We start from the raw sequence: 81,556 nt of genomic DNA, 5'->3' as shown, positions 1-81,556 counted from the left end.
AAAAGAAGACCCCGAAGGGCCTTCTTTTTCAATACATCTTAGTTAACTGTGATTGCTGTTACAACGGATTTCCCATTGGAAGCTGTTGTTGTTAAATCAAATGTTACTGCAGCGTCACCAGAGCGTTTAGCTGTGATCTCACCAAATTGGTTAATGCTAACTGTTCCGTTTTTAACATGGCTGGCAGCGAACGTCAGACCTAAGACATGGTTGTATTTCGCTACTTCGTCTTTCTCATACTTAATACCATAGCTATCCGTTACTTTGATTTTAGCTGCAACAAATGGGCTGCTGCCGTTCGTTACTGTTGCGGAATCCTCTGCTGTGATTTGGCTAACAGCGATCGCGTCGCCTTTCACCGTTACAGGGATTGTCGCTTGTTTCACTTCACCTTTAATCGTTTTGAAGGATACATTCAAGTTCGCTGTTCCTGCTTTGTTACCAATGACGAAGGCTTTGCCTGCATTGTCGCCTGTACCAAGCTCTACACGCGCTACGCTGTTGTTAGAAGACGTAACTTGGGTAATTTGAGCCGGAAGCTCAACCAAGTCGCCAGCGGCGTTTTTAGCGGTAATCTCGATTTCTTTGGCTAGCATACTGGATGCGGCAGATAGCTGCTCGCCTTTGGTAATCGTCAAGGAAGTTCCGTATTGGTGATCTGCATCAATGATGCCACTATCAAGCGTGTTGAAGATGGAGCCAACTTCTTTCACGGCATACGTCAAGTCTTCTGTCGATTGAGCAACATTCATTGTTTTTGTTAATTTAGCAATTTCAGTTGGGCTAGTTGCTCCCGGTGTTGTTTTCATGATGCGTGCTGTGAATTCCACTTTCTCGTCTTTCGCAGCTGCTGTAGTTACAAATTTGAACTCATCATTGAATTTCTTAAAGTCGTTTGCTCCTGTGTTGTCATAGACTTTCACTCCGTCTAATTTACCATAGACAGGCGCCAGGACATACGCATTAGTATTGGATGAAGAGTTGTTCGCAGCGCTGGACGTTACCGCACCTACTTCAACCGTATAATGACTGCCAGCTGCATCGACATAACCCGTTGTTGTGTTCACGTTCAAGGAATCATCCAATACTTGTCCGTATTGGTCAATGACGCTGTACTCAAACTTCGACTCGCCACCAGGAACGATTGATTTCGATGGTGCTGTTACCTCTTTAAAGTGATCAGGTACACGTGCATCAGATACCGTATACGTTTTGGTTGCTGTGCTGCTTGCATTGGCTGTTGCAATTACCGCTGTGATGGAAACTGCTCCTTTAGCGTTAGCTTTTACTTCATGCAGTTTAATGCTGCCTTTGTGCTCGCCGGAATCTTCGATCGAAACGCTTGTTGCGTTATTGTCGCCAACAGCGCCAGAAAGCGATACAGAGATCCGTTTTACGTTTTGTTCGCTAGTCAGGTCTTCTGTGCTCAATTGGTTGCCTTGAGCATCATAAGCGATCACTGGAACGTAGATATCTTTATCTCCAGCTGCAATCACATCGTTCAAGTCGCCAATAGCAATTTTGTTCGCTACTTTAGCTGAATTCACCGTGATTTTACCTGTCGCTGTTGCCGCTTGGTTAAACACTGTGAAGTTGAAATCGCCAGCTTTATCCAGATCATTGATCAGTGAGATTTTCACTTCCGGAATATCATTGCCGTTATCTTCGATCTCATAGGTAACATCTTTGCTGTCGATAAAGTCATTCCAGATCAGCGTTGTTGCACTGTAATCACTTAAGGAGTTATAAGCAATAGAACCGCCGTATTGATCGTATAGGTTCAGGTCATATTTCACGTTCTCGCCTTTGCCGTTCAATGCTGTGCCTACGGAGTAACGGGCTTGGCCTAGTTCAAGCTTCGTTAAGATCGGTTGTGTACCCAGCTTGAAGTTTTTCGTTACTGTGATGTGGCTGTCATTGTTTACGATCGTTACAGGGATAACAGAAACGCCTTGTGTTGTATCATTTGTTTTGGTATTTAGCGTAATCAACAGGGTACCATCAGCATCTTTAGCAATCTTCGTGAAACTAGCTGCAGATGTGTATACATTGTAAGAACCTGCATTGGTGGAAGCTGCTTCACCGTATTGGTTCACGGCTTTTGCTTTTACGATGACTTTGTCCGTGTAGGCAATGGTGTCGCCGGCATTAACAAAATCAATTTTTTGCAGCACTTCATCTTGACCTGTGAACGTAGCTGTTGTTTTATCAACAGTCGCTTCATCAATACCGCTCATGCTTACTTTGTACTCGCCATTGCTGATTTTTGCATCTGTCAATGTTAAGACAGCGGATTTTTTGTCAGCTGCGAATGCTACAGTTGTTGCCACATCTGCTGTACCTTTTTTCAAGGACAATTTAGCTTTTTCAGTGTCAACCGGTTTATTGAACGTTACTTCTACTTTTTGCACGCCAGTTGCTTTCGCGCCTGTCATGGATACTTTGCCAGCTGGTACATATTGTTGTTTCGCTTCATAAGCACCTGTTAATAGAAGATCACGTGTTGCGTTAGCTTGACCACCAAACGTGCCGTCAGTGCCGTTCGCCAGAAGTTTCAATTCAAGAGCAAGGGCAACATAACCTTGTGCCCAGCCAGACACCGTTGTGTCTGTGCCTGTTTTCGCTTTTGCCACGTCATCTTGGCCAAGAACACGTACTAAGAATGTAGCTAATTGTTCTTTAGTTACTTTACCAGCTGGGTTGTATTGACCTTCTGCATAACCATCTGTAACACCTGCTGTTTTCAAAGCTTCGATGTACGGAAGTGCATAACCATTCGCTTCATCGGTTACACTAACGTCCGAGAAGGACGATGTTTTCAAGTCTTTGTTCACATCAAGACCCATGATCAAAGCGGCTACTTTAGCAAATTGTGCGCGGTTCATTTCGTCTTTCAGACCAAATGTTGTGTCCGTCACGCCGTCAAAGATACCAGCGGAGATCATCGCATCGAATTTCGCTTGTGTTGCTGCATCAAGATCTTTCAAATCCGTGAAATCAGCGGATGTTTTACCGAAAGCGACCGATGAGAACATGGAAAGTGCCATGGCGGACGTAAGAACGACGGATAATGTTTTTTTCATAAAAGTTTGTTTCCTCCTAATATTTTAAAGTTTTTGTTATAAAAACTTATAACCAACGGGGCGACGTTTGAATCTTGTGATAGATTATCGTATATCTTCTCGTCTATCATCTCGGCTACAAACTTAGTATACGATACTCTATTCATTTTTTCATTGATAAGAAATTTCCAGTAAAGCCGCTGTATATCTGGTTTTTCTCTTAATCAATGTCCTACTAAATAAGATTACAAAGCATTTGTGAAGTAAATAAGTAGAGAACCTGAATGGTTACTAAAAATTAGCTTAAATTATCCTGAATGAATGAAAATAAAAGAAACCCATGTCTTATAGAAGACAAAGGTTTCTCTATAAACAAAGACCGCCCATAGGGCGGTCTTTTGGTCTTGCTATCATTTTGGAATAATGCCTTGTTGTTTCAATACACGTACCGCTACTGCGGCAGCTTGCGCACGAGTGAATGTTTCACGAGCGTCGAAACGATAGGTTGCTTTCTTCTGACCTGTTAACAATGCATTTTCGATACCTTCAATGAATTTAGCTTTATAAACTGCTTCAATTGCTGGCACTGCATACAGTTCCATATGCTCAATATCCGCATCAGTAAATATTTTTTTCAAACTCGCTAAAGCTTTTGCTTCATCGCTTGTCATTTTCATATCGCCAGCACGGGCGATCATAACTGCCGCGTCTTGACGAGTAAGTGAATTGTTAGGCAAGAATAGTCCATTAGCATTTCCACGTACAATTCCCGCTCTTGCAGCAGCTTCTATATGCTGATAATCAAACAATCGACCATTATTACTGCCTGGAAGGCTGTAACCTTTTTGAACATCCAGGAAAGTCCCTGTTTGGTTCTGGAATACTGAGTTCTCTTCAATATCTGAATTTCTTAAAGGGATATTGAAAATATCAACAAGCATACTTACGAATTCGCCACGTGTAATGGCATCGTTCGGCATGAACAAACCATCCGTTTTTCCGTCCATATATCCTTTGGAATACAGAATATCGAGGTCATTTCTACCCCACGGATGATTAGTTACATCATTAAAGCTATTATCCATATACATGACTTGGTAATATCCGAAGGAATCAACAGGTACAGTGATTGTATTCTTGCTTGGATCTACTTTACCGCCGATGTTTTTCCACTTAGGCAGATAGATACCGGATCCGTTTGGATCTTCGAAAGGTGTATATTGATACACAGTTAGGTATCTCCATGCATCATGCACTATGTTGCTATCATACTTCAACGTCATTGATCCAATTTTGGAAGGGACAACAACATCTTTATAATCCCTTTGGTTAAAAGGAGGGCGAGCTGTTCCTCCATTAATTAGGTTTGGCAGATAGCCGCTACCCATGTAAGCTTCTTGCAGGGTTGAATCCGTTGAATTGGCATCAGGTTTGATGATTCCCGCATCGATCCAATAACGTTTGCTTGCTGGACGGAATCTTCCTGTAAGCTCAGCAAGTGCAATCATCCCATTTTTATTCTCAACAGCATCGACACCTTCTGTACGGTCAACTCGACCATCATCATTGCTTGCGATTCCGAATAGAATTTGGCGATCCGCACTTACATATTGCGTAGAGTTATTACGGTCATAACGCATCAACTTCGTATCCTTAGGGAAAGTTAGCTGAATATCGTTATCAAAAATCTTCATTGAATTCGTCAATGGCGCCTTGATTTGCGCACCTACCATAGTAACATTGGTATTGAAAAGCACGATGCTTCCGTTCATTTTGGATGTGCCGCGGTTTACCGTGAACTTAATTTCATTGGCACCAGTCTTGAGATTCTTCGCTTCATAGAAGAAGTGTTTAGTTACTTTGTCATAGATAGCTGCTTCTTTGCCAAAAAGAACGGAATCGGCTTGCGCTGCTTCAAGCTCAATCATAAAGTAGTTCTGATTGATGTTGGCTTGATCGACACCTTTGTTATTCTTAATAATTTGCTTAGAAGACGGGTGGAAAAATGTATACGGTGCAGGTTCGCGAGTGATGGTCAACAACTTATTAGCCGTAGTGCCCGAAGTCGTATTCGTAGCAATAAGTTCAAATACATATTGACCAAATTCAGTCATCGAAAAATATGTTCCCGTGTCAAACACAGCTTGTCCAGCTGGAGTTAAAGCAATACGTCCATCACCTGGAATCGTCATTGGTGCTTTGCGGAGATACAATACCGCACCAGCTACACTGCCAGGAGCAGCTACAACTGAGTTTATAACCTTACCAATGATTTTTACTTGAGTTGCTTTAGTAACATAGGTGTCTGGCAGAGCCTTGTCTTTAATGAACTCAGGGTTTAAAGGGTCGGCTTCAAAAGGCTGCAAGCTGTCAACTGAAGGAACATTATCCGAAAGCACGAAAATTTCCATAGTCGTTGTGGTAACAAGCCTGCCAGCTACTTTCAATTCAATCGTCAGCGTGTACTTGCCGTCTTTGCCGAATATTTGATTGCTGCCTGCTGGTTTGCTTGGATCCGTAAAATCCTGAATAACAAACTCTCCATTTTTGTCCTTAGGCAAGTAAGTTGATAAAGGTTTTACCTCGATACCATTTACTTTATAAACAATGCTATCATAATCCGCGGGGCTTGATATGTTTATGATACGCCCTGAAATACAAGGAGCCGTAGATCCGGCAAGATCACAAGTAAGCTTGCTTGCGCTGTTAACAACCATCGCATTATAGATTTTGTTTAGAATAACGTATGGTGCACTTGTAATGACAAGGTTATATTGTTTTACTCCTGCAGCATAAGTGTTTCCACCTTTAAGAGGTGTAATTCTCATGACTACTGGACCATCTGTAATTCCCGACAGGCTTAATTGTGTGAGCGAGGATGCTACTGGATAGATCCCGTTTGTCACGGAACCAGAATTATAGAGTGCTCCATTAATTTCGACCTTCACTTGATCTGCTTGAGTATTCGTGTAGATCTTCAAATCTGCAGGGAAGTTAGTTATTTGAGTGCTTCCACCCTCACTTAGTGTGGATTCATAAGAACCTCCGCCACCAGGGACAGTGCGCAATATATTGACTTTGCTCACATAAGGTTGGTCTTTATCTACATAACTATAAATATAACGGGATGTGCTTGTTGCACCGTTAACATCCGTAAATACAAAGTATAATTCTTGCGTTGATTTATCAACATTAACTGGTAGCTGTCCTTTAAAGTTATAAATGCGATATGGTTCCGACATTGAATAAGGATGTGGATTAGCTACTGTTAGGTCCGGAGCAAAAGTAGTGTTATCGCTAAGTTTCGGCTTGTTTAATTGACTATTGCCTAATAGATAATAACGATAGTTGTTGCCCGCTGTTGAATATATATCTACATATACATAGTTGCTTACAGTTCCATGAATCTTAATGTCTGTTTGAAAATCGATATCTTTTACGCTTGGTGTTGTGGTTTCGAAAATTGGATTATCAACAAGCTTGCTGTAGGATGCAGTACCCAACAATTTTGCTTGAGTGTTGTAGGCAAAAGCTTTACCGTTGTCATATGTAAAAGAACGTTCTGTCGTAAAGAAATTCGACTGGTTCCTTGCAGCAAAAGTAACCTTATTGTCTCCCGGATTAAATTCAATATCCGTAGATCTTCCTGTATTGGTTACAAAAGTAAATAATCCACTAGCAAATGCGGAACGTTGATAAACGGTTCCACCCAGCGTCGCTTCAATATCAGAGGCATTATTGGCGCTACCTGTGATATTAATACCTGTGTAAGGACCATGAGTTGGATACATGCCACCATCAACGAAAGAGTCATCGTTGAATTTCAAACCGGCAATGTTAGACACTGGGGTGTAATAAGCATAAGCTGGATTAGAAACGATCCCGCCAGTTTGCCCATATTTTACAGTGATGATATTCTTGCCTTCTGTCAGATTGACCCCTTGGAAATAGATTTCACTACTATTGTTCGGGTTCACAACAGGTTTATTCGTTGTGTTTGTTGTAATCTGTCCCGTATTCTCGTTAATAACCTGATAATAGACACTATTAATTTGATCCTTTGTAATACCATTAATCGTTACATTTACTGTAATCGGACTTTGTGTAAAACGATCAACAAGTGCATCATTATAAGCGTTGTTGGGTGGAGCTGCGGCAAAATCAACCGTATAAAGGTTAGTCACCGTTATAGTCCCAGCAGCACTAGCCGTCATGGTAGGAAGCACACTAATAAGCAAAGTCATAATCAACATGAGACTTGCCCATTTTTTATTCAATAATTTCAAAACTAGTTCCTCCTTATGTAATATAAATGTTGTTATTCATAGTAAACGATAATAATCCTGACTTTACAGTACGACTTTCGACAATCCCTCCCATATTCTTCTATCATTCTACATGATTAGACGTGGCTGAACGCCAAAAGTTCTTGTATCCTACTTATCGGTCAAAACCAAGGAAAAGTTTAGAGAAAGAAATAAATTCATAAAATTCAAAAAAAATCCAACCCGAAGGTTGGATTCAATAGATACGATTTAAGAGTAAAGCTTACTTGCCCACGCGATCGCTTTGCACTTGCTTCCCTACAAGCTTCTGTAGGAAGTTGAGAACCGGCTTGCGGCTCTTGCTAATGATGCCAATGGCTTCTGCTCCCACCAGCATAACGAGGAATAGAGCCACAATAATCATTATAAGTCCCCAAGTCGAATCCTGGGAGATAAAGACCGAACAGACCACGGCGCTGCCGCCAAAGATGGAAGCAATCCCATAGATGATCAGCACGCTTGTACGATGACTGAATCCAAGCTGCAGCAAGCAGTGATGCAGATGACTTTTGTCTGGCGCCGAGATCGGCAATTTGTTCACATAACGACGCATAATCGCGAAGAAGGTATCCGATATGGGCACGCCCAAAATCATAATAGGAATGAGCAGCGAAACGACTGCAGCTTGTTTGAACCCAAGGATGGACAGCGTTGCTAGAGCGAACCCTAGAAACAGCGCCCCAGAGTCACCCATAAAGATTTTGGCCGGATGAAAGTTATAAAACATAAACCCGATGATGCTTCCGAGCAGGATCACGCAAAGCAGAATTACGGTCACATTGCCCATCATCAGAGCTAGTACGAGAATTGTAGTCGTAGCAATACCGGATACACCAGCAGACAAGCCATCCAGGCCGTCAATCAAGTTAATGGCATTGGATACGCCAACTATCCATAATATCGTAATCGGAATACTTAACCAGCCAATGGGCAGGTTCGTTGTTCCGAACGGAATGTTAACGAGATCGATCTTGAGTCCAAAGGAGACTACAATACAGGCAGCAATCAATTGCCCAAGCAGCTTCCATTTGGGAGATAGTTGAAACCGGTCATCCAAAGCCCCCGTCACGACAATCACAAAGCCCCCGATTAGCAAACCAAAGGCAGCATTCGAATTAACAGCATCAAGTGCTGGAGAGACGACGAAATAAGCTCCGACGAACGCAAGGAATATCGCTAATCCTCCGAGACGCGGCATAATTCGGGTATGTACCTTCCGATGGTTCGGGGCGTCAACCGCTCCTACCTTAAAGGCAAATTTTTTGACCAGGGGTGTCAGCAGCAGCGCCATTAAGCACGAAGCGATAAACCCAATCGCATATAATCCATACATCTTCTCTTCACAGCTCCTCTTGTCGTGGGTGGCAGGTAATCCGCCGAAATGAATTATACTCCCATTTGTCCACAAATACTACTGCTAAATTTGTCTGAAATGACCGTTTTCAGGCAATTTTCAAACATTTTTTCAGGATTTCGTGACTTTCTCTTTGTCACGCATTACTTTGATGGCAAATTTGGGGAGCAGAAGCATCCTTTTGTAGCGCCAAGGCTCCTGCAGTAGGCGATAGAACCACTCTAGGCGCAGCTTTTGAAAAAGTACCGGCGCTCGTTTTAGCTTGCCCGAAAGCACATCAAAACTTCCCCCGACCCCCATCATAACGGGTACTCCGATTTGGTGTTTATATTTGCCAATCCATGGCTCTTGATTAGCCGCTGATCTTCCTATGAAAAGCAGATCCGGCGCCGCATCGATGATATCTTGAATAACCTCGGCATCCTGTGCATCGCTGAAATAACCGTCTCGCACACCAACAAGCTGGATTCCTGGATAGCTGGCACGAAGCTTATCTGCTGCCGCCTGGATGACTTCATTGGAAGCCCCAAGCAAGTAGACTTTCCAGCCTAGCGGCTCCCCGGCCTTCATCAGCCTATGAAGCAGGTCATAGCCAGGAACTCGCTCCGCAACAGGCTGCCCCACGTATCCGGAGGCCCACACGACGCCCGTTCCGTCTGGAACGATCAGTTCCGCACGCTGCATCATGCTTAGGTACGCAGGATCATCCTGCGCGGCCATAACCATAATCGGATTAGCCGTAATCACTTGATGAGGCTGCCTTTGCTCTATAGCCTTCGTAAGGTAGGCAACGGTTTGGTCCATACCCATTTTGGAGACTGGCACACCGTAGATACGAACTTTGGGGATCGCACTCGCGGCGGCTGACTCCGGAGGGATCGTTGTTGATGTTGAACTCATGGCATATCTCTTCCTTTATGTGACGTTGAGTTTCGAAATTTAGTTGCTTATTTGTTAAACTTTTGTTTGTAAAATGAAACAATGCGCTTCGCAGGAAGCTGAGCCTGCGCTTTCAGCTCTTCAATGGCGGCGCGGCTGGAAGCCGCCCACTGCTCGCGATCCACGAGGAGGCGCTGCGCCTCCTCGGCGAAGGCATCCGCATCGAAGCTGGCTGTCGATGCGGCGGCTTTCATGCCAAGCCTATGGAGGAACTGGTCGATCTTCGGATCGTACGAAATGCCTACCATAGGCACATACTGCGAGGCTGCATAAATCAAAGAATGCAGCCTCATCCCGATCAGCAGGTCGCACGCCGCGACCTGCGCCAGCATGTCCTGCGGATGGACGACGCCTCGCGCCATCTCCACCCGCGCCCCGTAATCGCCTAAGCGGTCGATCACGAACTGCGACGCCACCTCATCCGAAGGGAGGTGGAAGGGCAAGAACCGCAGCCGCACATCGGGATTCGCGGCAAGCAGTAGTGCCAGGGACCGCGAGAGAGCTTCCAGCTCCGAGCGGTCCTCGTTCCAGAAGCGGACGGACACGCCGACCGTCCGCTCAACAGACGGCGCGCCAGACGTTGCGCCGTTAGCTGGCAGCGGCAGACCCATAACGGGGTCTGGCACGACGGTGATGCGCTCCCGCGGGAGGCGCATCCGGCCCAGCAAGTCCGCGGACTCCGTGTCGCGGACCGACACATACGCGCAGCGCTGGAATACGCTGCGGATCCAGCCAAAGAACATCGGACGGCCCACAGGGCCGATGCCTTGCGAATAAATAAACGTAGGTTTGCCAAGCCACTGCGCAAGCTTCAGAACAGCCAAATAATACGGGATTGTCTTCGAACTGGTTGCATCCTGCAGCAAGCTGCCGCCTCCGCTGATCAAGCCATCCGCTTCACGCAGTGCGCGGAGCAGTCCCCCCGGTTTCATGCGATGGTACGCTTTAACGCCGTACATGGCCGCTGTTTTCTCCGGATTAGCGGAAAGGACAATCGGCTCAATTTGAATGCCCTGTTCTTTGCTTTGCTCCTGAAGGGCAAACAAAATTGACTGCAGTACAGCCTCATCTCCGCTATTATCGAAGCCATAGTAGCCGGATAGCGCTATTTTGACCACTGAGGAACCCATCGCTTCCAACTCCTCGTGATAATTTCCCAAGCAATAATGAAGACAATTCCAATCAACGCACCGAAGACTAGCCCATAAGTAATACGGATTAAAGAGATATGCAGCGGCGTATGAAGATGAGCGAACGTATCCACAATAGATAATTGTCCCATAACACCTATGAACAGAACATACATCGCATTGCGATAACGAACGGATAGATAGGCGCCTAGCAAGAATAGTGGATGAGCAAACAAGAACTCTTTCGTCCTAGGTCTCACACCCAACGTATTCTCTAAGAAAGACCGGAACAGCTTCTCTATCGAGGAGGCTTGTCCCTCGTTCCCCGTACGGGACAAGTAGTAATAACCAGCCGCCAAAACAATGCCAGCTACCACAATCCACAGAACGCTGATATAGGAAGAGAATATCTTGCGAACCTTCGCTTGTTTCTCCTTATAGGTATTATTCTCGCTAAAGAACAACAAATACAGTGCGACAATCGCAATAGGCAATAAATGCAGAGCGCTGACGCCGCGGAACTGCTGTATAACCAGCGAGTAGCTAATGTGATTCAGCAGAGCAACCTCAAACACCACGCCTATAAGAGAAATCAATGAGGTTTTGAGCAGCTGCCATAAGCCAAAGGCTAATCCAGACTTCCACTTGGCCGCAGCTCCCGATTGAATAGCCCGAATAACGAGCATCATGGCAACACTTGGCGCACATATAGCAGTCGCAAGAGCAAGGGCTTGTGCGTAAAGGTTCGCGGACAGAGTATGCAGCGCAATAGCGCCTAGCAGGCCAATCACGAATAGGAACAAGACAGACTCCGGAATGAAGAAGGAAGCCGTCAACACAATCAAACTAACCCCGCCTACCAGGATAAACACTCGCGCTATCTTCTGCCATCCATTTGACTCTACTGTGAATGCTTCCGCTGTTCCCAGTGTAAAGCCTGCTTTCTCAATACGAGGAATTGCTCCATCTTTCCCTTGCAAGCTTTCATAAAAAGCAGCTAGCGGATCTACCAGCTTGCCTTTATCCAAACTTTTCAAAGGCTTCGCATTCAAGAACACCATACGGATGTTGCGATCTTTGACCGCAAGAACAAAACGATCCGCAACCCCTTGAATCCGATCTTCCAATTCCGCTTTTTTGAGCGGTTCCATCAATTTCTCACTGTCTTTCTCCGTAAAAGAATGCAAGCGAACGACATTATAATTCGTTTGCTTGGCAAGCGTACTGAACCCTTTTTGCGGTTCCTTCAGCATTTCAATAGCGGCAAGACCAATATCATATTTATGAAGAAGATCGGCCATTTTATTAAGGTTAACTTCCGTATTTTCTTCGGTATACCCCGGCACTTCATTGCCGTCCACAAGAATTCGTTTCACGCCCAAATCATACAATTGCTTCAGGAGACGATCCATGTCATTCGTAACAAACGCTCTGCGATTGGATAAACGAACAACGATTTGAAAGCCTTGGTCCTTCAGTGCTTGCAGCGTAATGGGATCCGGATCCATCGTCTTAATCGAAGCATCGTCCGAACTCATTTGAATGATAAGCCCATTTTTATTCCTGAAACTCCAAGGCTTAACCCCTACCTGCAGATCACCGAAGGTTTTCTGAATTAAAGGCTCCAGCTTTTGCTGGGTAGCGCTATCTGGGAACAACACATACGTGAAGTTCTCATTCGGGTTGCCAAATGTTTGCGTTAACGCGGCGGCATCCCGAGAATTGTACATCTCAATGCGACGGCTCTCTCTGAGTTCCGCCAAGGTGCTTTCGTAGACAGCCATAGATTGAATGCCTGCTGCCTTCATCTTCTTCAAATGCTCGGCAACAAAGGTCTGCGGGTTTGTTTGAATATCAGAGACATCCAACAGATCGCGGTAATCGAAAACAAATTCGACTTTATTCGCCGATGTTTCCGTTTGGTGACGTGTGAAGGCAAGCGGCAGCGAGCCGAGCATGCCAATAATGACGAGCCACCACAATACATTTTTGAGCGGGTTGTTCCATGTTTTATACCAATTCACTAATCGTCCACTCCTTAGAGCATTTACTTGGATAGTTCCTTATACATTCGAAAACCTCTCCAGTTCCCAAGCTTGGGAAATAGGCCAAATGAATACGGATTTTGTTTCCATTTATTCATTAGACGACCTATCCCTGACTTAGGTTCTGAAGAGGTTCAATTGATCCTATTCCATTATCCGTCTACACGGCTAAGTACATATTGAATGATGCCATCCAGCTGCTCTGCGGCTGCCGGACCTGTTGATCCTTTTACCGCAAAATAAAATTTAATCTTGGGCTCCGTGCCTGACGGACGCAGGCAGAACCAGGAACCATCCTCCAGCTTGAACTTCAGTACGTTCTCGATCGGAAGCCCATCCACGCCTTTGACGTAATCTTCTAACGCAGTTACACGGGTACCCCCGATTTCGGTCGGCGGATTCGTTCTCCATGCATCCACCATGCGTCCGATTTGTTCCACGCCATCCTTGCCTTTAAGCGTCCTTGACTCCAGTTTTTCCAAAAAGTAACCAAAGGATTCGTATAGCTCTTGCAGGACTTCATATAAGGTCTTGCCTTGCTTTTTGTAATACGCTGCAGCTTCTGCAATAAGCATCGCTGCAATAACAGCATCTTTATCTCGGGCGTAGTCGCCAGCCAAATAGCCGTAGCTTTCTTCGTAACCGAATACGAAGGTATGTTCGCCACTTTGCTCGAACTGGGACATCTTTTCTCCGATATATTTGAAGCCGGTTAACGTATTCAAGGTAGGAATTCCGTAATGATTGGCGATGACTGCGCCCATTTCACTCGTCACGATCGTTTTGACCACAACGCCGTTTGTCGGCAATGTTCCACGTTCCTTCAGGCTGGACAATAAATAATTCACCATGATGGCTCCAGACTGATTGCCGCTTAATACAACATACTCCCCGTTCGGATCCTTCACGACCGCGCCCATGCGATCTGCGTCGGGATCCGTACCGATGATAATGTCAGCATTCCATTCCTTCGCTTGCGCAATTGCCAGTGTGAAAGCTTCCCGCTCCTCCGGGTTCGGAGACTTCACGGTCGAGAATTGAGCATCCGGCTGCTCCTGCTCCGCAACAACACGCACTTGTCCGAAACCGACTGCTTTCAGCACCTCGCGAACCGGCACATTCCCCGCGCCATGCAGCGGAGTAAAGATAATGCGGAAATCATCACTAATCTCTTTAATGACTTCCGGATTCTGGCTGATTGCCGTGACCGCTTCGATGTAAGCCTGATCTACATCCTCGCCTAACCAAGCTAGCAGCCCTTGAGCTTCTGCTTCTTGCTGGCTCAGCTTCTTTACTTTACTGAAGGAATCAATGCTTTGAACTTCTGCGATAACTTGCTCCGCATACTGAGGCACGAGTTGGCCGCCGTCTGCGCCATATACTTTGTAACCATTATATTCAGGTGGATTGTGACTCGCTGTTACGACTACGCCTGCATTGGCCCCTAAATATCTCACGGCAAAAGAAAGCTGTGGTGTGGCGTGCAGCGTCTGGAAAAGATAAGCCTTGATGCCATTCCCCGCGAAAACGAGGGCCGCTTCCAAAGCGAACTCCGGCGACATATGACGGGAATCATAAGCCAGGACAATGGAGGGACTTGCTGCGCCCGTTCCATTCACATACTGTGCCAAGCCTTGGCTTGCGCGTCCAACGGTATATACGTTGATTCGATTCGTTCCAGCACCAATCACACCGCGAAGCCCGCCAGTGCCAAATTCGAGATCTTTGTAGAATCGATCCTCAATTTCTTTCTCATCGTCCCGAATGGCTTGCAGTTCTTTCTTCGTTTCGGCATCCACCGCTGGATCCTCTAACCATAATTGATACTCTGTTTGTACACGCGTCATAGTAGTCAGGTTCATCTCCTTTTTATCTATGGGTTATTTATTAGCAAGGGCAAACATAAGTTCGCCTTCGACTACCACTTTGTCACCTACCTTGGCTACTGCGTTGCCTTTGACGATAGTTCCTTTTACCCGTGTAATGGTCATTTCTAACGTAAGGGTATCACCAGGCACGACTTGTTGCCGCCAACGGATCCCGTCCGCACCAGCGAATAGACCGATTTTCCCTTTATACTCCGGCATCGATAGAACAGCTACAGCACCAACCTGCGCGAGAGCTTCCACGATAAGCACGCCAGGCATAACTGGATAGCCGGGGAAATGCCCTGCGAAGAACGGTTCATTGATTGTTACATTCTTAATCCCAACCGCTCTAACGCCTTCTTCAACCTCCAAAATACGATCCACCAACAGGAATGGCGCACGGTGTGGAATAATCTCTTGAATCTGATTAATATCTAACATAACAAGTAGAGCTCCTTTCAGAATAGCTTGTATAAAATACAAGGGAATCACTTACAATAGGGTTGTCCCTTCATTAACTGCAGAAATGAAGGTTCATATAGAGGAGCTTATGTCTAATGGGTTGTGCACAGTCCTTGGCATAAGCTCTTTTTACGTTAATATGTACGATTATTTAGACTTGGCAGCTCGATTCAATAATAGGAATTGGAATATATAAATAAAGGACGTTACAAAAGAAACGCTAATCACGAACCACAGATAGGTCACAGCAAAGGTTAACTTAAACACGATAAAGAGAATGGCGAGATAATATAAGACCGTTGTCAACTTCCCCATCACATTCGCGGGAACCGTTAATTTGCCCCTAAAGTGAAAGAAGGCCGAGCCTATGATCATGCCTGCATCCCGAATGAACATTGCGGCTGCGGCTTGCCAAGGGATCATGTGAGTAATCAACAAGGATAAAATAACAGCAATCATCATACACTTATCCGCTAATGGATCAAGCATAACCCCAACGGGAGTAATCAATCCTCGTGTCCTCGCAATATAACCGTCAAGAATATCCGTAAGCCCAGCTGCCAGCAAGATCAAGAAAGCAATTTGGATATGCCCACTAAGAAAAGTCGCTAGATAAACAGGAATTAGAACAAACCTGCTAAGGGTGAGCATGTTCGGTATATTCAAAGTACCCCTCCTGCACCTAATATCTGGTATCTGTTCATGGACCTTCATTCATTATACCGCTGCTCAGACAAAAATAAAACTCCCAGTGAGGGAGTCCGAGTTAATTCGCAAAGACCAGATCGTATAAATGACGCCAGGTACTCATATGAAAGATTTCCCCAGCCGGCTGATGACCAAGCTTGGTATAACCTACCCAAAGACCAATATAGACGGCCAGTACGCAGAGTACGGGGATACGAATGATCTTGAAAATAATCCATAGTATAGTCAGCCATTTCGGCCTTGCTTTCTTTTGCTTTGGAGTTGGCTTGTCCGACATCGAGCCCTATCCCTCCCTTTCTACGATCAGGCGCGCAAGTTATTAGCCATATTCATCATCTGATCCGAAGATGTGATAGCACGGGAATTGAGTTGCAGTGCTCTCTGTACGATAACCAGATCGGTCATTTCATCGGCTAGCGTCACGTTGGATTGCTCCAGAAACCCTTGCATAAGGGTTACGCGATTATTCGATGTGTCAAGACCGCCATTCAGATCTTGCAAAATATTAGCTTTCTCTGCAGCCGTAATCCCATTAGGCAGTGCATACAGGTTATTCCCGATATCTTGGAGAAGCTGTGGACGTACAACCCGAACCAGCTTGATCTGACCTATTCGAATAGGCGCAGCAGTGGCATCCTGCTCGTTATAGCCGTTAACCGTACCATTGGATTCAACCACCGGTCTGAAACCAGTTGGTACATGAATTGGGTTGCCATCGATTCCTGTTACGAAGTGACCTTCTTTGGTCGAAAGCACTGTACCGCCCGTTGTATCAGGTGTTAAACTAAACGCCCCATTACGCGTCCAAGATGGCTGGAACGCAGGATTACCATTAGCGTCGATTGTGCTGACCGATACTTCGAACAATCCATCTCCTTGGATCGCAAAATCGGTTGGGTTCCCTGTAGGTTGAATAGGCCCCTGTGCTAAATTCGTATGAATTTGCACCAGCTTAGAACCCCAGCCTTGGTTGAAACCTAGCGGAGAGAAGCGCCCTTGCTGACGGAATCCTTCCGGTTGTGCCTTCACGTTCGTTAGAACGTCCTCAAAAGAAGCTTCCTTCTTCTTAAAACCGTTCGTATTCACATTTGCTATGTTATTAGAGAGAATATCCAGCTTTTGCTGTAAGCTGTGCATGGATACCGATGAGTTAATCATGGAATTGTTCATGGCTGGCTCCTTCGCAAGCTAGATTAAACGCGCCCTACTTCATTTGCTGCTTTGTCCATACTTTTATCATAAGACTGAATGACCTTCTGGTTGGCTTCATAAGCACGAGCCGCAGACATCATATCGACCATCGATTGAGCAGAATCTACGTTAGAACGCTCAATGAACCCTTGACGAACCTCAACTTGATCGCCTGCAGCAACCTGTGTGACCGTCGCTTCATCACCTGGATTAATCCGCAGCATCCCATTCCCTTCACGCAGCAGAAGATTCGGGTTCTCCGCGCGCGAAAGCATTAATCCGATAGGTTGTCCTGCCGCATTCAGAAGCGGAAGACCATTCGAGTCAAGGAATTCACCCTTGTCCGTCACTTTGAAGGCATGAATCGGTTGACCCGCTCCATCCGTGAGGAGGAGAGGTTGTCCATCTCGGCCCACGACTTGATTGCCGTTCGCGTTCACAAGCTGACCTGTCGTATCCACCGTGAATTTGCCATTCAAAGAGTACCGCTGCTCGCCATTCCCGTTCAGCACCGTAAAGAGAGCTTGCGGCTGAAACGTACGCGTTCCGTCCGGACTTACAAATTTGCCTGTCGCATCAAAGGTCATGCCTGGCAATTGAATGTTCGAGACTAGAGCGAAATCGAAGGGATTTTGTGTTTCTTGCAAATCCCCTTGTGTATGAATAGAAATGTTTTCTTCCGCAAATACTCCTAAGCTCATTCTCCCAAGCGGAGCTGTCGAAGCGCCTTGTCCACCGCGAATGGTCGAAATGAGCATCTCCGGGAACGAACGTGACAATGAATTCCCTTGCTTAAAGCCCGGCGAATTGATATTCGCAATATTATTCGTAATCGTATCATGCCTGCGCTGCTCGGAGATCATGCCGGCCGCCGCGGTATATAGTCCTCTTAACATATTTCACCTCTTGGGTAGTTTGTTGCCTAGCTGGCTTAGTTGAATTTGCGTTTGGATACTTTATCTAGATTGTCAAGCATGATGCCTGTTCCTTTAACAACGCAAGACATCGGATCTTCCGCGATTAAGACAGGAACCTTCAGCTCGTCTGCCAATAATTGATCTAGCCCGTGCAATAATGCTCCGCCGCCTGTCAGAATGACGCCACGGTCGATAATATCTGCCGAAAGCTCGGGAGGTGTTCGCTCCAATACACTCTTCGCTGCTGTAACAATGGAGGAAACCGGATCCCACAGAGCTTCTTGTACTTCACTGGAATGGATCGTAATCGTAAGTGGCAAGCCGGATACCATATCTCTACCGCGAATATCCATCTCTTGATCTCTGCCATGTGGATATACCGTTCCGATTTTCAGCTTGATGTCTTCGCTTGTCCGTTCACCAATGAGCAGCTTGTACTTATTTTTGATATACTTCGTAATCGCGATATCGAACTTGTCGCCAGCGATCTTGATGGAGGAGGAGGTGACGATGTCGCCCATGGATAATACAGCAACATCCGTCGTCCCTCCGCCAATATCTACAACCATGTTGCCGCTAGGCTGGAAGATGTCCATGCCGGCACCGATAGCCGCTGCCTTAGGTTCTTCTTCCATGAATACTTCTCGGGCACCGCTGCGCTCAGCCGCTTCGCGGATCGCCTTCTGCTCGACCGAGGTGATGTTGGTAGGGGCGCAGATCAGAATTCTAGGATGCGAATACCAGTTCTTGCCCCCTACTTTGGCAATAAAATGCTTCAACATCATTTCCGTAATATCAAAGTCCGCAATAACGCCATCTTTTAATGGGCGAATCGCAATAATGTTGCCGGGAGTTCTACCTACCATGCGGAAAGCTTCTTCTCCTACAGCAAGTACGCGTTTCGTATCGCTTTCAATGGCAACTACGGAAGGCTCATCGAGCACGACGCCGCGTCCTTTCACATGAATAAGCACATTTGCCGTGCCGAGATCTATTCCAATATCCTTGCTTAACATTTCAAGTTAATCCTCCCTAAATCTACCGTCCATCCCGTGAAGAATCGGCGCTCTTTATAGATATTTCTAATTATAAGCTAAATTCGTTGCAATTGCATTAATTCCTCTTTTTCCGTGAAATTTCGACATGTCCAGTTTCAGGAAGCGGCCGGGATGAAGCGGTTCTTTAGGATTTAACTGTGACCAAGTTATCGGAAAGCTTCGGATTTCGTGTCTTGCGATACTTAATTTTCGTCGCTTCTCCTCCTCTTAGGTGCCTGATGGATTTATGATACTCCAAAATGTGCTTCACCTGATTGGCCAGGTCCGGGTTGATTTCCGGCAATCTTTCCGTTAAATCCTTATGCACCGTGCTTTTGGAAACGCCGAATTCCTTAGCAATGGTGCGAACCGTATTCTTGGTCTCGACGATACAGGTACCAATCTTAATGGTTCGCTCTTTGATGTAATCGTGCACTCCCCTCGCCTCCCTACTCGAGATAGTTTGGTAAAGTATATGAGGGGCATGACTAGATATTCTACGTAACCAAGCCTGACAAGCCCAATTCCCATATTTATTTTCAAAATCAATGCAAAAAAGCAGCAGGATGTACCCGCTGCCCCTATCTATGTAGCTGTTTGGATGCCAGCAATTACTGTTTCGCGTTCAAGAGCGTCTCGGGATTAACCGCTGCATTGTCACTGGCTTGACGTACTTCGAAGTGCAAATGCACGCCATCCTCTTTCTCGAACTCATTGCGGCCTGCCTTGGCGAGAACGTCGCCTTTCTTCACTTCAGCGCCTTTGACCACCTTCACGTCAGATAAACTTTGGTACACGCTGATCAGACCGTTGCTGTGGGTAATCTCAACGAGGCTGCCAACCACCGGATTCTGCTCGACGGCTGTTACTTTGCCGCTCAAAGCAGCCAAGACATCAAATGCCGCGCCATCTTTAGCTTTCAAGTCAATCGCGGAGTGCGGCGTCAGTTGATCGTTATATTGAATCATAGCCGCCTGCTTCACATCATTGGTTGCATTGGTGTCGTAGAACGGAATTGAAACTTCGACAAGCGATCTGTCTTTGACAGGCCACTGGATGGTCTCAGGCTGCGCATTAACGGCAACGGCCCCATCCGGTGCGTTCGTCGATTTGTCTGTACTGCTAACCTTAATGCCCAGATCTTGGCTGACTGACTTGGTCCCGATGTCCTGGTACACCCACATTAAGGTTAAGATAATTGCTGCTGCCGCCACATACGTTGCTGGGAATACCCACTTCTTAGCAAGCAACCTCTTCCATGCAGATGGACTACCTTGTGCTCCTTGAACAGTTTTAGGAGCTTCTTCTTTTTGAAAACCTTTGTTTTGATCACTCATGGTTATCACCTCATCAACCATTCTTGACACTTTTAAAGGTTTTATACTTGAAGAAAGATATTTTTATAGAGACAAGATCAGATTAAGATTTTTGGATAAAAGGAGCCGCTTTTTCAATAGAGATGCCGGTGTAATAGTAGGTTACGATTTGCTCGGCCGTTTTGCCTTCCTTCGCCATACCATTGGCTCCCCATTGACTCAGACCAACGCCATGACCGAATCCATAGGTCGTAATCGCGACTTTGGAGCCGGACCATTTCCAATCGAATTGCGAGGATGCTAGACCCAGCTTCTCTCTTACTTCACGTCCGGAGAATGTTTTGCCACCAATCGTCATTTTCTTAATCCGATGACCGGCAGACCATTCTAGCACTTTCATTGCCTTGGCATTCGTGCCTGTCGTAGCAATACTCGTAACCCCGAGTTTGTGAAGCATATCTTTGTAGGTGATTTCAACCGTTTCTTGATAGCGCGAAGATAACGACACATCCCAAGGGCTAGGCACACTGCGCAAATAGGGACTCATAAAAGGCCAGTAGTCCTCCGAATTCTCTGTATACCCATTGCTTGTCGAAAAAAAAGTGGCATTGATAGGCTTATGCTCATAAGTAAGAATCATATCTTTGGTTTCATTCACAGCTCTATCAATCTTGGCCATATTCGCCTCATACGAACTTTTGTTCCATTTCTCTTTCAACTCTTGCTCTGTAAGATAGGCTTGATGCGCGGTAGTATCCGTCACAAGGGCGTCATTCACCGGCATATTGCTGTAATCCTTTTCTATGACTCTACGCACAACATACGTCCTGGCTGCCATGGCCTGCGCCTTAAGAGCCTCCAGCTCGAACTCAACTGGCATCTCCGCCGCGAGAACACCTTTCACGTACTGCTCCAGCGGAACGGTCTCAACCATCGCCTTCTTCGTTAAATACACGGGAATCATTAAGCCTTGCGCGGTAATCGTCTCCTGCAGCGATCCATCCGTCGCTACTTGTACAGGGGCCGCCGCGTCGCCATTAGGAATCTTCTTGACTAGCAGCATGGGCACAAACATAGTGACGCATAACATCGAAGACAAGCAAACAGCCATCCAGAGGATGACCCTGTGGTTAAGCACGCGTTTTTTCTTGAACATAGGTCTGAACAGCCTCCATAAGCGCGTTTACTAGCAGGTATTTTGGTATGACTTAGCTTATGAGAGGATTTGCTAGAATAGAACAAAGTAGAGCCGTAGATGTAGGGAGGGGGCAAGGGCCTATGTTAATCTTCCAAATACAAAAAAGAGGTTGTTCCATAAGCCAAATATAGAGTGTAAGGGTCGATAGATGATGAGATGGATTACCTTGATAGTCTCCACGCAGGATGAAGGGGCTTCCAGTTCAGATCCGTTCACCCGATTGTATAAACCTGCGAAAATACAGGAATTCCCGGGCGAATTCGGTTAAAAAGTGGAAATGCCTGCAATTGTGCAGGCATTTTTATCTTTTTAAGCCTCTCATCCAGAAAAGGCCTCAAAAGCCTGCACAAACGCAGGAATTTAATAGTTGAGGCTATTCCAAGAGCAAAAAAGATGCATAATTGCAGGTTTAGAGAAAGCAACTGGAGCTAGAGCTCAGAGAAAGTAGAAGGCTCATCAAGAGATTATCAGAACCTGTAATAGCTGCATAGATCCAGATGCTACATGTATACGTATGAAAGAGATCGTACGCGGAGCGGCCAGTTTACGTCAGGTTACCTTGTACAAATCTGAACTGCCAGCAATCGCGAAGTAAATTTAGAATAGGTACGATTGTGCCTCTCCGAAACCCAAATAAAAAAAGCTGTCCCTCAAGTAGGTTCATCTACTTAAAGGACAGCCCCTCTTTATTTAAGCCAGCGTCGGCTGAATGTTGAAGAAACCTAGATCCGCCGCTTCCTGTTCGACTTCTTGCGGCACCGATCTATGAATATCAGCACCAAGCTCACGAAGAACGTCCGTGATGTCCACGTACCCGCGGTCAATATGGTGAACGCCTGTAATCTCCGTTTCACCTTCAGCAGCCAGCGCTGCCAGAATAAGCGCTGCCCCTGCACGCAGGTCGGTTGCGCATACTTTCGCGCCCTGCAGCTTAGCGTTGCCGCTTACGATAGCCGTACGGCCATCGACCTTGATATGAGCATTCATGTTCGCGAATTCCTCCACGTGCATGAACCGGTTCTCGAACACGGTCTCGGTTACAAGACTCGTGCCGTCGGCCACCATAAGCAGCGCCATCATCTGCGACTGCATATCCGTAGGAAAGCCGGGATACGGCAGCGTCTTCACGTCAACGGCACGGAGTGGTCCCGAAGCGCGAACGCGAATACCGTTTTCATCTTCTTCGATGACAACGCCCATTTCTTGCATTTTAGAAATAACCGGTCGGAGATGATCGCCAATTGCGCCCTCCATGTACAGCTCGCTGCCCGTAATCGCTGCGGCGATCATATATGTACCCGCTTCTACCCGATCTGGAATAACCGTATGTACGACTCCACATAGCTTTTCTACGCCTTCTATACGAATAACACCCGTACCTGCACCACGAATGGTAGCACCCATAGCATTCAAATAGTTGGCCAAATCAACAATTTCGGGCTCTTTGGCTGCATTTTCAATGATGGTTGTGCCTTCAGCAAGCGTAGCTGCCATCATGATATTCTCCGTTGCTCCAACACTGGCCACATCCAAGTAAATTTTGGCGCCCTTGAGGCGTCCTTTTACCTTGGCTTCGATGTATCCCTGACCTAATTCAATATCGGCACCCATCGCTTCGAAGCCTTTGAGATGCTGATCAATCGGCCTTGTGCCGATCGCACAGCCGCCTGGCAGCGAAATTCTCGCTTGACCCAGTCTGGCTAGCAAAGGGCCCATCACGAGGAAGGAAGCTCTCATTTTACGAACCAGATCATAAGAGGCTTCACATGTGTTAATGTTCTGAGCGCGAACACGAATAACCTGACGGTTGTATTCCACTTCAATGCCTAAACTCTGTAAGACTTTATTAATGACTAGTACATCGTCAAGGGGAGGCGCATCATGGATGACGCTTTCACCTTCCGACCCCAGAATGGAAGCCGCAATAATCGGCAGAACCGCATTCTTTGCTCCGTTGATTTTCACATTGCCAGCTAGCTTTCGGCCACCGCGGACGATAATTTTGCTCATCATGGTCCCTCCGCGCACTTATTTTAAATTACAAGGTTTTGCACATTTCCTAAGTTTATCATTTCAACCCATACTGTTACAACTGTGTTCTTTTGGTATTCGCAAGCACCTACATAGAGTTCGAATAGGATCCCGGTTTTCGATCCGTTCTATTACCATTGTTGACAACTAATTAACGCATTATTCGAAAAATCTAATTAAAACATCTTCCCGAAGCCCATGGATAAACCCAAATATTGAATGAAAAAACTGGCAACAAGATGCCCAAGTCCAATGGAAAGCAGGATTTGAAGCATAATCGCTTGAGCGGCCTTCGGCCTTTTGAGCAGGACATCGAAACGGAATGCCTGCAGTGCCCACCAAGCTAAACCTATACACAGAATATAGACAACAATGTCGACCATATTCATCATTGAAGCATACTTGGCCGCTTCATTCCATTTATCTGTTTCTCCCATAGGCCTCTCCTTTGTCTAAATTATCGATTTACTACTTTGGCAAGCAGGGTAACGAATTCAGCGCGGGTGGCTTGCTCATCGGGATGGAAGGTACCATCTGCGTAGCCAGCCACCCATCCATCAGCCGACATTTGCTTCAGAATGCCAATTCCCCAGTAGGAATCATCCACATCGGTAAAAGGCGAATTGCCCCGCTTCTTCCCTGTCATATTCATGCTGCTGGCCAACATCTGTGTCATTTCCATACGTGTAAGGGTACGGTCTGGTCCAAAGGTGCCATTCGGGTAACCTGTTACAATCCCTGCTTGAACAGCCTTAGCTACATAGTCATAAGCCCAGTGCGAACTATTCATATCACCGAAGCTTACTTCCTTCCGCTTAGTCAGCTTCAAAGCACGTGTTATTACGGTCGCCGCCTCCGCGCGAGTAATCGGCTGATTTGGAGCAAATCGGTAGTTTCCATAGCCGCTAATGACACCTTGTTCGGCTAGCTGGCTGATTGCCGCCTGCGCCCAGTGCCCCTCGATATCGGCAAAGCCGCTTATGAGTGCATAGCTATTTATCTTTAACCGATACATTTGACTCATAAACCATTGGTTTGCTTGAAGCTTAATATAATAAGTCCCCGCATTAAGCGTCTTCTCGATGAACAATTGATCAGAACCTGACTCATTCCGGTAGAAGCCTTGTTCCTTCAAGGAACTGTCGTACAACCTGGCGTACATGATACGCGATGTCGGAATGTTCGTTAACCGTATTTGGGCTAAACCGTCTTTCGTCATGCGGAATTCGAACCAATCGACGTCATCATTCGAGTGAATCAAACCTTCATAGACCGAATTCATTGCGGCAAATGTGGCTTGATACGATTTATCATTCGGCTCATTCGGATCAATTAGCTTAGGTGTATATTCAATATCTAACGTGTATTCTCCTGTAATCGGTCTAGAATAGTCTTTCACATTGCTGACACGAATATAATACTGCCCGGGAAACACATCCATTAGTGGGCTGATCTCGGTGGCCCCATCTCCACCCTGATCAATCGTAATCGATTTCTCGCCTTCCTTCTGAATGAGCAGCATGGGATCAATCCGTCCGGTATCGACAGACAACTTAACGCGCATCGTACCCGAATGCTCCAGATTAATCACGAACCAATCGAGATCATCTTTTTTATCAAAAGTGCCGCGAATCGTTTGGCTGCGTTCGGGCAAAGCAAAAGCTTTGTACTGTTTATCATTATCCTCAAAGGGATCCTTGTAAATCACAAAATCCGTTAAGAGCGAGTAATAAATCGCTGTTTTGGTGGTACGGTCGACAGTCTGAAGCTGAACATAGGTGCGGCCCTTCGTCACAGCTACTCGGAAAGGCTTACTCTTATCCGTACTGCTATTCGAGATGAATGTTTCTCCGGAGTCAAAACGCACACGGATCCCAGCGCTATCCGAATTATGAAGCGATACTTCAATAAATCCGTCATAAGCCGCATCAAGAGCGAACCAAACCTCATCCTGTCCCGAGGACAGTACAGCCTTAACAGCCGTATTTATTGAGAGCTTGGCAGCTAGATTCTTAGTGTTGTTAGGCTCAAAGCGATTTTCTTTGTAGGGCTGTGTCAGTGCCAGGTCCACTTGCAAAAGGCCGTACCCTGTCTTCTCGTCCCAACCCGCCGGACCGAGGTCCTCGGCTGTCTGCTCCAACTGTGAACGAACTTGGTACGCGCTCATTCCGGGATACTTCCCCCAGACCAAGGCAGCCGCTCCAGCTACCTGTGGCGCTGACATCGAGCTTCCGTCTTGATACTGATAACCGCCTCCAAGCGCGGTGGTATACACATCCCAGGGCGCAACCAGATCCAGCTCAGGCCCATAATTGGAACGGGAATCTGCTTGCTTATTCGCATTGACACCTCCAACAGCCAGAACCGTTGGATACGCCGCCGGGTATTTCACACTCGTGCCTTCATTACCGACAGCGGCAACCAATAGCACATTGTGATCCTCCGCATACTGCACGACTCCTGCCAAGTAGTCCGAATATTTATTCAGCCCTAGGGAGAGAACAACAATCTTCGCTCCGTGATCTACCGCGTATTTAATGCCTTCACCCAGCTTCGCCTCGCCGCCCGTGCCGTCGGCTTCCAGCGCTTTTATTGGCATAATCTTCGCATTGGGTGCAATGCCAGCAATCCCTTTATCGTTATTGAATGAAGCCGCAATGATGCCAGCTACGTTCGTTCCATGTCCATTATCATCATATGGCTTCTTGGAGGGCTGAAGCAAATTCACGCCTTCCACCAAATTTCCTACAAGATCAGGATGTGTAAGATCAACACCTGTATCAACGACAGCGACAACAATCGGTGTTCGGTTATCCCCTGCTGCAGCCCATGCTTGATCGATATGAATCATATCCAGATAGGTTTGTTTAACCCTCATGGGATCCGTCGATAGGGGGTAGGCTGCCTCTACTTTGATTGCCATCCCTGTGAGTTCCAAGGTGAGCATCATTAGGAAAATGAACCATAGGTGCCGCTTTAATTTCATGTCATCACAGGTCCTTTATCTCTTAATGGTTTTTTCCTTCTCTATCTATACCACATTACCCGCCTTCTCGATACATATAACGGTTTTTCGTCGCAAAAAGTTCAGATTTTTGGAAATAATTTTTCATGTAGATCATGGATGTTCTGTAAACGAAAAAACCTCCCCCTATTTCTTGTTAGGGGAAGGCCATATGACAAACACTTATTTAATTATAAAATCCTTCGTCAATGTGAAGATGGATTCAATACCCTTCAGCACGATATGCGGCACAAAGCCCAAAGCCAAGCCAACAAGCGCACATAACCATACGGTTATGCCGAGCGGGACCGAAACCTTGACTTCAGCAGGCTCATAGTCGCTGCGCATGAACATTTGGCGCACGATGCCGAAATAGTAATACAGAGAGACTACGCTGGTCAGAATCATCAGAGACCCGAGCCAATATTGCTTGGTCTGCATCGTTCCCAAGATGATATAGAGCTTTCCGAAGAATCCGCCCGAAACAGGGATACCCGCCAAGGAAAGTATGATTAAAACCATGGCAACGGCGGTTAAGGGAGCCCGGTAATACATCCCGCCAAAGCCCTTGGCTTCCGTATGTCCCTCTGCCTGCTCCATAATCATCAACACGGCGAAAGCACCAATGTTCATAAACAAGTACGCGATCAGGTAAAAAATAAATTCAGAAAAGTTCGCGTAATGCGTACCGGAGAAGTATGTTCCAATCGGAACTAGCAAATACCCGGCATTGGCGATCCCAGAGTAAGCCAACAATCTTTTCATGTTTGTTTGCTTCAGGGCAATGAAGTTACCGGTCACCATCGCGATGGCGGCCATTACGGAAATGGCTAGGAACACATCGGACTGGATGCTGGTTCCTTCAAAGCTGCTAAATCCGAACAATACGTAGAATACTCGGAAAAGGATAGCAAAGCCGGCAGCCTTGGAGACGACAGCCAGGAAGGCTGACACCGGCGTCGGAGCGCCTTGATACACATCCGGCGCCCAGCTGTGGAACGGCGCTGCTGCGATTTTGAAACCAAAACCAGCCAGCAGCAGGAAAAATGATACATAAAGCAGCGGCTCATAAGAAGCCACAAGGGATGGAAGTGCAATGCCAATCTCCATTAAGTTGCTGGAACCCGTCATTCCGTATAAGAAGGACATCCCATACAGGATAATGGCGGAGGATATCCCCCCCATAACCAAGTACTTAAAGGCCCCTTCGTTGGACTGCGCATCTTTCTTCTTCATAGCAACCATCAAGTAAGAGGTGATGCTAAGCAGTTCTAACCCTACATACAACGTAATCAAGTCACCTGAGGATGACATAATCATGGCACCAAGCGCAGCAGGCAGGTAGAAGTAGTAATATTCCCCGACATGCGGGATCGCATCTTCTTTGACGAAGCTCAGGCTCATCAAGACGATAAGACCAGTGCCCGTTAACGTAAATAATTTAAGCAGATTTGAGAAATCATCTACACGATAGCTCTGATTGAGCAGTGAAAAGGGTTCTGCCGGATTCAACTGAAGAATAACGAATACCGCAGAAACCGCGATACCGACCAGCGTCAACCATCCGATGATGGAGCGATTCATCCTATTCGGCAGAATTAAATCCAAGAGAGACAGGATGATCGCGGTGACAACCAGCGAAAGCTCAGGGAGCAGATGCACTAAATCGTTAGCATGAAGTCGAAGCTGTTCCACTGGTCTAACCTCCTATCTTCCCGGCTACGCTTTGGATCAGTTGATCAAAGCTGCCTATCGTTTGCTGGAGCGGCTGACTCAGCACGCTTGGATATACCCCGAGCAAGAGGATGAACGCTACCAGGGCAATCATCGGCACCGCCTCGATTAACCGGGCGTCGCGCATGCCTTGCAGCTGCAAGGTCGGCTGTTTCGGGCCGAACGTGATGTTCAACACCCCGCGCAGCACGTAGACCGCGGTGAAAATGATGCCCAGTGTACCGATGATGGCGTACACGCGGTGCGTTTCGAAAATTCCGAGAAACGCCAGGAATTCACTGATGAAGCCGGATAAGCCCGGCAATCCGAGCGAGGCCATGCCCGCAATCAGCAGAATCCCGCTGATGAAAGGGATGTTGCTGGCGAGACCGCCCAAGCGACTAAGCTCTGTCGTTTCCGTGCGCTCGTAGATACTGCCGACGAGCAAGAACATCAAGGCCGATATCAGGCCGTGGGAGATCAGTTGGAAGACGGCTCCCTGCAAGCCGGATATGTTGAAGGCCGCGAGTCCGAGCAGAACAATGCCCATATGGCTGATACTCGAGTACGCTAGGACGAGCTTGAAGTCCTTCTGGACCATTGCGAGAATCGCGCCGTAAAGGATGTTGATGACCCCTAGGAGCGCAAGCAACCAGGCCATCTGCTTGGCTTCCGCCGGGAAGAACAGAATCCCGAACCGGATGAGGCCATACGCCCCCATTTTCAGCAAAATCCCTGAGTGAATCATAACAATTGAAGGCGGAGCCTCCGTATGTACTTTGAGCATCCACGTATGGAAAGGGAAGATCGGCAGCTTGATGCCGAAAGCCACCAGCAGCATGATGAAGACGGTCCATTTCATGGTCTGACTCAGGAAGAATGGCGTGCCCTCTTGATTCACATAGGAGGCAGGGTCCTGCAGCAAATTATTCGCGATGGTGTGAATATCACCGCTGTAGTAAATGATGCCCTCTGTCTGCGTAGGCATTTGATTGAATCCGGCTGTGCTGACGAGAATGAGGAACGCAATCAACATAATCGCTGAACCTAGTCCGTTGTACAGCAGAAACCGATTCGCAGCCTGCTCCCGATTCATGTAACCCCAAATTCCGATCAAGAAGAACATCGGCACCAGCGTCACTTCGAAGAAAAGGAAGAACAAGAACAGATCTTGTGACATGAACACGCCGAACATACCTGTCTCAAGCAGCAGGAAAAGAATATAGAACGTTTTCCAACGTTTTTTGATATACACCGAAGCCAGTGCCGCCATGGAAGAGACAAAAGCTGTCAGAAAAATAAGCGGCAGTGAGATCCCATCCACCGCCAGTGAATATTTGAACTCGAAGAAATAGGAAGTAATTTGCTCACTTAACCCCTCATGGTTGAGCGGAACTTTGATCCAGCTGAGCTGTTCTTTGTACTGCAGCGGATCTCCTTGATAATTGTAATCAACGTACAGCCATGCCGCCAAGATCAACGGGATCAAGGTAGTGACAATACCGATCGTTTTAATCAAACGACCCCGGTCGCCGCGAATGAAGAGCAGCACCAGAACACCGAGCAGCGGAGAAAAGGCAATCAAGCTTAAAATGGGTAGGCTAGCCAGCATGGATGAACCTCCTTCCTGCAATGGCGAGAGCCAAGATCAGCATTCCCAGAATCATGATGACACCGTAGGTCTGCAGTTGACCATTTTGGAGACGGGAACCAAGGCGGCCCAGACTGACGACAGCGAAGGCGACCAACCGCACAATACCGTCAATGACATACACATCAATCAGCTCAAGAACCCATCCTAGACCACGAAGCGGTTTAACAATGACTCCATCATATATTTCATCTACAAAATATTTGCGATTGAGAAGTGTGTACAGCCATGGCATTCTGCTGGAAACGACATCGCGCGGAATCGTCCGCTTGAGGTAAATTAAGTACCCAAGTCCAATACCGAGCAAACCTGCCAATGTAGATAAAATAATAACTATCCAGTTCGCTTTTTCATCATGCTGCTGTCCTGTCAGCCAGTGTCCAAGCCATTCATTGAATGGTGTATTGACAAAGCCTGCCACAACGGCAAGCACAGCTAGAATAATCAGCGGTGTCGTCATGGACGCCGGAGATTCGTGAGGCTCATGTCCATGATCATCGTGCTCGTCGGCAACCTTGGCTTTCCCTCTAGGGGAACCCAAGAATACAAGGAAGAACAGACGGGACATGTAGAAGGCTGTGAAGAAGGCTGCAATGACACCCACCCAGAAGAGAAGCTGATTGTGCTCATAAGCTTCTGTCAGAATCATATCCTTCGACCAGAATCCGGCGAATGGGAAAATTCCTGATAGCGCCAACGTTCCGATAGCGAACGTCCATGTCGTAATCTTCATTTTGCGGGATAATCCGCCCATTTCATTAATATCCTGCGTATGTACAGCGTGAATCACGCTGCCTGCGCCCAAGAAGAGCAGGGCTTTGAAGAACGCGTGTGTGAACAGATGGAACATGCCGGAGGTGAACGAAACACCAATCCCAAGCGCCATCATCATATAACCAAGCTGACTCACCGTGGAGTAAGCCAAGATGCGTTTGATATCATTCTGGGCAATCCCGATCGTGGCCGCAAAGATGGCTGTGAATCCGCCCACATAAGCTACAACCATCAGAGCATCCGGTGATGCTTGGAAAATATCAAAGGTGCGCGCTACGAGGTACACCCCAGCTGCAACCATTGTAGCCGCATGGATCAGCGCACTGATCGGCGTCGGCCCTTCCATCGCGTCAGGAAGCCATGTATGCAGCGGGAATTGCCCTGATTTCCCCATCGCTCCGATGAAGATCATAATGGCAATCCATGTAATGATGGCCGGGTCAATTTTACCCGAAGTAAACGCATTATGAATCGATGTGAAATCGAGCGCATGCCCTGGCATGTACCAGAACAGCAGCAGAATTCCGATGAATAGGCCAACGTCCCCGATGCGGGTAACGATGAATGCCTTTTTGGCAGCAGCCTTAGCCTCCGGCTTGTAGTACCAAAATCCAACGAGCAGGAAGGAACAAACCCCTACAAGCTCCCAGAAGAAGTACAGCTCTAGCATATTTTCCGAAATAACAAGACCCAGCATGGAGAAGGAAAACAAAGCGATGTAGCCAAAAAACACGTGAATCCGCTCGTCGCCTTTCATATAACCCTTGGAATAAATATTCACGAGCAGCGCTACAAGTGTAACAATAACGAGCATCAGGGCATTCAAATTGTTGACTTCAAACCCCATTTTCAGCGTGAAATCGCCGACTTGCAGCCACTGCAGCTTATTGTACGTGTAATCCTCCACGTTGCCGCCAATGCGTTCAACGAAAATCAGCAAAGCGACGATAAAGGAAGCGAGCATCGCAAAAATGCTGATATAAATCCCAAGATCTTTCAATTGACGTCCCATAGCCGTAAGCGCTAGAAAAGCAAGCAGCGGAAACAACGGAATGAGCCAGGCGTACTGTGAATAGTCCGATACCATATCCTTGTTAGCCTCCTAGCGCTTCATAGAATCCAAATCCGTTACATCGACTGTCCCTTTATTGCGATAAATCGTAATTAGAATCGCAATGCCCACAGCCGCCTCAGCAGCTGCAATCGTAATGTTGAACAGCGAGAAAATCTGCCCCGTTAATGCCGGGTGGTCACCAAGCTTCGAGAAGGCGATCAAGTTCAAATTCACCGCATTGAGCATAAGCTCGATGGAGAGCAGAACAATAACCCCATTTTTCTTCGATAATGCTCCGTACAAACCAATACAGAACAGGATTGCAGCCAAGGTGAGGTAGGGAGTAATAATTGTGCCCATAGCTTAATCCTCCTCTCTTTTCGCGACTACAATGGCACCGATGAAGGCTACCGTGAGCAGTACGGACATAATTTCGAATGGAATAACATGCTCGTTATACAGCAGCTTCCCGATTTCCAACGTATTGTCTTTGCCAGCTTCCAGCGTGCCGGAAGAGACGAAAGTCGTCTTTTGGATGGCATAAAACAGGACTCCGAACAACGCCAGCGCCCCTACTATGGCTAAGCCTTCCTGCCAAGGACGTCTAGGCTCCTCTTCTTCCCCTTGCCTGTGCTTCGTCATCATAATACCGAAAATCATCAGAATGGAGATCGCACCGGCATAGATCAATACCTGTACGAAGGCAACAAACTCAGCTTCAAGAATGACATACAAGCCTGCCAAGCTGATGAACGTAAGAGCGACGGCAATGACCATATGGACAACCTTGGTAAAAGAAATCATGAAGATAGCCCCGCCAATAGCGAGCAATGCGAAGATGAAGAACGCCCAACTTGAACCGCTGGATAAGAAATCCCCAATTCCGTTAAACATCTTTCTTGGCCCCCCCTTTTGGCATGGCCGAATTGTTCTCCTGGCGAATATTTTGCGTATTTTGACTTAACCACTGCATGTTTTTGAACAAATCATCTCGACTGTAGGAGCTCAACTCAAAATTGTTCGTCATGACAATCGCTTCCGTCGGACAAACCTCTGTGCACAGATCGCACAAAATGCAAATTTCGAAGTTGATGTCATACGTATCAATAACCTTCCCCTTCTTCTCAGGGTCTGGGTTCGCTTTCCCCGTCAAAGTAATACATTCTGTTGGGCAAACGCGCGCACATTGATTGCACACAATACATTTCTCTGGATCAAAATATTGAATACCGCGAAAGCGATCCGGCATTTTGAGCGGGACGTCAGGGTATGCGTACGTTATTTTTTTCTGCGTCATACTTTTGAACGTTACGCCTAAACCTTTCATTATGCCCTTCATTCATTTCCCTCCTTCGAGTTTCGCTTTAGCAAAACTGACTTCGAAAGCCTACTAGATTCCGCAAGCCAAAGATTTATTTGGTAATGGTCATAATGATCGCTGTAATCAGCATATTAGCCAGTGCTAATGGCAGCAGCACTTTCCAGCCGAACCCCATCAATTGGTCAACCCGTACCCGTGGCAGCGTCGCGCGCAGCCAGAACAGGAAGAACACGATGAAGGAGAATTTCAGCAAGAACCAGATAATCCCTGGAATGAAATCAAGGAAAGGGAACGGCGCATGCCAGCCGCCTAGGAAAATTAAGCTTGTCAAAGAAGCAATAACGAACACATAGACATACTCCGATAGCATAAAGAAAGCAAAACGGAAACCGCTGTATTCCACGTGATAACCGGCAACAAGCTCGGATTCCGCTTCCGGCAGATCAAAAGGCGTACGATTCAGCTCAGATACACCGGCAATCGCAAAGATGATAAAGCCTAAGATCTGAGGAATGAAATTCCAATGCCAGAAACCGCCGGATTGATGATCAACGATGGTATGCAGATTTAGACTGCCTGTCATCATGATGACGCCAATAACGGAAATAACCAGCGGAACCTCGTAGCTAATCATTTGGGCCGCAGAACGCATACCGCCTAGCAGCGCGTATTTGTTATTGGATGCCCAGCCTCCGAGGATAATACCGATTGTAGAAATTCCCGTAAGGGCCACGTAAAAGAGCAAGCCGACATTTAAATTCGCGTTAAACATCCGATCCGAGAACGGAATCGTAGCAATAATCGTGAACGAAGGGATAAACGTAATAATTGGTGCCAGAATGAAGAGCTCGCGCTCCGCCTTCTTGGGAATCGTATCTTCCTTGATCAACAGCTTGAATACGTCCGCAACACTCTGCAAAAGCCCAAAGGGGCCCGTTCGGTTGGGTCCGATCCGCATCTGCATCCAGCCAATCACCTTGCGCTCAAAGTAAATCGCATACGTAACGAAGCCTAGAACGAGCATCAGCATGACCACGCCCCAGAATAGGAAAACGAAGAAGTTCGTCCACGTTAGACTCTCTTCCAGTAAATTGACCATTAGGCATCCACCTCCCCAACGACAATATCAATGCCGCCCAGAATCGTAATCAGATTGGTCATCGTCTCACCCACCAGCAGCTTGGGCAAAATTTGCAGATTCACAAAAGAAGGTCTGCGGAATTTCAAACGGAAAGGCTCTTGCTTCCCTCTGGAAATAATATAGCAGCCAATTTCTCCACGTGGAGACTCAATGGCGGAGTAGACTTCCCCTTCTGGCGGACGAATCACTCTGGGAACTTTGCCCATAGTTTCGCCTTGCTCCGGAAATTGCTCCACAGCTTGCTCCAGAATGCGAAGCGATTGCTTCACTTCCTCCATACGCAGCAAATAACGATCGTAGCAATCACCGCCGCTGCGAACTGGCACATCGAACTGGAAGCGGCTGTACAGGCTGTAGGGCTGCGTTTTGCGGATATCCCAGTCTACACCAGTACATCGCAAGTTCGCGCCGCTAAGGCCGTATGCAATGGCTGTAGCCGCATCATACTTGCCTACTCCCTTGATCCGGGAGAGGAAAATTTCATTCCCTGTGACCAGAGTGTGATATTCTTCTAATTTACCGTACATATACGGGATAAATTTCTTAACTTTCTCGATCCAACCTTCCGGAGCGTCCCACTTCACACCGCCTACGCGCATGTAGTTGTAGGTCAGACGCGCTCCACAAAGCTCATTGAACAGATCGATGATGATCTCACGATCTCGGAAGGCGTAAAGGAATGGGCTCATGGCTCCAATGTCGAGCAGATAAGTTCCCCACCACACCATGTGAGAGGCAATACGCTGAAGCTCCATGACGATCAGACGAAGGAACTCTGCGCGCTCCGGTACTTCAAGCTGCATCATTTTCTCCACGGCATTCACCAGCACATAGTTGGTGGTCATGGCCGAAACATAGTCCATGCGGTCTGTGTATGGAATAATTTGTGTGTAGCTGAGATTCTCTGCAAGCTTCTCAGTTCCTCTATGTAGATAGCCCATGACGGGTATAGCTTCTTTGATTATTTCTCCATCCAGCTTCACAATGACGCGGAAAACCCCATGCGTACTTGGATGCTGAGGACCAACATTTAACAGGAGCTCTTCTGTCCGTAACAAATGCTACACCTCCGGGTCGAGCGGTTCGTAATCTTTGCGCAGCGGATGGCCGACCCAATCGTCAGGCATCATGATGCGTACTAAGTTGGGATGTCCAGGGAAATCAATCCCCAGTAGATCGTACACTTCCCGCTCATTCCAATCAGCGGTAGGCCATGTAAGGGCAACGGACGGAATGCTTGGCTGCTCCCGGTCTGTTTTCACTTTCACACAGTATTCTTGCTTGTGTGTGAGGGAAAGCAGATGATACGCCACCTCGAGGTGCGTTTCTTGATCCACACCGGAGAGATTGCGCAAGTAGTCGCAGCGCAGCTCTTCGTGATCCCTCAGCGTCAACGCGGCCTGCGGCCAGCGCGAGCTGTGAATGACCACGTAAGGACGATGCGCGTCCCTTTCGTTGATGAAAGCGTCGACGACGGCGTCTTCGCCAACGTCGGCCTTCAAGATCGCGACCAGCCGGTCCAGCAGCGGCTGGTTCGGTGAAGGCACTTTCGGCGCATCAGGCTCCGCCGATTCGGTCTTCGCGCGTGCGCTTGCTCGCGCGGCGCGGGCTTCTGCGGCGGCCTGGGCTTTGGCCGCCTTCTCGTCGTCCCCTGCGGCGGCAGGCGCAGGGGTTGCCGTTGCGGCCGACGCGGGCTCGCCCGTCGGCTCGGCGGCCGCCCGCGCTGCGAGGCGGGCGGCTCTCGCCGCGGCGCGCTCAGCCGCAGCGTCGCTGGCCTTGACCTCCGCAGCAGGTTCCGCTGCTTGCGCTGCGTCGTCGCTCTTCGGCGCATCAGACGCCGTATCGGTCGTCTGCGCAGCTTCGCTGCTGTTCGCTGCGTCAGCGATTGGCGCGCGCTCGGCAAGCTCGGCCGCAGGCGCGTCGCTTGGCTCACTCGTCGTTTGCGCAGCAGGATCAGCAGCCTGATTCTCCGCCGCGCGATCAACAGCTGCTTGCACGTCCGCGCTAAGCGGAGTCTCGTGAGAGCTCGCTTCTGGCGTAAGCTCGCCTATTTCATCCGCTGCTTTCTCCAGCGGCGATTCATTCTTCTGTTTAGCTTCCTCAGCAGGAGTTTGGTCAGCCTTAGGCTCGACCTTCCCTTCCGGCTTCTTCTCATCGCTCATCGATTGGTCACCTGCTTCCCAGTCTTCGCTTCATAGCGAATTTTCTCCTGAAGCTTATTGATGCCATAAATAAGTGCAGCTGGATTCGGCGGACAACCAGGAATATACACATCCACAGGCACGATTTGATCGACGCCTTTTACAACAGAATACGATTTCACGTACGGCCCGCCCGCTGTCGCGCAGGATCCCATAGCAATAACCCACTTGGGCTCGGGCATTTGTTCATAAAGACGGCGCAGCAAAGGAGCCATTTTCTTCGTAACCGTCCCTGCTACAATCATGACATCCGATTGCCGGGGAGACGTACGGAAGATGACTCCGAATCGATCCAAATCATAATGAGACCCGCCTGTTCCCATCATTTCAATGGCACAACAGGCCAGGCCAAACGTTAGTGGCCAAAGCGAATTACTGCGAGCCCACGCCTTCACTTGCTCCAGTGTTGTCATAAAGACATTGCGGTTTAACTCTTCCCGTTCCTCGGGAGATATCGACTCTAGACTGAAGTCCATTGCAGCACCTTCTTCTTCCAAGCGTATATTAATCCTATGGCAAGCAAGGCTACAAAAATACACATTTCCACTAAAGCAAAAAGTCCAAGCTGATTAAAAGCGACTGCCCACGGATACAGAAATACGGTCTCCACATCAAAGATGACAAACATCAAAGCAAACAAATAATAGCGAATATTAAACCGAATTTGTCCCTCACCTACAGGTTCGTTTCCACTCTCATACGTCGTGTACTTCTCTTCGACGGGTTTACTCGGTCTTAACCATTTGCCTATCGTCAGCGCTGCTATGGGAAGGAAAATACCCAACCCTAGAAATACCGCTACGATTACATAGTTATTTGTATACATCATTTGAATGTAACCGCCTCCATTCTGATTTGCTTGACTTACATCTACTATTCCATTTGGAAATATTCACCTTCAATATTATATCAAAAAGCCTTTTAGGCGTCGATGGCTAATTCCAAACGTCACATATTCAGGCTTAGAACGTAGATTTCCCAAATCTATCCTGAAATACTCACGACCTTATCGGAGATGGTTAGTAATCGGGATAGGTGGGTAATACTATGCAGTGGAAAAATGGAGGACAACCTCCACAAAGCCATGAATTGATGAAAGGGAGGATGATTTCACATGAAAACAGCTACTGATCTACATCGGACGAATGAAAAAGTTGAGGAAACAGGAAAATACGTTTGTGCAGCAGGCAAAACGCTTCAATTATCACACGGTGATGAATTTCCTAATTGCCCAGTCTCGGGCAAGGAAACCACATGGCGACATGCGAATCATCAACATAAAACAGGCGATAAAGTAACTGAAGCTGGCTACTATCAAGACGCCGATGGGCAAAAAATTGAGCTTAAGATCGGTGATACGTTCCCATCCTGTCCCAAAACAGGACAACCTACGGCTTGGCATCACGTTTAAATGTTGAATTCCCTCATCGGGGCAAAGGACTGTCTTTCAAGGGCAATGCACCTTGAGGCAGTCCTTTTGCCTTTCAGCATAATGCCAGAAGAACTTAATCATCGCTAGCTAGGTTTAACCGCGATTGTCGGAATTTGTCCAACTCCAAGGATCTAAAACAAAAAAGCGGAGGAACCAAAGTTCCCCCGCTTTTCGTCAAACATCTATTTATTTCCCGGACACACTGATACGGTTCACTGCTCTTTGCAAAGAAGCTTCCGCACGTTTGAAGTCAACGTTATCTTGCTTCGTTTCAGCAAGGCGTTTCTCCGCACGCTCTTTCGCAGCTTTCGCGCGATCGATATCAATTTGTTCTGGCAGCTCGGCGCTTTCCGCCAATATAACCACCTTATCCTTGCGCACTTCCATGAAACCGCCGTTAACCGCGATGATTTCGTCTTTAGAGCCCTGTTTCTTCACAGTAATCGGCGCAATTTTCAATGGAGTGACCAGTGGAATGTGATTCGGCAGAATTCCAAGCTCCCCTTCGACACCCTTCACGCTAATCATGCTCGCTTGTTCAGCGTACACTTTGCGCTCCGGGGTAACAATTTCCAGTAGGAATGTACTCACTTGGATTCTCCTCCCTTAGAGTTTTGCTAGGCAAAACTGGCTTCGTAAGCATTACTGCGTTGGCGTTATGCCAAACTTACAGTGTTTTTGCTTTCTCGATAGCGTCCTCGATCGTTCCCACGTTGTGGAAAGCCACTTCAGGAAGGTTGTCGTGCTTACCTTCAAGGATTTCTTTGAAGCTGCGCACTGTTTCTTTCAATGGTACATAAAGACCTGGGAAACCGTTGAACGGCTCAGCAACGTGAAGCGGCTGAGACAAGAACAAGCGAAGACGACGCGCACGGTGTACAGTCAATTTGTCCTCATCGGACAACTCATCCATACCCAAGATCGCGATAATATCCAGAAGCTCTTTGTAACGTTGAAGAATTTGTTTAACGCCTTGTGCTGTTCTATAGTGATCTTCGCCAAGTGTTTCTGGCGTCAAGATACGGGAAGAAGAAGCAAGTGGATCTACCGCAGGGAAAATACCTGCTGCTGCAATACTACGCTCCAAGTTCGTTGTTGCGTCCAAGTGAGCGAAAGCCGTTGCTGGAGCCGGATCCGTGTAGTCATCGGCAGGAACGTAAATCGCTTGAATGGAAGTAACGGAACCTTTTTTCGTGGACGTAATACGCTCTTGCAGTTGCCCCATCTCTGTTGCCAGAGTTGGTTGGTAACCTACTGCTGATGGCATACGACCCAGCAATGCGGAAACCTCAGAACCTGCTTGTGTAAAGCGGAAGATGTTATCGATGAAAAGTAGAACGTCTTTGCCTTCTTCATCACGGAAGTACTCAGCCATTGTCAAACCGGACAAAGCTACGCGAAGACGTGCGCCTGGAGGCTCGTTCATTTGACCGAATACCATCGCTGTTTTTGCGATAACGCCGGAGTCTTTCATCTCGTGGTAAAGGTCATTACCTTCACGAGTACGCTCACCAACGCCTGCGAAAACGGAGATACCGCCATGCTCTTGTGCAATGTTGTGGATCAGCTCTTGCATGGTTACGGTTTTACCTACACCCGCGCCGCCGAAGAGACCGATTTTACCACCCTTAACATAAGGAGCCATGAGGTCAATAACTTTGATTCCTGTTTCAAGAATCTCTGCTTTTGTTGACAAGTTGTCGAAAGCTGGAGCTTCTTTGTGAATGCCGCTTGTTAATGTACGGTCAACTTCTTCGATTCCATCGATTGGATCTCCCAATACGTTAAACACGCGACCTAGTGTTGCTGCTCCAACTGGTACAGTAATTGCAGCTTTTGTATCTGTAGCTACTGCTCCACGCACAAGTCCGTCAGTTGAGGACATTGCGATACAACGAACCAGGTTGTCACCAAGGTGAACAGCTGCTTCGACTGTCATTGTGGATAGTACGCCATTATCATTTTTTTCAATCTTGATGGCATTCAAGATTTCAGGGAGTTGTCCGCGTTCGAACTCAATGTCGACGACTGGCCCTGTAATTGTTACAACGCGCCCTTTGCTCATGGTTTCCCTCCTAAGAAAAGCTTTGCCTCCGTAGAAGCTTTATTGTTATGCGTTCGCGTTCGCCCCAGCAACGATTTCCGAAATTTCTTGGGTAATCGAAGCTTGACGCGCACGGTTGTAAGCTAATGTGTAACCGCTGATCATTTTCGTTGCATTCTTCGTAGCGGAATTCATCGCAGTCATTCTCGCACCGAACTCACTTGCTTTACCTTCCAATACAGCGCTGTAAATAAGCGTTTCAGCATATTTAGGCAGCAATACTTCCAGTACGCCTTCTGGTGATGGCTCATACTCATAACTAGCAGCAGCCGCGCCAGTAACTTCCTCCATAGGAAGCAGGCGGATCATCGTTGGAATTTGGGTGATCGCATTTTTGAATTGGTTATATACCAAGAACAACTGGTCATACGTTCCGTTTTCGAAGTTTTTTACTGCTGCTGAAGCGACAGACTTGATATCCGCGAATTTCGGTGAATCCGGAACACCTGTTACTTCTTCTACAACTGGCATGTTGCGTTTGTGGAAGTAGTTACTGCCTTTACGTCCGATTACGAAAATCGAATATTCAGCTGTTGATTTATGGTTTTCACGAATCTCGGTCATGACCTTCCGCAACACGTTAGCGTTGTATCCTCCAGCCAATCCACGATCCGAGGTGATTACTAAATAGCCCGTCTTCTTCACTTCGCGTGTCTGTAACATCGGGTGTTTGATCCCTTTGCTTCCAGCTGCGATACTTTGAACGACTTCTTTCAACTTGTCTGAGTAAGGACGCGCTGCTTCCGCAGAACGTTGCGCTCGTCTCAAATTCGCTGCAGAGACCATTTCCATCGCTCTCGTAATTTGTTTCGTGCTTTGTGTGGACTTGATTTGGCGCTTAATCTCGCGCATTCCTTTTGCCATACCTGCTCACCTCTCTTTTGAGGCTTAGAAAAGCCTTCATTCGAAGACCTGAATTCAGGCGATCAGCCTGCCCAGGATTAACATGGGAGGTAGAGCTTCACGTTACATGAAGCTCTGCCATCATGATTTATACAGAAGCTGCGAAGCTCTTTTTGAATTGAACAATAGCTTCTACTAGCGCTTTATCGTTATCCGGAGTGATGTCCTTCGTATCGCGAATGCTGTGCAGAATTTCTGGACGGTTCGATTCCAAGTAAGCCAAGAATTGACCTTCAAAACGCGTTACGTCTTGAACAGGAAGATCATCCACATGTCCTTTAACAACCGTGTAAAGGGAAGCAACTTGCTTTTCCAAAGACATCGGTTGGTGAACACCTTGTTTCAAAATTTCAAGCGTACGAACACCACGGTCCAAACGCGATTGAGTAGCTTTATCCAAATCAGATCCGAATGCAGCAAATGCAGCAAGCTCACGATATTGTGCCAAGTCAACACGAAGTGTACCGGCAACTTTTTTCATCGCTTTCGTTTGTGCAGAGCCCCCTACACGGGATACAGAGTTACCAACGTTAACCGCTGGACGCTGACCGGAGTAGAACAGGTCGGATTCTAAGAAGATTTGTCCGTCCGTAATCGAAATTACGTTCGTAGGAATGTAGGCCGAGATATCGCCTGCTTGTGTTTCAATGAAAGGAAGTGCCGTCATGGAACCGCCACCTAGCTCATCATTCAATTTCGCAGCACGCTCTAGAAGACGGGAGTGCAAGTAGAAAACATCCCCTGGATAAGCTTCACGACCCGGTGGACGACGAAGCAAGAGGGACAACTCACGGTAAGCAGCTGCTTGTTTGGACAAGTCATCATAGACGATCAACACGTGCTCGCCTTTGTACATGAAGTACTCGCCCATTGCGCAACCTGCGTATGGAGCCAACCAAAGCATTGGTGAAGGCTCGGAAGCAGAAGCTGTTACTACGATTGTGTAATCCAAAGCGCCAGCGTGACGAAGTGTTTCAACAACGCCTACAACCGTGGATTGTTTTTGACCAATTGCAACGTAGATACATTTAACGCCGTTGCCTTTTTGGTTGATGATCGCATCGATTGCGATCGCTGTTTTACCTGTTTGACGGTCACCGATGAGCAACTCACGTTGTCCACGGCCAACTGGTACCATCGCGTCAATCGCTTTGATCCCTGTTTGCATTGGCTCATGTACCGATTTACGGGCCATAACGCCTGGTGCTGGGGATTCGATTGGACGGAATCCAGTTGTTTCGATTGGTCCTCTGCCATCGACAGGTTGACCCAGTGGGTTAACTACACGGCCGAGAAGCGCGTCGCCTACTGGGATTTCCATGATGCGGCCCGTACGTTTTACTTGGTCGCCTTCACGAATATCTTTGTAAGGTCCGAGAATAACGATACCTACGTTGCTTTCTTCCAGGTTAAACGCGTAGCCCAGAACGCCACTTGGAAACTCAAGCAGCTCGCCTGCCATTACGCTTTCCAAGCCGTGAGCACGAGCGATACCATCACCAACTTGAATGACTGTACCTACATCAACCACTTGGATATCGGAATTATAGTTTGCAATCTGTTGTTTAATCAATGAGCTGATTTCTTCAGGTTTGATACTCAACGAACTTCACCCCTATTCTTACAGTGCTTGTGTTAAACTAACGCTTTGGCCAAACGATCCAACTTGCCTGCCAAGCTTCCATCATATAAACGATCACCGATGCGCACTTGAACGCCACCGAGCAATTTCGGCTCGACTTCATTCGAAACACGAATCGTTTTACCTGTTACTTTGCTAAAATGTGAAGCAATCTCAGCTTTTTGAGCATCCGTTAACGCAATAGCGGAGTAAACAACAGCACTCGCTTGTCCTAGTGCTTCATTGGCTACCTTAACGTAGTCGTTAAGTAAAGCTGAAAGAATCGATTGTCTTCCTTTATCAATCAAGACCAGCAGCGTGTTCCACACCGGTTCGGAAACTTTGCCTTCGAAAATCTGCTTTAGCAGGTCCGTTTTCGCGGAAGTCCCGATGTTCGGATGGTTCAGGAACTTCTGCAAGTCTGCATTGTCCCTAATCGCACTAGCTACAGATTTCAGCTCTTCTTCAACTTGGGAAATGATACCTTGTTCCTTCGCTACTTCGAATAAAGCTTTGGCATAACGCTTCGCTACGACGATGTCACTCATACGTTGCCTCCTACCTCTTTGAGGTAATGCTCAACCAGTTCTTCTTGTGACTTCTCATCGATTTGTTTCTCAATAATTTTGGATGCGATTAGAACGGACATCGCGCCAACTTGGCTGCGAAGAGCGGCAACCGCTTTGTTCTTCTCATTTTCGATATCTTTCAATGCTTCGTCTTTCAGACGGTTAGCTTCTGCGCTAGCAGCATGAATAATATCATCAGCTTGTTTGGAACCTGTATGCTTCGCTTGCTCAATGATATCGTAAGCTTCCTTACGAGTTTGTTGCAGCGCTTGCTTTTGTTCCTCTAACAATTGATCAGCTTGCTTGCGGCTCGCTTCAGCTGTTTGAATTTGATCTTTCACCAATTGTCTGCGTTTCTCCATCATGCCAAACAGAGGACCGAACGCAAATTTGGAAAGCAACACATACAGAATCAAAAACGCGATAATTTGTATAAAAAAAGTGGACCATTCAATATGCAAGTAACGTCACTCCCTTCTGATAACGTAGGCAAAACGAAGGCGTGGTGGCAACTATAGCCATCAACGCCAAACGATTATTTCTTAAGCTTTTGCCATGAACAAGAATGCAAGAACTAATGCAACGACTGGCATTGCCTCTACTAGACCTACCCCGATAAACATTGTTGTTTGAAGCGTACCACGAAGTTCTGGTTGACGGGAAATACCTTCCAATGCACGACCTACGATCAAACCGTTACCAATACCTGCACCTAGTGCTCCCAAACCGAATACGATACCTGCTGCTACTAATGCTATTGCTCCCATTGATAAAATCCTCCTCTAAACTGATAAGTTTGTTTTGTTTTATAAGTGACTCGAGACTTCCCGAGGTAAGTCTAATACTTAATGCTTTTCTTCGTGAATCAACGTTTGCGAGATATAAACCATAGTCAGCATCGTGAATACGAAGGCTTGGATTGCACCAACGAACACACTAAAGCCCTGCCATGCAACGAGAGGCACAATACCCACCGCGCCTAATCCCATGATGACAGATATCATGATTTCACCTGCATAGATATTACCGTAAAGACGGAACGCGAGTGTAAGCGGCTTGGATACAACTTCAATTAAATGAAGGATCAACATTGCCCCTTTGAACTCAAAGTAATGCGCGAAATAATGCTTCGTGTTACGTGTGATCCCTAAGAAGTGACTTAGTACGATAACGATAACCGTTAGCGCTCCTGTTACAGCGATATCAGCTGTCGGTGACTTCCACCATGACACATGATCTTCCGTCACAATCGAGAAAGGAAGGCCGAGCATGTTGCCGATAAAGATGTACATGATAAGCGTAAGACCAAGTGCAATAAAGCCTTTGCCATGCTTGGAACCGATTGTGCTTCCAATAATGCCCTCTACAAACTCAATCGCCCATTCCATGAAATTTTGCAATTTCGAAGGATTCGTTACAGATGCTTTTCTAGCTCCTGCAATCGCTAGGATAAGCACGATAACTGTGGTAATCCCGATCATCATGAGTGCCGATGCATCGAAATGAATACCTAACCACTCAAACTCTGGTACCTTATGTTCCATATTTTCCATTTTCACCCCTTTCATCCATTGAAGTTACATCGTGGAATTACTTCTTAGACTTTCTAATAGAAAGAATACCCAGTACGAGTGTTGCCAATTGAGCAAAAAAGTATCCAACGATCGTCGTGGGTAGCGCGATGTGTTCTGGATACCGGACGGCAACCAATCCTGCGAAACCAGCAATTGCTGCTCTTGTCAGAAAACCAAGGGGCACTTTGCGGCCCTTCTGCTCTATCGCAGCTGCTGCCAACTTGTTAATCTTCCATGCTAGATACCTTGCGTTCACCATACTCGCTAAAGATCCAAGCATGATCCCGGCAATGTAAACTCGGTAATCGACAAGAAGCGCCCATGCAGCCAAACAAAAGGATAAGAAAAAAAGAAACACATTTTGAACCGTTTTCAGAGTGGCTGAAAAGTCATCCATTATAGCCCTCCGTACTGCTTTATCATGAAGTAAATGCTAATGATTCCGGTTACAAGCCCAAGCAAGAACCCGCCTAACAACCAGAGCTGTCCCCCTAGCGTGTGACTCAACCAATCGCCGAAGAAATACCCGGCTGCCAAACAGACTACGAGGTCGATGCCAATTGCACTAGTTAGGGCTACTGCCCGCCATGGATTATCATTGGAATTTGGCCGTTTCATCGCACCCTCCTGAGCGTTTTCCGCATGGAAAACCCGCTTCGTAGACATCGTGCTACGAATCCTCATTCATTGTATCGAAGCCATGCAAGGTTTGTCAATTGACAGAACTTCATTTGTGACTTTTCACAAAACCCCTCAGAGCCTTGCGGCTCTAGGGTTTGCCAGTTTCCAAACCAAACAGTCGAACTGTACGCTGTAGCGTTTGTCATGATTTTGTCACGGTTAGAATGTTTCAGGCCGTTCGGAGGTCTTGCCGAAGTGATGGAGAATCGCTTGGACGATACGTTCGGACGCTCTGCCATCCCCATAAGGATTGGCAGCTTGGCTCATTTTGCTGTACAATTCGGGGTCCGTCAGCAGGGCGCGAGCGCGCTCGTAGACTTTCTCCTCATCGGTACCGACAAGCTCCAACGTGCCTGCTTGAATGCCTTCCGGACGCTCTGTGGTATCACGCAGAACAAGAACGGGCACGCCAAAAGACGGCGCTTCCTCTTGAAGCCCACCCGAATCCGTCAGGATCATATGGGTATGCGGATAGAAGTTATGGAACTCACTTGCGTCAAAGGGTTCTACCAGCTTGATGCGTGGGTGATTCCCAAGAATCTCATGCGCAGGCTCTTTAACCGCCGGGCTTGGATGCACCGGATAAACAATCGCAATATCGTCGAACTCATCAGCGATCCGCTTCACAGCTCGGAAAATTTGGCGATGCGGCTCTCCTTGAGCTTCACGGCGATGCGCCGTCATCAAGATGAGCTTGCGTCCTGCCGCCCACTCCAGAACTGGGTGGTTGAAGTTCTCTTTAACAGTGTATTTAAATACATCCGTTACCGTATTGCCGGTCACATAAATTTGCGACTCGGATTTATTTTCCTTACGCAGATTGTCTGCGGACTGCTGCGTTGGCGCAAAATGAAGATCTGCCAAAACGCCCGTTAGTTGACGGTTCATTTCCTCCGGGTATGGCGACATTTTGTTCCACGTGCGAAGACCCGCTTCTACGTGTCCTACTTGGATTTGCTGCATGAACGCCGCATAGCTCGCTAGGAACGTAGTCAAAGTATCGCCGTGCACGAGAATCAAGTCGGGCTTCGCCTCTTGAAACACCGGCTCCAAACCTTGAAGCACACGCATTGTAATCTCATTCAACGTTTGGCGATCCTTCATCACATTGAGGTCAAAGTTAGGCGTGATTTTGAAAATTTCCAGCACTTGGTCAAGCATTTGACGATGCTGTGCGGTTACGCAAACAAGCGATTCAATCTGCTCAGGGTGCTTCTCCAGCTCCAAAATCAGCGGAGCCATTTTAATCGCTTCGGGTCTCGTGCCGAAGATCGTAATCACTTTAAGACGTTTCATCGGTTTTCTCTCCCCTTAGAGCTTTCCGTAGGAAAGCTTTCTTCGTAAGCATAGGCTGAGCTTTGCACAGCAAAGCTTTCTTCGTAAGCATTAGCTGAACTTTGCGTGCGAAAACTCACTCCGTAAGCTTTGACTGAGCTTTCTGCCAGAAAGTTCACTTCGTCAGCTTTGCCAAATTACTTCGTGCCGAACAGACGATCTCCCGCGTCTCCGAGCCCTGGTACAATATAGCCATGATCATTTAAATAGTCATCAACAGCTGCTACATAGATATCCACGTCAGGATGCTCTTGTTGAACGGCCTTGATTCCTTCTGGTGCAGCGATCAAACACATCAGCTTCATTTGCGTACAACCTCTGCGCTTAAGCACTTCAATAGCCATATTCGCCGAACCGCCGGTCGCCAACATAGGATCAATGACGATCAACTCACGTTCCAGCACATCCGTAGGCAGCTTCACATAATACTCGACAGGCTGAAGCGTGTCAGGATCACGGTAAAGGCCAACATGTCCCACTTTGGCAGCAGGCATTAGCTTCAAGACGCCATCAACCATACCTAGGCCAGCTCGTAGAATCGGAATTAAACCTAACATTCTTCCCGAAATAATTCGGCAATCTGCCGTGGTTACGGGCGTTTTCACTTGTACATGCTCAAGCGGCAGGTTTCTCGTAATCTCATAAACCATTAAAGTTGCAACTTCATCAACCAGTTCTCTAAAATCCTTCGTTTTCGTATTCTCATCCCGAATATAGGTAAGCTTATGCTGAATAAGCGGATGATCACAAATAAATAACTTCCCCATAATTTCCTCCTAAAATTGCTTCATTTTCTATGTATTTTGCAAAAATTAGCGTCATTGTACGACAAACCTCGTCCATTATATCATATGTTATCCAACTTATCCTCTGAAAAACCAAACATCCCCGGACAGCGCGAAAAACCGTACCGAGACAGAAGAATCTCAGACGGTTCGCTTTATTGCCGCTTATACGGTTATTCGTTTCTCATGACGGCTATACCGGGTCTCCAGCCAGCGGAATAACCGCTCGCAGCCCCAGCAGATAACCCAATAAATAATAGACGCATCAAAATACATTTCCAAATAGCGATAGCCATCGCCCGCCACAATTTTCGCTTGAGCCATGACCTCAATCACTTTGATCGCAAAAGCCAGCGAAGTCCCTTTGATTAAATTAATAAAAATATTGCCCAAATTGGGAAGTGCCGTAACGAATGCCTGCGGCGCGATAATCCGCGTCAGGGCCTGAGACGTCGTCATGCCGATCGACTGTGCCGCCTCCATCTGGCCGATTTCGATGTTGCTCAGCGCCCCGCGAATCACTTCTGACTGATAAGCCGCTGAATTAATCGTGAAAGCAAGCAGCGCGATGGCTAGTGGCGACATATCCTGCAGCGGAATGTGCCATCCCCACTTTTCATTGAGAATATCAACGAGCAGCGGCGTACCGTAGAAGACCACGTAGAGCTGTACCAGCAGGGGAGTTCCGCGTATGAAGGAGACATACAAGGCCCCCGCCTTATTCAACACAGGCACTTTATATATGCGGCACAAGGCAATAACAGAGCCCAGCAAAGTTCCCAGAAGCATCGAGATGATCGCGACGAACAGCATGGAAGGGACGCCCTTCAAAACCTCCGGGAATTTCTCGATGGCAAAAGCTAAACTGAATTCAACCAAAGCAGCCCCCTCCCTTCTCTTTATCCGGCAATACTGATATGGCCTTTTTTATAGTTTCTTTCCATGATCCGGAACCCTCTCTCGATGAGAATGCTGATAATCCAGTAGATCAGGGAAACCAGGATATACACTTGAAACGTATTTTTGCCATAATTATTCCCCAGAATAATCTGCACCTGACCCATGAGGTCAATGATGCCGATGGAAAAGGCCAGCGATGTTTCTTTTAATAAAATGATGACGTTGTTGCCCAAGTTAGGAATCGCGATCCCAAATGCCTGGGGCAAAATGATCCGTCTAAGCGACTGCCCGTAAGTCATGCCGATGCTGTATGCCGCCTCCTGCTGCCCGCTGCCTACGGCCAGATAGGATGAGCGAATGACCTCGGAGAAGAACGCCGAACTGTGCAGTGAAAAGGTGATAACAGCAAAAATCATTTTATTCCAGCTATTCACATCAATACCGAATAGACTCAGCAGCTGCGGAAGTCCGTAATAGACGAGAAACAGTTGAACGATAGTTGGTGTACACCGCATGAAAGATAAATAAATCGTAGCAAGCCCATACAGATATTTGTTTTTCTGAATACGGGCAAGCGCAATTACCAACCCGAGCAATAAGCCGAACAGGAGAGAGGCCAGCAGAATCGTCAGCGTGACAGGCAATCTCTGGGCGATTCGCAGGACCAAATTCAGCGTTGTTTCCATTCCGGACCCACTCCTCTCAGGTTATTCCTTGCGGAACTTATAGCCCTGCTGCACGAACTCCAGGCTTTTGAATACATCGACTTTGAACCATTTCTCCGAAAGTTTCGACAAACTGCCGTCCTTAATCAGTTCTGTCGTGGCTGCATCCACCTTCTGGGCAAGTTCTGTTTGATTTTTATTAAAAATGAAATATACCGGCTCTTTGGAGATAACGCCGCCAATCTTCAAGTTCAAATTCAACTTCTTCACGGCATCTTCGAAATGGTTGATGTTCAGCAAATGCGCATCGTACTTGCCTGATTCCACTAGCTTCAAGTCATCGGCCGGCGTCGTCTTGTCAACATCCTCGACTTTGATTTCCTTCCCCGGGTGTTTCAAATTGTAATCTTTCAGAATATAACGGAACCCGGAGACTGGGCTCATCGGTACTAATTTCTTGCCGACCAGATCATCCAGCGTTTTGATATCATCTCGATCTGGTTTAACCGCCAAACCTGTAATCGAATAGCCGAACTCTTGCTGCGGGTACAAATACTTTTTCTCCCGTTCCGGATTCTTGAACCAGAAGTTAGCGGCAAACGCATATTTGCCTGTATCAGTCCCGATCAATTGGCCTTCGTTGTCGACCGATTCATACTCGAATTTATATTCTGGCAGCTTTTTCTCCAATTCCTTCAGATAATCGATGATGAAGCCGGCTGGCTGATTCTTCTCATCCAGAAAGCTGAATAATGGCACCGGAACCGTGTTTAGTGCTGCTTTGACAACTTTGGGCGCTGCTTTGGCGGTTGGTGCTGTGGTCGTCGCGGGCGCATTGGTGGCTGCCCCCTCTTTGGTTGTAGCGGCTTTGGCGCAGCCTGCCAAAATAATAATTAAAAAGACTGCTAGAATAAGATGAATGCGTGGTTGTTTCATAGATGATTCCTCCTCGGTAGATGGTGTTTATAGAGATGCAGACGCCTGAACCTTGGACCAGCGATTGGCCGGGGAAGTCAGACCCAGATGTTCACGCAGTGTATGACCTGTGTATTCGGTGCGGTAGCGCCCTCTTTTTTGTAAAATCGGAATGACCTGCTCCACGAACTCCTCTAACCCTCGAAGATAGTGGGAAGGCATAATCGTGAATCCGTCGCAAGCAGCCTGATCGATCCATGATTCCATCAAATCAGCCAATTGTTCCGGCGTTCCAGCGAAAGTATGGTGGCCGCCAGCCGATATGACGTGCTGACTCATTTGCCTAACCGTCCATTTCTCGCGCTGTCCCAAATCTTTCAATAGCTGCAAGCGGCTCTTCTTGCTGTTGTTGGCCTCGGCATCGATCTCCCAATAGGGGAACGGGCCGTCCAATGGATACGACGACAAATCGACGTCAATCGTGCCGGACAAGTTCCGTACCGCAATTTCGGGCAGCACCAGTTCATTGAAATAAACTTGCCGCTCCTTGGCTTCACGTTCTGTAGATCCAAGAATAGGTGCGAGTCCAGGCAAAATATGAAACTTCGCTGCATCGCGTCCATAAGGCTCCAGCATCCCCTTCAGGTTCGCATAGTAGCGCTGGGCATCATGCAAATTATCCTGCGCGGTGAAGACAACCTCCGCTTTGCGAGCGGCAAACTGGAGACCGCTTCCTGATGACCCTGCCTGGAACAACACAGGATGACCTTGTACCGGCCGGGGAATGTAGGAACTGCCGCTGAAGGAGAAATGTGTATCCGAGTGATCGATATCATGCACTTTGGCAGGATCGAGATAGATGCCCGCTTCCCGGTTCGCAACCAGCGCATCCACTTCCCAGCTATCCCAGAGTTTCATCGCTACCTCGACGAATTCATTCGCCCGTTGATACCTCAGCGTATGATCCATATGGGCATCCTTGCTGAATTGGGACGCGATGCGCGGGTCCTGCGAAGTCACCATATTCCAGCCCGCACGGCCGCCGCTCAGATGATCCAGCGTGGCGAATCGGGCCGCTACATGATACGGATCGTTATACGTAGTAGACAGCGTTGCCGTCAGGCCAATCCGCTCCGTAACAGCAGCCATCACAGAAAGCAGCGTCAGCGTATCCAGCGTAGGTATGGAACGTTCCTCCGCGACTCTCTCGTTCTGCTCTCCAATAGCGATCTGTTCCAAGATAAGAATCGTATCGAATTTCCCCCGCTCAGACAGCCTGGCGAAATCTTGATAAAAAGAAATATCCAACAGCCGGTCTGCCTGCGTTTCCGGGTGGCGCCATCCGCCTGTATGCTGACCGGCATTGAGTAGGAAGACGCCGAGGTGCAGTTGTTTTTTTGTTGTCATACATTAACCCCCCTTGCTGATTCGCTCGTTATCTATCGATGTTAGTCCTGCCTGCTCCCTCAGAGTCGCTGCTGTATAGGCCGTTCGGAAAAGTCCGCGCCGCTGCAGCTCAGGAATAACGTGCTGGACGAAAATCGTGAGCCCGCTCTCCAGCAGCGGGAACTGGAGATGAAAGCCATCGCTTCCGTACGCTTGATACCAAGCCTCCATCCAATCTGCCAGCTGCTTGGGCGTTCCTACAAAGACATGGGTACCGGTTAATTCCAGCACACTACCCGTCAGTTCGCGCAGCGTCGAAGCCGTGATCTCCGCTGCTTCCATTGCTGCCCTCAAGGCGGGGATCGCAGGCAGCGGGTCATCCAGCGGATAGGCTGCCAAATCCACCTCGAACAGATCAGACAGCAGCGCAAGCGCCGCTTGGGGATCAACAAGACCTTTCAATTCTGCCGCTTTCTGACGCGCTTCCTCCTCCGTCCTGCCGAGAATCGGCGAGAGGGTCGTCAGCACTTTGATACTGCCTGGCGAATGCCCGGAGAGCTCCCGCTGTTTACCCAGCTTGGCATAGAAATCAGCAGCTGCCCTGATAGATGGTCTGGAACTGAAAATAATCTCCGCATCATCGCTGTTCAAGCCCACCTGCTCTCGGCTCAAGCCAAGTCGGACTGGGTACCTTTGCGGCGGTCTAGGTATGCTTAGCGGGCCGCGCACCCGGAAGTAGGGGCCTGTGTGATGGATGAGATGCACCTTCTCCGAGTCGATATATCGGCCTGACGCCTTATCAACGATAACGGCGTCTTCCTCCCAGCTGTCCCATAGACGCTCCGCGACTTCAATGAACTCCTGACGGCGCTCTTGACGCTCAGCAGCCGACAATTCCGGCGGCCCGCCATAGCGGCGGTGCGGCTCCTGCCAGTCCGTAGCGCTGGCGAGCCACGCTATTCGCCCGCCGCTCAGATGGTCGAGCGCAGCCAACTGGCGGGCAGCCGCGAACGGCTCCGTCACCGAAGTCGATATCGCTGCGCCAAGCCCGATGTGCGCAGTCACTGACGCTAGCGCCCCCAGCAAAGTGAAAGGCTCGAGCAGCAGCCCCGGCTCCGTGCTAGTGGCACGAAGCTGCGCGGCGATGGAAGTGCGATCCAGGTACAACAGATCCAGCTTCCCCTGCTCTGCCAGCTGTGCAATACGGTAGAAATAAGCCGGTTCATGCAATTGCCTTGCTTTGACTTCCGGATGACGCCAACTCCCCGGATAATACCCGGCACCCTGTACGGACAATGCCAGATGCAGCTGCCCTCTTCTTGTCCCCATGTAGGTTCCCAACACCTTTCCTCTCTGTCTTCAGACACAAACAAGAGGCTAAGAATCCACCTTGTTATAAGGGGGAAATTCTTAGCCTCCGGTCGTCCAGCCAGCTATTTTTATTTATTTCTAATAAAAAGATTGAAATACCTTATTTCATATAGATATACTAGGATTAATACAAAATAGCACGCCCTTTTTTTTACGTCAACTGAATGATAAAGATCAAAGAAGAATGAACAGAATCGAAGAAATTGCCCATTATTTGACAGCTAGGAGGGTTGCCCACATGATCAAAGATCAATTTAATTTAATCCACATCAGTGAAGTCATGAATGAATTGGATGTCAGCCGCTCCACCATAGATCGCTGGCGGAAGACCAAACAACTCCCTAGTATGAAGATCGGGAAAGAAATCTATTTTGACAAGAACGAAGTGATCCGCTGGTACAGACAGTTCGGTCAGGTTCGACAAGCTGCTCCTATCCTGAATGCCAACCAGACCCTGACCATCGGATACACCACGGTCTCAACCCATATGTGGAGCCCGCTCATCATCAAGGAGTTCGGACTGCTGGAAGAAGAATTAAGGCGCATCAACCCCAAGAATCGGATTGAAGTCAAATGGCATAAAGCCAAGGATGGCATGGAACTCGTGAAAGGCATGATTGCCGGCACCATTCATCTGGCTACTTTCGGCGATTACGCCCTCTCTGTCAGCCATACCATCAGTCGGCTGCTGCCGGACTTCCGTCCCATTCTGCTCGCTGCTGGCGGCAAGTCCGCGGAAGGCAACGGCTTCGGGATGGTCGTCCCTATGAGCCTGAACCTGAAAAATATCTCCGAGCTGGCCACACTGCCCATTGCGACGACATTCCGCACCAACGCGGAGTATCGACTGAAGAAAATGCTCGAATCCTACCATATGACCGAGCTCAACATTATTCATCGTTCCATCGAAGAAAGCATGGAAAGCCTGCACCAGGGCAAATTGAGCGCTTCGATTATGTGGGAGCCGTTCCTCAGCCTGGCGCATCATCAGCGTGTTGGCAAATCCATTTTTGATAAGGAACTAGGGCTTGGTTTCATGGCTGGCGTCGTCGCTGACGAACGCTGGGCTCTAGCGCATGAGGACTTGGTCGTTGCCTATTTGAAAGCCCATCTGCTGGCGAACCGGCTCATGCGGGAGCAGCCCAACAAAGCGGCCAAATTCTTCAGTCTGGAGACCGGATTTCCCGAAGAAGTCATCCACCGCTCCATTTCCCAAATTAGATGGGATGCGGCGCTCTACCAATCAGATCTAACCCGTCTGAGTTATTTTGACTCGACCCGGCAGGCAGATATTGCGTATAACATCGCCTATCTCCGTATCGCCGCTCAGGAGTTGAGGCTTCCGACGCTTCCCGTCCATCCGATCGCTGGCGCTTGGCAGCAGGATCATTATTATTAGAAGTCCGTTTACATCGCTGGAATTGTCGGATCCTAATGTTCGCAGCCTATTCAGCGAAAAAAGCACATCCACAGGATCGAGAGTCAGCACTCTAAGTCACCAAAAACAAAAAAAAGCCAACTCCCGAAAGAGTCGGCTCCGTATATTTACTATTAGGAATTAGTAAGTTAAACCTGGGTAAAGCGGATATTGCGCCGTCAAATCTTTCACGAGACCGCGAGCTTTTTCCAAAACAGCTTCGTCTTTCGGGTTTTTCAGGGTAAGTCCGATCACTTTCGCGATCGTTTTCATCGCTTCTTCACCCATGCCACGGGACGTTACAGCTGGTGTACCCAAACGAATACCGCTTGTGATGAACGGGCTAGTCGGGTCGAAAGGAATCGCATTTTTGTTCGCTGTAATTCCGATTTCGTCAAGCACGTGCTCAGCATCTTTACCTGTGATGTTCAGGTTGCGAAGGTCGATCAACATCAAGTGGTTATCCGTACCGCCGGAAACTAGGTTGATGCCTTCAGCTGTAAGAGCTGTCGCCAATGCTTGTGCATTGTTGATGACATTTTGACCGTATACTTTGAAATCCGGCTGCAAAGCTTCACCGAAGGAAACTGCTTTCGCTGCGATTGTGTGCATCAAAGGACCGCCTTGGGAACCAGGGAATACCGCTTTATCAATTGCTGCTGCCCAAGCTTTGCGCGTCAGAATCATACCACCACGTGGTCCGCGAAGCGTTTTGTGCGTTGTTGTTGTAACGAAATGCGCGTGCGGCACTGGGTTCGGGTGCAAACCAGCAGCAACCAGACCTGCGATATGCGCCATATCGACGAAGAACAATGCGCCTACATCGTTAGCGATGGAAGCTAAAGCTTCGAAATCAATCGTGCGCGGGTAAGCACTTGCGCCAGCTACAAGCATGCGAGGCTTATGTTTGAATGCTGCTTTGCGAACATCGTCGTAATCGATGCGGAAATCTTTTTCGCTTACGCCGTAAGCGACGAAGTTGTAAAGAATACCGGAAGCATTCACCGGGCTGCCATGCGTCAAGTGACCGCCATGCGCCAAGTTCATGCCAAGCACCGTATCACCAGGGTTCAGAGCTGCCAAGTAAACAGCCATGTTCGCTTGTGCGCCGGAGTGAGGTTGAACGTTCGCGTGTTCAGCACCGAAAAGCTCTTTCGCACGGTCGCGAGCGATATCTTCCACGATGTCTACGTACTCACAGCCGCCATAGTATCTTTTGCCTGGGTAGCCTTCTGCATATTTGTTCGTAAGTACAGTACCCATTGCTTCAAGAACAGCTTGGCTTACGATGTTTTCGGAAGCGATCAGCTCGATTTTGTCGCGTTGACGGCCAAGCTCAAGGTTCATTGCTTCTACGATTTTCGGATCTTGTTTGTTCAGAAAATTAGTCATTTGAAATTCCTCCTAGAAAATAGTCATATCTGTTGAATCATCATTCACTGAGAGAATAAGTTAACAATCCGCATCCGGTGCGGCTGTTTGGTAAAGCTGCTCAGCCGTATCTGCCGAATAGACAGCTCGGATACCGCCGATGAGTTTGGGCCGTGTGAATGCCATGGTCACATAAGCATGACCCAGATGCCGCACGGGCGGCCTTGCAGGAACAGCGACACGACGTAGATGCATCCCTATCAGGGTAGAGCCAATATCGATGCCGGCATGCGCTTGAATCGTCTCCACAACCACCGGCTTCGTGAAGTGGCGATAGGCGTAGGAGGCCATGGAACCACCGGCTTTGGGAACCGGGATCACGGATACAGGCTCAAGCTGCGGTGTTAGCAGCAACAGCTCTTCTTCAATAACGAGAGCACGATTCAGATGCTCACAGCACTGAAAAGCAACATGCAGCCCAAATTCGCGGCTAATGCGCTGCACCGTGTCAAAAATCGGCTTCGCCGCATCCAGCGTGCCCGACGTGCCAATCTGATGCCCGAGGATTTCACTCGTGCTCGTACCGATGACCAGAATGTGACCTGGCCGCAGACTGCCTACTTGGATCAACTCTCGAAGATTCGTTTCCAAACCTTCAGCAACATGGTGAAGTATGGAATCTGTCATGATGGCGCCCGCTCCTACGATTGAACCGTGAAGCGATCTTCGATGCTTTGCACTTTATTAATGCGGTTCTGGTGGCGAACACCTTGTGAAAACTCGGTTTCCAGCCAGATTTTCACAATTTCCTCAGCTACGCCGGGACCAATGATACGTTCCCCTAACGCAAGCACATTCGTATCGTTATGCTCACGCGTTGCTTTCGCCGAAAAAAGATCATGAACAAGTGCACAGCGGATGCCCGGCACTTTGTTTGCAGCAATCGACATGCCAATGCCCGTCCCGCAAATGAGAATTCCTTTATCGGCACCGCCTGAAACGACTTGCTCACACACTTGAAGCGCATAGTCGGGATAATCCACCGAATCTGCACAACTGCAGCCATAATCGATGACTTGATGGCCTAAAGATTCAATAAAAGGAATGATTACATCTTTCAAACGATAGCCTGCATGATCCGCACCTAAGGCAATTTTCATGAATAGAACGCTCCTCATCTTCTTCGAATTCGACCATCCTATTATATCCCAAAGCGCACCAAAAACGAAAAAAAGAGCGGACACGCTAAATTACGCGCGTTGCTCTTTTGCCCAGGCGACCGGCCGTATAGCTCAATGCTCCATTGTGGTTGCCCCCACTCGTCGCCAGTTACATTGAGTCTTGATTGATACTTTATATTCTATCGCATTCCGGCTTAAGTGTAAAGATGGAACCGTATTTCCTAAGTCCATTTGTCGAAGGATTACTGCTCTTCACGACTCTTGCGGAGTTTTATAACTAATTTATCCAAGCTGCTGCCGATCTCTTCCGCCGTTTGCCGATAAACCTCTAAAGGCCCGCCGAATGGATCGGATATGTCATAGTCAGGGATTTCAACCTCAAGCTGATAAATCCGACTTCTTTCTTCCACGGAAACCGATTGCGAAAGAGCTTGTTTGAGCTGAACCTCGGTTACGAGGCGCTCCCTCTCTTCAATCGCTTGTAGGACATGCTCATCGTCTTCCACGTACTCTTTGAGCGTAAACGTCTTATCCATCGCATGCGGAAACCGCTGAATGACGGTCCTTTTGTGTCCCATGGTCATGGTTAAAATAAGATCAGCCCACTGCACCTCTGACTCTTGAATCGTCAATGAAGACAATGGCTCTTTGAATCCTGCTTCCTGCAGCAGCGATGCACTGTTTCGAGAGATTGGACCTCCTGTTATTGCGGATACCCCTGCTGAACGAACCTCCGCCGCAAGCCCTTCTTGGTGCACCCGAATACGCAGCAAACCTTCTGCTAATGGACTGCGGCACGTATTTCCTGTACAAACAAATAGAATTCGCAACTTGAAATCCTCCTAAGCGTTAAACGTTCTCGCCCTTATTGTATCACAGTAATAACATGATCCCAAACGCCAGCAGAATCAATCCGCCAAAGGCTTCTCCATATTCTCCAACCCAGCCGCTTACCCGCCGGCCAACCAATAAGCCCGCTATGGAAAGCAAACCGCCAAACAGACCAAAAATAAGGACCGTCAAAACGATATCTGTCGCAAACATACCCAGAGATACGCCTACTGAAAAAGAATCTATACTGACGCTAAGGGCAAAAATCGTTAATCCCCATAACGTTCTGTGATCAAAAGAAGTCGCTTCTTCGCCCCGAATCGAGCTATACACCATATGAGAGCCTAACAGAATAAGCAAGCATCCGCCGGCGGCAGTCGCCACATTGCCAAGAAGCAAGGATACGTATTGACCCATAAACATCCCCATCAAAGGCATAATTACATGGAAAATGCCAATCATGAAGCTTATTTTCAAAATATCCAGCAAACGAATGCCCTTCATGCCAATGCCGATCCCTAGGGAGAAAGCATCCAGCCCCAGAGCAATCGCCAAAATCATAATGGTTAAAAGTTGTCCAAAATCCACACCTGATACGAGCATCGTGCTATCCCCCTTGTCCGCTTTCTCTCTCAACATATGCGGACAAACAGGGAAACATGCTAGCTAAACACGGACAAGCCGATGACCGGCTGCTTTGCGCAGACGATTCATAATCGCAAGGCCGATTCCCGTTTCCGGACAGCCCTCTGCTGCAATATAGGCGATTCCTTCCTGATCAAATCGTCGCAGCGCCCCATAAAGCTCCTGTGCAATCGTTTCGGGCTGCGCAAGCGACCCGCAGGCAATAACCAAATCCGCCTCATACGCGCCAGCTCTTTCGTCAAACGTAAGAATACCCGTAGATTCGCCGCGAGCCTTTGCAGCTTGAATGTCGGCTTGGATCCAGGCCATGACAGCCTCTGCCTTGTCGCCCTGCACAATATGCATATACCCTTTCGGCGCATAATGCGCATATTTCATTCCGGGAGCACGGGGAATCTCCGAATCTCGCACCTCTTCCTGCTCCGGTTCATGAATTCGAATTGCCGGAAGGGCCGCCTGCAGCTGTTCCGCGGTAACACCGCCAGGTCGCAGGATAAATAATTGACCGTCTACAAGCTGGATCACCGTTGACTCCACGCCAACGCCTGTTGCGCCGCCATCTACAATTCCACCAATACGTCCGTCCAAATCATCCCGTACGTGTGAAGCTAACGTTGGACTAGGTCGACCGGAGCTATTGGCACTTGGTGCCGCTATCGGGAGCCCGGCTTCACGAAGCAGCTCTAAAGCAACCGGATGATCCGGTATGCGCACGCCCACAGTGGCAAGTCCTGCGGTCACCAACGACGAAATGCCGCCTGTTTGCACAGGCAGCACGAGGGTAAGAGGACCTGGCCAGAAAGCATCCATAAGCTGGCGATGCTCATCTGTTAAGCTATCAGGCTGCACCAAATCTGAGAGCTGCTCCCTATCGGCAATGTGAACGATCAGCGGGTTGTCGGAAGGTCTTCCTTTGGCTTCGAAAATACGCTGCACAGCCTGTGTATTCGTCGCATCTGCACCAAGTCCGTATACCGTCTCAGTTGGGAACGCGATCGTTTCGCCACGCCGCAGAAGCATCGCAGCTTCCGCTAATTGCACCGTCATTTCCTTGCCCGAATCCCGATCCACTTTCCAATACATAGTCACGCGATATCATCCTTACTTCACTTAAATTCGAATTTAGCTAAACCATGATGCTATCTTCTTAATCATTTCCCAAACGAAAAATTTCACTTCTGGCTGAGCAGCAGCAGGTTGTGCTTGTACTTCCACTTGTACCTTCGAGGCATTGCCAGCTTTAGCGGCTGGTGCGACCTTCGCTGTTGGTGTTGGTGAAGTAGATGGCTTCGACTCGCCCTCGGTCTTAGCTACAACAGCGGCAGAGGCAACCGCTTCTCCGGATACGGAATCTACAAAACATAACGGCGGGAACAATACGCACCACCAGTTCTGGCCTTCCCCGCTTCCAATCGTTACGCGCAGCGCTTCATAATCACCAGCAGGATAAACTTGATTGCCATACATTTTCGTAGGAAACGGCACGCTGCCCAGTTCAACCGTATGGTCATACGAATAGCCGCGTGCTTCTATCATCTGTCCGACCAGCACATCAAATTCCGCTAAATGAGCATTCACCACAGCTCTCGCTTCATCCAGTGATTGCGGGCCTACAACCCACTCTTGCATACGAGCGATGATAGCGTCACGAATCTCGCGTTTCAACGCTTGATCCTGCGGTGAATCGGAGTTTGCGAGAATTCGCAGACGAATAGATTCTTTCGGTATGGTAGGCGAAATAACCGCCGCATTGGTCCGATTTGACTCCCAGCAAGTAATCATAACAATAAGTGCAAAAGCTACTAATAATAAGTGTTTGAATGATGTGCGTTCCGTTCTTTTTACCATAAGGAAAAACCCCTTCCCCTTCGCTTCTACTAACCAGTATGGGCAAAAAGAGAGGAAGCTAAACCTACGAATCTATTAAAAAGCGAGAAATAATAGAGTTGGTTGATAGACACGAGATGGGCTGGTTTATCCCACTCGTAAGACTGTTTTTCGGCGTTAAAGTGGCTTTTGCTTTGCCACTAATCGCGCACGCGGATCGCCAGTACGTGGCGATCAATGCCCTGCAGATCCGGCACGAAGCGGATCTCATCCCAGTCCGCGGCGGCGCGCAGCATCGCCGCCACAGCCTCGGCCTGCCGGATGCCGACCTCGAACCCGACCAAGGTCGGGATTCGCGGCAGCTGCCGCAGCTGCAAAATCATCCGGCGGTAGAGGTCGAGTCCCTCCACACCGCCGAACAAAGCCGTGTGCGGCTCAAACAGCCGCACTTCAGGCATCAGCGCCGGCAGGTCGCCATCAGGGATATACGGTGGGTTGGACACCAGTATATCCGGCGCGATCCCGCGCTGAATGAACGGCTCGAGGAGGTCGCCCTCGAGCCACTCCACACGCGCAGCCACGCCGTGGCGCTGCGCGTTCACCCCAGCCATCTCCAGCGCTGCCGCGGAGATGTCGCTGGCCGCCACGCGCCACGCCGGGCGCGCGTGGGCCACAGTCACCGGGATCGCTCCGCTCCCGGTGCCCACATCCGCAAGCAGCGGAGCGCCTTGCGGAAACAGACGCGAGCCCTCGTGGAGCAAAGCTTCCACGAGCAGCTCCGTCTCCGGCCGCGGGATCAGTACGGCCGGGCTAACGGCAAAAGAAAGGCCGAAGAAATCCTGCTCGCCGGTAATATACTGCACCGGCTCACCTGCGGCCTTTCGCTCGACCAGCTGGCGCCAAGACTCCGCCAGCTCTACCGGAAACTGTTCCTGGAAGCGGAACAGCAGCTCCGTGCGCGTGCAGCCCAGCAGGTGCTGCAGCAGCAATTCCACGCAGGAAGCTGCCTCGGCCACGCCTAGCTTCCCCAAAAAAGAAGAAGCCTCTACATAGGCTTCTCTAATCGTAATCGCAGCAGTCGGCATCACATCGCCTGCTCCCCTTTATCTAAAGCATCCGATTGTGCAGCAATCGTAAGTGCTGAAACAATTTCCGCCATATCGCCATTCAGCACAGTTTCCAAACGATGCAAAGTCAAACCAATCCGGTGATCCGTAATCCGGCTTTGCGGGAAGTTGTACGTACGGATACGTTCTGAACGATCTCCCGTACCTACTTTGCTTTTACGCTCGCCGGCGTATTTCGCTTCTTCCTCTTCACGCAGTTTATCTGAAATCCGCGTACGAAGTACACGAAGTGCTGATTCTTTATTCGAGTTTTGCGATTTCCCATCCTGACAAGTAGCTACGATTCCTGTCGGTACGTGAGTTACGCGCACAGCCGATTTCGTTGTATTAACGGATTGGCCGCCCGCTCCACTGGAACAGAACGTATCTACGCGAATGTCAGCATCATGGATGACAACTTCGACATCTTCAGCTTCCGGCATAACAACAACCGTCGATGTTGAGGTATGAATACGTCCGCCTGATTCCGTTACTGGAATCCGCTGAACACGGTGCGCTCCGCTCTCAAACTTGAGCTTGCTGTATGCACCTTTGCCCGTAATCATGAAAATAATCTCTTTGAAGCCGCCCAAATCATTCACGGAAGCATCCAAAATTTCTGTTTTCCAACCTTGTCCGTCGGCATAACGCGTATACATACGGTACAGGTCGCCTGCGAATAACGCAGCTTCGTCACCGCCGGCAGCACCACGAATTTCAACGATTACGTTCTTGTCATCATTCGGATCTTTGGGCATCATCAGCAATCTAAGTTGTTCTTCCAACGAAGCCGCTTGCTCGCTCAGCTCATCAATCTCCATTTTGACCATTTCACGCATCTCATCGTCCAGCTTCTCGTTCTGCATCACTTTGGCATCAGCAAGCTGTGCACTCACACTCTTATATTCATTATAAGCGTCATAAGCTTCTTGAAGATCGGATTGTTCCTTGGAGTATTCTCTCAATTTCTTCGTATCGCTTGTGACATCTGGGTCACACAACAGTTCACTTAATTTATCATATCGATCTACAATCGATTGCAGTCTATCCAACATCGTGGATCACTCCTTTCTTATCTTTTTTACTTCGTTAAACGTTGAATCTGAAATGCATGACGTCCCCGTCATTCACCACGTACTCTTTGCCCTCAAGACGCACTTGACCTTTTTCCTTCGCACCATTCATCGATCCAGCCGTCGTCAGATCAAGATAAGAGACAACTTCTGCACGGATAAATCCGCGTTCGAAATCGGTATGAATTACTCCAGCAGCTTGAGGAGCCTTCGTTCCCTTGCGGATTGTCCATGCTCTTACTTCCTGCACACCTGCTGTGAAGTAAGTGTACAAGCCGAGCAATCTGTAAGCTGCTTTAATCAATCTATTCAAGCCGGACTCTTGAAGTCCCAACTCTTCGAGGAACATCGCTTTTTCTTCGTCTTCCAGCTCGGCGATTTCGGATTCTACTTTCGCACTAATTGGCACGACTTCATTGTTTTCTTTGGCCGCATATTCTTTGACCAATTTCACATATTTATTGTCATCCGCCGTTGCAACCTCGTCCTCGCTTACATTAGCCGCGTAGAGAACAGGCTTCATCGTCAGCAAATGGAGATCACGTACGAGCAGCTTCTCATCTTCGCTTAAATCCAAACTGCGTGCTGGCTGGTCGGCATAAAGCGCCTCTTTGATCCGTTCAAGACATTCCACTTCCGCTACGACTTTCTTGTCGCCGCCTTTGAGGTTTTTGCGTGAACGTTCGATCTTCTTTTCTACAGATTCAATATCCGCCAAAATCAATTCCAAATTAATGGTTTCGATATCACTGATCGGATCTACTTTCCCGGATACGTGAGTAATATTATCATCCTCAAAACAACGAACAACATGCACAATGGCATCCACTTCACGAATGTGGGCCAAAAATTTATTTCCAAGCCCTTCGCCTTTGCTCGCGCCCTTCACCAAACCCGCAATGTCTACGAATTCGAAAGCCGTCGGAACAATGCTCTTAGGCACTACAATTTCAACCAGCTTATACAATCTCTCGTCTGGTACTTCTACTACCCCAACATTCGGATCAATCGTACAGAACGGATAGTTCGCAGATTCTGCCCCCGCCTGTGTAATTGCATTAAACAATGTCGATTTTCCTACGTTTGGTAGACCGACCACCCCGCAAGAGAGTCCCATTTATATACACAACTCCTTAATATTCATTATGTCAAATTCCTTAGAACATTATATATTAGTCCGGGTGTAATGTCACTTATATAAGAAAGGAAACTCTGGCATGTCTGATTTATACATCCGATTGTACGCTGAAGCGAGAGAATAACTGCCAAATAAGCTCTCTTCGACTCGTTACCCCTGTTTTTACAAAAATGGATTTAAGATGATCCTGCACCGTATACGTCGAAATGCGAAGGGAAAGCGCAAGCTCTTTCGTAGAAAATCCTCTTAAGAGGCCATCAAGAATCTGCTTCTCACGCTCCGATATTCCATACGCTTCCGCGATAAGTGGCAATGTATCCGATGGCTTGGCTTGTTGGAACCAAACGGCTACCTGCAACCCCGAGGAAGAACTGCTGAGAAGACTGGCTTGGATCGTTAGATACGGACCATCAGGAATACGAATGCACACTTTTGCTGTTGAGCCTTGTTCTACGGCTGCATCTCTGCCTGACAAAGCACGGGAACTGACCGCCCGAATGGGTCTGGGAAGCGTTTGGTTATCAATCCCTTCCCATTTACGCAGTAATGACAACCAATGCGCTCCAGCTGTGTTAAAAGAGAGCATCGCAAGCTGGTCGGAAAAAACCAGTATCCCTGTTTCTTCCTTCATCCTTGTCGATTCCTCAGCGGGAAGATCTAAGCTTCTTTGTCTCAAATGAAAGGCGATGATGGGAACTAGAGAAGAAACGAATTCACGTTCGTTTTCGCTGAAGGACGGACGATCCTGGAGTCGAAACAACGTCAAATACCCCCAACAAGCCCCCTGATACATAAGCGCTGCCCGCATTTCATCTCGATATCCGGCAGGGCGCAGGACATTCCGGTAGCGTGCACTTTGCTCCCATTGACCTTGCGTCGCTCCGCTCAGCGTAGCAACCGGATCATCGGCCTTCACCAACTGATCGTAGGCATTATAATCCTCGTGCAAGTATTCAAACTCGAATAGTCCTTGATGAATCGCTTCAATGCCTTCTTCCGTGACAGCCCCCGTACAGAGCAGAGTCTGCGGATCCACAGTGGCACAACAAGCGCCGTCAAAGGGTATCGCTTCCCGCAATTGCCCAATTAAAGCGGACCTGTACTCCTGCGATGTAACGGCTCCCATGCCGAGAGTCCGTATTTTCCGTTTGCTGTTTTCCCGTTGATCTTTCATATTGAGTCGGTCTCCTAACCGGTTCATCCATTCAATTCGATTAAATCCCACATTTGTGGGATGGTGGTTTCAAACCTCATCCTTATAATTGAGAATGATTCTTATTTTACAGGATGCGAGACGAGTAGGAAAGATCACATGCGATCATTAGAAAGAATCAAAGAGGAGACTAACATGATGAGACCACCTTGGAGCCAGCTTCGGTTATCGGTGAACTGTTGGCGGAAGCAGACTTTTATAAACAGAACGGAGAAATGTTAATGAAAAATAAAATAGTCGTCGTGGGCGGATACGGTCATGTCGGAAAAACCATTTGCAAGGAACTAGGTCGCAAATATCCCGGCAACGTGTATGCAGCAGGCAGAAGTCTAGCACGTGCCGAGCAGTTCAGCAGGGAAACCGGCGGCACTGTGCAGCCATTGCAATTGGATATTAATAAAGTGATTGATCCCAGCGTCCTTGCGGAAGTCAAGCTTGTCATCATGTGTTTAGATCAGACAGATACCGCCTTCGTTCAATCTTGTTTCCAAAACTCCATCCATTATATAGATGTATCGGCAAACGGCCTCTTCTTGAATCAAGTAGAGCAGTTGAACAAAGAAGCTAAAGCGAATCTCTCCACAGCGGTTCTAAGCGTGGGGCTTGCACCTGGTTTGACAAACTTACTGGCACTTCAGGCTCACCAATTGTTAGATCGCACTCGCTCCATCGAGCTATCTATTATGCTTGGATTAGGGGATCAGCATGGTCAAGCAGCTATTGAATGGACCGTAGATAATCTGAGCGCCAGCTTTCCAATCGCTGAAAACAACCGCCAAGTCACCGTCGCTAGCTTCACAGATGGGAAAATCGCCAATTTCGGACCCACATTGGGACGCAAAAAAGCTTACTTGTTTCCTTTCTCGGATCAACAGACGCTTTCCCGAACACTTGGTGTTCCTTCTGTTTCCACGCGTCTCTGTTTCGACTCCTCGTTAGCGACTTCGTTCATGGCCGGACTTCGTGCAACGGGAACTTTCCATCTGTTAAAGATGAAATGGTTGCGAAATGCCACGGTGCGCGGCTTCGGCAAGCTTCATTTCGGCGTAGACAAATTTGCCGTTAAAGTAGAAGCACAAGGAGAAAGGGAAGGCAACGAGGCAACGGTCTCCTGCTTGCTGCATGGCCGTGATCAATCTCAGATGACTGCCCGTGTCGCTGCAAGTGTAGCTGATGCACTTTGCAGCCATACATTCCCGCATGGTGTTTATCATATTGATCAATTGTTTGAACTTGCTGCCCTCTCTGACAAGGTGTTGGAAAATGCCTCCGTGGAGCTATTCCTCAATGACATTCCCCTGACGAAATAAAACAAAAAGCCTGTGGGCTATTGATTCGCCACAGACTTTTTTTCCATTGCTTTTTTGATTTGCATTTCCCGCTTCTGGACGAAATACGTTTCTATCTGATTTTTTAAAATAAAGCCTCTAAGCGCGTTGATTTTCTCTTCGGGCACACTCAGATAGCATGCGCCATAATAGAAACCTGAGTCCGTTTTCTCTTTTCTTACAACTTCCATGGTGCACGGCATTAAAAAACCGAGATTCAGCTCCACTTCCAGCTGAGAATGCTTTTGAATTATTTTTTCGACCATGGTGTTGTCATCTACTGTGAATCCTAAGCCATTGATCGAAATATTTTTGATTGAAATCGCAATCGGGTTGTCCAATTGATGCTTGTTTCGCTTATTTACATCCTGCAATCCGAACAACAAACCACCGTTCGTCACATCTACCCGCGGAAACTCCCGCTTCTCGGTAAATTTCCGACGATTCTCCGGAGGGTTTAAGACAATGAGGGAACCTTGTTCTTTGGCAAGCACCGTCGTCGCTAGGACAAATAGGCCCGATTTCGTATAAACCGTCATTTTTAATTTATCACCCAAATTGAAAACATCAAACTCAGGCAATTCGACCTCAATAATGTCGCCGAGGGCATACGTCAGTACGCCGGTAGATACGAAATCCTCCTTGCTGAGCACTGCCTTGCTTTCAAGCATGACGTCGGCATCATAACCTTCTTTGCTGCCATAAAATTTCTTCGGTTGTTGCTCGTTGGCCACTTCCCTCAACATCCTTTCACACTCCGTACTTGCTATGTATAAAAAAATAGACTGCTCCGCTTGCCCGGAACAGTCTATTACCTGAATCATAAAAAGCATCGATTTTCGGTAACCAGGCTGTCATAGTTCGCGGGAACCGTAGACCCTCAGCTTTGCGTCCTTGTCTTTCGACAAGTTTGCCATTTTCGAATTCTGCTGCATATATCGTGTGCTTCGTCCTTATGGTCATAAAGACCTACATCTAATTTTCATTATATCGGTGATGTTCCGTCTTATCAACTAAAAACCTTGCTTAGTCGAGCATTTTGTTGTATGAATGTAGAAAGATTACATATCCACAACATTTTAAGTTATCCACACTGTTATCCACAGGTTGTTAACAACGAATATTTGTTCGATCTTTTATGCACATGTGGATAAGATTATTTTAGCGAGGTGTCCCCCTGTGGATGAACATATCCCCTGGATGAAAGCTGCTATTCAAGAGGCTCTTAAGGCCGAAGCCATCCGTGAAGTACCGATCGGAGCTGTTGTTGTTCACCAAGGTCAAATCATTGGCCGCGGCTACAATCTCCGTGAAACGACGCTAGACCCACTCGCTCATGCGGAGCTGATCGCCATTAAGCAAGCTAGCGAGCATTTGCAAGCCTGGCGGCTGCTTGATTGTCAGCTCTACGTAACGTTAGAGCCCTGCCCGATGTGCGCGGGCGCGATTGTGCAATCGCGCATCCCGCAAGTGATCTACGGCACAACAGATCCTAAAGCCGGCTGCGCTGGCACACTGATGAATCTGCTTCAGGAAGACCGGTTCAATCACCGCGTCGATGTCATTAGTGGCGTGCTTCGCGAAGAATGCTCCACGATGCTGACGCAATTTTTCCGTAAATTGCGTGGCAAGGAATAATCTTGCATGACCAAAAGCATCGTGATAGAATAGACGATGCTATGCGCCCGTAGCTCAGCAGGATAGAGCAACAGTTTCCTAAACTGTAGGTCGTACGTTCGAATCGTATCGGGCGCGTCATTTTAAAGTTATAAATCAAGGCTTTTCGACTTTTTAACCCGCTAAGCCCCAAAACGCAATAACCCTTCGTTGGCGACAAACCAATTGGAGGGTTATTTTTATAGTCAGATTGTCTATACAGGTTATCGCAATTACTTCTGCTTTTAGATCTAAGTGCAGAGCTTTTTGTAAATAATGAAGGTGTATTAAGGTTGTCAACGAATAAGTAGTTATGACGATAGCTGCATGTATAAATTGAAATGAATGGCGGTGAATGCGTGGATAATCAGCTTAAATCGAAAGTAAATACATTACTCGAGAATCAACATGGAATTGCCCGGACAAGAGATTTTTTAAACGCGGGTATTACCCATTACTACATAAAAAAAATGGAATCGTTGGGCGAAATCGCTCGAGTGAAACAAGGTCTCTATCGGCATACAGACTTTAGTAAAGGTACAGTTGACGAGATTGTTGAGGTATCACAGCTAGTTCCTAAAGGGGTCGTCTGTCTCTTGTCCGCTCTCTCCTTCCATGAATTGACGACCTATAACCCGTGGGAGTATCAGATTGCCATTCATCGCGGCAGCAAGAAGCCGAAACTTCCGGATTATCCACCCATTAAAATTGTTTATTTGGCAGATACACAATTTAACATTGGAGTAAGCGAAGTTCGTATCGAAGGAACTGTCGTTAGAATATATGACCGTGAGAAAACCATCTGTGATATTGTCAGGTATCGTGAAAAGGTAGGCATTGACATCATGAAAGAAGGGCTGAGAAATTATCTTCACTCACCAGAGAAAAATATTACGAAGCTAGTCGCATATGCCGAACATTTGCGAATCAAGACAGTACTACAAAAATATCTCGAGGTGCTGGTTTAATGAGTGAAATTAAAAATATCCCTGTATCTATCTCCGAACGGTTAAAAAACATTGCCCGAGATTCGGGGAAGGCATTTGATTCGTTGATTCTTTCGATCCTTCACGGATTGCTGCCCAAGTAGTAAGCGGGGTCGGATTTCTTGGAGCCGGCATGATTTTCATGCAGCGACAGACCATTAAAGGTTTAACAACAGCAGCCGGTATTTGGGCTACCGCCGGAGTTGGTATGGCGATTGGTGCTGGTTTATACGTATTGGGCGGTGGCGTGACTGTCATCATTCTGCTTGCTCAAAAGCTTCTGCATGGCCGCTTCCACTGGCTCACTACGCCCAAAACAGAGCAATTGGTGATTCGAATGACGAATGATACCGGCACTACGCAAGCCATTCAACAACTGCTTGAAGATAAAAAGATTGCGATTCTGAGCTTTCACGCCGAAGGGAACGGAACCAACTCCGACGAAATAGTGCTGGAGATGATTGTTCGATTCCCCGGCTCCTACCGAGCAGAACAGCTGCTGCCTATCGTGCAGGAAGCTCCGTTCGTGAAATCGATCGAGCTTAAGTAATACTTGAAAGGAGTCCTTACACCGATGGCAACCACCAAAATATCATCCTACCGCATCCCACTCTTCTGCGCGGTGACCTTGCTGTTCTGGATGTCTATGTATACGAGCGTTCCCATTATGGCACCCTATGTGGAGTTCCTTGGCGGAAATCACCAGCTTGCAGGGTGGATTGTCGGGATGTACGGCATCTCCCAGATGCTGCTGCGCATTCCTGTCGGGATCATGTCGGATCGCTTCCATAAGCGCAAGCTATTTATTACTTTCGGGCTGTTCTTCACCGCGATTGCCGGGTTGGGACTATGGTTCACGCATGACTTTACGTGGATTCTTATCCTGCGTGCTTTAGCGGGCGCGGCAGCAGCCACGTGGGTTGATTTTACAGTATTGTTCACGAGCTACTATAAGCATGAAGAATCCACGAAAGCAATCGGTACGATTTCTTTCTTTAACTCCCTTGGGCAGGTGCTTGGTATTCTCTCCGCTGGTTGGGCGGCGGACGCTCTGGGCTGGGAAGCAGCTTTTCTGTTAGGGGCCGGACTAGGCCTTGTAGGGCTAGCTGGCTCCCTCTTCCTTGTAGAGAAAGTTGAGCCCGACGCTCCCAAAATAACGCTGCGCGGCATCGGTGACGTCGCCACAGATCGAACGCTGCTGTTCGTCTCATTGCTTGCGATTCTGTCTCAAGTGCTGATCTTTGCAACTGTTTTTGGATTCACGCCTGTTTATGCAACGGAGCTTGGCGCTGATAAGTTTTCCTTATCCATGCTTTCGTTGTTTGCCAATGTGCCTGTTGCTGTAGCTTCTCTCTTTGGTGGAAGGCGCTGGGCGGCCCGCTACGGGGAGAAACGCATGGTCGTTTGGGGCTTTGCTTTAATGGGAATATTTACATTCACAATTCCTTTCACGCATCACCTTTGGATGCTCATGATCACACAAGCCATCGCTGGCTTTGGCCGAGGACTTTCATTTACCTTGCTGATGGGAATGAGTATTAAGCATATGTCTGCCGATAAGCGGGCAACCGCCATGGGTTTCTTTCAGGCGATTTATGGCCTTGGCATGTTTGTAGGCCCTGTTCTAATGGGGGTTATCAGCGACTGGTTCTCTTTGAACGAAGGGTTCATCGTTCTAGGGATACTCGGTATCCTGAGCGCAGTTCTGTCGCAATGGTTCGTTCAAAATCGTGCCTCTAAGCAGCCAACCCAGCCTGGCCGTCCATCGGCATCGCTTTAATAACGTGAACGAATCTTAGGATTCGTTCTTTTTCTTTTTCGGACATATGCAGGGGTCGCAGGAAGACCCTTCGTCTATTCATGCGGAGAGGAGGAGAAGCTTATTCAGGAACATGCCCTTGTTGAGCGCATTTTGAATGGCGATGAGTCAGCGTTCCGTGAGCTGGTCAGCACTTATCGGCACTATGTGTTCCAAACGATTTATGCGATTGTACGTCATACCAAAGATGCCGAAGACTTATCTCAAGATGTATGGACTCGGATCTACTTCTCCCTCCCCCAGTATCAGATGAAGGGTCTCAAAACCTGGATTACACGCATTGCTGTAAATCGTTCCATTGATTTCAAACGTTCAGCGAATCGGAAAAGAGAAGATACGACAGCGGAGATGGAGATATCTGTACAAGCTGCTGCCGAGCCCTTATTTCATCAACAACGTGCGGTTGAACACGAGGTCATCATGAATGAAACCGCTCAGCTTGTACGGAAGCGGCTGCATCAAATTCCACCTAATTATCAAGAGGTTCTAACGGCCTATTATATCCAACATCAATCCTATCAAGATATTGCCGATGCGCATGGCATCACGGTTAAGACCGTCGAGTCCAAACTGTATCGGGCTAAACAATGGCTCCGGAAAAATTGGAAGGAGGAGGATTTCTTGTGAAACATTACGATCAAGCTGCGTGGACGAGTTACCTGAACCAAATGCTGCCTGCCGCGGAGATGGAATCAATGGAAGTTCATTTGTACCGTTGTGAGGAATGTTTGAACGTCTACATGATTTGTATGGAAGATCCATCCTTATCACTTCCTTCATTGGAAGTAGACACTGAGCAGTATGTCCATGCAATTATTGCGCGAACTACCGGAACTAAGCGTTCCTGGTATCGCTCAACCCTGCTGCATTATGGCATCGCCGCCGCGGCTACACTAATTCTGGTAGCTACCGGGTTCTTTCATGGCTTATCACAAGAACTAAATCCATCCTCTCTTCAGAAAGACATTCCTGTTTCCGATGTATGGCTGAATAAGACGCTAGGGTGGCTGGATACTTTACAAAATGCTCCAAACAAAGGAGGTTCTCAACCATGAATCCAATACAACACAAAAGCAGTGTACTAGCATTTCTGCTTTCTTTCATCCCTGGTCTTGGCCATTTGTATATGCAGCGGTTATTGCGTGCTTTTTTATATGGCGCCGGGTTTTTCGGTCCGATCTTTCTCATCTTCGTCGGCGTTTTCATGTCCCGCTTACCGAAGGAATTTCTATTGCTGTTGGCTTTATTCGCCGCTCTCACTTGGATCGTCAACATGATTGATATGATCGTTTACTTGCTGGGCCCACAACCTTATATGGCCCCATCTTACGGCGCTCCTCATTCCTACGACCCTCAATCGCCAGAGTGGGCATCGTCCCTAGGTGCTAACCCTTATGCCTATCAGGCGAACCAGCAAGAACGAACCCGAGTTATCCTGCTGTCATTCGTCCCAGGTCTCGGTCATTTTCAACTTGGCTTAATGCAGCGCGGCCTAACGGCGATGGTTTCCTTCTTCGGGGTTGCCATCCTCGTCTTCTTCATTACGATCATGACGCACAATAATGGGTTTGTAGCGTTTCTCCTGGCTTTGCCGGTGCTTTGGTTCTACACCATGTTCGACGCCCTGAAACAGCAGGAGCGCAAGCAGGCGGGCCTAGGGCTCGTCGATCGCAGCATGTTCGATGATTTTCATCTTGGCGATGAATTCGGCCGCAAGAACCGGACTTTGGCGACAATAATCGCCATTTTCCCTGGTGCCGCGCACCTTTATCTGTCGATGAATAAGCGGGGCATACAATTGATGGCGATTTTCCTATTTTCCATTTATGTGCTCGATGTCCTGAGGTTGTCCCTCTTCCTTTTTCTTATTCCGATTTTGTGGTTCTTCAGCTTCTTCGATGCTTTACAGAGCATTACGCGATATGAAAATGGGACGCTGATCGATAAACCGATCGTTGAGAACTGGACACAATACCATCGCTCTATCGGCTTTGTGCTTATCTTGCTCGGCGGTTATTACATCTTCAAAGAAATCGTGTCCCAATTCATTTATCAGTTGTTCCCGCATTCGAACTATATGTATTGGTTAAATAGCTTTGGCCAAACCTTCATCGTTGCGTTGATTTTGATTGTAGGCGGCATCAAACTGTTCTTCTATAGAAAAAAGCAGGCGTTTGATGCTGAATTTCACCCAGACACGTATTCCTACTCACGTTTCCCAGAGGAAGAAGAGGAGAAGCAACATTTCTCAATTTCCCCCGAAACAGACGAAAAAAAGAACCCCTAAGGGTTCTTTTTTTGTCGGCGTTTATGATTTCTTTTAAAACATGTTACACGTAAACCTTAGGAAAATCTGCTTATAAAACACGGTAAGTGTCTTTGGCACATCCCCTCCAGCCTGATTATAACAGGTAGAAAAGTCCTCTTTGCAACGGTTGTTTCCCTTTCGCTGAATGCTCCAACGGAACCACACCTCTCTGCTCACCGACAAATATAGTATGTCCGGCTTCGTGAATTTTAAACATGTTGTAAAGATTTTTTATAATAAAAATTCTCAGACACCGCCATGGCCTTCGCCATGCTGATTTGCTCCTGAATGATTTCTGTTTTTCACTTTTTTAGAGCCAGAGAGCGGCTCTTGATTTCCATTGTGATCACTATTTTTCACAGAACCATTTTGTACAAGATTATCCCCGGCAGAATATGATTTTTGTTTCGACATAGGTAGACCACCTCTCTAGTTTTCTTCGTGATTAAGCGCATCTTGATGTCTATGATCATTCACTTTCTGCTGAACCTGTTGGGCATGATGACTGTTCACGGGGCTAGCCTCGAAATCCTTGGCAACATTCTGCAAGTTTTTATCGACTGCTTTCTGTTTGGTCATGGTGAGCTCTCCCTTTCGCAACTAGGCGTGTGTGACTTTCTGCAAAGCTTGCGCGCATTCATGGATATGACGAATATAGTCATCGATCAGATTCTGCACGACATCGCCGCGCTCATCAATGTGCTTCGTCCCCTGCTGCACGTCTGTCAGTTCGACCTTAATCTCTCTGTCATCAACGTAGGTGACCTTAAAATCGATGGTGTAGCCCGTATGCCCTGCGGCCATAATATGAACCCACAGTGCGTTAGAATCGGCCTCATCGGCCCATACACGCGCCTGATCGGTTGGCTGCAGCGTTGTCGGGAGTACTCGAGCCCACTCGCTTACGAGTTCGGCTTGATTTACGGTTAGCTTGTCATTATTGCTCATAGGTAACACCTCCACATGTATAAAATGCCGAGGCGCGCCGTCTTTTATCCCTCCCAATAAATGAGGATTTCGACAACAAAAAAAGCCACACGATTCAAAGGAATCGCATGACTTCTTAGTTGGGGTATTACCATGGTTACGGAGAGGGTGGGATTCGAACCCACGGAGACCTTGCGACCTCGGCGGTTTTCAAGACCGCTGCCTTAAACCACTCGACCACCTCTCCACGATAGCTGTCTCCCAGTAGGGAGACAACCTTGTGCAGTGACAAAAAGCATTGTAGCATAAATTCTTGGGTAGAATCAAGTATTATTTTTTTGAGATCACTTTAATGCCATTCATGTAAGGAATTAGGACGTCCGGCACGACGATCGAACCGTCCGCTTGCTGATAGTTCTCAAGGATGGCTGCCACTGTGCGTCCAAGCGCTAAACCTGATCCGTTCAATGTATGTACGAATTCCGGCTTCGCTTTCGCATCGCGGCGGAAACGAATATTAGCTCTGCGAGCTTGGAAGTCCTCGAAGTTACTGCAGGACGAGATCTCGCGGTAAGCTGCGCTGTTCGGCAGCCATACCTCCAAGTCGTACGTCTTCGCCGATGTGAAGCCAATGTCTCCTGTGCAGAGAGACAGCACACGGTATGGCAGACCCAGGAGCTGTAAGACGCGCTCAGCATGCCCTGTAAGCTTCTCTAGCTCCTCATAGGAGTCTTCGGGCTTAACAAGCTTAACGAGCTCAATTTTGTTGAATTGGTGCTGTCTGATCAGCCCTCTCGTATCTCGACCCGCAGATCCTGCTTCCGAGCGGAAACAAGCACTGAACGCGACGAAATTAACAGGCAGCTGTTCATTGGTTAAAATATCTTCACGGTGATAGTTGGTTACCGGAACTTCCGCAGTCGGAATCAGGAATAAATCCGAATTCTCTACTTTAAACACATCTTCCTCGAACTTTGGAAGCTGGCCTGTGCCCGTTAAGCTGTCACGGTTTACGATATAAGGAGGCAGCATTTCTTCATAGCCATGCTCATCGCTGTGCAGGTCCATCATGAAGTTAATTAACGCCCGCTCCAGCCTTGCGCCGAGGCCCTTGTAGAACACAAAACGCGATCCCGTCACCTTCGCCGCAGCTTCGAAATCCAGAATGCCTAGCTCCTGCGCAACTTCCCAATGCGGCTTCACTTCAAAATCGAACTGAGGAATATCGCCTACGCGGCGAAGCTCCACATTCTCTTCTTCTGTGCGGCCAACAGGCACGCTGGAATGGGGCATATTCGGGATAGCGAGCAGGACATGCTGCAAGGACTCATCCAAGATGCGAATCTCGTCATCGAGCTCTTTAATTCGGTCTCCGACGATCTTCATTTCCTGAATCAGATCGTCTGCATTCTCGCCGGCTCTTTTGCGGCCAGCAACCTCTTGGGACACGGTATTCCGGCGGTTTTTGAGCTGCTCTGTTTCTTGCAGAAGCTCTCTACGCTTAATATCGAGCTCCGTGAAGCCGTTAAGCTCTTCAATTTGTTTTCCTCGGTTTTGCATTGCAGCTTGTACCGCTGCCAGATCACTGCGAAGTAACTTTACATCAAACAAGGAGATTCCTCCGTTAGCGCAAAATGGTTAGAATATGGAAGCAAGCACCTTTACCGGCACTCCGGTGAGTTCAAGGTGCTTGTACCATTAATTATGCTTGTCTTTGCTTTACCATATCCAAGAAATAGCTGTGCAGACGGAAATCGTCCGTCAGCTCAGGATGGAAAGAGGCCGCAAGGAGATGCCCTTGCTGCGCCGCAACGATCTGGCCGTCATACGTAGCCAGCACATCCACATCCGGTCCCACTTTCTCGATCAGTGGAGCACGGATGAAGACCGCGCGAACGTTCTCGTCGATGCCTTTGATCGGCAAGTCCGTCTCAAAGCTTTCGCGTTGACGCCCGAACGCGTTGCGAGCCACCGTGATATCCATCAGCCCAAGGTGGGCTTCCGGCTGTCCGGTGATCTCTTTCGCGATCACAATCAAACCCGCGCAGGTCCCGAAAATCGGCTTGCCTGCCGCAGAAAAAGCCTGAAGCGCCTCGATGAATCCATAGGTGCGCATCAGCTTGCCGATAGTCGTACTCTCTCCACCGGGTAGAATAATGCCATCTAGTTCGGCTAACTGCTCCGTGCGTTTCACAACAACGCCCTCGGCACCCGCCTTCTCAATACCGCGAATATGCTCCGCTACCGCGCCTTGCAGCGCGAGAACCCCAATCTTCGTCATTACCAGCCGCGCTCCTGCATACGCTCGGAAGCTTGAAGCTTGGAAATTTCGATTCCCTTCATAGGGGTACCCAGGTTTTTGGAGATTTCAGCGATTAATTTGTAATCTGTGTAGTGAGTTACTGCCTCTACGATTGCTTTGGCAAATTTCTCAGGGCTGTCGGATTTGAAAATACCCGATCCAACGAATACACCATCAGAACCAAGGTGCATCATAAGCGCAGCATCAGCAGGTGTAGCTACACCGCCGGCAGCAAAGTTAACAACAGGCAATTTGCCTGATTCATGGACTTGCAACAACAATTCATAAGGAGCTCCAAGATTCTTAGCTTCAAACATCAGCTCATCCTTGGACATTCCTTGAATTTTGCGGATTTGGCCTTGAATCGTACGCATGTGGCGCACAGCTTCTACGATATTGCCTGTTCCTGGCTCGCCTTTGGTACGAAGCATGGATGCACCTTCACCAATACGACGCAAAGCTTCGCCAAGATCACGACAACCACATACGAAAGGAACCGTGAAGTCACGTTTGTTGATGTGGAAAACTTCATCCGCAGGCGTCAAAACTTCACTCTCATCGATATAGTCAACACCTAGAGATTCTAGGACTTTTGCTTCTACGAAATGCCCGATTCTGGCTTTCGCCATAACAGGAATCGAAACCACTCTCATTACATCTTCTACGATTGTTGGATCAGCCATGCGGGATACGCCGCCGGCAGCACGAATGTCAGCAGGTACGCGCTCGAGCGCCATAACTGCGGATGCACCAGCTGCTTCTGCGATTTTTGCTTGTTCAGCATTCATGACGTCCATGATGACGCCGCCTTTTTGCATTTCAGCCATACCTGTTTTAACGCGGGATGTTCCTGTTTCCATTCTTTATTTCCTCCTATACCTTTTATGCCAATTTCATGCAGTTTCCTGCACGATTCGATAGTAAACTTCTAAACAATCATTTTACATGAAGGATGGGCATTATACAACCCATTTTCTGGTCTAGGAGCCGCCTTTGATCCCTTTAAACATATCGCTGAAGAAGTTTGTTAAGGAGCGGAACAAGAGTCGAATCCAGCTGCCCTTTTGCACGTCGTCATTGGCAATAAGATCAACTGTTTTTTCTTGACCATTGTAGCTGACTTTCACTTTGCCAAGCGTATCGCCCTTCGTAATAGGAGCTACTAATTTGCTTTCTTCAGCCGCTTCTGCCTTGATGGTGAAATCGGTATCCTTCGCACCTTTTCTTGCGATGAACGTTAGTCCCGTTTTCGTAACAAGAGGTACTTGCGTTTGAACACCTTTCTTAATGTTTACGAATTTCAAAGAATCTATTTCTTGTTTGGCATTAAGGAAAGGTTTCATTTCGAAATTATTAAATCCATAATCGAGCAGCTTCCTCGTTTCATTGAATCGTTCCGGCTCCGTCTTAGTTCCCATAACAACCGTGATTAGGCGCATACCATTTTTTTCTGCCGTTCCTGTGAAGCAATAGCCTGCATCATCCGTAGAGCCTGTTTTCAAACCATCAAGACCTGCATACGAGTACTTTTTGAAATTCGCATTCGTCTGGTTTCCTTCCAGCATCCAGTTCCAATTGATCATTGGCGTTTTGTCCGTAGGTCTAAGTTTCAATGAAGGAATTTTCGTGAATTCTAGTATTTCCTTATGATCCTTAAGGATATTATAGGCAAGGGTTGCTGAATCCCGAGCAGTCATCTTAGTCTCACCATCAATAGATGCCGGTGGGTTCTTAAGATCAGAACGGGACAGTCCAGTAGCACTAATGAAATGGGCCTTGTCCGACATCCCGAGTTCTTTGGCCTTCTCATTCATCATTTTCGCAAAATTCTCTTCGGTGCCTCCAAGCAGCTCAGCAAAGGCCACAGAAGCATCATTCGCGGAATAAATAGACATTGCATTAAACATATCTTTAAACGTCAGCGTTTCATTCGCGGCAATCAATTGACCGGAACCTATGACGTCCGCTGCATTTTTACTTGCCGTCACGGGTGAATCCCATTTATATTTGCCATCTTTAATACTTTCCATCGCAAGATACTCTGTCATCATCTTGGCCATGCTCGCCGGAGGGTAAGCCTCGTCCGCATTGAATTCATAAAGTACAGCCCCTGTGCTAGCTTCCATAATAATGGCTGATTTTGCTGCAATTTTGGGCTCATTCAGTGCTGCTGTTGGCGATGTCGCCGTTGTCGTTGCTGCTGGTGTTGGTGTTGCTGTTGCTGCTGGTTTCTTGGTATCGGCAGCGTAGGTTGGTTGTATATGTAAAAGTAAGGATTGAGCAATTAAACTTATACCTAGCACCAAAACAACCTTTTTCTTTGTAAAACGCAAAAATTTCACAATTCCACTCTCCCTAGCATTTATAATGACCGTTAATATTGTAACACACCCTTATAGACAAAAAAAAGAAGACGCAGGTTCAATTCCCACGCCTTAAATTTTAATTATATTATGACAATTACATCGAATAGTTTGGTGCTTCTTTCGTAATTTGAATATCGTGAGGGTGGCTCTCTTTTAAGCCGGCCCCAGTGATTCGAATAAATTGCGTATCGTGAATCAACTCGGAAATGTTCCTAGCACCGCAATACCCCATACCGGAACGCAAACCGCCCACAAGTTGGTACACCGTATCTGCCATTGGCCCTTTGTAGGCAACACGGCCTTCGATACCCTCAGGAACAAGCTTAGACTCATTCTCTTGGAAGTAACGATCCTTGCTACCTTCCTTCATCGCCCCTAAAGATCCCATGCCCCGATATACTTTGAATTTACGGCCTTGGAAAATCTCTGACTCGCCTGGGCTTTCATCCGTTCCAGCAAAAAGACTGCCGATCATAACCGCACTTGCTCCCGCCGCAATCGCTTTGACCACATCACCGGAATACTTAATCCCGCCGTCTGCGATGATCGGAACTCCGAATTCTGCCGCGGCTTGTGCGCAATCATAAATTGCCGTAATTTGAGGAACACCGATCCCCGCAATAACTCTCGTTGTACAGATGGATCCAGGTCCAATTCCGACTTTCACCATGGATGCTCCAGCTTGGATGAGATCACGTGTACCGTCACCCGTCGCCACGTTGCCTGCGATGATTGGCAGCTCTGGATATTGCGCTCTAAGCTTTTTCACCGTTTCTGCAATATTAATGTGGTGACCATGCGCTGAATCTACGACGATAACGTCAATTCCGGCTTTTACAAGCGCGGCCGCTCTCTCTAGCACATCCTTAGCAACTCCTACAGCGGCGCCTACTAATAAACGTCCTTGTGCGTCCTTGGCCGAATTAGGGAATTGAATAGCTTTCTCAATATCCTTAATCGTGATTAACCCTTTTAGACCAAAATTGTCGTCTACAAGCGGCAGCTTCTCAATCTTATGCTTTTGAAGGATTCCTTCAGCTTGCTGAAGCGTAGTTCCAACCGGAGCTGTGACCAAATTCTCCTGTGTCATTACTTCTTTAATCTTAATGGAATAGTCATGTACAAAACGCAAGTCGCGATTCGTCAATATGCCGACAAGTTTGTTGGAATCATTCACAATGGGAACACCCGAAATCCGGTATTTAGCCATTAGCTCTTCCGCATCATACACATGATGCTCAGGCGTTAACGAGAATGGATTCGTAATTACACCGCTCTCCGAACGCTTTACACGGTCTACATGCTCAGCTTGAAGCTCAATGGTCATATTTTTATGGATAATCCCGATACCGCCCTCACGTGCCATAGCAATAGCAAGCGATGACTCCGTCACTGTATCCATAGCCGAACTAATAAACGGGATATTTAATTTCACATGGGGTGCAAGAACCGTTGAAACGTCGATCTCCTTACCGAACACTTCTGATTTTCTCGGCACCAACAGCACATCATCAAACGTTAAGCCTTCCTTGCCAAACTTGTCTTCCCTCACAACATTTCCTCCTTAGAACTGTCGATTCGCATAAAGCTTCTGTTCTTCATTTTTGTATATGATTGCAATCTTAACAAAAGCCTATTTTTCATGTCAAGGAAAAGGCTCCGCTAATGGGATGCCTTTTCTCCGAATAAGACAATTCCGTTAACGATAGGAGTAATTGCTATTCGAATTCCATAATAAAAACTGTTCCACCCCTTGCTCCTTAGCCGCTTTAATTTGCTCATTCACATCCGCAGCGCGATAAGTCTTATGAGGCTTCACCCATGTTGCCGTGAAATCTTGATACCAAGGCCTGATTTCTGCTACCTCACTAGAGACCTGCTTAAGCCGCAAGTTCTTTCCATTGGCATCGCTAATAGCCTTACTCACAATGGCATAGGGCTGTAAATCTGGGTTCTTAACACCATACATGCCGTTTGAGTAGTGGGATGGATATAACATAGGGGAAATATAATTCACTTGCTTGCTGATACCAGCCCATTCTTGTCCGATGCCCATATCATTCTCGGAAGAAGTCGTTAGACCAAACACATCAGCTGATAAATAAGCCTGCTGTCCAACCTGTTCCTTTGCTCTCTGGAGAAAAGCTTCAATGACCTGAGCCTTCGTCAACTTGTTCGGATTATCGAACTGGACCTCTCTGTCCACCTGCTTCCCATTCTCAGGAAACCTCACATAATCAAACTGTATTTCGTCAAAACCCAGCTGTGCTGCCTCCTTGGCAATCTGGATATTGTAATCCCACACTGCTTCCTTATAGGGATCTACCCAAGCTATACCTTTGTTATCTTTCCATACAGCGCCTGCTAAGCTTTGCATGGCATAATTACTTTTCTGCTTGCTCAAATAAGGATCTTTAAAAACAACAACCCGCCCAATCGAATAGATCTTCTTCTCCTTCAACCTTTGCAGCTTGGCTTTCAGATCTTGAATAATAACGTTGCTGTTCGCTCCAATTTCGTTCACTGCCGGTACCGTAGAGGCATATGTAACTTGTCCGGAATCGTTTTTCACATCGATAACCATCGCATTCAAATCCGTTTGGTCCACCAGCGTTAGGAGTTGCTCAAATTTATTACCCACGGCGGACCATGCGGATACATAAATACCTTTCACAACCTGCTTTGCAGCCTTCGTCGGGAGAGCACTCACTTCAGCCTTAATTGCTTTTGTTTCCGGCAAAGAGGCAGGAATCTTGTGTTCTAATTCGTTTAGACTTTCCGCTCGATTAATCTCATTCTTGATTGAATCCATCTTAGCCGAACAACCTGTAACTCCTTGAATCACCATGCACCCAAAAAGAATAACACTTAACCTATTCATATTTGTTGATAAACACATACCAATCCCTCCTCATAGGGCTAGTATGGTTTATTCCACGCTATTGTACTGATGTAAAAAAAAGAGCCTTGATGGAATTTCTTCCATTAAGACTCTGTTATTTCTTGGATTGTATTGGTTGGGATAAAAAGTTTAGATTTTCATAAGAAAGGGAACTAGAATCCGCTATATGTGGAAAATAGGCGGAATTTCTATCGAAACGGAACTACGATCCGCTATTTGTTCAAAACGAGCGATTGATTGAGCATTTTGAAGGAATTAGCGTACTGTAGTTCCGCTTGGGGTGGGATTTGAGCTCATTTAACTAAAATAGCGTACCCTAGTTCCGTTTCATGCTGCGGCTAATCCGAATTATTGGCTCGAGGTATTCGATCCACAATTAGAAAAGGAACCTTACGCGGATTTCTCCATGTAAGGTTCCTATATTTGCTTGGCAACGTTCTACTCTCCCAGAACCCTGCGGTTCAAGTACCATCGACG

At 47.6% G+C, this 81,556-nt stretch carries 78 protein-coding genes, 2 tRNA genes, 1 pseudogene and 2 riboswitches; of the genes and pseudogenes, 12 read left to right on the top strand and 69 right to left on the bottom strand.

The window, feature by feature from the left end:
* Positions 1–38: 38 nt before the first annotated feature.
* From BC351_RS27520 to BC351_RS27375, 30 genes are all read right to left on the bottom strand, one after another.
* Positions 39–3,083, bottom strand: a complete 3,045-nt coding sequence (locus BC351_RS27520; protein WP_079417042.1) for an S-layer homology domain-containing protein — start codon at positions 3,081–3,083, stop codon at positions 39–41.
* A 389-nt stretch (positions 3,084–3,472) separates the two neighbouring features.
* On the bottom strand, positions 3,473–7,348 hold the full coding sequence (locus tag BC351_RS27515) for an S-layer homology domain-containing protein (RefSeq protein WP_079417040.1): 3,876 nt from the start codon (positions 7,346–7,348) through the stop codon (positions 3,473–3,475).
* A 262-nt stretch (positions 7,349–7,610) separates the two neighbouring features.
* The gene (locus BC351_RS27510) at positions 7,611–8,720 is read right to left on the bottom strand and encodes a glycosyltransferase family 4 protein (RefSeq protein WP_079417038.1); all 1,110 of its coding nucleotides are present in this window, start codon (positions 8,718–8,720) and stop codon (positions 7,611–7,613) included.
* 132 nt (positions 8,721–8,852) lie between these two features.
* Positions 8,853–9,641, bottom strand: a complete 789-nt coding sequence (locus BC351_RS27505; RefSeq protein WP_079417036.1) for a WecB/TagA/CpsF family glycosyltransferase — start codon at positions 9,639–9,641, stop codon at positions 8,853–8,855.
* 47 nt (positions 9,642–9,688) lie between these two features.
* Positions 9,689–10,810: a polysaccharide pyruvyl transferase CsaB gene (csaB, locus tag BC351_RS27500; protein ID WP_079417034.1), complete on the bottom strand. Its 1,122-nt coding sequence runs from the start codon at positions 10,808–10,810 to the stop codon at positions 9,689–9,691.
* Positions 10,786–12,834 carry a DUF5693 family protein gene (locus BC351_RS27495; RefSeq protein WP_079417032.1) on the bottom strand — a complete coding sequence of 683 codons (2,049 nt, stop codon included), beginning with the start codon at positions 12,832–12,834 and terminating at the stop codon, positions 10,786–10,788. Before BC351_RS27495 ends, csaB begins: the two co-directional genes overlap by 25 nt.
* Positions 12,835–13,007: 173 nt before the next feature.
* Positions 13,008–14,711 (bottom strand): phospho-sugar mutase, encoded by a 1,704-nt coding sequence (locus tag BC351_RS27490; RefSeq protein WP_425270947.1) that lies wholly within the window; start codon positions 14,709–14,711, stop codon positions 13,008–13,010.
* Between the two features lie 24 nt (positions 14,712–14,735).
* Positions 14,736–15,164 (bottom strand): 3-hydroxyacyl-ACP dehydratase FabZ, encoded by a 429-nt coding sequence (fabZ, locus tag BC351_RS27485; protein ID WP_079417028.1) that lies wholly within the window; start codon positions 15,162–15,164, stop codon positions 14,736–14,738.
* 168 nt (positions 15,165–15,332) lie between these two features.
* A complete protein-coding gene (locus BC351_RS27480; protein WP_244209197.1) occupies positions 15,333–15,851 on the bottom strand; it encodes a CDP-alcohol phosphatidyltransferase family protein in 519 nt (172 codons plus the stop codon).
* Between the two features lie 100 nt (positions 15,852–15,951).
* Entirely contained in the window at positions 15,952–16,170 is a 219-nt protein-coding gene (locus BC351_RS27475) for a DNA-directed RNA polymerase subunit beta (RefSeq protein WP_079417024.1), read from the bottom strand.
* A gap of 26 nt (positions 16,171–16,196) precedes the next feature.
* Complete coding sequence (locus BC351_RS27470; protein WP_079417022.1) at positions 16,197–17,063, bottom strand: flagellar hook-basal body protein; 867 nt, start codon at positions 17,061–17,063, stop codon at positions 16,197–16,199.
* Positions 17,064–17,086: 23 nt separating this feature from the next.
* Positions 17,087–17,980: a flagellar hook-basal body protein gene (locus BC351_RS27465; protein ID WP_079417020.1), complete on the bottom strand. Its 894-nt coding sequence runs from the start codon at positions 17,978–17,980 to the stop codon at positions 17,087–17,089.
* A 35-nt stretch (positions 17,981–18,015) separates the two neighbouring features.
* Entirely contained in the window at positions 18,016–19,017 is a 1,002-nt protein-coding gene (gene mreB / locus BC351_RS27460) for a rod shape-determining protein (protein WP_079417018.1), read from the bottom strand.
* Positions 19,018–19,183: 166 nt separating this feature from the next.
* A complete protein-coding gene (spoIIID, locus tag BC351_RS27455; protein WP_079417016.1) occupies positions 19,184–19,474 on the bottom strand; it encodes a sporulation transcriptional regulator SpoIIID in 291 nt (96 codons plus the stop codon).
* A 175-nt stretch (positions 19,475–19,649) separates the two neighbouring features.
* A complete protein-coding gene (locus tag BC351_RS27450; protein ID WP_079417014.1) occupies positions 19,650–20,375 on the bottom strand; it encodes a M23 family metallopeptidase in 726 nt (241 codons plus the stop codon).
* 82 nt (positions 20,376–20,457) lie between these two features.
* Positions 20,458–21,510 carry a stage II sporulation protein D gene (gene spoIID / locus BC351_RS27445; protein ID WP_079417012.1) on the bottom strand — a complete coding sequence of 351 codons (1,053 nt, stop codon included), beginning with the start codon at positions 21,508–21,510 and terminating at the stop codon, positions 20,458–20,460.
* A gap of 732 nt (positions 21,511–22,242) precedes the next feature.
* The gene (murA, locus tag BC351_RS27440) at positions 22,243–23,562 is read right to left on the bottom strand and encodes a UDP-N-acetylglucosamine 1-carboxyvinyltransferase (protein WP_079417010.1); all 1,320 of its coding nucleotides are present in this window, start codon (positions 23,560–23,562) and stop codon (positions 22,243–22,245) included.
* A gap of 197 nt (positions 23,563–23,759) precedes the next feature.
* Positions 23,760–24,020, bottom strand: a complete 261-nt coding sequence (locus BC351_RS27435; RefSeq protein WP_244209196.1) for a DUF1146 family protein — start codon at positions 24,018–24,020, stop codon at positions 23,760–23,762.
* A gap of 20 nt (positions 24,021–24,040) precedes the next feature.
* A complete protein-coding gene (locus tag BC351_RS27430) occupies positions 24,041–26,569 on the bottom strand; it encodes a S8 family peptidase (RefSeq protein ID WP_079417008.1) in 2,529 nt (842 codons plus the stop codon).
* Between the two features lie 201 nt (positions 26,570–26,770).
* Complete coding sequence (locus BC351_RS27425) at positions 26,771–28,282, bottom strand: NADH-quinone oxidoreductase subunit N (RefSeq protein ID WP_079417006.1); 1,512 nt, start codon at positions 28,280–28,282, stop codon at positions 26,771–26,773.
* 4 nt (positions 28,283–28,286) lie between these two features.
* Entirely contained in the window at positions 28,287–29,912 is a 1,626-nt protein-coding gene (locus tag BC351_RS27420) for a complex I subunit 4 family protein (RefSeq protein ID WP_079417004.1), read from the bottom strand.
* Positions 29,902–31,812, bottom strand: coding sequence for an NADH-quinone oxidoreductase subunit L (nuoL, locus tag BC351_RS27415; RefSeq protein WP_079417002.1), 1,911 nt, complete (start codon positions 31,810–31,812; stop codon positions 29,902–29,904). The genes BC351_RS27420 and nuoL overlap by 11 nt, the downstream gene beginning before the upstream one ends.
* A gap of 15 nt (positions 31,813–31,827) precedes the next feature.
* Positions 31,828–32,139, bottom strand: a complete 312-nt coding sequence (gene nuoK, locus BC351_RS27410) for an NADH-quinone oxidoreductase subunit NuoK (RefSeq protein WP_079417000.1) — start codon at positions 32,137–32,139, stop codon at positions 31,828–31,830.
* Between the two features lie 3 nt (positions 32,140–32,142).
* Positions 32,143–32,673, bottom strand: a complete 531-nt coding sequence (locus BC351_RS27405; RefSeq protein WP_079416998.1) for an NADH-quinone oxidoreductase subunit J — start codon at positions 32,671–32,673, stop codon at positions 32,143–32,145.
* The gene (gene nuoI, locus BC351_RS27400; protein ID WP_079416996.1) at positions 32,666–33,118 is read right to left on the bottom strand and encodes an NADH-quinone oxidoreductase subunit NuoI; all 453 of its coding nucleotides are present in this window, start codon (positions 33,116–33,118) and stop codon (positions 32,666–32,668) included. Before nuoI ends, BC351_RS27405 begins: the two co-directional genes overlap by 8 nt.
* 73 nt (positions 33,119–33,191) lie before the next feature.
* A complete protein-coding gene (gene nuoH / locus BC351_RS27395) occupies positions 33,192–34,199 on the bottom strand; it encodes an NADH-quinone oxidoreductase subunit NuoH (RefSeq protein WP_079416994.1) in 1,008 nt (335 codons plus the stop codon).
* Entirely contained in the window at positions 34,199–35,299 is a 1,101-nt protein-coding gene (locus tag BC351_RS27390; RefSeq protein ID WP_079416992.1) for an NADH-quinone oxidoreductase subunit D, read from the bottom strand. The genes nuoH and BC351_RS27390 overlap by 1 nt, the downstream gene beginning before the upstream one ends.
* Before the next feature lie 3 nt (positions 35,300–35,302).
* A complete protein-coding gene (locus BC351_RS27385; protein WP_079416991.1) occupies positions 35,303–36,403 on the bottom strand; it encodes an NADH-quinone oxidoreductase subunit C in 1,101 nt (366 codons plus the stop codon).
* Positions 36,400–36,918: a NuoB/complex I 20 kDa subunit family protein gene (locus BC351_RS27380; RefSeq protein ID WP_029195655.1), complete on the bottom strand. Its 519-nt coding sequence runs from the start codon at positions 36,916–36,918 to the stop codon at positions 36,400–36,402. The genes BC351_RS27385 and BC351_RS27380 overlap by 4 nt, the downstream gene beginning before the upstream one ends.
* The gene (locus BC351_RS27375; RefSeq protein WP_079417058.1) at positions 36,903–37,268 is read right to left on the bottom strand and encodes an NADH-quinone oxidoreductase subunit A; all 366 of its coding nucleotides are present in this window, start codon (positions 37,266–37,268) and stop codon (positions 36,903–36,905) included. Before BC351_RS27375 ends, BC351_RS27380 begins: the two co-directional genes overlap by 16 nt.
* Before the next feature lie 288 nt (positions 37,269–37,556).
* Here BC351_RS27375 and BC351_RS27370 point away from each other — a divergent pair, with 288 nt between their 5' ends.
* The gene (locus BC351_RS27370) at positions 37,557–37,853 is read left to right on the top strand and encodes a hypothetical protein (RefSeq protein ID WP_079416989.1); all 297 of its coding nucleotides are present in this window, start codon (positions 37,557–37,559) and stop codon (positions 37,851–37,853) included.
* 207 nt (positions 37,854–38,060) lie between these two features.
* On the opposite strand, the gene BC351_RS27365 is transcribed toward BC351_RS27370, so the two are convergent.
* From BC351_RS27365 to BC351_RS27285, 17 genes are all read right to left on the bottom strand, one after another.
* Positions 38,061–38,465 carry a F0F1 ATP synthase subunit epsilon gene (locus tag BC351_RS27365; protein ID WP_079416988.1) on the bottom strand — a complete coding sequence of 135 codons (405 nt, stop codon included), beginning with the start codon at positions 38,463–38,465 and terminating at the stop codon, positions 38,061–38,063.
* Positions 38,466–38,541: 76 nt separating this feature from the next.
* Entirely contained in the window at positions 38,542–39,939 is a 1,398-nt protein-coding gene (gene atpD / locus BC351_RS27360) for a F0F1 ATP synthase subunit beta (RefSeq protein WP_065854487.1), read from the bottom strand.
* Between the two features lie 45 nt (positions 39,940–39,984).
* Complete coding sequence (gene atpG, locus BC351_RS27355; protein WP_079416986.1) at positions 39,985–40,842, bottom strand: ATP synthase F1 subunit gamma; 858 nt, start codon at positions 40,840–40,842, stop codon at positions 39,985–39,987.
* 127 nt (positions 40,843–40,969) lie between these two features.
* Positions 40,970–42,484 (bottom strand): F0F1 ATP synthase subunit alpha, encoded by a 1,515-nt coding sequence (gene atpA, locus BC351_RS27350; RefSeq protein ID WP_079416984.1) that lies wholly within the window; start codon positions 42,482–42,484, stop codon positions 40,970–40,972.
* Positions 42,485–42,516: 32 nt separating this feature from the next.
* Positions 42,517–43,050: a F0F1 ATP synthase subunit delta gene (locus BC351_RS27345; RefSeq protein WP_079416982.1), complete on the bottom strand. Its 534-nt coding sequence runs from the start codon at positions 43,048–43,050 to the stop codon at positions 42,517–42,519.
* Positions 43,047–43,532, bottom strand: a complete 486-nt coding sequence (gene atpF / locus BC351_RS27340; protein WP_079416981.1) for a F0F1 ATP synthase subunit B — start codon at positions 43,530–43,532, stop codon at positions 43,047–43,049. Before atpF ends, BC351_RS27345 begins: the two co-directional genes overlap by 4 nt.
* An 81-nt stretch (positions 43,533–43,613) precedes the next feature.
* Positions 43,614–43,838 carry a F0F1 ATP synthase subunit C gene (gene atpE, locus BC351_RS27335; protein WP_056835757.1) on the bottom strand — a complete coding sequence of 75 codons (225 nt, stop codon included), beginning with the start codon at positions 43,836–43,838 and terminating at the stop codon, positions 43,614–43,616.
* A gap of 78 nt (positions 43,839–43,916) precedes the next feature.
* A complete protein-coding gene (gene atpB, locus BC351_RS27330; RefSeq protein WP_079417056.1) occupies positions 43,917–44,615 on the bottom strand; it encodes a F0F1 ATP synthase subunit A in 699 nt (232 codons plus the stop codon).
* 46 nt (positions 44,616–44,661) lie between these two features.
* A complete protein-coding gene (locus BC351_RS27325; protein ID WP_079416979.1) occupies positions 44,662–45,042 on the bottom strand; it encodes an ATP synthase subunit I in 381 nt (126 codons plus the stop codon).
* Positions 45,042–45,263, bottom strand: a complete 222-nt coding sequence (locus tag BC351_RS27320; RefSeq protein WP_079417054.1) for an AtpZ/AtpI family protein — start codon at positions 45,261–45,263, stop codon at positions 45,042–45,044. Before BC351_RS27320 ends, BC351_RS27325 begins: the two co-directional genes overlap by 1 nt.
* A 222-nt stretch (positions 45,264–45,485) precedes the next feature.
* A complete protein-coding gene (wecB, locus tag BC351_RS27315; RefSeq protein WP_079416978.1) occupies positions 45,486–46,622 on the bottom strand; it encodes a non-hydrolyzing UDP-N-acetylglucosamine 2-epimerase in 1,137 nt (378 codons plus the stop codon).
* A 176-nt stretch (positions 46,623–46,798) separates the two neighbouring features.
* Positions 46,799–47,428 (bottom strand): uracil phosphoribosyltransferase, encoded by a 630-nt coding sequence (gene upp, locus BC351_RS27310; protein WP_079416976.1) that lies wholly within the window; start codon positions 47,426–47,428, stop codon positions 46,799–46,801.
* Positions 47,429–47,611: 183 nt separating this feature from the next.
* Positions 47,612–48,325, bottom strand: coding sequence for an amino acid ABC transporter permease (locus BC351_RS27305; protein ID WP_244209195.1), 714 nt, complete (start codon positions 48,323–48,325; stop codon positions 47,612–47,614).
* A 20-nt stretch (positions 48,326–48,345) separates the two neighbouring features.
* A complete protein-coding gene (locus BC351_RS27300) occupies positions 48,346–49,032 on the bottom strand; it encodes an amino acid ABC transporter permease (protein WP_079416975.1) in 687 nt (228 codons plus the stop codon).
* A gap of 21 nt (positions 49,033–49,053) precedes the next feature.
* Positions 49,054–49,947, bottom strand: a complete 894-nt coding sequence (locus BC351_RS27295) for a transporter substrate-binding domain-containing protein (protein ID WP_079416973.1) — start codon at positions 49,945–49,947, stop codon at positions 49,054–49,056.
* A 27-nt stretch (positions 49,948–49,974) separates the two neighbouring features.
* Positions 49,975–51,333: an LLM class flavin-dependent oxidoreductase gene (locus BC351_RS27290; protein ID WP_079416971.1), complete on the bottom strand. Its 1,359-nt coding sequence runs from the start codon at positions 51,331–51,333 to the stop codon at positions 49,975–49,977.
* Between the two features lie 3 nt (positions 51,334–51,336).
* Entirely contained in the window at positions 51,337–52,641 is a 1,305-nt protein-coding gene (locus tag BC351_RS27285; protein ID WP_144028549.1) for an NtaA/DmoA family FMN-dependent monooxygenase, read from the bottom strand.
* 280 nt (positions 52,642–52,921) lie between these two features.
* On the opposite strand from BC351_RS27285, the gene BC351_RS27280 reads away from it, so the two are divergent.
* Positions 52,922–54,082: a helix-turn-helix domain-containing protein gene (locus BC351_RS27280; RefSeq protein ID WP_158082247.1), complete on the top strand. Its 1,161-nt coding sequence runs from the start codon at positions 52,922–52,924 to the stop codon at positions 54,080–54,082.
* A 159-nt stretch (positions 54,083–54,241) separates the two neighbouring features.
* Here BC351_RS27280 and BC351_RS27275 read toward each other — a convergent pair whose 3' ends face one another.
* The 11 genes from BC351_RS27275 to BC351_RS27225 form a co-directional block, all read right to left on the bottom strand.
* Complete coding sequence (locus tag BC351_RS27275; RefSeq protein ID WP_079416966.1) at positions 54,242–55,492, bottom strand: serine hydroxymethyltransferase; 1,251 nt, start codon at positions 55,490–55,492, stop codon at positions 54,242–54,244.
* Positions 55,493–55,552: 60 nt separating this feature from the next.
* Positions 55,553–56,158, bottom strand: a complete 606-nt coding sequence (locus tag BC351_RS27270; protein WP_079416964.1) for a TIGR01440 family protein — start codon at positions 56,156–56,158, stop codon at positions 55,553–55,555.
* A 14-nt stretch (positions 56,159–56,172) separates the two neighbouring features.
* Positions 56,173–56,631, bottom strand: a complete 459-nt coding sequence (gene rpiB / locus BC351_RS27265; protein ID WP_079416962.1) for a ribose 5-phosphate isomerase B — start codon at positions 56,629–56,631, stop codon at positions 56,173–56,175.
* Positions 56,632–56,733: 102 nt separating this feature from the next.
* Positions 56,734–56,814: riboswitch (ZMP/ZTP riboswitch) on the bottom strand.
* Between the two features lie 80 nt (positions 56,815–56,894).
* Positions 56,895–57,482, bottom strand: a complete 588-nt coding sequence (locus BC351_RS27260) for a low molecular weight protein arginine phosphatase (protein ID WP_079416960.1) — start codon at positions 57,480–57,482, stop codon at positions 56,895–56,897.
* A gap of 43 nt (positions 57,483–57,525) precedes the next feature.
* Positions 57,526–58,086 (bottom strand): manganese efflux pump MntP, encoded by a 561-nt coding sequence (locus BC351_RS27255; RefSeq protein WP_079416958.1) that lies wholly within the window; start codon positions 58,084–58,086, stop codon positions 57,526–57,528.
* 63 nt (positions 58,087–58,149) lie between these two features.
* Entirely contained in the window at positions 58,150–59,211 is a 1,062-nt protein-coding gene (locus BC351_RS27250) for an L-threonylcarbamoyladenylate synthase (protein WP_079416956.1), read from the bottom strand.
* Positions 59,212–59,250: 39 nt separating this feature from the next.
* Positions 59,251–59,976, bottom strand: coding sequence for a stage II sporulation protein R (gene spoIIR / locus BC351_RS27245; protein WP_079416954.1), 726 nt, complete (start codon positions 59,974–59,976; stop codon positions 59,251–59,253).
* Between the two features lie 179 nt (positions 59,977–60,155).
* Positions 60,156–61,040: a peptide chain release factor N(5)-glutamine methyltransferase gene (gene prmC / locus BC351_RS27240; protein ID WP_079416952.1), complete on the bottom strand. Its 885-nt coding sequence runs from the start codon at positions 61,038–61,040 to the stop codon at positions 60,156–60,158.
* Positions 61,040–62,116, bottom strand: a complete 1,077-nt coding sequence (gene prfA / locus BC351_RS27235; protein WP_079416950.1) for a peptide chain release factor 1 — start codon at positions 62,114–62,116, stop codon at positions 61,040–61,042. Before prfA ends, prmC begins: the two co-directional genes overlap by 1 nt.
* Positions 62,117–62,150: 34 nt before the next feature.
* Positions 62,151–63,251, bottom strand: coding sequence for a redox-regulated ATPase YchF (ychF, locus tag BC351_RS27230; RefSeq protein WP_079416948.1), 1,101 nt, complete (start codon positions 63,249–63,251; stop codon positions 62,151–62,153).
* Between the two features lie 109 nt (positions 63,252–63,360).
* Complete coding sequence (locus BC351_RS27225; protein WP_079416946.1) at positions 63,361–64,446, bottom strand: LuxR C-terminal-related transcriptional regulator; 1,086 nt, start codon at positions 64,444–64,446, stop codon at positions 63,361–63,363.
* A gap of 260 nt (positions 64,447–64,706) precedes the next feature.
* Between BC351_RS27225 and BC351_RS27220 the strand changes: the two genes are divergently transcribed.
* Positions 64,707–65,795 carry a saccharopine dehydrogenase family protein gene (locus tag BC351_RS27220; protein ID WP_079417050.1) on the top strand — a complete coding sequence of 363 codons (1,089 nt, stop codon included), beginning with the start codon at positions 64,707–64,709 and terminating at the stop codon, positions 65,793–65,795.
* A gap of 17 nt (positions 65,796–65,812) precedes the next feature.
* Here the strand turns inward: BC351_RS27220 and BC351_RS27215 are convergent, their stop codons facing one another.
* Complete coding sequence (locus tag BC351_RS27215; RefSeq protein ID WP_158082246.1) at positions 65,813–66,547, bottom strand: PilZ domain-containing protein; 735 nt, start codon at positions 66,545–66,547, stop codon at positions 65,813–65,815.
* 104 nt (positions 66,548–66,651) lie between these two features.
* Positions 66,652–66,738: riboswitch (cyclic di-GMP riboswitch) on the bottom strand.
* 275 nt (positions 66,739–67,013) lie between these two features.
* Here BC351_RS27215 and tadA point away from each other — a divergent pair.
* The 9 genes and pseudogenes from tadA to BC351_RS27170 all read left to right on the top strand — a co-directional run bounded on the left by tadA (position 67,014) and on the right by BC351_RS27170 (position 72,561).
* Positions 67,014–67,451, top strand: a complete 438-nt coding sequence (gene tadA, locus BC351_RS27210) for a tRNA adenosine(34) deaminase TadA (protein WP_079417048.1) — start codon at positions 67,014–67,016, stop codon at positions 67,449–67,451.
* A gap of 43 nt (positions 67,452–67,494) precedes the next feature.
* Positions 67,495–67,568, top strand: a tRNA-Arg gene (locus BC351_RS27205).
* A gap of 260 nt (positions 67,569–67,828) precedes the next feature.
* Positions 67,829–68,437, top strand: a complete 609-nt coding sequence (locus BC351_RS27200) for a type IV toxin-antitoxin system AbiEi family antitoxin domain-containing protein (RefSeq protein WP_079416942.1) — start codon at positions 67,829–67,831, stop codon at positions 68,435–68,437.
* The gene (locus BC351_RS44005) at positions 68,437–68,559 is read left to right on the top strand and encodes a hypothetical protein (RefSeq protein WP_279628380.1); all 123 of its coding nucleotides are present in this window, start codon (positions 68,437–68,439) and stop codon (positions 68,557–68,559) included. The genes BC351_RS27200 and BC351_RS44005 overlap by 1 nt, the downstream gene beginning before the upstream one ends.
* Positions 68,526–68,709: pseudogene (locus BC351_RS44435) on the top strand (MgtC/SapB family protein); the annotation flags it as partial. The gene BC351_RS44005 and the pseudogene BC351_RS44435, both read left to right, overlap by 34 nt.
* A 320-nt stretch (positions 68,710–69,029) precedes the next feature.
* Positions 69,030–70,235: an MFS transporter gene (locus tag BC351_RS27185; protein ID WP_079416938.1), complete on the top strand. Its 1,206-nt coding sequence runs from the start codon at positions 69,030–69,032 to the stop codon at positions 70,233–70,235.
* 132 nt (positions 70,236–70,367) lie between these two features.
* A complete protein-coding gene (locus BC351_RS27180) occupies positions 70,368–70,901 on the top strand; it encodes an RNA polymerase sigma factor (RefSeq protein WP_244209193.1) in 534 nt (177 codons plus the stop codon).
* Positions 70,898–71,329: a hypothetical protein gene (locus BC351_RS27175; protein ID WP_079416934.1), complete on the top strand. Its 432-nt coding sequence runs from the start codon at positions 70,898–70,900 to the stop codon at positions 71,327–71,329. Before BC351_RS27180 ends, BC351_RS27175 begins: the two co-directional genes overlap by 4 nt.
* The gene (locus BC351_RS27170) at positions 71,326–72,561 is read left to right on the top strand and encodes a hypothetical protein (protein WP_208629855.1); all 1,236 of its coding nucleotides are present in this window, start codon (positions 71,326–71,328) and stop codon (positions 72,559–72,561) included. Before BC351_RS27175 ends, BC351_RS27170 begins: the two co-directional genes overlap by 4 nt.
* Before the next feature lie 267 nt (positions 72,562–72,828).
* Here BC351_RS27170 and BC351_RS27165 read toward each other — a convergent pair whose 3' ends face one another.
* The 10 genes from BC351_RS27165 to BC351_RS27125 form a co-directional block, all read right to left on the bottom strand.
* A complete protein-coding gene (locus BC351_RS27165; RefSeq protein ID WP_079416932.1) occupies positions 72,829–72,996 on the bottom strand; it encodes a small acid-soluble spore protein P in 168 nt (55 codons plus the stop codon).
* 15 nt (positions 72,997–73,011) lie between these two features.
* On the bottom strand, positions 73,012–73,161 hold the full coding sequence (locus BC351_RS42800) for a hypothetical protein (RefSeq protein ID WP_167388046.1): 150 nt from the start codon (positions 73,159–73,161) through the stop codon (positions 73,012–73,014).
* A gap of 21 nt (positions 73,162–73,182) precedes the next feature.
* A complete protein-coding gene (locus BC351_RS27160; RefSeq protein ID WP_079416930.1) occupies positions 73,183–73,530 on the bottom strand; it encodes a hypothetical protein in 348 nt (115 codons plus the stop codon).
* A 139-nt stretch (positions 73,531–73,669) separates the two neighbouring features.
* Positions 73,670–73,756: transfer RNA gene (locus BC351_RS27155), tRNA-Ser, on the bottom strand.
* Between the two features lie 83 nt (positions 73,757–73,839).
* Positions 73,840–75,120, bottom strand: coding sequence for a serine--tRNA ligase (serS, locus tag BC351_RS27150; protein WP_079416928.1), 1,281 nt, complete (start codon positions 75,118–75,120; stop codon positions 73,840–73,842).
* A gap of 91 nt (positions 75,121–75,211) precedes the next feature.
* Positions 75,212–75,790 carry a pyridoxal 5'-phosphate synthase glutaminase subunit PdxT gene (gene pdxT, locus BC351_RS27145; protein WP_079416926.1) on the bottom strand — a complete coding sequence of 193 codons (579 nt, stop codon included), beginning with the start codon at positions 75,788–75,790 and terminating at the stop codon, positions 75,212–75,214.
* Complete coding sequence (gene pdxS, locus BC351_RS27140) at positions 75,790–76,671, bottom strand: pyridoxal 5'-phosphate synthase lyase subunit PdxS (RefSeq protein WP_079416924.1); 882 nt, start codon at positions 76,669–76,671, stop codon at positions 75,790–75,792. The genes pdxT and pdxS overlap by 1 nt, the downstream gene beginning before the upstream one ends.
* A 120-nt stretch (positions 76,672–76,791) precedes the next feature.
* Entirely contained in the window at positions 76,792–78,153 is a 1,362-nt protein-coding gene (locus tag BC351_RS27135; RefSeq protein WP_244209192.1) for a D-alanyl-D-alanine carboxypeptidase family protein, read from the bottom strand.
* A gap of 118 nt (positions 78,154–78,271) precedes the next feature.
* Entirely contained in the window at positions 78,272–79,729 is a 1,458-nt protein-coding gene (guaB, locus tag BC351_RS27130) for an IMP dehydrogenase (RefSeq protein WP_079416922.1), read from the bottom strand.
* 147 nt (positions 79,730–79,876) lie between these two features.
* Complete coding sequence (locus tag BC351_RS27125) at positions 79,877–81,076, bottom strand: putative glycoside hydrolase (protein WP_244209191.1); 1,200 nt, start codon at positions 81,074–81,076, stop codon at positions 79,877–79,879.
* Positions 81,077–81,556: the final 480 nt, after the last annotated feature.

It is taken from the genome of Paenibacillus ferrarius, assembly GCF_002027705.1.
Classification (GTDB): Bacteria; Bacillota; Bacilli; order Paenibacillales; family NBRC-103111; genus Paenibacillus_E; species Paenibacillus_E ferrarius.
The sequence above is the reverse complement of the archived record's forward strand: the minus strand, read 5'-3'. Positions and strand labels throughout refer to the sequence as shown.

Excerpts from the sequence above, each read along its gene's own strand:
- BC351_RS27300 (WP_079416975.1), bottom strand. The coding sequence starts at position 49,032 with ATGGAAACAACGCTGAATTTGGTCCTGCGAATCGCCCAGAGATTGCCT.
- BC351_RS27375 (WP_079417058.1), bottom strand. The coding sequence starts at position 37,268 with ATGTATACAAATAACTATGTAATCGTAGCGGTATTTCTAGGGTTGGGT.
- ychF (WP_079416948.1), bottom strand. The coding sequence starts at position 63,251 with ATGGGACTCTCTTGCGGGGTGGTCGGTCTACCAAACGTAGGAAAATCG.
- BC351_RS27290 (WP_079416971.1), bottom strand. The coding sequence starts at position 51,333 with ATGACAACAAAAAAACAACTGCACCTCGGCGTCTTCCTACTCAATGCC.
- BC351_RS27165 (WP_079416932.1), bottom strand. The coding sequence starts at position 72,996 with ATGTCGAAACAAAAATCATATTCTGCCGGGGATAATCTTGTACAAAAT.
- BC351_RS27370 (WP_079416989.1), top strand. The coding sequence starts at position 37,557 with ATGAAAACAGCTACTGATCTACATCGGACGAATGAAAAAGTTGAGGAA.
- BC351_RS27275 (WP_079416966.1), bottom strand. The coding sequence starts at position 55,492 with ATGACTAATTTTCTGAACAAACAAGATCCGAAAATCGTAGAAGCAATG.
- csaB (WP_079417034.1), bottom strand. The coding sequence starts at position 10,810 with ATGGGTTCCTCAGTGGTCAAAATAGCGCTATCCGGCTACTATGGCTTC.
- BC351_RS27250 (WP_079416956.1), bottom strand. The coding sequence starts at position 59,211 with ATGTATTGGAAAGTGGATCGGGATTCGGGCAAGGAAATGACGGTGCAA.
- BC351_RS27450 (WP_079417014.1), bottom strand. The coding sequence starts at position 20,375 with ATGAGTGATCAAAACAAAGGTTTTCAAAAAGAAGAAGCTCCTAAAACT.
- BC351_RS27380 (WP_029195655.1), bottom strand. The coding sequence starts at position 36,918 with ATGGACTTCAGTCTAGAGTCGATATCTCCCGAGGAACGGGAAGAGTTA.
- BC351_RS44005 (WP_279628380.1), top strand. The coding sequence starts at position 68,437 with ATGAGTGAAATTAAAAATATCCCTGTATCTATCTCCGAACGGTTAAAA.
- BC351_RS27430 (WP_079417008.1), bottom strand. The coding sequence starts at position 26,569 with ATGAAATTAAAGCGGCACCTATGGTTCATTTTCCTAATGATGCTCACC.
- BC351_RS27125 (WP_244209191.1), bottom strand. The coding sequence starts at position 81,076 with ATGTGTTTATCAACAAATATGAATAGGTTAAGTGTTATTCTTTTTGGG.
- atpB (WP_079417056.1), bottom strand. The coding sequence starts at position 44,615 with ATGGAACATAAGGTACCAGAGTTTGAGTGGTTAGGTATTCATTTCGAT.
- BC351_RS27435 (WP_244209196.1), bottom strand. The coding sequence starts at position 24,020 with ATGGGAGAAACAGATAAATGGAATGAAGCGGCCAAGTATGCTTCAATG.
- BC351_RS27225 (WP_079416946.1), bottom strand. The coding sequence starts at position 64,446 with ATGAAAGATCAACGGGAAAACAGCAAACGGAAAATACGGACTCTCGGC.
- prmC (WP_079416952.1), bottom strand. The coding sequence starts at position 61,040 with ATGCCGACTGCTGCGATTACGATTAGAGAAGCCTATGTAGAGGCTTCT.
- BC351_RS27270 (WP_079416964.1), bottom strand. The coding sequence starts at position 56,158 with ATGACAGATTCCATACTTCACCATGTTGCTGAAGGTTTGGAAACGAAT.
- tadA (WP_079417048.1), top strand. The coding sequence starts at position 67,014 with ATGAAAGCTGCTATTCAAGAGGCTCTTAAGGCCGAAGCCATCCGTGAA.
- BC351_RS27160 (WP_079416930.1), bottom strand. The coding sequence starts at position 73,530 with ATGAGCAATAATGACAAGCTAACCGTAAATCAAGCCGAACTCGTAAGC.
- BC351_RS27345 (WP_079416982.1), bottom strand. The coding sequence starts at position 43,050 with ATGAGTGACATCGTCGTAGCGAAGCGTTATGCCAAAGCTTTATTCGAA.
- pdxS (WP_079416924.1), bottom strand. The coding sequence starts at position 76,671 with ATGGAAACAGGAACATCCCGCGTTAAAACAGGTATGGCTGAAATGCAA.
- BC351_RS27475 (WP_079417024.1), bottom strand. The coding sequence starts at position 16,170 with ATGTCGGACAAGCCAACTCCAAAGCAAAAGAAAGCAAGGCCGAAATGG.
- BC351_RS27470 (WP_079417022.1), bottom strand. The coding sequence starts at position 17,063 with ATGAACAATTCCATGATTAACTCATCGGTATCCATGCACAGCTTACAG.
- nuoH (WP_079416994.1), bottom strand. The coding sequence starts at position 34,199 with ATGGTCAATTTACTGGAAGAGAGTCTAACGTGGACGAACTTCTTCGTT.
- BC351_RS27280 (WP_158082247.1), top strand. The coding sequence starts at position 52,922 with ATGATCAAAGATCAATTTAATTTAATCCACATCAGTGAAGTCATGAAT.
- spoIIR (WP_079416954.1), bottom strand. The coding sequence starts at position 59,976 with ATGGTAAAAAGAACGGAACGCACATCATTCAAACACTTATTATTAGTA.
- BC351_RS27385 (WP_079416991.1), bottom strand. The coding sequence starts at position 36,403 with ATGAGCGATGAGAAGAAGCCGGAAGGGAAGGTCGAGCCTAAGGCTGAC.
- nuoI (WP_079416996.1), bottom strand. The coding sequence starts at position 33,118 with ATGAAGGGCATAATGAAAGGTTTAGGCGTAACGTTCAAAAGTATGACG.
- BC351_RS27405 (WP_079416998.1), bottom strand. The coding sequence starts at position 32,673 with ATGTTTAACGGAATTGGGGATTTCTTATCCAGCGGTTCAAGTTGGGCG.
- BC351_RS27325 (WP_079416979.1), bottom strand. The coding sequence starts at position 45,042 with ATGGATGACTTTTCAGCCACTCTGAAAACGGTTCAAAATGTGTTTCTT.
- BC351_RS27255 (WP_079416958.1), bottom strand. The coding sequence starts at position 58,086 with ATGCTCGTATCAGGTGTGGATTTTGGACAACTTTTAACCATTATGATT.
- BC351_RS27185 (WP_079416938.1), top strand. The coding sequence starts at position 69,030 with ATGGCAACCACCAAAATATCATCCTACCGCATCCCACTCTTCTGCGCG.
- BC351_RS27220 (WP_079417050.1), top strand. The coding sequence starts at position 64,707 with ATGAAAAATAAAATAGTCGTCGTGGGCGGATACGGTCATGTCGGAAAA.
- BC351_RS27320 (WP_079417054.1), bottom strand. The coding sequence starts at position 45,263 with ATGAAACGGCCAAATTCCAATGATAATCCATGGCGGGCAGTAGCCCTA.
- mreB (WP_079417018.1), bottom strand. The coding sequence starts at position 19,017 with ATGTTAAGCAAGGATATTGGAATAGATCTCGGCACGGCAAATGTGCTT.
- BC351_RS27170 (WP_208629855.1), top strand. The coding sequence starts at position 71,326 with ATGAATCCAATACAACACAAAAGCAGTGTACTAGCATTTCTGCTTTCT.
- spoIID (WP_079417012.1), bottom strand. The coding sequence starts at position 21,510 with ATGTTCAAGAAAAAACGCGTGCTTAACCACAGGGTCATCCTCTGGATG.
- BC351_RS27295 (WP_079416973.1), bottom strand. The coding sequence starts at position 49,947 with ATGAAACAACCACGCATTCATCTTATTCTAGCAGTCTTTTTAATTATT.
- BC351_RS27285 (WP_144028549.1), bottom strand. The coding sequence starts at position 52,641 with ATGGGGACAAGAAGAGGGCAGCTGCATCTGGCATTGTCCGTACAGGGT.
- BC351_RS27465 (WP_079417020.1), bottom strand. The coding sequence starts at position 17,980 with ATGTTAAGAGGACTATATACCGCGGCGGCCGGCATGATCTCCGAGCAG.
- pdxT (WP_079416926.1), bottom strand. The coding sequence starts at position 75,790 with ATGACGAAGATTGGGGTTCTCGCGCTGCAAGGCGCGGTAGCGGAGCAT.
- BC351_RS27420 (WP_079417004.1), bottom strand. The coding sequence starts at position 29,912 with ATGCTGGCTAGCCTACCCATTTTAAGCTTGATTGCCTTTTCTCCGCTG.
- BC351_RS27510 (WP_079417038.1), bottom strand. The coding sequence starts at position 8,720 with ATGTATGGATTATATGCGATTGGGTTTATCGCTTCGTGCTTAATGGCG.
- atpG (WP_079416986.1), bottom strand. The coding sequence starts at position 40,842 with ATGGCAAAAGGAATGCGCGAGATTAAGCGCCAAATCAAGTCCACACAA.
- murA (WP_079417010.1), bottom strand. The coding sequence starts at position 23,562 with ATGAGCAAAATTATCGTCCGCGGTGGCCGAAAGCTAGCTGGCAATGTG.
- nuoK (WP_079417000.1), bottom strand. The coding sequence starts at position 32,139 with ATGGGCACAATTATTACTCCCTACCTCACCTTGGCTGCAATCCTGTTC.
- prfA (WP_079416950.1), bottom strand. The coding sequence starts at position 62,116 with ATGTTGGATAGACTGCAATCGATTGTAGATCGATATGATAAATTAAGT.
- atpE (WP_056835757.1), bottom strand. The coding sequence starts at position 43,838 with ATGGGAGCAATAGCATTAGTAGCAGCAGGTATCGTATTCGGTTTGGGA.
- BC351_RS27520 (WP_079417042.1), bottom strand. The coding sequence starts at position 3,083 with ATGAAAAAAACATTATCCGTCGTTCTTACGTCCGCCATGGCACTTTCC.
- wecB (WP_079416978.1), bottom strand. The coding sequence starts at position 46,622 with ATGAAACGTCTTAAAGTGATTACGATCTTCGGCACGAGACCCGAAGCG.
- fabZ (WP_079417028.1), bottom strand. The coding sequence starts at position 15,164 with ATGTTAGATATTAATCAGATTCAAGAGATTATTCCACACCGTGCGCCA.
- rpiB (WP_079416962.1), bottom strand. The coding sequence starts at position 56,631 with ATGAAAATTGCCTTAGGTGCGGATCATGCAGGCTATCGTTTGAAAGAT.
- upp (WP_079416976.1), bottom strand. The coding sequence starts at position 47,428 with ATGGGGAAGTTATTTATTTGTGATCATCCGCTTATTCAGCATAAGCTT.
- nuoL (WP_079417002.1), bottom strand. The coding sequence starts at position 31,812 with ATGGTATCGGACTATTCACAGTACGCCTGGCTCATTCCGTTGTTTCCG.
- BC351_RS42800 (WP_167388046.1), bottom strand. The coding sequence starts at position 73,161 with ATGACCAAACAGAAAGCAGTCGATAAAAACTTGCAGAATGTTGCCAAG.
- BC351_RS27505 (WP_079417036.1), bottom strand. The coding sequence starts at position 9,641 with ATGAGTTCAACATCAACAACGATCCCTCCGGAGTCAGCCGCCGCGAGT.
- atpD (WP_065854487.1), bottom strand. The coding sequence starts at position 39,939 with ATGAGCAAAGGGCGCGTTGTAACAATTACAGGGCCAGTCGTCGACATT.